At 71.2% G+C, this 109,249-nt stretch carries 107 protein-coding genes, 1 tRNA gene and 1 pseudogene (2 of these 109 running past the window's edge); 50 read left to right on the top strand and 59 right to left on the bottom strand.

The genetic code is table 11. From position 1 onward, the window contains the following. The 3 genes from argS to LHA26_RS02165 all read right to left on the bottom strand — a co-directional run. On the bottom strand, positions 1-909 hold the 5' portion of the coding sequence (gene argS, locus LHA26_RS02155) for an arginine--tRNA ligase (RefSeq protein ID WP_252167117.1). Its footprint begins 816 nt before the window's first position; the window shows 909 of its 1,725 coding nt (coding positions 1-909); the start codon lies at positions 907-909; its stop codon lies beyond the left edge, outside the window. A 70-nt stretch (positions 910-979) separates the two neighbouring features. Continuing rightward, positions 980-2,143, bottom strand: a complete 1,164-nt coding sequence (locus LHA26_RS02160) for a deoxyguanosinetriphosphate triphosphohydrolase (protein ID WP_252167118.1) — start codon at positions 2,141-2,143, stop codon at positions 980-982. Next, complete coding sequence (locus tag LHA26_RS02165; RefSeq protein WP_252167119.1) at positions 2,140-4,608, bottom strand: SPOR domain-containing protein; 2,469 nt, start codon at positions 4,606-4,608, stop codon at positions 2,140-2,142. Before LHA26_RS02165 ends, LHA26_RS02160 begins: the two co-directional genes overlap by 4 nt. A 135-nt stretch (positions 4,609-4,743) precedes the next feature. Here LHA26_RS02165 and LHA26_RS02170 point away from each other — a divergent pair, with 135 nt between their 5' ends. Beyond that, on the top strand, positions 4,744-5,475 hold the full coding sequence (locus LHA26_RS02170) for a hypothetical protein (RefSeq protein WP_252167120.1): 732 nt from the start codon (positions 4,744-4,746) through the stop codon (positions 5,473-5,475). A 34-nt stretch (positions 5,476-5,509) separates the two neighbouring features. Here the strand turns inward: LHA26_RS02170 and pal are convergent, their stop codons facing one another. The 7 genes from pal to LHA26_RS02205 all read right to left on the bottom strand — a co-directional run bounded on the left by pal (position 5,510) and on the right by LHA26_RS02205 (position 10,900). Further along, a complete protein-coding gene (gene pal, locus LHA26_RS02175; RefSeq protein WP_252167121.1) occupies positions 5,510-6,043 on the bottom strand; it encodes a peptidoglycan-associated lipoprotein Pal in 534 nt (177 codons plus the stop codon). 72 nt (positions 6,044-6,115) lie between these two features. Further along, a complete protein-coding gene (gene tolB, locus LHA26_RS02180) occupies positions 6,116-7,474 on the bottom strand; it encodes a Tol-Pal system beta propeller repeat protein TolB (RefSeq protein ID WP_252167122.1) in 1,359 nt (452 codons plus the stop codon). 11 nt (positions 7,475-7,485) lie between these two features. Next, positions 7,486-8,532 carry a cell envelope integrity protein TolA gene (gene tolA, locus LHA26_RS02185; protein WP_252167123.1) on the bottom strand — a complete coding sequence of 349 codons (1,047 nt, stop codon included), beginning with the start codon at positions 8,530-8,532 and terminating at the stop codon, positions 7,486-7,488. Between the two features lie 12 nt (positions 8,533-8,544). Beyond that, a complete protein-coding gene (gene tolR / locus LHA26_RS02190) occupies positions 8,545-8,982 on the bottom strand; it encodes a protein TolR (protein WP_252167124.1) in 438 nt (145 codons plus the stop codon). A gap of 2 nt (positions 8,983-8,984) precedes the next feature. After that, entirely contained in the window at positions 8,985-9,674 is a 690-nt protein-coding gene (gene tolQ, locus LHA26_RS02195; protein ID WP_252167125.1) for a protein TolQ, read from the bottom strand. Between the two features lie 2 nt (positions 9,675-9,676). After that, positions 9,677-10,135, bottom strand: coding sequence for a tol-pal system-associated acyl-CoA thioesterase (gene ybgC, locus LHA26_RS02200; RefSeq protein ID WP_252167126.1), 459 nt, complete (start codon positions 10,133-10,135; stop codon positions 9,677-9,679). Between the two features lie 60 nt (positions 10,136-10,195). Next, positions 10,196-10,900 (bottom strand): dienelactone hydrolase family protein, encoded by a 705-nt coding sequence (locus tag LHA26_RS02205; protein ID WP_252167127.1) that lies wholly within the window; start codon positions 10,898-10,900, stop codon positions 10,196-10,198. Positions 10,901-10,995: 95 nt separating this feature from the next. On the opposite strand from LHA26_RS02205, the gene gpmA reads away from it, so the two are divergent. From gpmA to LHA26_RS02220, 3 genes are all read left to right on the top strand, one after another. Then, positions 10,996-11,682, top strand: a complete 687-nt coding sequence (gene gpmA, locus LHA26_RS02210) for a 2,3-diphosphoglycerate-dependent phosphoglycerate mutase (protein WP_252167128.1) — start codon at positions 10,996-10,998, stop codon at positions 11,680-11,682. A 94-nt stretch (positions 11,683-11,776) separates the two neighbouring features. Next, a complete protein-coding gene (gene purE / locus LHA26_RS02215; RefSeq protein ID WP_252168271.1) occupies positions 11,777-12,262 on the top strand; it encodes a 5-(carboxyamino)imidazole ribonucleotide mutase in 486 nt (161 codons plus the stop codon). After that, positions 12,259-13,314 (top strand): 5-(carboxyamino)imidazole ribonucleotide synthase, encoded by a 1,056-nt coding sequence (locus LHA26_RS02220; protein ID WP_252167129.1) that lies wholly within the window; start codon positions 12,259-12,261, stop codon positions 13,312-13,314. Before purE ends, LHA26_RS02220 begins: the two co-directional genes overlap by 4 nt. 30 nt (positions 13,315-13,344) lie before the next feature. On the opposite strand, the gene LHA26_RS02225 is transcribed toward LHA26_RS02220, so the two are convergent. Both LHA26_RS02225 and LHA26_RS02230 read right to left on the bottom strand, forming a co-directional pair. After that, positions 13,345-13,650, bottom strand: a complete 306-nt coding sequence (locus LHA26_RS02225; protein WP_252167130.1) for a hypothetical protein — start codon at positions 13,648-13,650, stop codon at positions 13,345-13,347. 26 nt (positions 13,651-13,676) lie between these two features. Further along, positions 13,677-16,508: a M16 family metallopeptidase gene (locus LHA26_RS02230; RefSeq protein WP_252167131.1), complete on the bottom strand. Its 2,832-nt coding sequence runs from the start codon at positions 16,506-16,508 to the stop codon at positions 13,677-13,679. A 108-nt stretch (positions 16,509-16,616) separates the two neighbouring features. Between LHA26_RS02230 and LHA26_RS02235 the strand changes: the two genes are divergently transcribed. Both LHA26_RS02235 and clpB read left to right on the top strand, forming a co-directional pair. Beyond that, positions 16,617-17,126, top strand: a complete 510-nt coding sequence (locus LHA26_RS02235; protein ID WP_252167132.1) for a DUF1003 domain-containing protein — start codon at positions 16,617-16,619, stop codon at positions 17,124-17,126. A 92-nt stretch (positions 17,127-17,218) separates the two neighbouring features. Beyond that, positions 17,219-19,801, top strand: a complete 2,583-nt coding sequence (gene clpB / locus LHA26_RS02240) for an ATP-dependent chaperone ClpB (RefSeq protein WP_252167133.1) — start codon at positions 17,219-17,221, stop codon at positions 19,799-19,801. A gap of 43 nt (positions 19,802-19,844) precedes the next feature. Here the strand turns inward: clpB and LHA26_RS02245 are convergent, their stop codons facing one another. After that, positions 19,845-22,691, bottom strand: coding sequence for a TonB-dependent receptor domain-containing protein (locus LHA26_RS02245; RefSeq protein WP_252167134.1), 2,847 nt, complete (start codon positions 22,689-22,691; stop codon positions 19,845-19,847). Positions 22,692-23,542: 851 nt separating this feature from the next. Here LHA26_RS02245 and LHA26_RS02250 point away from each other — a divergent pair. Together LHA26_RS02250 and LHA26_RS02255 are read left to right on the top strand one after the other, a co-directional pair. Continuing rightward, complete coding sequence (locus tag LHA26_RS02250) at positions 23,543-26,572, top strand: TonB-dependent receptor domain-containing protein (RefSeq protein ID WP_252167135.1); 3,030 nt, start codon at positions 23,543-23,545, stop codon at positions 26,570-26,572. Positions 26,573-26,784: 212 nt separating this feature from the next. Further along, the gene (locus LHA26_RS02255; RefSeq protein WP_252167136.1) at positions 26,785-27,324 is read left to right on the top strand and encodes a hypothetical protein; all 540 of its coding nucleotides are present in this window, start codon (positions 26,785-26,787) and stop codon (positions 27,322-27,324) included. Here the strand turns inward: LHA26_RS02255 and LHA26_RS02260 are convergent. Genes LHA26_RS02260 through xseA form a run of 3 tightly spaced genes read right to left on the bottom strand, consistent with a single transcriptional unit; the run spans position 27,302 to position 30,126 of the window. Next, positions 27,302-28,240: a M23 family metallopeptidase gene (locus LHA26_RS02260; RefSeq protein WP_252167137.1), complete on the bottom strand. Its 939-nt coding sequence runs from the start codon at positions 28,238-28,240 to the stop codon at positions 27,302-27,304. The genes LHA26_RS02255 and LHA26_RS02260 overlap by 23 nt on opposite strands. After that, on the bottom strand, positions 28,240-28,440 hold the full coding sequence (locus LHA26_RS02265; protein ID WP_252167138.1) for a DUF2093 domain-containing protein: 201 nt from the start codon (positions 28,438-28,440) through the stop codon (positions 28,240-28,242). Before LHA26_RS02265 ends, LHA26_RS02260 begins: the two co-directional genes overlap by 1 nt. 21 nt (positions 28,441-28,461) lie before the next feature. Further along, positions 28,462-30,126 carry an exodeoxyribonuclease VII large subunit gene (gene xseA / locus LHA26_RS02270; protein WP_252167139.1) on the bottom strand — a complete coding sequence of 555 codons (1,665 nt, stop codon included), beginning with the start codon at positions 30,124-30,126 and terminating at the stop codon, positions 28,462-28,464. Here xseA and purD point away from each other — a divergent pair. Then, a complete protein-coding gene (gene purD / locus LHA26_RS02275) occupies positions 30,125-31,411 on the top strand; it encodes a phosphoribosylamine--glycine ligase (protein WP_252167140.1) in 1,287 nt (428 codons plus the stop codon). The genes xseA and purD overlap by 2 nt on opposite strands. 28 nt (positions 31,412-31,439) lie before the next feature. Then, a complete protein-coding gene (locus LHA26_RS02280; protein WP_252167141.1) occupies positions 31,440-31,901 on the top strand; it encodes a helix-hairpin-helix domain-containing protein in 462 nt (153 codons plus the stop codon). A 38-nt stretch (positions 31,902-31,939) separates the two neighbouring features. On the opposite strand, the gene LHA26_RS02285 is transcribed toward LHA26_RS02280, so the two are convergent. Beyond that, a complete protein-coding gene (locus LHA26_RS02285; RefSeq protein ID WP_252167142.1) occupies positions 31,940-33,253 on the bottom strand; it encodes a hemolysin family protein in 1,314 nt (437 codons plus the stop codon). 145 nt (positions 33,254-33,398) lie between these two features. Between LHA26_RS02285 and LHA26_RS02290 the strand changes: the two genes are divergently transcribed. Then, entirely contained in the window at positions 33,399-34,085 is a 687-nt protein-coding gene (locus LHA26_RS02290; protein ID WP_252167143.1) for a YiaD family glycine zipper/OmpA-like lipoprotein, read from the top strand. A gap of 42 nt (positions 34,086-34,127) precedes the next feature. On the opposite strand, the gene LHA26_RS02295 is transcribed toward LHA26_RS02290, so the two are convergent. Further along, positions 34,128-35,024, bottom strand: a complete 897-nt coding sequence (locus tag LHA26_RS02295; protein WP_252167144.1) for a peptidylprolyl isomerase — start codon at positions 35,022-35,024, stop codon at positions 34,128-34,130. A gap of 100 nt (positions 35,025-35,124) precedes the next feature. Further along, positions 35,125-36,969, bottom strand: a complete 1,845-nt coding sequence (locus tag LHA26_RS02300) for a phosphoenolpyruvate carboxykinase (GTP) (protein ID WP_252167145.1) — start codon at positions 36,967-36,969, stop codon at positions 35,125-35,127. 170 nt (positions 36,970-37,139) lie between these two features. On the opposite strand from LHA26_RS02300, the gene LHA26_RS02305 reads away from it, so the two are divergent. Further along, positions 37,140-37,853 (top strand): SDR family NAD(P)-dependent oxidoreductase, encoded by a 714-nt coding sequence (locus tag LHA26_RS02305; RefSeq protein WP_252167146.1) that lies wholly within the window; start codon positions 37,140-37,142, stop codon positions 37,851-37,853. Continuing rightward, a complete protein-coding gene (locus LHA26_RS02310) occupies positions 37,843-38,772 on the top strand; it encodes a 50S ribosomal protein L11 methyltransferase (protein ID WP_252167147.1) in 930 nt (309 codons plus the stop codon). The genes LHA26_RS02305 and LHA26_RS02310 overlap by 11 nt, the downstream gene beginning before the upstream one ends. 19 nt (positions 38,773-38,791) lie before the next feature. Here LHA26_RS02310 and phhA read toward each other — a convergent pair whose 3' ends face one another. The 7 genes from phhA to LHA26_RS02345 all read right to left on the bottom strand — a co-directional run bounded on the left by phhA (position 38,792) and on the right by LHA26_RS02345 (position 43,853). Then, a complete protein-coding gene (phhA, locus tag LHA26_RS02315) occupies positions 38,792-39,667 on the bottom strand; it encodes a phenylalanine 4-monooxygenase (RefSeq protein WP_252167148.1) in 876 nt (291 codons plus the stop codon). 31 nt (positions 39,668-39,698) lie between these two features. Next, positions 39,699-41,789, bottom strand: a complete 2,091-nt coding sequence (ligA, locus tag LHA26_RS02320; protein WP_252167149.1) for an NAD-dependent DNA ligase LigA — start codon at positions 41,787-41,789, stop codon at positions 39,699-39,701. After that, the gene (locus LHA26_RS02325; RefSeq protein WP_252167150.1) at positions 41,786-42,601 is read right to left on the bottom strand and encodes an ATP-binding protein; all 816 of its coding nucleotides are present in this window, start codon (positions 42,599-42,601) and stop codon (positions 41,786-41,788) included. Before LHA26_RS02325 ends, ligA begins: the two co-directional genes overlap by 4 nt. A gap of 35 nt (positions 42,602-42,636) precedes the next feature. After that, a complete protein-coding gene (locus LHA26_RS02330; RefSeq protein ID WP_252167151.1) occupies positions 42,637-43,092 on the bottom strand; it encodes a nucleoside deaminase in 456 nt (151 codons plus the stop codon). A gap of 1 nt (position 43,093) precedes the next feature. Next, entirely contained in the window at positions 43,094-43,285 is a 192-nt protein-coding gene (locus LHA26_RS02335; protein ID WP_252167152.1) for a YqaE/Pmp3 family membrane protein, read from the bottom strand. A gap of 3 nt (positions 43,286-43,288) precedes the next feature. After that, positions 43,289-43,507 (bottom strand): hypothetical protein, encoded by a 219-nt coding sequence (locus tag LHA26_RS02340; RefSeq protein ID WP_252167153.1) that lies wholly within the window; start codon positions 43,505-43,507, stop codon positions 43,289-43,291. 67 nt (positions 43,508-43,574) lie between these two features. Next, on the bottom strand, positions 43,575-43,853 hold the full coding sequence (locus LHA26_RS02345; protein WP_252167154.1) for a YciI family protein: 279 nt from the start codon (positions 43,851-43,853) through the stop codon (positions 43,575-43,577). A gap of 105 nt (positions 43,854-43,958) precedes the next feature. Between LHA26_RS02345 and rpmB the strand changes: the two genes are divergently transcribed. Beyond that, positions 43,959-44,252 carry a 50S ribosomal protein L28 gene (rpmB, locus tag LHA26_RS02350; RefSeq protein ID WP_252167155.1) on the top strand — a complete coding sequence of 98 codons (294 nt, stop codon included), beginning with the start codon at positions 43,959-43,961 and terminating at the stop codon, positions 44,250-44,252. Between the two features lie 94 nt (positions 44,253-44,346). Here the strand turns inward: rpmB and LHA26_RS02355 are convergent, their stop codons facing one another. Next, complete coding sequence (locus LHA26_RS02355) at positions 44,347-45,321, bottom strand: esterase-like activity of phytase family protein (RefSeq protein WP_252167156.1); 975 nt, start codon at positions 45,319-45,321, stop codon at positions 44,347-44,349. Positions 45,322-45,455: 134 nt separating this feature from the next. Here LHA26_RS02355 and LHA26_RS02360 point away from each other — a divergent pair, with 134 nt between their 5' ends. Next, positions 45,456-45,821, top strand: a complete 366-nt coding sequence (locus LHA26_RS02360) for a glycine zipper 2TM domain-containing protein (RefSeq protein ID WP_252167157.1) — start codon at positions 45,456-45,458, stop codon at positions 45,819-45,821. Positions 45,822-45,930: 109 nt separating this feature from the next. Here the strand turns inward: LHA26_RS02360 and cobT are convergent, their stop codons facing one another. Genes cobT through LHA26_RS02375 form a run of 3 tightly spaced genes read right to left on the bottom strand, consistent with a single transcriptional unit; the run spans position 45,931 to position 49,411 of the window. Continuing rightward, positions 45,931-47,763 (bottom strand): cobaltochelatase subunit CobT, encoded by a 1,833-nt coding sequence (gene cobT, locus LHA26_RS02365; protein WP_252167158.1) that lies wholly within the window; start codon positions 47,761-47,763, stop codon positions 45,931-45,933. Positions 47,764-47,792: 29 nt separating this feature from the next. Further along, positions 47,793-48,794: a cobaltochelatase subunit CobS gene (cobS, locus tag LHA26_RS02370; RefSeq protein ID WP_252167159.1), complete on the bottom strand. Its 1,002-nt coding sequence runs from the start codon at positions 48,792-48,794 to the stop codon at positions 47,793-47,795. Between the two features lie 17 nt (positions 48,795-48,811). Beyond that, a complete protein-coding gene (locus LHA26_RS02375; RefSeq protein ID WP_252167160.1) occupies positions 48,812-49,411 on the bottom strand; it encodes a J domain-containing protein in 600 nt (199 codons plus the stop codon). 40 nt (positions 49,412-49,451) lie between these two features. On the opposite strand from LHA26_RS02375, the gene LHA26_RS02380 reads away from it, so the two are divergent. Genes LHA26_RS02380 through LHA26_RS02390 form a run of 3 tightly spaced genes read left to right on the top strand, consistent with a single transcriptional unit; the run spans position 49,452 to position 50,907 of the window. After that, positions 49,452-49,736: a BolA family protein gene (locus tag LHA26_RS02380; protein WP_252167161.1), complete on the top strand. Its 285-nt coding sequence runs from the start codon at positions 49,452-49,454 to the stop codon at positions 49,734-49,736. Further along, positions 49,733-50,167: an NUDIX hydrolase gene (locus tag LHA26_RS02385; RefSeq protein WP_252167162.1), complete on the top strand. Its 435-nt coding sequence runs from the start codon at positions 49,733-49,735 to the stop codon at positions 50,165-50,167. The genes LHA26_RS02380 and LHA26_RS02385 overlap by 4 nt, the downstream gene beginning before the upstream one ends. 38 nt (positions 50,168-50,205) lie before the next feature. Beyond that, on the top strand, positions 50,206-50,907 hold the full coding sequence (locus LHA26_RS02390; protein WP_252167163.1) for a glutathione S-transferase: 702 nt from the start codon (positions 50,206-50,208) through the stop codon (positions 50,905-50,907). A 65-nt stretch (positions 50,908-50,972) separates the two neighbouring features. Here LHA26_RS02390 and rplT read toward each other — a convergent pair whose 3' ends face one another. Continuing rightward, positions 50,973-51,350: a 50S ribosomal protein L20 gene (gene rplT, locus LHA26_RS02395; protein WP_252167164.1), complete on the bottom strand. Its 378-nt coding sequence runs from the start codon at positions 51,348-51,350 to the stop codon at positions 50,973-50,975. Positions 51,351-51,364: 14 nt separating this feature from the next. Continuing rightward, on the bottom strand, positions 51,365-51,568 hold the full coding sequence (gene rpmI, locus LHA26_RS02400) for a 50S ribosomal protein L35 (protein ID WP_012048647.1): 204 nt from the start codon (positions 51,566-51,568) through the stop codon (positions 51,365-51,367). 153 nt (positions 51,569-51,721) lie between these two features. On the opposite strand from rpmI, the gene LHA26_RS02405 reads away from it, so the two are divergent. After that, on the top strand, positions 51,722-53,845 hold the full coding sequence (locus LHA26_RS02405) for an AsmA family protein (protein ID WP_252167165.1): 2,124 nt from the start codon (positions 51,722-51,724) through the stop codon (positions 53,843-53,845). A 19-nt stretch (positions 53,846-53,864) separates the two neighbouring features. On the opposite strand, the gene hisN is transcribed toward LHA26_RS02405, so the two are convergent. Continuing rightward, complete coding sequence (gene hisN, locus LHA26_RS02410) at positions 53,865-54,632, bottom strand: histidinol-phosphatase (RefSeq protein ID WP_252167166.1); 768 nt, start codon at positions 54,630-54,632, stop codon at positions 53,865-53,867. Between the two features lie 35 nt (positions 54,633-54,667). On the opposite strand from hisN, the gene LHA26_RS02415 reads away from it, so the two are divergent. After that, positions 54,668-55,105 carry a VOC family protein gene (locus LHA26_RS02415; protein WP_252167167.1) on the top strand — a complete coding sequence of 146 codons (438 nt, stop codon included), beginning with the start codon at positions 54,668-54,670 and terminating at the stop codon, positions 55,103-55,105. A 10-nt stretch (positions 55,106-55,115) separates the two neighbouring features. On the opposite strand, the gene LHA26_RS02420 is transcribed toward LHA26_RS02415, so the two are convergent. Continuing rightward, on the bottom strand, positions 55,116-56,051 hold the full coding sequence (locus tag LHA26_RS02420; RefSeq protein WP_252167168.1) for a ribose-phosphate pyrophosphokinase: 936 nt from the start codon (positions 56,049-56,051) through the stop codon (positions 55,116-55,118). A gap of 120 nt (positions 56,052-56,171) precedes the next feature. Between LHA26_RS02420 and LHA26_RS02425 the strand changes: the two genes are divergently transcribed. From LHA26_RS02425 to ssb, 9 genes are all read left to right on the top strand, one after another. Beyond that, the gene (locus tag LHA26_RS02425) at positions 56,172-57,530 is read left to right on the top strand and encodes a glutamate--tRNA ligase (protein ID WP_252167169.1); all 1,359 of its coding nucleotides are present in this window, start codon (positions 56,172-56,174) and stop codon (positions 57,528-57,530) included. Positions 57,531-57,535: 5 nt separating this feature from the next. Further along, complete coding sequence (locus LHA26_RS02430; RefSeq protein WP_252167170.1) at positions 57,536-57,850, top strand: hypothetical protein; 315 nt, start codon at positions 57,536-57,538, stop codon at positions 57,848-57,850. Positions 57,851-57,903: 53 nt separating this feature from the next. Next, on the top strand, positions 57,904-58,503 hold the full coding sequence (locus LHA26_RS02435; protein ID WP_252167171.1) for a riboflavin synthase: 600 nt from the start codon (positions 57,904-57,906) through the stop codon (positions 58,501-58,503). Further along, a complete protein-coding gene (ribB, locus tag LHA26_RS02440) occupies positions 58,500-59,627 on the top strand; it encodes a 3,4-dihydroxy-2-butanone-4-phosphate synthase (protein WP_252167172.1) in 1,128 nt (375 codons plus the stop codon). The genes LHA26_RS02435 and ribB overlap by 4 nt, the downstream gene beginning before the upstream one ends. After that, positions 59,627-60,043, top strand: coding sequence for a 6,7-dimethyl-8-ribityllumazine synthase (gene ribH / locus LHA26_RS02445; RefSeq protein WP_252167173.1), 417 nt, complete (start codon positions 59,627-59,629; stop codon positions 60,041-60,043). Before ribB ends, ribH begins: the two co-directional genes overlap by 1 nt. A 61-nt stretch (positions 60,044-60,104) precedes the next feature. Further along, the gene (locus LHA26_RS02450) at positions 60,105-60,779 is read left to right on the top strand and encodes a COQ9 family protein (protein WP_252167174.1); all 675 of its coding nucleotides are present in this window, start codon (positions 60,105-60,107) and stop codon (positions 60,777-60,779) included. A gap of 89 nt (positions 60,780-60,868) precedes the next feature. Then, positions 60,869-61,111: a FeoA family protein gene (locus LHA26_RS02455; protein WP_252167175.1), complete on the top strand. Its 243-nt coding sequence runs from the start codon at positions 60,869-60,871 to the stop codon at positions 61,109-61,111. Continuing rightward, positions 61,108-62,970: a ferrous iron transporter B gene (gene feoB / locus LHA26_RS02460; protein ID WP_252167176.1), complete on the top strand. Its 1,863-nt coding sequence runs from the start codon at positions 61,108-61,110 to the stop codon at positions 62,968-62,970. Before LHA26_RS02455 ends, feoB begins: the two co-directional genes overlap by 4 nt. A 12-nt stretch (positions 62,971-62,982) precedes the next feature. After that, positions 62,983-63,540, top strand: coding sequence for a single-stranded DNA-binding protein (gene ssb / locus LHA26_RS02465; protein ID WP_252167177.1), 558 nt, complete (start codon positions 62,983-62,985; stop codon positions 63,538-63,540). A gap of 67 nt (positions 63,541-63,607) precedes the next feature. On the opposite strand, the gene LHA26_RS02470 is transcribed toward ssb, so the two are convergent. From LHA26_RS02470 to LHA26_RS02480, 3 genes are read right to left on the bottom strand one after another with little or no spacing between them, the layout of a single operon-like run. Continuing rightward, on the bottom strand, positions 63,608-64,357 hold the full coding sequence (locus LHA26_RS02470; RefSeq protein WP_252167178.1) for a dienelactone hydrolase family protein: 750 nt from the start codon (positions 64,355-64,357) through the stop codon (positions 63,608-63,610). Between the two features lie 16 nt (positions 64,358-64,373). Then, the gene (locus LHA26_RS02475; RefSeq protein WP_252167179.1) at positions 64,374-64,913 is read right to left on the bottom strand and encodes a YceD family protein; all 540 of its coding nucleotides are present in this window, start codon (positions 64,911-64,913) and stop codon (positions 64,374-64,376) included. Next, the gene (locus LHA26_RS02480; RefSeq protein ID WP_252167180.1) at positions 64,910-65,428 is read right to left on the bottom strand and encodes a ubiquinol-cytochrome C chaperone family protein; all 519 of its coding nucleotides are present in this window, start codon (positions 65,426-65,428) and stop codon (positions 64,910-64,912) included. The genes LHA26_RS02475 and LHA26_RS02480 overlap by 4 nt, the downstream gene beginning before the upstream one ends. Positions 65,429-65,567: 139 nt before the next feature. On the opposite strand from LHA26_RS02480, the gene LHA26_RS02485 reads away from it, so the two are divergent. Next, a complete protein-coding gene (locus LHA26_RS02485; protein WP_252167181.1) occupies positions 65,568-66,062 on the top strand; it encodes an outer membrane protein assembly factor BamE in 495 nt (164 codons plus the stop codon). A gap of 9 nt (positions 66,063-66,071) precedes the next feature. Next, positions 66,072-68,114 carry a response regulator gene (locus tag LHA26_RS02490; RefSeq protein WP_252167182.1) on the top strand — a complete coding sequence of 681 codons (2,043 nt, stop codon included), beginning with the start codon at positions 66,072-66,074 and terminating at the stop codon, positions 68,112-68,114. Positions 68,115-68,147: 33 nt separating this feature from the next. On the opposite strand, the gene LHA26_RS02495 is transcribed toward LHA26_RS02490, so the two are convergent. Continuing rightward, positions 68,148-70,403, bottom strand: coding sequence for an NADP-dependent malic enzyme (locus tag LHA26_RS02495; protein ID WP_252167183.1), 2,256 nt, complete (start codon positions 70,401-70,403; stop codon positions 68,148-68,150). 175 nt (positions 70,404-70,578) lie between these two features. On the opposite strand from LHA26_RS02495, the gene mutS reads away from it, so the two are divergent. Next, a complete protein-coding gene (gene mutS, locus LHA26_RS02500) occupies positions 70,579-73,140 on the top strand; it encodes a DNA mismatch repair protein MutS (protein ID WP_252168272.1) in 2,562 nt (853 codons plus the stop codon). A 15-nt stretch (positions 73,141-73,155) separates the two neighbouring features. Here mutS and LHA26_RS02505 read toward each other — a convergent pair whose 3' ends face one another. Continuing rightward, positions 73,156-73,803, bottom strand: a complete 648-nt coding sequence (locus tag LHA26_RS02505; RefSeq protein WP_252167184.1) for a S24 family peptidase — start codon at positions 73,801-73,803, stop codon at positions 73,156-73,158. Positions 73,804-73,896: 93 nt separating this feature from the next. Between LHA26_RS02505 and LHA26_RS02510 the strand changes: the two genes are divergently transcribed. Both LHA26_RS02510 and LHA26_RS02515 read left to right on the top strand, forming a co-directional pair. After that, positions 73,897-74,088: a hypothetical protein gene (locus LHA26_RS02510; RefSeq protein ID WP_252167185.1), complete on the top strand. Its 192-nt coding sequence runs from the start codon at positions 73,897-73,899 to the stop codon at positions 74,086-74,088. Beyond that, positions 74,085-74,441 (top strand): hypothetical protein, encoded by a 357-nt coding sequence (locus LHA26_RS02515; RefSeq protein WP_252167186.1) that lies wholly within the window; start codon positions 74,085-74,087, stop codon positions 74,439-74,441. The genes LHA26_RS02510 and LHA26_RS02515 overlap by 4 nt, the downstream gene beginning before the upstream one ends. On the opposite strand, the gene LHA26_RS02520 is transcribed toward LHA26_RS02515, so the two are convergent. Next, the gene (locus LHA26_RS02520) at positions 74,416-75,189 is read right to left on the bottom strand and encodes a hypothetical protein (protein ID WP_252167187.1); all 774 of its coding nucleotides are present in this window, start codon (positions 75,187-75,189) and stop codon (positions 74,416-74,418) included. The two genes, LHA26_RS02515 and LHA26_RS02520, sit on opposite strands and share 26 nt — an antisense overlap. Before the next feature lie 12 nt (positions 75,190-75,201). Next, the gene (locus tag LHA26_RS02525) at positions 75,202-76,455 is read right to left on the bottom strand and encodes a TIGR04063 family PEP-CTERM/XrtA system glycosyltransferase (RefSeq protein WP_252167188.1); all 1,254 of its coding nucleotides are present in this window, start codon (positions 76,453-76,455) and stop codon (positions 75,202-75,204) included. 132 nt (positions 76,456-76,587) lie between these two features. Here LHA26_RS02525 and LHA26_RS02530 point away from each other — a divergent pair, with 132 nt between their 5' ends. Together LHA26_RS02530 and LHA26_RS02535 are read left to right on the top strand one after the other, a co-directional pair. Further along, complete coding sequence (locus LHA26_RS02530; protein WP_252167189.1) at positions 76,588-76,725, top strand: hypothetical protein; 138 nt, start codon at positions 76,588-76,590, stop codon at positions 76,723-76,725. Continuing rightward, positions 76,718-78,073: a putative O-glycosylation ligase, exosortase A system-associated gene (locus LHA26_RS02535; protein WP_252167190.1), complete on the top strand. Its 1,356-nt coding sequence runs from the start codon at positions 76,718-76,720 to the stop codon at positions 78,071-78,073. The genes LHA26_RS02530 and LHA26_RS02535 overlap by 8 nt, the downstream gene beginning before the upstream one ends. Here the strand turns inward: LHA26_RS02535 and LHA26_RS02540 are convergent. Then, entirely contained in the window at positions 78,051-78,593 is a 543-nt protein-coding gene (locus LHA26_RS02540) for a type 1 glutamine amidotransferase domain-containing protein (protein ID WP_252167191.1), read from the bottom strand. The two genes, LHA26_RS02535 and LHA26_RS02540, sit on opposite strands and share 23 nt — an antisense overlap. Before the next feature lie 115 nt (positions 78,594-78,708). On the opposite strand from LHA26_RS02540, the gene LHA26_RS02545 reads away from it, so the two are divergent. Continuing rightward, positions 78,709-79,767 (top strand): DNA topoisomerase IB, encoded by a 1,059-nt coding sequence (locus LHA26_RS02545; RefSeq protein WP_252167192.1) that lies wholly within the window; start codon positions 78,709-78,711, stop codon positions 79,765-79,767. Beyond that, positions 79,764-80,030, top strand: coding sequence for an HNH endonuclease (locus LHA26_RS02550; protein ID WP_252167193.1), 267 nt, complete (start codon positions 79,764-79,766; stop codon positions 80,028-80,030). Before LHA26_RS02545 ends, LHA26_RS02550 begins: the two co-directional genes overlap by 4 nt. Positions 80,031-80,035: 5 nt before the next feature. Here the strand turns inward: LHA26_RS02550 and LHA26_RS02555 are convergent, their stop codons facing one another. From LHA26_RS02555 to LHA26_RS02565, 3 genes are read right to left on the bottom strand one after another with little or no spacing between them, the layout of a single operon-like run. Continuing rightward, complete coding sequence (locus LHA26_RS02555; protein WP_252167194.1) at positions 80,036-80,224, bottom strand: DUF4169 family protein; 189 nt, start codon at positions 80,222-80,224, stop codon at positions 80,036-80,038. Next, positions 80,224-81,735 (bottom strand): ABC transporter permease/substrate-binding protein, encoded by a 1,512-nt coding sequence (locus LHA26_RS02560; RefSeq protein WP_252167195.1) that lies wholly within the window; start codon positions 81,733-81,735, stop codon positions 80,224-80,226. The genes LHA26_RS02555 and LHA26_RS02560 overlap by 1 nt, the downstream gene beginning before the upstream one ends. Next, positions 81,732-82,502, bottom strand: coding sequence for an ATP-binding cassette domain-containing protein (locus LHA26_RS02565; protein ID WP_252167196.1), 771 nt, complete (start codon positions 82,500-82,502; stop codon positions 81,732-81,734). Before LHA26_RS02565 ends, LHA26_RS02560 begins: the two co-directional genes overlap by 4 nt. Positions 82,503-82,585: 83 nt before the next feature. Between LHA26_RS02565 and LHA26_RS02570 the strand changes: the two genes are divergently transcribed. From LHA26_RS02570 to LHA26_RS02580, 3 genes are read left to right on the top strand one after another with little or no spacing between them, the layout of a single operon-like run. Next, positions 82,586-82,999 (top strand): metallopeptidase family protein, encoded by a 414-nt coding sequence (locus LHA26_RS02570; RefSeq protein WP_252167197.1) that lies wholly within the window; start codon positions 82,586-82,588, stop codon positions 82,997-82,999. Beyond that, positions 82,999-83,565 (top strand): heme ABC exporter ATP-binding protein CcmA, encoded by a 567-nt coding sequence (gene ccmA / locus LHA26_RS02575; RefSeq protein ID WP_252167198.1) that lies wholly within the window; start codon positions 82,999-83,001, stop codon positions 83,563-83,565. Before LHA26_RS02570 ends, ccmA begins: the two co-directional genes overlap by 1 nt. Then, on the top strand, positions 83,565-84,194 hold the full coding sequence (locus LHA26_RS02580) for a heme exporter protein CcmB (RefSeq protein WP_252168273.1): 630 nt from the start codon (positions 83,565-83,567) through the stop codon (positions 84,192-84,194). Before ccmA ends, LHA26_RS02580 begins: the two co-directional genes overlap by 1 nt. Before the next feature lie 4 nt (positions 84,195-84,198). On the opposite strand, the gene LHA26_RS02585 is transcribed toward LHA26_RS02580, so the two are convergent. Beyond that, positions 84,199-86,574, bottom strand: coding sequence for a TonB-dependent receptor (locus LHA26_RS02585; RefSeq protein ID WP_252167199.1), 2,376 nt, complete (start codon positions 86,572-86,574; stop codon positions 84,199-84,201). A gap of 184 nt (positions 86,575-86,758) precedes the next feature. On the opposite strand from LHA26_RS02585, the gene LHA26_RS02590 reads away from it, so the two are divergent. After that, positions 86,759-87,787 (top strand): DUF3667 domain-containing protein, encoded by a 1,029-nt coding sequence (locus LHA26_RS02590; RefSeq protein WP_252167200.1) that lies wholly within the window; start codon positions 86,759-86,761, stop codon positions 87,785-87,787. Here LHA26_RS02590 and LHA26_RS02595 read toward each other — a convergent pair. The 4 genes from LHA26_RS02595 to LHA26_RS02610 are packed head-to-tail and all read right to left on the bottom strand — an operon-like array spanning position 87,765 to position 92,288. Continuing rightward, positions 87,765-88,658, bottom strand: coding sequence for a class I SAM-dependent rRNA methyltransferase (locus tag LHA26_RS02595; protein ID WP_252167201.1), 894 nt, complete (start codon positions 88,656-88,658; stop codon positions 87,765-87,767). The genes LHA26_RS02590 and LHA26_RS02595 overlap by 23 nt on opposite strands. Next, positions 88,655-89,884, bottom strand: coding sequence for a M16 family metallopeptidase (locus tag LHA26_RS02600; RefSeq protein WP_252167202.1), 1,230 nt, complete (start codon positions 89,882-89,884; stop codon positions 88,655-88,657). The genes LHA26_RS02595 and LHA26_RS02600 overlap by 4 nt, the downstream gene beginning before the upstream one ends. After that, the gene (gene thrC, locus LHA26_RS02605) at positions 89,881-91,275 is read right to left on the bottom strand and encodes a threonine synthase (RefSeq protein ID WP_252167203.1); all 1,395 of its coding nucleotides are present in this window, start codon (positions 91,273-91,275) and stop codon (positions 89,881-89,883) included. Before thrC ends, LHA26_RS02600 begins: the two co-directional genes overlap by 4 nt. Before the next feature lie 47 nt (positions 91,276-91,322). Further along, positions 91,323-92,288, bottom strand: coding sequence for a bile acid:sodium symporter family protein (locus LHA26_RS02610; protein ID WP_252168274.1), 966 nt, complete (start codon positions 92,286-92,288; stop codon positions 91,323-91,325). 213 nt (positions 92,289-92,501) lie between these two features. On the opposite strand from LHA26_RS02610, the gene purC reads away from it, so the two are divergent. Genes purC through purQ form a run of 4 tightly spaced genes read left to right on the top strand, consistent with a single transcriptional unit; the run spans position 92,502 to position 95,323 of the window. Further along, positions 92,502-93,281, top strand: a complete 780-nt coding sequence (purC, locus tag LHA26_RS02615) for a phosphoribosylaminoimidazolesuccinocarboxamide synthase (RefSeq protein WP_252167204.1) — start codon at positions 92,502-92,504, stop codon at positions 93,279-93,281. 8 nt (positions 93,282-93,289) lie between these two features. Then, positions 93,290-94,426 carry an acyltransferase family protein gene (locus LHA26_RS02620; protein ID WP_252167205.1) on the top strand — a complete coding sequence of 379 codons (1,137 nt, stop codon included), beginning with the start codon at positions 93,290-93,292 and terminating at the stop codon, positions 94,424-94,426. After that, positions 94,423-94,653, top strand: coding sequence for a phosphoribosylformylglycinamidine synthase subunit PurS (purS, locus tag LHA26_RS02625; protein WP_252167206.1), 231 nt, complete (start codon positions 94,423-94,425; stop codon positions 94,651-94,653). Before LHA26_RS02620 ends, purS begins: the two co-directional genes overlap by 4 nt. A gap of 4 nt (positions 94,654-94,657) precedes the next feature. Further along, positions 94,658-95,323 (top strand): phosphoribosylformylglycinamidine synthase subunit PurQ, encoded by a 666-nt coding sequence (purQ, locus tag LHA26_RS02630; protein ID WP_252167207.1) that lies wholly within the window; start codon positions 94,658-94,660, stop codon positions 95,321-95,323. A 25-nt stretch (positions 95,324-95,348) separates the two neighbouring features. Here purQ and LHA26_RS02635 read toward each other — a convergent pair whose 3' ends face one another. Beyond that, positions 95,349-96,089, bottom strand: a complete 741-nt coding sequence (locus tag LHA26_RS02635; protein WP_252167208.1) for a queuosine precursor transporter — start codon at positions 96,087-96,089, stop codon at positions 95,349-95,351. A 57-nt stretch (positions 96,090-96,146) separates the two neighbouring features. On the opposite strand from LHA26_RS02635, the gene LHA26_RS02640 reads away from it, so the two are divergent. Then, positions 96,147-96,223: transfer RNA gene (locus LHA26_RS02640), tRNA-Arg, on the top strand. Between the two features lie 51 nt (positions 96,224-96,274). Here LHA26_RS02640 and LHA26_RS02645 read toward each other — a convergent pair. Beyond that, entirely contained in the window at positions 96,275-97,582 is a 1,308-nt protein-coding gene (locus tag LHA26_RS02645) for an MFS transporter (protein WP_252167209.1), read from the bottom strand. Between the two features lie 144 nt (positions 97,583-97,726). On the opposite strand from LHA26_RS02645, the pseudogene LHA26_RS02650 reads away from it, so the two are divergent. Then, positions 97,727-97,991 (top strand): annotated as a pseudogene (locus tag LHA26_RS02650) (ArsC/Spx/MgsR family protein). A gap of 6 nt (positions 97,992-97,997) precedes the next feature. Here the strand turns inward: LHA26_RS02650 and LHA26_RS02655 are convergent. After that, positions 97,998-99,344, bottom strand: coding sequence for a lipopolysaccharide biosynthesis protein (locus tag LHA26_RS02655; protein ID WP_252167210.1), 1,347 nt, complete (start codon positions 99,342-99,344; stop codon positions 97,998-98,000). A gap of 109 nt (positions 99,345-99,453) precedes the next feature. On the opposite strand from LHA26_RS02655, the gene LHA26_RS02660 reads away from it, so the two are divergent. Beyond that, positions 99,454-100,101, top strand: coding sequence for a 5'-methylthioadenosine/S-adenosylhomocysteine nucleosidase (locus tag LHA26_RS02660; RefSeq protein WP_252167211.1), 648 nt, complete (start codon positions 99,454-99,456; stop codon positions 100,099-100,101). Positions 100,102-100,107: 6 nt separating this feature from the next. Here LHA26_RS02660 and LHA26_RS02665 read toward each other — a convergent pair whose 3' ends face one another. Continuing rightward, entirely contained in the window at positions 100,108-101,124 is a 1,017-nt protein-coding gene (locus LHA26_RS02665; protein WP_252167212.1) for an LLM class flavin-dependent oxidoreductase, read from the bottom strand. Beyond that, positions 101,124-102,029 (bottom strand): ATP-grasp domain-containing protein, encoded by a 906-nt coding sequence (locus LHA26_RS02670; protein ID WP_252167213.1) that lies wholly within the window; start codon positions 102,027-102,029, stop codon positions 101,124-101,126. Before LHA26_RS02670 ends, LHA26_RS02665 begins: the two co-directional genes overlap by 1 nt. A gap of 161 nt (positions 102,030-102,190) precedes the next feature. Between LHA26_RS02670 and LHA26_RS02675 the strand changes: the two genes are divergently transcribed. Beyond that, positions 102,191-103,087 (top strand): fructose bisphosphate aldolase, encoded by an 897-nt coding sequence (locus tag LHA26_RS02675; RefSeq protein ID WP_252167214.1) that lies wholly within the window; start codon positions 102,191-102,193, stop codon positions 103,085-103,087. A gap of 18 nt (positions 103,088-103,105) precedes the next feature. On the opposite strand, the gene LHA26_RS02680 is transcribed toward LHA26_RS02675, so the two are convergent. The 4 genes from LHA26_RS02680 to LHA26_RS02695 all read right to left on the bottom strand — a co-directional run. Beyond that, complete coding sequence (locus LHA26_RS02680; protein WP_252168442.1) at positions 103,106-104,476, bottom strand: hypothetical protein; 1,371 nt, start codon at positions 104,474-104,476, stop codon at positions 103,106-103,108. 164 nt (positions 104,477-104,640) lie between these two features. Further along, positions 104,641-105,573 carry an aldo/keto reductase gene (locus LHA26_RS02685; RefSeq protein ID WP_252167215.1) on the bottom strand — a complete coding sequence of 311 codons (933 nt, stop codon included), beginning with the start codon at positions 105,571-105,573 and terminating at the stop codon, positions 104,641-104,643. Then, on the bottom strand, positions 105,570-107,846 hold the full coding sequence (locus LHA26_RS02690) for a beta-glucosidase (protein WP_252167216.1): 2,277 nt from the start codon (positions 107,844-107,846) through the stop codon (positions 105,570-105,572). Before LHA26_RS02690 ends, LHA26_RS02685 begins: the two co-directional genes overlap by 4 nt. 11 nt (positions 107,847-107,857) lie before the next feature. Then, positions 107,858-109,249: the 3' portion of a tryptophan halogenase family protein gene (locus LHA26_RS02695; RefSeq protein WP_252167217.1), read on the bottom strand. Its footprint extends 159 nt past the window's final position; only the last 1,392 of its 1,551 coding nucleotides appear in the window; the start codon falls outside the window, past its right edge; it ends in the stop codon at positions 107,858-107,860.

Genomic DNA, 109,249 nt, shown 5'->3' on the forward strand with positions numbered 1-109,249 from the left:
CGGCTCCCAATCCTCGGGCGTCTCGCCCTTGGGGGCTTCGAGCACGCCCTCGTACAAAAGGCCGCGCGCGCGCAGCGTCGCGAAGGCGGCGTCGACCTTGCCGCTGTCCTGCACCTCGGCCTCCGAGGCGAAGACATCGTGATGGATGCCGAGCAGCGCGAGATCGGCGCGGATCATGTCCATCATCGCCGCCACCGCGCGGGTGCGGAACAGCGACAGCCACTCCTGCTCGGGCGCGTTGACGAAGCGATCGCCAAACTCGGCGGCCAGCGCGGCGCCGACCGGCTGCAGATAGGCGCCCGGATAAAAGCCTTCGGGGATCTCGCCGATCGCCTCGCCCAGCGCCTCGCGATAGCGCAGATGCGCCGAGCGGGCGAGCGTCTGCACCTGCGCGCCGGCATCGTTGACATAATATTCGCGCGTCACCGGATGGCCGGCAAAGGCGAGCAGATTGGCCAGCGCATCGCCCACCACCGCGCCCCGGCAATGGCCCATATGCATCGGCCCGGTCGGGTTGGCGGAGACATATTCCACGTTCACGCGATGGCCCGCGCCCGCCTGCGAGCGGCCATAGCGCGCGCCGTCGGCCAGGATCGTCGCCAGTTCGCCACGCCAGATTTCGGGCGCCAGCCGCAGGTTGAGAAAGCCGGGGCCGGCGATCTCCACCGCCGTCACGCCGTCGAGCGCGGCAAGGCGCGGCTGGAGCAGCTGGGCCAACGCGCGCGGATTGGTGCCGGCGGGCTTGGCCAGCACCATCGCCGCGTTGGTGGCGAGATCGCCATGCGCCGGATCGCGCGGCGGCTCGATCGCGATGGCGTGGCGCGGCAGGCCGGGCGCGAGCCGGCCCTCCGCCTCCAGCGCATCGAGGATCGAGCCGATTTCGGCGGCGAAGCGGGCGTAAAGCGTCATGGATCTGCCAGATAGCCGGAAATGGCGCGGCTGTAGCGCCTGTCCGCGCGCGGGGCAAATCGGCCCGGGCTCAGAAGCCTTCGGGCAACGCCACCGGCCCGATCAGCTCCGCGTGGCGGCCGATGGCGTAGCGATCGGTCATGCCGGCGATGAAATCGGCGATGTGGCGCGTCCGCGCCGGCTCCGTCTCGGGTAGCGTCGCGCGCCAGGCCGCCGGCAGCCGGTCGGGCGCGGCGACATAGGCGGCGAACAGCCGCGCCACCAGCCCGCGCGCCACCGCCGCCACGGCCAGCTGCGAGGGGCTGTGATACAGGGTGGCGTACATGAAGCGCTTCAGCACGCGCTCGTCCTGCGCCATGGCATCGGAGAAGCCGATCAGCGGCTGGCCGGCGGCGCGCACCGCCTCGACACTGTCGACGCCGCTCGCGGCGATCCGCGCGCGGCTGGTCTCGATCAGATCGTTGACCATGGCGCCGATCTGATCCCGGATCAGCTCGCCCCGCAGCCGGTCCGGCGGCAGATCGGGATGGCGCGCCCGCACCGCCTCCCAGCGCGCGGCGACCAGCGGTACGGCGCAAAGCGCATCGAGATCGAGGATGCCGGCGCGCAGCCCGTCATCGATATCGTGATTGTCGTAGGCGATATCGTCGGCGAGCGCGGCGACCTGCGCCTCCAGGCTCGGCCAGGCGTCCAGCGCCAGCGGCAGCTCGGCATCCACCTCCGCCAGCGCCCAATTGGGCGCGGGCACGGGACCGTTATGCTTGGCCAGCCCTTCCAGCATGTCCCAGCTGAGATTGAGCCCGCGCCAGCGCGGATAGGGGCTTTCCAGCCGCGTCAGCACGCGCAGCGTATGGGCATTGTGATCGAATCCGCCGGCCTCCGCCATGGCCTCGCGCAGCGCCTCCTCGCCGGCATGGCCGAAGGGCGGATGGCCGATATCGTGCGCGAGGCACAAAGCCTCGGTAAGATCCTCGTTGAGGCCGAGCGCGCGGGCGATGGTGCGCCCGATCTGCGCCACCTCGAGGCTGTGGGTGAGCCGCACGCGGAAATGATCGCCATCGGGCGCGACGAAGACCTGCGTCTTGTGGCGCAGCCGCCGAAAGGCGATGGCATGGACGATACGGTCGCGATCGCGCTGGAAGACATCGCGCGGGCCGCGCGTCTCGCCGCCCGGATCCGGATGCAGCCGGCCCCGGCTGCGCGCCGGATCGGCGGCATAGGGCGCGCGGCTCATCGATCGTCGCCGAGCGCGTCGGCCGTCTGGCCCTTCTCGCTGCGCACCACAAAGCCCGGCACGCCCTTGGCCGTGAGCTTGTTGACGAAGCCCTGCGCCTCCTCGGCCGTCTTGAACGGGCCGACGACCAGCCGATTGGTGGCGCGCACCGGGATGGTGGCGGGGCTGCGGCCCTTGAGCAGATCGGGCGCCTTCTTGCGCACGCTCTCCCACGCCTTGCCCATATCGTCGCGATTGGCGCCCCCGGCGACCTGCACATAGACGCGCGCGGGCGCGCTCTTCTGCGCCTTGTCCGCCGTGCCGCGCCTGTCGCGCTGGCTGCCGCCCTCCGCCCTGGCGGCCTTGCCGCCTCGATCGGACGTGTCGGCCTTGCCGCCCCGGGCGGACGCGTCGGCCTTGTCCGACTTGCCGGACGTGTCGGCCTTGTCCGACTTGCCGGACTTGTCCGATGCGCCGCCCGTGTCCGACTTGGCGCCTCGCGCGCCCTTGCCCGACTTGCCGCCCTTGGCCGGCGCGTCGGCCTCGTCCGAGGTCGCGGCGGCCTTCTCGGCCTTGCCGGACGCGGCGCCGCGTTCGGCCTTGGTGCCCTTGCCGGCGCGGCTGGCTCGCGCGGGGGCGTCGCCGGCCTCGGCGTCGCCCTCCGCTGCACCGCTACGACCGGAACGGCCGGCCGCCGCCTGCGGCTCGCGCGGGGCGGCAGTGTCGGCCTTTGCGAGCCTGGCATCGCCGTGCGCACTCTTGGCCGACCGGGGGACCGGAACGGCCTCCGCCGTTTCGACCTCGTCGGCGGTGTCGCGCGGGCGGCTCGTCCGGCTCGCGCCGGTGTCGCGGCCGCCGGTGGCGGCGCCATGCCCTGTGGCGGCATGATCGGCGCGCGCCGGGGTGGCCGCCGCCTCGGCCGCCGCCGCCGGCAGGGCGCGGGCCGCGCGCGGCGCGGGCTCGACCCGATCGAGCGCCGCGACGCGCGGCGCCAAGGGATGGCGCACCACCGGCACGCTCGCCGGCGCTCCCTCGGCCACCGCCACGGGCCTATGGACGGCGGCGGCGCGCGGCGCGGTCGCCGCCGGCGCGGCCGCCGGAGCCGGGCGCGTGATCATCGGCACCGGCGCCATCGCCGGCGCCGGGGTCGCGGCCGGCATCGACACGCTGCTCGACGGCGGCAGCGCCACCGTGGCGATCGCCGCCGGCGCGGCCGGGCGCGCCGGCACCGAGGCCGGCGGCGACGCGGCGACCGCCGGGGGTGCGGCATAGGTGTTGGTCGCAGGCACGGGCGACGCCGCCGCCACCGCCCCGGGCGCCGCCACGGCTGAGAGCGCGGTGGCGGCGGCCGCAGGCGCGGCGGTGGCCGAGCTGGGAGCCGCGACCGGGCTGCGCGGCGCGCGCGCGCTGGCCTGGGCCGCGCGCGGCACGGCGCGGCGCGCCACCACATCGTGCGGCCGGTCGAAATAGCCCTCCTGCCCGGTCGAGCCGATCGGCATGGGCGGGCTCGCGGCGGCGGCATAGGGCGCGGCGGCGGCGACCGGCGCGAGATCGGAGCGCGGCGCCGGCGCGGCGGCGGCGGATGACGGCGGGACGGCGGCCGGCGCCAGGTCCGATCGCGCGGCCGGCGCGGCGGCGCGGGGGCGCGGCGCGGCATAACTCGGCGCCGGTCCGATCGTCGCAAGCTGCGCCGGCGTGTAGTTGCGGCCGCCGGCGGGCATTTCGCCGAAATGCACCGCGCGCGCCTTGTCCGCCGGGCCGAGCGTGGCCAGCCGCTCTAGGAAGGGCTGGAGGCGCGCTTCCTGCTGCGGCAGCATGATCCGGGTGATGGCGTGCGCGCCCTCGGGATCGCCCGTCATCGCCAGCACGAAGGTCTGCGCGCGCCAGGCGGCGATGTCGCTCTTGCGGATCAGCGGATCGAGCGTGGCCAGCGCGGCCTTGCGATCGCCGCTGATCCCCTGCGACAAAGCGAGGCGGCGGCGGGTGAGATCATCCTCGGGATGCGCGCCGAGCGCGATCTTGTAATCGCGCTGCGCGCGGCTGGGATCGCCGGTGAGATCATAAGCGAGGCCCCGCTGCGCGGCGAGGCTGGCTTCGGGCGCGCCGAGTTCGACCGCCTTGTCGAACAGGCGCAGCGCCTCCTGCGGCCGCTCCAGCTGCACCAGCGCCGCGCCCAGCCCCGCCTTGACCCGCGCATCGCGCGGCGCCAGCCCGTCGGCATGGCCGAAAAAGCCGACGGCGGCGTTCGGATCGCCGAGCGTCAGCGCATTGTCGCCGGCCGCGATCAGCGCGGGCAGATCATCGGGGTTGGTGGCGAGCGTGCGCAGCGCGGCGGCGAGCTGCTCGCCGGCATCGCCCGGCTTGGGCAGCGCCTGCACCACCGCCCCCGCCGGATATTGCGCCAGCGCGGCCGGCGCGGCGGCGAGCAGCAGCAGGGCGAAGGCGGCGCGGCGGCAGGCGGAAACGGGATTCGAAGGCATGGACATGGCGCGCCGCTTCTGGCCGCCCGCGCCCGCCACGGCAAGCGCCGAAGCCGTCGCGCCGCGCCGGACGCACCGCCCGCCGCGTTCGGATGTTGGACAGGCGCGCCACTGCTTCTATGCCTCGGAGCACCAGAGAGGATGCGGGGGAGAGACACGATCGCCTGGGGATATCGCTCGGCGTCGCTCGCCGCGCTGCTGCTGGCGCTGGGCGGCTGCGCCCGCCAGCGTCCGGCACCTTCCGAAGCGCCCGCGCCGCCGCCGCCCGCCGCCTCGCCGCGCCCCGAGGTGCCGCCCGCCTATGCCGGCATTCTCGTGCCGCCCAAGAGCGCGGACGGGCGCTACGCCACCATCAATAGCGGGCTCGATCCGGTGGAGGCGCAATGGCATGTGCGGGCCGCGCTCAACGTGGCGGCGCTCAGCTGCCGCGCCCCCGCCCTGGTCGCGGATTATAACCGCCTGCTCGCCGTGCAGAAGGCACCGCTGCGCGCGGCCAATGCCGCGGCGATGCGCAACCATGGCGGCGGCGCCGCTTACGATGGCTTCATGACGCGGCTCTACAATTATTTCGCGCTGCCGGCCGCGAAGCCCAGCTTTTGCGCGGCGGCGGCACCGATTGCGGCGCAGGCGGCCGCGCTGGCGCCGGGCATGCTCGCATCCTTTGCGCCCAATGCGCTGGCGGCGCTGGAGCAGCCCTTCCTGTCGCTGTTCGCGCTGGTGGAGCAGAGCCGGGCAGAGGCCCAGGGGCAAACCCAATCGCAGCCGGAAGCCGGATCCGGAGCGGCGCAGGCCGGCCCGGCGCCCGTGCCCGCGGCGGGCGCCGTCAAGCCCGGGCCGCGCCTGCCCTATGACATAGGAACATTGCCGCACTAGCGCCGCGCCCCTTCAGGAGCGCGGCGCGCGTCGCTTATTGCGGGACGACGGTGACGGCGCGGCGGTTCTGCGCCCAGCTCGCCTCGTCGGAGCCGGTCGCCACCGGCCGCTCCTTGCCATAGCTGATGACATTGATGCGATCGGCCGAGACGCCCGCCGCGACCAGCGCGTTCTTCGCCGAATTGGCGCGGCGCTCGCCCAGCGCGAGGTTATATTCGCGCGTGCCGCGCTCGTCGCAATGGCCTTCCAGCGTCACGCGCACCGAAGGATGCGCCACCAGCCAGCGCGCCTGCGCGGCGAGGATGCCCTGCGCCTCGCTGTCGACATCCGAGCTGTCGGTGCCGAAATGCACCGTGTCGGTGCCCGCCTGCTGGAGGAATTCGGCGCGGCTGCCCGGCAGCACGCCCGTGCCGACGCCGGTGCCGGCGCCGGAGCCCGCGCCATTGTCGGACGCCGACGGCGCCGGCGGCGGGGGCGGCGGCAGCTCCGCCGGCTTCTTCTTGGCGCAGCCGGCCACGGCGAGCGCGGCGGCGATGGTGAGGAGCGAGGCGGAGCGAGCGATCTTCATGGCGTTCTCCCTCATTGGGTGCGAAGTGAAGTGCGGACCCTGGACGGGACCGGGGGTAACGACGGAACGCGATCAGGGCAACAAAGGCGACCAGCTCGGATCGGACCCGTCAAGCGGGGTAGGAATTTTCCGCTCGTTCACCCCCGTAAGATCCACCGAGGAGAGATCGGCCCGGCCCGAGCCCTGGGCGGTGCGGAAGAACATGATGACGCGGCCATTGGGCGACCAGCTCGGCCCCTCGTCCTGCCAGCCATGGGTGAGGATCTTCTCGCCCGAGCCGTCCGGCGCCATCACGCCGATATTGAAGCGTCCGACCTTGGTGAAGGCGATGAGATCGCCGCGCGGGCTCCACACCGGCGTGGCGTAGCGGCCGCCGCCAAAGCTGATCCGGTGCTGGTTGGAGCCGTCCGCGTTCATCACATAGATTTGCTGGCCGCCGGACCGGTCGCTCTCGAACACGATCTTGGAACCGTCGGGCGAATAGCTGGGCGCGGTATCGATGCCCGGCGCCGAGGTGAGCTGCTGCGGCGTGCCGCCTCCGGCCGGGACGCGATAGATATTGGCGTTGCCCGCGCTCGACATGGAGAAGACGATGTAGCGGCCATCGGGCGAATAGCGCGGCGCGAAGGTGAGCGCGGCGCGATCCACCACCAGCCGCGTGCGGCCCGAGCCGATATCGTAGGTATAGATGCGCGGCCGGTTATTCTCATAGGACATGAAGACGATCGACTGCTGGTTGGGCGCGAAGCGCGGCGTCAGCACGATCGACTGGCCGTTGGTGAGGAAACGGTGGTTGGCGCCGTCCTGGTCCATGATCGCCAGCCGCTTGACGCGCCTGTTCTTCGGCCCCGTCTCCGAGACATAGACGACGCGGCTGTCGAAATAGGGGCCCTCGCCGGTCAGCCGGGTATAGACGGTGTCGGCGCATTTGTGCGCGGCGCGGCGCCAATTCTGCGGCGAGACGACAAAGCCCTGCCGCGTCAGCTCGCTCTTGGCAAAGACATCGTAGAGATAGCAGCCCACCGTCAGCGTGCCGTCGCCATTGGCCTGGACAAAGCCCTGGACCAGCGCCTGCGCGCCCGTGTTCGTCCAGAAATCATAGGCGGGCGCGGTGACCTGGGGATAGGCGACCGGCTGGAGCTGGCCCGGCCCGAGCGGCTTGAACAGGCCCGATCCCTTGAGATCGTTGGTCACGATATCGGCCACCTGGCGGCCCAGCGCATCGGTTTGCCCGGCGGGGGTGGCGGCGGCCTGCGGCGTCGGCATCGCCGGGATGGCGATCGGCATCGGCGCCGAGATACCGCCGGTGATATCGACGCGGATCTGCGCCGCGCCCGGCGTCGCCGCCGCCAGCGCGAGCGGAAGCGCGGCGAGCGGCCAGGCGGACAGGCGGAGGCGGAAGCGGCGGCGTGCGGCGAAGGGCGTCGTCATAATCCTCATCCTCAACCCATGGAGTCCGGGCGGAACACAAATTCGATATCTTCCCAACCACCCTGATACAGGTCGGCGGGCAGTTTGAGCGGCGCGCAGCGCAGCACCGCGCGCTTGGCGGCGTCGCCCATCTGACGGGCATAGGCCTGATTGGCGCCGGACACACCCGCCTGGTCGACGATCTGGGGCGGGCTCGCCACCGATCCGTCGGGCTTGAAGCGCAGACGCAAGGTGGTGACGATCGAGGCCGCGCTCGCGCCGCCCGCGGGCGGGCTGTAGCAGGGCTTGACCTGCGCGGCGATCAGCCCCGCCAGCCCGGCCATGGACCGCGCCGAGACCGCCGAGGCGCGCGGCTTGTCGCTCGTGGCATTCTTGTCGCTGCCCAGCCCCTTGAGGAAATCGGGGCCGAGCCGCGACCCCTTGGGCCGGGCGCTGCCGGCGCTCTTGCCCCGGCCCGGATCCTTGGGAAGATCCTTGAGGAAGTCCGAAGGCAGCCCCTCCGGCTTGGCGCTCGCCTTGGCGGGCGCGGCCTTGCTGGGGGCGGGCTTGGCGGGCTTTTCCGGCACGGGCTTGGCGGTATCGGGCTTGGCCTTTTCGGGCTTCGCCTTTTCCGGCTTGGGCGGCGCCGGCACGGGCTTGGGCGGCACGGGCTTGGGCTCGCGCTTCTCGATCGGCTTTTCCGGCGCGGGCTTGGGCGGCGCGGGCTTGGGCGGCGCGGGCTTGGGTGGCACCGGCTTGGGCGCGGGCTTGGGCGGCGCCGGCTTGGGCGGCGGCGGGGTCGGCCTGGGCGGCGGCGGCGCGGGCTCGGGCGCGGGCGGCGGCGGCGCCTCCTCCTCGGGCTTGCCCTGTTCGGGCGCTTCGGAGGCCTTGGGCGGGCTCGGCGACGCCTGCGGGGCGGCCGAGCGCAGCCCCACCGTGTCGGCCAGCGTCACCTCCATCGCATCGGCCACGGGCGGCTTGGGGACGCGCGCCGAGAACAGGCCGAGCGACAGCGCGGCGAACAGCAGGCCGTGCGCGACGGCGGCAACGACCAGCCCCTGTTTCTCGGCGCGATCCATCGCCCTATCCGTTCACTCGGCGGCCGGCGTCGAGACCAGCGCGACCTTGTTGAGGCCGGCGCGGTTAAGCTCGCCCATCACCTGCATGACCTTGCCATAATCGATGGCTCGGTCGGCGCGCAGGAAGATCTGGGTGGGATCGGCGCCCGCGCTTTGCTGGGCGATCTGCTCCAGCCGGGCGGCGAGCTGGGCGTCATCCACCGCCGCATCGTCGACATAGACGCGGCCCTGCGCGTCGATCGCGATCTGCACCGGCTTTTTCGGCTGCTCCAGCGCCTTGGCGCGGCTGTCCGGCAGGTTCACGGGCACGCCGGTCATCAGCAGCGGCGCGGTGATCATGAAGATGATCAGCAGCACCAGCATCACGTCCACCAGCGGCGTGACGTTGATCTCGGCCATCGGCGCGCGTCCGCGCCCGCGACCGGAGGAAGGCAGCGGCCCCATCGCCATGATCAGTCCGTCTCCAGTTCGCGGCTCAGCGTGCCGTGAAAGGCATCGGCGAAGCGGTGCAGCCGCGCCTCGATCCGGTTCACGCCATGCGTCAGCCGGTTATAGGCGATCACGGCGGGAATGGCGGCGAACAGGCCGAGCGCGGTGGCGAACAGCGCCTCGGCAATGCCCGGCGCGACCACGCCGAGGGACGTGTTCTGCTGCGCGGCGATGTTGGTGAAGGCGCGCATGATGCCCCACACCGTGCCGAACAGCCCCACAAAGGGCGCCACCGAGCCGACCGTGGCGAGGATGTTCAGCCGATCCGAAAGCCTGTCGATCTCGGCGCCGGCGGCGGTGGCCATGGCCGCCGCGAGCCGCGAGCGCGTGCCCTCGCGATCGATCGTGCGCCCCGAGGTGGAGCGCCGCCACTCGCCCACGCCCGCGCCCAGCACCTTCGCGATCGGGAGATCGGACTGGCGGTGGGCGGTGTAGAAATTGTCGATATCCTCCGCGGCCTTGAAGTCCTTCTCGAAGGTCTTGCTGCGGCTCTGGATGCGGCGCAGCCGGCCGCCATGGACGAGGATGATCGACCAGGTCCAGACCGAGGCGGCGATCAGGCCGATCATCACGATCTTCACCACAATGTCGGCCTGCAGGAACAGGGCGACCGGCGACATGGTGGCGGCGTCGGTGGCGAGAACGGGTGTCATGATCAGGCAAATTCCCCTTGCAGACGCCGAAAGGCCGCGACCCAGGCCGCGGGTTGGCGACGCGGCCTGCCATCGGGTGACAGAAAGGCCGCAGTCACGTCCGCGTCGGCAAGTAACTCCTCGCCGCGCATGACTCTCTGATGAATGGCACAGGATGCGCCGCGCGCCGCCGTCACCCGGCTCTCCACCAGCAGCGCATCCTGGAGCCGCGCCGGCCGGCGATAGCGGATGGCGAGATCGGTGATGGCGAACACCCCCGCCCCCGCCGCCCAGGCCTGATGCTGGTCAATCCCCGCCGCCGCCAGCATGTCGGATCGCGCGCGCTCCATAAATCGCAGATAGTTGGCGTGATAGACGACGCCCGACAGATCCGTGTCCTCAAAATAGACGCGGATCGGGAAGCGGTGCGCGCCCGCGGCGAACCGGCCGGCGGCGGGCAGGTCGAGAAGCTCCTCAGCCATGACAGGCCGATAGCGGCTGGCGCGGCGGTGGCAAGCGCCATCGCCACGCCCGCGGCCCGATCAGGCGAAGAGTTCCGCCAGATAGTCGGTCAGACGCGCCCAGGCGCGGGTATCGGCCAGCGCGCGGTACATGTCGGGCCGGTTATAGTTGGTGAAGCCGTGACCGGTATGGCCATAGGCGACCAACTCCCACTCGGCCTGCTTCTCGGTCAGTTCGCGGGCCAGCGCGACGACCGCCTCGGGCGGCGCCAGATTATCGTCCCAGCCGTGCAGCGCCAGCACCTTGGCCGCGATGGTGGCCGCCACCGGCTGGGGCGGCGGATCGAAGATGCCGTGCAGGCTGGCGACACCGCGCAGCGCCCGCCCCGTCCGGGCGAGATCGAGCACCGCCTTGCCGCCCAGGCAGAAGCCGATCGCCGCCAGCCGATCGGGCGCGACCACCGGCAGCGCGGCCAGCTGATCGAGCGCGGCCGTCATGCGGCGGGCGAGCAGCACGCGATCCTCGTTGACCACCTTCATCGCCTCGCCGGCCTGCTCGAAGCTTTGCGGCTGCACCTCGACGCCGTACAGGTCCATCGCGAAGCCGACATAGCCGAGCGCCGCCAGCTTTTCGGCCTTGTCCTCCTCGAAGGCGGACCGGTCCATGAAGGTCGGCGCGATCAGCACGCCCGGGCGCGGGCCGTCCTGCGCCGGATCCCACACGGCCAGCGCTTCGAACCAGAGCCCGTCCAGTTGATAGCGGACCGGCTGCTTCTCCATCGCCATGCACGTCTCCTGTTTTTGCCGCCGCCGAGATGCGCCGGGGATGACGCCACGACAAGCCCCCGCTAAGCGGGGCGCACGCCATTCAGGGAGAATCTATGCCGCGCCTCGTGCTGATCCGCCACGGCCAGTCCGCCTGGAATCTCGAAAACCGCTTCACCGGCTGGTGGGATGTCAACCTCACCGAACAGGGCGTCGCCGAAGCCCAGGCCGCCGGCGCGCTGATGGCCGAGAAAGGGCTGGATTTCGATCGCTGCTTCACCAGCGTGCAGACCCGCGCGATCAAGACGCTCAATCTCGCGCTCGAGGCGATGGGCCGGCTGTGGCTGCCCGTGACCAAGGATTGGCGCCTGAACGAGCGCCATTATGGCGGGCTGACCGGGCTCGACAAGGCGGAGACGGCGGCCCGCCACGGCGCCGAGCAGGTCCATGTCTGGCGGCGCAGCTTCGACGTGCCCCCGCCCCCGCTGGAGGCCGGCAGCCCCTTCGATCTCGGCCAGGATCGGCGCTATGCCGGCATCGCCATTCCCGCCACCGAGAGCCTGAAGGATACGATCGCGCGGGTGCTGCCCTATTGGGAAGCCGAGATCGCGCCGGCGCTGCGCGCGGGCGAGCGGGTGATCATCTCCGCCCATGGCAATTCGCTGCGCGCGCTGGTGAAGCATCTTTCGGGCATTTCCGACGCGGAGATCGCCGGCCTCGAGATCCCGACGGGCCAGCCGCTCGTCTATGAGCTGACCGACGCGCTCACCCCCACCGACCGCTATTATCTGAGCGAACGCTAGGCTAAGCACCGCGCGCTGGGCGCAAAAGGCCGATTGCCACGCCCCGCGCCGGCCGCTAAGCCGCCGCTTTCCCGCCGCGGCAGGACGAGAGATGATGACGGACCAGCCGCGTGTCGGGCTGATCATGGGTAGCCGTTCCGACTGGGAAACGATGCGCCACGCCGCCGAGACGCTGACGACGCTCGGCGTGCCGCACGAGGCGCGGGTCGTCTCCGCCCACCGCACGCCACAGCGTCTCTATGACTATGCCGCCACCGCCGAGGGACGCGGGCTGCGCGTGATCATCGCCGGCGCGGGCGGCGCCGCGCATCTGCCCGGCATGGCCGCCGCGATGACCCCGCTGCCGGTGCTGGGCGTGCCGGTGGAATCCAAGGCGCTGAAGGGCATGGATAGCCTCTTGTCGATCGTGCAGATGCCGGCGGGCATTCCGGTCGGCACGCTGGCGATCGGCAAGGCGGGGGCGATCAACGCCGCGCTGCTCGCCGCCGCCATCCTCGCCGGCACCGAACCGGCGCTGGCGGAACGGCTCGCGGCCTGGCGCGCGCGGCAGACCGCCGAGGTCGCCGAAACGCCCGAATGAGCGTTCCGCCGGGCTCCACCATCGGCATCGTCGGCGGCGGCCAGCTCGGCCGGATGCTGGCGATCGCCGCCGCCCAGCTCGGCTTCCGCAGCCATATCTATGCGCCCGAGGCGAGCGGCCCGGCCGCCGAAGTCGCCGCCTGGTGGACGCGCGGCGGCTATGACGATGCCGAGGCGCTCGCGCGGTTCGCCGCCCAGTGCGCGGTCGTCACCTATGAGTTCGAGAATCTGCCGGCCAATGCGCTCGCCGCCCTGCCCCGGCTGCGGCCGCCGGTGCGGGCGCTGGAAATCGCGCAGGACCGCGCGCAGGAGAAGCGCTTCGCCGCCGAACAGGGCCTCGCCACCGCGCCCTGGCGGCCGGTGGACAGCCGGGCCGAGCTGGACGCGGCGCTTGCCGCGATCGGCGCCCCCGCCATCCTCAAGACGCGGCGCTTCGGCTATGATGGCAAGGGCCAGGCCCGGCTCGCCAGCCCGGCGGATGCGGACGCGGCCTGGGCGGCGATCGACGGCCAGCCGGCGGTGCTGGAAGGGCTGGTGCGGTTCGAGGCGGAATTCTCGGTGATCCTGGCACGTGGTCCGGATGGCGCCAGCGCCGCCTGGCCGCCCCCCACCAACCGCCACGAGGACGGGATTCTCGCCCGGTCCGAGGTGCCGCCCGGCGGCATCGTCGCGGCCCAGGCGGAGGCGGCGATCGGCCATGTCCGCCGAATGGCCGACGCGCTCGATTATTGCGGCGTGCTCGCGGTGGAATTCTTCGCCGGCGCCGATGGTCCGATCTTCAACGAAATGGCGCCGCGCGTGCACAATAGCGGCCATTGGACGATCGAAGGCGCGGTGGTTTCGCAGTTCGAGAACCATATCCGCGCCATTTGCGGCCTGCCGCTGGGCAGCACCGCGCTCACCGGCGCCGGCGTGACGATGGACAATCTGATCGGCGACCAGGCGCTCGCCTGGGACGCGATCCTCGCCGAGGGCGACGCGCATCTCCATCTCTACGGCAAGACCATCCGGCCCGGCCGCAAGATGGGCCACGTCACCCGCGTCCGGCGCTGAGCGCCCCCCGGCTGGGCCGGGGAGCGCCGCTCAGCCGCGCCGCGTCGCGCGGAGCGGGAAGCGCCCAAAGGCGCCCGTATCCACTGTGCCCTCGATCCGATCATCGCCGATCAGCCGCGCCTCGCAATCCAGCGTCATCGGCATCGGCAAAGTGATCGCCATCTTGAAGCTGAGCTGATCGCCCAGCACCTGGCCATTGGTGATCTCGACCGAGCCGAGCGGCCCGCTCGCCACGCCCGCAAAGCCCGTGCCGGACGCGGTGAGCGTCAGCAGGCTCTGCTGCTTGCCCATCGGCGAATCCACTTCGCAATCCCATTGGCCATCGATCTGCGCCATGCCGCTCAACTCCTTATCCTATACTCTCAACGCGCGGTGGGCGTCGCCGTTTCGACCGGCAGCCCCAATGCCTCGAGCTGCGGGCGTACCGTGGCGGCATCGCCCACCACCAGCCAGAGCAGCTCGCCCGGCCGCAGCGCGCCCTTCAGCGCCGCCTGCATCTCGGCGGCGGTCAGCGCGCGGTAGCGGCCGGCGAGATGGACATAATAATCGTCCGGCCGCTTCAGCCGATCGTTCTTCTGCATCGCCGCCAGGATATCCCCGGCGGTGGCGAGCGCGCCGGGGAGCGCGCGCACATTGCTCGCCACCACCTTTTCGCGCTCGTCCTCGGTGATCGGCGCGCTGCCGAGCAGCGCGGTCATATCGTCAAGCGCGGCCTTGAGCGCGGGGCCGGTCTTGTCGGTCTGCACCGGGGCGACCAGCTTGAACGGCACGCGCCCGACATAGTCGCTAATCCCGCTCGCCACGCCATAGGACCAGTTGCGCGTCTCGCGCAGATCAGTGCTGAGCCGCGAGGTGATGCTGCCGCCCAGCGCCTCGTTGGCGGCGCGCAGCGCGAGCAGTTCGTCGGTGCCGTCCTGCGCCAGCACCTGCCCGGCGACGATCACCGATTGGGGCGAGCCCGGCCGGTCGAGCAGCACGATGCGGTTGCGCGGCGCGGGCACCGGGCGCGACAGATCCTTGGCGCCGGCCGGTGCCGCCGCCGCGCGCCAGCCGCCGAAGCGGGTCTCGAGCAGCGGCTGCACCTCGGCCAGCGGACGATCGCTGACGACGAAGATGGTCGCCTTGTCGGGCCGCACCCAGCGCGCCTTGAAGGCTTCGAGATCGGCCTTGCCGAGCTTTGCCACCGCCGCCGGATCGCCCGATCCGCTCGGCGGCACGCCATAGGCCGTGTCGCCATAGATCAGGCCCGGCAGGGTGCGGCTGGCCAGGCCGCTGGGATCCGCCAGCTCGGCCTTGATGCCGGTAAGCTGCTGAACGCGCACGCGCTCCAGATCGGCGAAGCTGGGGTTGAGCGTGACATCGGCGAGCAGATCGAGCCCGCCCGCGAGATTGGCGCTGAGCCCCGCGAGCGTGATCAGGCTGCGGTCCATCGAGGCGCCGCTGTCGATCGAGATGCCGTAGCGCTCCTCGTCGGCGGCGAGATCGCCCGCGCTGCGCGTGGTCGTGCCCTGATCGAGCAGGTTGAGCATCAGCGCGTCCGTGCCCAGCGCGGCGCGCGGATCGGCGGCATGGCCGGCATCGAAGCTCAGCACCACGCGCGTCAGCGGCAGCGGCCCGCGCTGGGCGAAGACGATCGGGATGCCGTTGGACAGGCGCGCGCGCTGGATGGTGGGATAGGTCAGCGCGACGATATCGCCCACCGCCGGCAGCGGCCGGGCCGGCTTGGCCGCCGGCGCGGCGCCGCTCGCCGCCGGCTGGGCGGCCGCCGCCGCCGCGCCCGGCTTGTCGGCATCGTCCTGCGTCGCCTTGGCCTGCTCCGCCGGCGGGCGCGGCCCGGGCGCGACGGTGAGCGCATAGGCCGGCCGGGTGAGCCAGCGCGCCGCCGCCGCGCGCACGCTCTCCGGCGTCGCCGCCGCATAGGCCTGGAGCTGGCGCGCGTAGAAGCCCGGATCCCCCGCGAACACCGCGCCCTGCGCCAGCGTGACCGCGCGGCCCGAAAAGCCGCCGACCGATTCCAGCGCGAACAGGCGCGACGAGACCTCGCGCGTCACGGCGCGGGCGAGTTCGTCCTGGCTGGGGCCCTTGGCGATCAGATCGGCGAGGATGGCATCGATCCGGCGGTTCACGACCGAAGCGTCGGCGCCCGGCGCGAGATCGACCTGGATGCGGAAAATGCCCACCTTCTCCTGGCTTTCCAGCGAAGCGCTGGCGCCGACGGCGAGCTTGTCGCGGCGGACGAGCTGATCGTCGAAGCGCGAGCTGGCGAGGCCGCCCAACACGCTGCCGAACAGATCGAGCGGCACCGTATCCGGCGCCGCCCAGCCCGGCACCACCCATTCGCGATAGAGGCGCGTCGTCGCCACCTGATCGTACAGCGTCTCGGCGCGCGGCGCGGGCAGGCTGGGCACCGAGACGGGCACCGGCGCGGGATCGGGCCCGCGCGGAATGTCGCCGAAATATTTCTGCGCGAGCCGCCGCGCGGTCGGCGCGTCGATATCGCCCGCCAGCACCAGCACCGCATTGTTCGGGCCATAATGGCTGCGGAACCAGCCGCGCACATCCTCAAGGCTGGCATGGCCGAGATCGTCCATCGAGCCGATCGTGCTGTGATGATAGGGATGATCCGCCGGGAAGAGCGCGTCCGCCTCGGCATATTGCACCAGGCCATAGGGCGCGTTGTCGCCCTGGCGCTTCTCGTTCATCACCACGCCGCGCTGGCGATCCAGCGTCTGCTGGCTGACCGCGCCGAGCAGATGGCCCATGCGATCGCTTTCCAGAAACAGCACCCGCTCCAGCGCCGGGGTCGGCACCGTCTCGAAATAATTGGTGCGATCATACCAGGTGGTGCCGTTCCAGTCGGTCGCGCCCATCGCCTCGAGATGCGGGAAGATGCCGCCCGGCACATTTTCGGAGCCGTAGAACATCAGATGCTCGAACAGATGGGCGAAGCCGGTCTTACCGGCGGGCTCGTCCTTGGAGCCGACATGGTACCAGATCGACGTCGCCACCACCGGCACGCTGCGATCGGTCGAGACGATCACGCGCAGGCCGTTGGCGAGGGTGAATTGCTCGAAGGGGATGCGCGCCTGGGCGGCGATGGCGGCGAGCGGCGCGGGCTTTGGCAGCGGCGCCGCCGCGGCAAGCGGGGACATCACGGTCGCGGCGAGAAGCAGGCCGAGGGCGCGCAGGCGCATCAGAAGGGCTCCGATGAAGAAGGGAGACGCGGAACGATCGCATTAGGCTTGGCGAAGCGGCGCGGGTTAGGCAAGCCTCGAGATCCGTACCCAAGCCGGAGTGTCCTTATGCCCAAGCGCCCCGATTTGCCCGAGCTGGCGCTGCGCTATCTTCACAAGGAACCGCACGCGCTCGAACCGGAAGAACGCAAGGTTCTGACGAGCCTGGAGGAACGCCGCCCGATCAGCCGCGACGCGAGCGATCTGGAGGCCGCCGAGCTGGGCTTTGCCGACCGGCTTTCGGATCGGGTCGCGGCGATCGGCGGATCGTGGAGCTTCATTATCGGCTTTCTCGTCGCGCTGCTCGGCTGGATGGTGCTCAACAGCGGCGTGCTGGCGCATTGGAACCGGGCCTTCGATCCCTATCCCTATATCTTCCTCAACCTGATGATGTCGCTGATCGCCGCAATCCAGGCGCCGATCATCATGATGAGCCAGAACCGCCAGTCCGACCGCGATCGGGTCGCCGCCAGCCATGATTACGAGGTCAATCTCCGCGCCGAGCTGGAGATCATGCGGCTGCACGAGAAGATCGATCTCGTGCTGGCGCGGCTGGAGCGGCTGGAGCCGGCGTCGTGAGGACGATCATGGCACCGCGCGGGCACGGTGCCTGACCTCTTGTGTTGCATTTGGGCCACACCATATGAGGCCCGAACATCGAGGGGAGACCCATGAATCTGGAACAATTCACCGATCGCGCGAAGGGCTTTCTGCAGGCCGCGCAGACGGTCGCGATCCGGCTGAACCATCAGCGCATCGCGCCCGAGCATCTGCTCAAGGCGCTGCTCGAGGACGAGCAGGGCATGGCGAGCGGGCTGATCGCGCGCGCCGGCGGCACCGCCCAGATCGCGCTGCGCGATACCGATGCCGCGCTCGCGCGCATCCCGCAGGTGTCGGGCGGAGGCGCGCAGCAGCCGCCGGGGATCGACAATGATCTGGTGCGCGTGCTCGACCAGGCCGAGCAGATCGCGAAGAAGGCGGGAGACAGCTTCGTCACCGTCGAGCGGCTGCTGCTCGCGCTCGCGCTCGCCACCACCACCGCCGCCGGGCGCGCGCTGGCCTCCGCCGGTGTCACCGCCGAGGCGCTGAACAGCGCCATCGCCGAGCTGCGCGGCGGGCGCACCGCCGATACCGCCTCCGCCGAGGACCGGTATGACGCGCTGAAGAAATTCGCGCGCGATCTCACCGAGGCGGCGCGCGCGGGCAAGCTCGATCCGGTGATCGGCCGCGACGAGGAGATCCGCCGCACCATTCAGATCCTGGCGCGCCGGACCAAGAATAATCCCGTGCTGATCGGCGACCCAGGCGTCGGCAAGACGGCGATCGCCGAAGGGCTGGCGCTGCGCATCGCCAATGGCGACGTGCCCGACACGCTCAAGGACCGGACGCTGATGGCGCTCGACATGGGCGCGCTGATCGCCGGCGCCAAATATCGCGGCGAGTTCGAGGAGCGCCTCAAGGGCGTGCTGGACGAGGTGAAGAGCGCGAACGGCGCGGTGGTGCTGTTCATCGACGAGATGCACACGCTGATCGGCGCCGGCAAATCCGAAGGCGCGATGGACGCGGGCAATCTGCTCAAGCCCGCGCTGGCCCGTGGCGAGCTGCATTGCATCGGCGCCACCACGCTCGATGAATATCGCAAATATGTCGAGAAGGATCCGGCGCTCCAGCGGCGGTTCCAGCCCGTCTTCGTGGGCGAGCCCAGCGTCGAGGATACGATCTCCATCCTGCGCGGGCTCAAGGAGAAATATGAGCTGCACCATGGCGTGCGGATCACCGACGGCGCGATCGTCGCCGCCGCCACTTTGTCCAACCGCTACATCACCGATCGTTTCTTGCCCGACAAGGCGATCGACCTGATGGACGAGGCCGCCTCGCGGCTGCGCATGGAGGTGGAGAGCAAGCCCGAGGAGATCGAGGCGCTGGATCGCCGCATCATCCAGCTCAAGATCGAGCGGGAGGCGCTGCGCAAGGAAAGCGACAAGGCCTCGCAGGACCGGCTCGCCGCGCTCGATTACGACCTCGCCCGGCTGGAGGAGGAAAGCGACGCGCTGACCACGCGCTGGCAGGCCGAGAAGGAGAAGATCGCGGGCGAGGCCAAGCTCAAGGCCCAGCTCGACGAGGCGCGGATCGCGCTCGACCAGGCGCAGCGCGGCGGCGATCTCGGCCGCGCCGGCGAATTGTCCTATGGCGTCATCCCCGCCCTGGAAAAGCAGCTGAGCGAGGCCCAGGCCGCGAGCGCGGGGGCGATGCTGCGCGAGGAGGTGACCGGCGAGGATATCGCCGCCGTCGTCAGCCGCTGGACGGGCATTCCTGTCGACCGGATGCTGGAGGGCGAGCGCGACAAGCTGCTGCGCATGGAGGCGATGCTCGGCCGCCGCGTGATCGGCCAGGCCGATGCGGTGGCGGCGGTATCCCGCGCCGTGCGGCGCGCGCGCGCCGGGCTGCAGGATCCTAACCGCCCGCTCGGCTCCTTCCTCTTCCTCGGCCCGACCGGCGTCGGCAAGACCGAGCTGGCGCGCGCGCTGGCCGGCTTCCTGTTCGACGACGATCAGGCGATGGTCCGCATCGACATGTCGGAGTTCATGGAGAAGCATTCGGTGGCGCGGCTGATCGGCGCGCCGCCGGGCTATGTCGGCTATGAGGAGGGCGGCGTGCTCACCGAGGCGGTGCGGCGGCGGCCCTATCAGGTGATCCTGTTCGACGAGGTGGAGAAGGCGCACGGCGACGTGTTCAACATCCTCCTCCAGGTGCTGGACGATGGCCGGCTGACCGACGGCCAGGGCCGCACGGTGGACTTCACCAACACGATCATCATCCTCACCTCGAACCTCGGTTCGACCTTCCTGACCGCGCTGGCCGACGACCAGCCGGCGGCGGCGGCCGAGGCGCAGGTGATGGAGGTGGTGCGCGGCCATTTCCGGCCGGAATTCCTCAACCGGCTGGACGACATCATCCTGTTCCACCGGCTCGGCGCGCAGCATATGGGGCCAATCGTGGATATCCAGGTGGCGCGCATCCAGAAGCTGCTCAAGGATCGCAAGATCGCGCTGAGCCTCAGCGACGCCGCGCGCGCCTGGCTGGGCCGGGTCGGCTATGATCCCGTCTATGGCGCGCGGCCGCTCAAGCGGGCGGTGCAGCGCTATCTTCAGGATCCGCTGGCCGAGCGCATCCTTCAGGGCGAAGTGCCGGACGGGACGGTGGTGACGGTCGACGAAGGCGATGGCGCGCTGGCGATGCGCGTCGGCGCCTAGCCGACGCGGCGGGGCGGCACCGGCGCCGCCCCGCTGCCCGGGATCAGAAGCGGAAATTCAGCGCGACGAAGAAATCGCGCCCGAGCGCATCGTACACGCTCGGATAGGTGTTGGACTGTTCCTGATTGTCGCCCATGATCGGCGGCGTCCGGTCCAGCAGATTGTTGACGCCGAGCGTGATGTTCGTGCCCTCGCGCAGCTTGTACATCAGCGCGAGATCGAAATAGTCCACCGCGCCGACCCGCTCGACGACATAGGTGTTGGCGGGATCGTCGTCGCGCACCTGGCTCAGATGGCGCCAGGCGGTGCTGAGCAGCACCGGCCCGTCGCTATAGCTGATCCGCATCGTGCTCTTGAAAGTGGATTGCGGCTGGCCGGTGGGTAAGGCCGCCTTGCACAGCGCGCCGAACTTGCCCGCGCAGTTCAGCCGGGTGGTGCCGGGGCCGAAATAGGCTTCCAGCTTGGTCGTCCAGCTCCCGGCGAAGGTGGCGCTGATCTTCGACTGGCCGGCGCCGGTAAGGCTGAAGTTCAGCGCGCGGCCGTAGTCCGCCTGAACATCGACGCCCCGGACGACGAAGGAGCCGATATTGGCCTTCCTCGTGTCCAGAACATACACCGTGCCGTCCGGGCCGAGGCTGCCGTCGAGCGATCCGGTGCGTGGATTGCGATGGATCGCGCGACAATAGGGGCTGCCCGCATCCTGGATGACCAGATAGCATTGGGCGAAGACATTGCCCGCGCCGCCGCCAAAGTCGGCGATCGCGTCCTTCACCTCGATCGCGTAATAATCGGCCGTCACATGAAAGCCGGGCACGGCGCGCGGCGAGAAAATGCCGCCGATCGTGTAGCTGGTGGAAGTTTCCGCCGAAAGATTCGGATTGCCCCCGGTCGTGGCAGGAATCTGCACATTAGGCTGCACCGTCGGCTGGCCGAGCGACGCCGCCGGCACCCCGGTGGCGATACAGACATCGCGGAGCTTGCCGGGCGCCAGGGCGGCGGCGGTGGCGCACGGATCGGTCAGGCTCGGATTGTCATCGCCCACGCCGCCGTAGAGATTCTCGACATTGGGCGCGCGGATGGCGCGCTGAAATTGGCCGCGCACCGTAAAATTCTCGACCGGGGACCATTTGAAATCGCCCGCATAGGTCCAGACCGCGCCGATGCCTTTGACCGAATAGGTTGAATAGCGGGCGGCGCCGTGCAGCTCCACGAGCTTGAGCAGGGGCTGATCCGCGACGACCGGGATGTTCAATTCGGTGAAGCCCTCGGTCACGTCATAGCCGCCCTCGGTCGGTTTGCCCGCGTTGAAGCCGAGCACATCGCCCGACGAGAGCGCGGTATCGGGGATGAAGCGGCTGCTCACGCTGCGGCGCTCCACGCCGGCGGCGAAGCCGATCGGGGCGGCGCCGAGGCCGAGGCCGAACAATTCGCCGCTGACCGTCGCCGTCGCCACCTGAAGCTGCGACATGGTCTGGTTCTGGGCGAGGATGCTGATCTTCTCGAGCGAGTCCTTGCTGATCGTGCCGGGCCCGAAAATATTCATCGATCCATCGAGCAGCGCGGCCTGGAAGGCTTTGTGGCTGATATTGCCCTCCTGCATGTTGGCGTTGCGGGTGCGTGCGAAGCTGTAATAGGCATCATAGTGCAGCCGATCGGTCAGATCGCCGCGAATGCCCGCCAGCAGGCGATAGGCGTTGCGCTCGTCCAGGCTCTTGCGCAGCCCCGTCTCGACGATGCGACGCCCGATGTTCAACTTGACCTGGCCGGCGCTGACCCCGCCATTCGCCAATTGACGCGCGGCGATCGTCTCGACCGCAAGCTGGTCCGCGGCGGCAAGGACGGTGTTCGCCTTCGCGACATCGAACACAAAGGCGCCGGTAACCGGCGTGGGCGCAAGCGCGGCGGCGACCTGGTTGTTGACGTAGGAGAATTCGCCATAGACGGTCGCCCCGTCATTCAGCTGATAGTCGGCATAGCCGCCAATCAGCCAGCGCTCCTGCGGCAACATCAGAAAGTTGACGGGCGCATAATTATAGGAGTCGGTGGCTTTGTTGAATGGGCGTGACGGATCGCCCGGCTTGTCGAAAATGGCGCCCAGCCCCGCGAAGTTGGTGCCGGCGCCGTCGGGCGTGAAGAACCGGCCCTGGGGTATGGTGCGCGAACCGCCCGGCGCGAAATAACCGCGCCCCTGATCGTCAAAGGCATCGGTGAACGTGGTTCTCGAAAAATCCCGATCGCCCTGGAATACCGAGGCGCGCCGGTAATATTCGCCGAACAGCGTCACATGGCCCCGTCCCTCGGCGAAGGCGCCGCCGACGGCGCCGTGGATCTCGTAGCGGCGACCATCGCCCCGGCCGGTGAGGCCATATTGCCCGCCGACCTCGAAGCCGTTGACCGACTTGCGCAGCTTGAAGTTCACCACGCCGGCGACCGCATCCGATCCATAGACGGCGGAGGCGCCGCCGGTAGTTGTCTCCACGCTTTCGATGAGGAAGGCGGGGATGGTGTTTAGATCGACGATCTGGCCGGTATCGTAGAACATCCAGCGCCGGCCATTGAGGAGCACCAGCGTCCGCGAGGCGCCGAGGTTGCGCAGCGACAGCGTCACCGCGCCATCGCCCGGATTGTTGGAAAAGGCCGTGGTGCCGGACACAACCTGCGGCAGGCTGTTCAGCACCGTCTCGACATTCACCGCGCCGCGCAGCGCGAAATCCTGGGCGGTCACCACCGTGATGGGCGCGGCCGAGGTGAGATCGGCGCGGGCGATACGCGAACCGGTGACGATGATCGCGCCCGGTTGCGCGGCGGCATTGTCCGCCGCCGCCTCGGGCGCGAGCGGCGCCTCCGCCTGCGCCCAGGCGGTGCCGGCACTCAAGGCCGTCAGAAGCACGGTTGACCCCAATAGGCGGGTCACTTTTTCCGAAAAACGCATGCTGTTCCCCCCTCTTAAAGCGGCGGTCGCCAGGCGCTGTGCGAAGGGTCGCCGGGATCCAACGCAGCACAAGCGACTGCACTCAAGAGCAGCAGAGTCGTTGAGGCTGTAAAGCTAGGGAATCACAACAGTCAGAGTCATTAAGTTATTCTGTCACAAACAGGCAACAGGATATTTCTCTAGGTGTTATTACGAGGTTTTTGGTAAGTTCGTGATTGTAATAGGTTTTGCTATCCGCAGGCGCCACGGGCATGACTTGCCGCGCCCATTTCCTTCTGCATTAATCGGATGAGGTGCGCGTGCCGGATTTCGGCTTCGCCTTTCACGAGGCCGCGCGCGCGCCATCTCCTGCCGGCGCCGGTTCGCGCACGCGCGTCGGCCCAAATGTCGCGCGATCGCCCGCGCGCGAAACCGCACGAGCGCGAGCACGGCACGGCATCCGCGCACCTAGCCTGACAGCCGCGCGAGCCCGGCGCCTCGCCCCATCCGCTTGAGCCAGAATCAGTCTGGTGCGGGCACGGCCGCGCCGGATGCGGGCGGTACGAGGCCATCCGGCGTGTCGCTCGATTTGGGTAGCCCGCGACACAGTCGGGAAGCCGATCGGTATCCCAACGAAATCATATTGCGACATCTATGCCATTGGTGCGTCAGACGTGTGGCAAAATTGCTACGGTGTGAACTCGAAAGGTCCTCCGCAGCACACTCGAGTTGCCGGTACGGAGTTTCTGTTCCTAGAAACGCTTATTCGGCACGGGAGCCGAGCAATGCGGGCGACGCCTAAAGGCCGCCTCTGAAGGGGACGAGTTTTCATGACTAGCAAGTCAATCGCCAGGCGATTGCTGGGCACGACGTTCATCGCCGGTGTCGTGCTGACCTGCGCGCCCGCCTTCGCCCAGACGGCGCCGGCTTCCTCGGCAACCCCAGCCGGCTCCGATCCGGGCGCCAGCATCACCCCGGCAGGCGTGAATGGCGGCGATCAGACCGGCAACAACGCGATCGTCGTCACCGGCTCGCGCATTCCGCAGCCCAACCTCACCTCGGCCAGCCCGGTCACGGTGCTGAACAGCCAGGCCGCCAAGCTGCAGGGCACGACCCGCATCGAGGATCTGATCAACACGCTGCCGCAGGCCTTCGCCTCGCAGGGCAGCGCCGTGTCGAACGGCTCCAGCGGCACCGCCACCGTCAACCTCCGCAATCTCGGCGACCAGCGCACGCTGGTGCTGGTGAACGGCCGCCGGCTGATGCCGGGCGACCCCACCTCGCCGACCGCCGACCTCAACTTCATCCCCACCGCGCTGGTGAAGCGCGTCGACGTGCTGACCGGCGGCGCCTCTTCGGTCTATGGTTCGGACGCGGTCGCGGGCGTCGTCAACTTCATCCTCGATACCGACTTCACCGGCTTCGGCGTCGACACGCAATATGGCCTCTACCAGCACGACAATCGCGATCGCTATTCGCAGCAGCTGAACGCCGCCGCCGGCTATTCGGCGCCGTCGGGCAATTCGGCCAACGGCCACACCATCGACGCCAACGTCAAGCTGGGTGCCGGCTTCGACGATAATCGCGGCCATGTCGTCGCCTATTTCGGCTATCGCAAGATCTCCGCGGTCGACCAGAGCACGCGCGACTACAGCAATTGCGGCCTCTCGGCGCTCTCGACCGGCGGCTATACCTGCAGCGGCTCCGCCACCTCCTTCCCGGCGGTGCTGAACCTCGTTTCGGGCGGCCGTTATCAGGTGGCGCCGAACGGCGGCCTGACGCGCAATGTGGCGCTGTTCAACGCCAACCCCTATAACTATTACCAGCGCCCCGACGAGCGCTATACGGCGGGCTTCTTCGGCCATTATGACGTGGCCGACTTCTTCAAGCCCTATGCCGAGTTCGGCTTCATGGCCGATCACACCAATGCCGTCATCGCTCCCTCGGGCGATTTCAGCAACACCACCACCATCAACTGCAACAATCCCTATCTGTCGGCCACGCAGTCGGCGGTGCTCTGCGCCCCCGGCAATCTGGTGCTCAACGATCCGTCCAACAACGCCAGCGGCGCCGCAACCTTCCGCAATCCGGACGGCACGCTCTACAACAAGGCGAATGTCGCGATCGGTCGCCGTAACGTCGAGGGCGGCGGGCGCGATGCGGACATCCGTCACACCGACTTCCGGATCGTGCTCGGCACCAAGGGCGATGTCGCCAAGGGTCTCAGCTACGATGCATATTTCCAATATGGTGAGACCCAGTACAATCTCATCTATCGCAACGAGTTCTCGGTTTCGCGCCTGAACAACGCGATCGACGTGATCTCGGATGCCAATGGCAATCCGGCGTGCCGCGCCGCGATCACCGGTGCCGATGCGAACTGCGTTCCCGTAAACTTCTTCTCCAGCGATCCGCTCAGCGCCGCGGCGCTCAACTATCTCCAGGTCCCGGGCTTCCAGAACGGCGACAACAAGGAGACGGTGGTCAACGCCTCGCTCACCTTCCTCGGTGACGAATATGGCCTGCGGTCGCCCTTCGCCGATCACGGCCTCGGCCTGAACTTCGGCGCCGAGTATCGCCGCGAGTCGCTCCGCCTCGAGGTCGACAACGAGTTCGCCACCGGCGATCTCGCCGGCCAGGGCGGCCCGACCCTGCCGCTTTCGGGCGCGTTCAACGTCCGCGAAGTGTTCGTCGAGGCGCAGCTTCCGCTCGTCGAGGACAAGCCCTTCTTCCACTCACTCTCGGTGGACGGCGGCTTCCGCTATTCCGACTACAGCACCTCGGGCTCGGTGGAATCCTATAAGGGCCAGCTGACCTGGGCGCCGATCCGCGACATCACCTTCCGCGGCGGCTACAACCGCGCCGTCCGCGCGGCCAATGTCCAGGAACTGTTCCAGGCCCAGTCGGTGCAGATCGACGGTTCGACCGATCCCTGCGCGGGCACCAACCCGACCTTCTCGGCGGCGCAGTGCGTCAATCTCGGCGTGCCCACCAGCCGCTATGGGTCGATCCTGGACAATCCGTCGCAGCAGTATAACGGCCTGGTCGGCGGCAACCCGCAGCTGAAGCCGGAGACGGCCGACACCTACACCGTCGGCGTGATCCTGCAGCCGAGCTTCCTCCGCGGCTTCAGCGCCTCGGTGGACGCCTTCTCGATCAAGGTGAAGAACCTGATCGGCACGGTCGGTGCCGACGTGATCCTGCAGCAGTGCGGCCTCACCGGCGCGGCCGAGTTCTGCAACCGCGTGCATCGTGACCAGTTCGGCACGCTGTTCCTCACCTCGAACGGCTATGTCGAGGATACCAACCTCAACGCCGGCTTCCTCAAGACCCGCGGCATCGACACCAACGTGTCGTACAATTATCGCAGCAGCCGCTGGGGCACCTTCGGCCTGAGCATGGTCGGCACCTATCTCGACGAGTTCCGCCGCAACGTGGTTCCCGCCGATTACGACTGCGCCGGCTTCTTCGGCGGCACCTGCGGCACGCCGGCGCCCAAGTGGCGTCACACGGCGCGCCTGAGCTGGACGAGCCCGGCCGATATCGGCCTGTCGCTCAACTGGCGCTTCTTCGGCAAGGTGCGGTACGACAAGACCAGCTCGCAGCCGGATCTCGCCGGCAGCTACGGCCCGTCCGACGCTCGTATCGGCGCGCAGAGCTATTTCGATCTGGTCGCCACGACCCGCGTCGGCGATCACCTCGACATGCGTCTGGGCGTGAACAACATCGCCGACAAGAAGCCGCCGATCCTCAGCCAGGCGGCCGCGCCGATCGGTTCGTTCGGCAACGGCAACACCTACCCGACCGTCTATGACGCGCTGGGCCGGTACATCTTCCTCGGCCTCTCGGTGAACTACTAAGACATGCCCGGTCGGCCTGGACAGGATCCGGGCCGACCTTCCTTTCCAGGCCCTGGACTCGCCCCGGCGACCCAGGGCCTTGTTTTTTTCACGATCGCGCCGTCCACACCCGGACGCGGCCCGATCCGCTCCCTTCCGGCGCCGCTTGCGCCGGCGCGGCGAGCCGCTAAGGCTGCCGCGCGCCCCCCTCACCGCTCAGAAAGGCCCAGCGCTTGAAGAGGCTTCTCCTTGCCGCCGTGCTGCTCGCGCCCGCCGCCGCCACGCGCGCCGCGCCGCCGCCGACGGCGGCCGCGTTCGATAGCATGTTGCGCTGCCGCACCATCGCCGTCGCGACCGAACGGCTCGCCTGTTTTGATCAGGCCGCGACCGCGCTGGACCAGGCGCAGAGCCGCCATGACATCGTCGTCATGGATCGGCAGGAGATCCGCCAGACGCGGCGCTCGCTGTTCGGCTTCGCCCTGCCCGCCATTCCGCTCTTCGCGCATGACGAGGGGAGCGCCAAAGGCAAGGAGGCGCGGCACGAGGAAGAGGAGGACGCACAGATCAGCTCCACCATCCGCGAGGCGCATGAAGGCCCGGACGGCTGGGTGGTGACGCTGGAGGATGGCGCCGTGTGGCGGCAGACGGGTGGCGAGACGGTCGGTGCCACGCTCAAGCCGGGCATGGCGGTGATCGTGCGGCGCGGCGCGCTCGGCAGCTATTTCCTCAAGCCCGGCAATCGCCCCGGCTTCAAGGTGCGGCGGGAACGCTAAGGCCGGGCATCGTCCCGGCGGGGGGCGGCGGCACCACCAGCAGCGGATCGAGCCGCTCGCCATGCCAGGTCAACGCCCAATGGAGGTGCGGGCCGGTGGCGCGGCCGGTCATCCCCACCTCGCCGATCTGCTCGCCCTGGCGCACCCGCTGGCCGGGGCGCACGAGAATGCGCGAGAGGTGGAGAAAGGCGCTGTCCAGCCCCATGCCGTGTCCGACCATCAGCAAATGGCCTTCCAGGCTGAAGACCTGGTCCGTCGCGGCGAGCAGCACCACCCCATCGGCGGGCGCATAGACGGGCGATCCCTGCGGCCGGGCGATGTCGAGGCCGCTATGATAGGCGCCCTTCTCGCCCTGGTAGACACGTTGCGCGCCGAACAGGCCGCTGATCCGGCCGATCGCGGGCCAGGCCATGCGCTGCCGCCAGCCATCGCTCGCCACCGTGAGCGACGCCGTGCGCGCGGCGCGGATCTGCGCGAGTTCGGCGCTGCGCCGGGCTAGGAATTCGGGGCTGGGGCTGGTCCCGCGCGGGATCGGCAGCGCCTCGATCCGCCACGCGCGCGGGCGGATCGTCAGCGTCTGGCGCAGCGTCTGACCATCGACCAGCCGAGCGACCAGCTCCGCCGTGGGGCCATGATCGCGGCCGAAGCCGATCAGGAAGCGCCCGTCGGGCGCCAGCGCCACCGGCTCCGCATCGAGATGCAGCGCCACCGTGCCGGCTGGCGCGCGGCCCAGCACCATGCCGCCCTGGCTCATCGCGCCGTCCAGCTCGAACCGCGCGGCGGTTTGCGGCGGCGCGGGCGGCGGCGATGGCCGAGGCGGACGCGGCGCTTCGGCCGCCCCGCCCGCGCGCGGCGCCGGCGCGGTGCCCGCACAGGCGGCGGCGAGCAGCGCCAGCAGCGGCCCGGCGCGCCGCATCAGCCGCGCAACGCCGCCTCGGTGGCGGCCCGGGCGGAGGCATAGGCTTCCTGCCGCGCCACGCTCCAGTAGCGCAGCCGATCGAGCGCGATGGATTCGCCGGTGATCGCGCACCGCACATGATCCCCCGGCACCAGCACGCGGAAACTATTGGCGAGATAGCGCAGGCGCGCCTCGCGCCCACCCTGGGACATCAGCATGGCCACTCCTTCGCGCTCCTTCTACAGAAGGCGGGGCTGAAGGGAAGCATCGCCCTTGGCGCGCCGCGGGGCGGCGGCGGGCTCGGGTGCAGGCGCAGGCGGAGAGGCGCCGGCCTCGGGCCGCACCGTCACCCGGCCATCGGCGAAGACGAGCTCCAGCGCCGCCGCCGCGCGCGCGGCGGACGCGCTGGAAACAAGCTTTCCGCCCTGCTCCACCCGCGCATAGCCGCGCGCCAGCACGCGATCGGGATTGAGGCTTTCGGCGATGCGCCACAGCGCCTCCAGCCGTGCCTGCTGGCGGGCGAGCGGCACCGCCACCAGCGCCGGCCGCAACCGCGCCTCGCCCAGCCGCCGCCGCGCCTGGTCCAGCGGCCGCGCGGCGGCGCGGTCGAGATCGCGGCCAAGCCGCGTCAGCCGCATCGCCTCGCGCGCCAGCATCGCCTGCACCAGCGGCGGACGGAGCCGCGCCTGATCCAGCCGTCGCCGCGCGCGATCCAGCGGCTGCCCCGCCGCGCGGACAAGATCGCGCCCGGCCCCGTCCAGCCGCACGCGCTCGCGCGCCAACCGCGTCGTGAGCAGCCCCGGCCGCAGCGCGCCGGCGGCATGGGCGAGATCGCCCCGCGCCTCGGCCAGAAGCCGGGCGAGCGCGCGCGGCAGCCGATCGGCCGCATCGTCGAACCGCTGGCGCTGGGGGGCGAGCAGCGCGTCGGCGCGCGGCAGGCGCCGCGCCACCGCCTGGAACCGCTCGCCCGCGCGATCGGCGCCGCGCCGCGTGCAGCCGGTCGCGCGCTGGCCCAGCGTGCCGACCAGCGCGAGCAGCTCGCCGCGCACCGGCACCGCCATCTCGGCGGCGGCGGTGGGCGTGGGGGCGCGGCGATCGGCGGCGAAATCGCACAGGCTCGTGTCGGTCTCGTGCCCCACCGCCGAGATCAGCGGGATGCGGCAGGCGGCGACCGCGCGCACCACCACCTCCTCGTTAAAGGCCCAGAGATCCTCGATCGAGCCGCCGCCGCGCGCCACGATCAGCAGATCGGGGCGCGGCACCGCGCCGCCCGGCGCTAGCGCGTCGAAACCGGCGATCGCCGCCGCCACGCGCTCGGCCGCGCCCTCGCCCTGCACCGGCACCGGCCACACCAGAACGCGGCTGGGAAAGCGGTCCGCCAGCCGGTGCAGAATGTCGCGGATCACCGCGCCGGTGGGCGAGGTGATGACGCCGATCACCCCGGGCAGAAAGGGCAAGGGCCGCTTGCGCGCCTCGTCGAACAGGCCCTCGGCCGCCAGCTGGCGCCGGCGCTTGTCCAGCAGCGCCATCAGCGCGCCCTGGCCCGCCAGCTCCATCCGCTCGATCACGATCTGATATTTGGAGCGGCCCGGATAGGTGGTGAGCCGGCCGGTGGCGATCACCTCCGCGCCATCCTCGGGGCGGAAGCGCAACCCGGCCGCCTGCCCCTTCCACACCACGCCATCGATACAGGCCTTGTCGTCCTTGAGCGTGAGATAGCAATGGCCCGAGACATGGCGCTTGAAGCCGGAAATCTCGCCGCGCACCCGCACATGGCCGAAGCGGTCCTCCACCGTGCGCTTGAGCGCGCCGGACAGCTCCGACACGGACAGAGCGGGCGAATTGTCGCCCGGGGCCGCGTCGGCTAGGAGCCCGCCAGATACGGAATCAAAAGGGGTGGCCATGAACGTCCTGCTGCTCGGCTCGGGAGGCCGCGAACATGCGCTCGCATGGAAGCTCGCGCAATCGCCGCGCCTTACCCGGCTCTTCGCCGCGCCGGGCAATCCGGGCATCGCGGCGCACGCCGAGCTGGCGCCGCTCGCGCTCGACGATGCCGACGCCATCCTCGGCTTCGCGCGCGAACGCAAGATCGATCTTGTCGTGATCGGGCCGGAACAGCCGCTGGTCGCCGGATTGGCGGATCGGCTGCGCGACGCCGGGGTGGCGGTGTTCGGCCCCTCGGCGGCGGCGGCGCGCCTGGAAGGCTCCAAGGCCTTCACCAAGGCGCTGTGCGATCGCGCCAATGTGCCGACCGCGCGCTATGTCCGCTGCGAATCGGCGGAGCGCGCCAAGGCCGCGCTCGCGCATTTCGGCCTGCCCGTGGTGATCAAGGCGGACGGGCTGGCCGCCGGCAAGGGCGTGGTGATCGCCACCAGCGCGGCCGAGGCCGAGGACGCGATCGACGCCATGCTCGGTGGCCGGTTCGGCAGCGCCGGCCGCAGCCTGGTGATCGAGGAGCATCTCGAGGGCGAGGAAGTCTCCTTCTTCGCGCTGTCGGACGGGCAGACGGTGGTGCCGCTCGGCTCGGCCCAGGATCACAAGCGTGTCGGCGACGGCGATACCGGTCCCAATACCGGCGGCATGGGCGCCTACAGCCCGGCGCGCGTGCTGACCCCGGCGCTCGAGGCGCAGGTGATGGCGCATATCGTCGAGCCATCGGTGGCGGCCATGGCGGCGGCGGGCACGCCCTTTGCCGGCGTGCTCTTCGCCGGGCTGATGCTGACGGCGGAGGGGCCCAAGCTCATCGAATATAATGTCCGCTTCGGCGATCCCGAATGCCAGGTGCTGATGCTGCGGCTGGACGAGGATCTGCTGACCCTGCTCGAGTCCGCCGCGCGCGGCACGCTCGCCGCGCGTCCGGTGCGCTGGCGCGACGAGGCGGCGCTGACGGTGGTGATGGCGGCGAGCGGCTATCCCGACGCGCCCCGCACCGGCGGCGCGATCGACGGGATCGCCGAGGCCGAGGCCGAGGGCGCGCACGTCTTCCACGCCGGCACCCGGCTGGAGGGGGCGCAGCTGGTCGCCGCCGGCGGTCGCGTGCTCGCGGTGACGGCGCGTGGCGCCACCGTGGCGGACGCGCAGGCCGCCGCCTATCGCGCGGTCGACGCGGTGCGTTTCCCATCCGGCTTCTGCCGCCGCGACATCGGCTGGCGCGAGATCGCGCGCGCCGATGCCGAGGCGCGGCCCTGATCCCAGCCCTTCGTTCCGGAGCCCTTGAATGACCGATACCACGCTCCTGCTCATCGGCGCGGCGGTGCTCGCGCTGGCGCTGCTGCTGTTCCTGCTCGCGCGCAGCGGCCGCAAGCCGCCGGAAGGCCCGGCCGAGACCGGCGCCGCCTTCACCCCGGTGCTGCCCGACCAGCCCCTGCCCGATCCCACGCTGGCCGCCGCCCTGCCCGAGCTGGACGCGACGCCGGCCATCCCCGTGGCCGAAGGGCCGGCCGATGATCTCACCCGGATCAAGGGGCTGGGGCCCAAGGCTCAGACGCGGCTGAACGCGCTCGGCATCACCCGCTACGATCAGCTGGCGGCGCTGGACGGCGACGAGGTGGCGCGGATCGATGCGCAGATGGGGCCATTCGCCGGCCGCTTCGCGCGCGATCGCTGGGTGGAGCAGGCGCGGTTCCTGGCGGCGGACGATCGCCCTGGCTTCGAGGCGATCTTCGGCAAGCTGGGCTGATCGGGCGGGCGCGGCGCGGCGCCGGCCGTACCGCGCGTTCAGGACGCGGAGGGCGCCGGCGCGACGAGCAGCTTGTCGACCCGGCGGCCGTCCATATCGACCACCTCGATCCGCCAGCCGCCCATCTCGAAATGGTCGCCGGTGTCGGGAATGCGGCGCAGCGCCGCCAGCACCAGCCCGGCGACCGTCGCATAATCCCGGTCCTCGGGCAAAGTCAGCCCGATCCGCTCGGCCAGCGCATCGGCGGAGAGCGCGCCCGAGACGAGCAGGCTGCCATCCTCGCGCTCGACCAGCTCGGGATCATCGCCCGATTCGCGATCCGAGGCGAACACGCCGGCGATCGCGGCGAGCAGGCTGGCGGGCGTCACCAGCCCGTCGAGATGGCCATATTCATCGTGCACCAGCGCGAGCGGAACGGGCGCGTCGCGCAGCACCGTCAGCGCGTCCATCGCATCCATGCGATCGGGAATGGCGGGTACGGGCTGCGCCATGGCGCGCAGATCCACCGGCCGTCCCTCCAGCATCGCCCCCAATATGTCGCGCAGCGAGACGACGCCGAGGATCGCGTCGACCGAGCCTTCCGCCACCGGCAGGCGGCTGTGCGGGCTTTCCAGTACCGCCTCGCGAACCTCTTCGAGGCTGGCGTCGGCATCGATCCAATAGACTTCGGGCCGCGGCGTCATCACCTCGCGCACCGGCCGGTCGGCCAGCCGCACCACGCCCGAGATGATCGCGCGCTCGCTTTCCTCGATCACGCCGGCGGACGAGGCCTCGGCCACGATCAGCTGCAGCTCCTCGGCGGTGACATGGCTTTCCACGTCGCGTTGCAGGCGGAGCAGGCGGAACACCAGCGCGCTGGTCTGGTCGAGCAGCCACACCACCGGCGCGGTCGCGCGCGCCAGCCACGCCATGATCGGCGCCGCCACCGTGGCGATGCTTTCCGGCGCCCGCAGCGCCAGCTGCTTGGGGACAAGCTCGCCCGCGATCAGGGAGACATAGGTGGTGGCGGCGATGACGAGCGCGAGCCCGGCCTCGCCGGCATGGCGCGCCGGCACGCCAAGCAGCGCGAGTCGCTCCGCCACCGGGCCGCCCAGCGCCTCGCCCGAATAGGCGCCCGACAGGATCGCGATCAGGGTGATGCCGATCTGCACCGTCGAGAGGAACTTGCCCGGATCCTCGCGCAGCAGCAGCGCCGTCGCCGCGCCGCGCCGGCCGGTACGGGCCAGCGCCTCCAGCCGCGCCGTGCGCGCCGAGACGATCGCCAATTCACTCATCGCGAACAGGCCGTTGAGCACGACGAGCGCGAGGATGATGAGGACATCGATCCAGGGAAAGGGCGCGGGCGGGGGCATGGCGTCGCCCCCCCATCGCCCAAATCGCGCGCCGCCACAACCTTGATGGTCAGCCTCGGTTCAGCCGCGCGCGCAAACAGGGGGCCGGCGGCCGCCCGGCCGCGCACCGCACCCGCTTTCGTCCGCCTATTCAGAGGAGTGATCCATGGCCCTGCCCCGTTCGCTCGGCACCGCCGCCGCGACGCTCGCGCTGCTCGCCACCGCCGGCTGCGTCACCGATCCCAATACCGGCGAGCGCACCATGTCCAAGACCGGCATCGGCGCGCTGGGTGGCGCGGCGGGCGGCGCGGTGCTGGGCGCGCTGGTCGGCGGCCGCCACAGCCAGACGGAAACGCTGCTCGGCGCCGGCATCGGCGCGCTCGCGGGCACGGCGGTCGGTTCCTATATGGACCAGCAGGAGCGCCGGCTCCGCGCGCAGACGGCGGGCTCGGGCATCGCGGTCGAGCGGCGCGGCGACGAGCTGACGCTGCGCATGCCCTCCTCGATCACCTTCGACACCAATTCCTATCTCATCCAGCCGCGCTTCCAGGCGACGCTGGACCGGGTGGCGCAGACGCTCGCCGCCTATCCGCAGACCTTCGTCGATGTCTATGGCTATACCGACAGCACCGGCGGCGACGCGATCAACGTGCCGCTCTCGCAGAACCGCGCGCGGGCGGTGGCGGATTATCTCGCCGGCCATGGCGTGGTGCCGCCGAGGATCGGCGTGCGCGGCATGGGCGCGCAAATGCCCATCGCCTCCAACGACACGCCCGATGGCCGGCAGCAGAACCGCCGCGTCGAGATCAAGCTCACGCCGGTGACGCAGGACGACCGGAGCGGCGCTTCCTAAGGACAAGCCGCCAGGCGGGCCGCGCCCCGCCTTCTCCGGCGGCTAATGCGGCGATCCCGCGCCCGCCGGCCGCGTCGGCACCGGCGCCGCGCAGAGATCGAGCGCGTTGGCGGGGCGGACGAAGAAGGCGTCGCGGCGGTTCGTCTTGGCGGCGAGATAGGTGGCGAAGCTCGGGCTCGCCACGTCCATCTCCTCATAATGCGGGCGCTCGGCCGGCGGCATGTCGGAGGCGAGGCGCGCGCGCAGGATAGGGCTGTTTTCCGCCGGGCTGGCATAGAAGCCGAGCGCCGCGCCCCCGCGCGGCAGCGCCGCCAGCCTCTCCATGCCGTCGATCACGCGGCCGACCAGCGCGATGTTGCGATCGAGATGGCGGGGCGCCTGGCCGATCACCGCGTACAGCTCGCTGCCGTCGCCCGTGTCGGGCGGCATGTCGCGGCCCACCCCCACCATGGCGTAGCAATGGGCGAGCCAGGCGGTGCGGCCGTCGCTCGCCACCGGGAAGCCGCCGACAAAGCCGGTCTGCGCCGCATAGACATCGCGGCCCGGGAGCGCGCGCAGCGCGAGGCCCGCGCGCGGCCGCTCATATTCGGCCGGCGGATGCGCGACGAGGCTCTTGGGCCGCATCCGGCCCGGCGCGGGTGCCCCGCCCCATTGCACGACATAATTGTCCTGCACGCGGACGATGGCGTTGCCGTCGAACCAGCCGGCACGGACCAGCGCGACGATATTGGCGACATGGGCGGGCGCGAAGCCGGGCGCGAGCGCGATCACCGCGCGGCCGCCCTGCGCGAGATCCAGCACGAGCAGGGTCGCCGGATCGATGGCGCGCCACGCCGAGGCGGGCGCGGCGGCGACGATCTCGGTGGGGCTGAGCGGGGCCGGCGCCGGCGCGGCGGCGGCGAGCGACAGGGCGGCGAGCGGGAGGAGCAGCGGGCGCATGGCGGCGATGCTGCCACGGCGGCCGGCCCGCGTCACGCCCCCGCTACGCTTCCCGCTACGCCGATGCGGGCACCCGCCGCCTCCGCCCGTGCGGCATGGCTCAGGCGCCGCCGGTCACGATCGCGAGCCGGGCCTCGAGCGCGCGTTGCTCGGCCCGGAGCGCCTCCGGCAGACTGTCGCCGAAGCGCGCGAGATCCTCGCCCGCGCGGCGCGCCTCCTCGTTCCACAGCCGGGGATCGACCCCGCGCAGCGTATCGAGCGCGCCGGGCGCCAGCGCCAGGCCCGACAGGTCCAGCGCGTCCGCCGCCGGCACGCGCCCGATCGGCGTATCCTCCGCCGCCGCCCGGCCCTCGATCCGCTCGACGATCCACTTGAGCACGCGCGCATTGTCGCCAAAGCCGGGCCAGAGGAAGCGGCCCTGCGGATCCTTGCGGAACCAGTTGACCAGATAAATTCCCGGCAGCGTGGCGCCGGCCGCCGCCGCCGCTTCGCCCAGGCGCAGCCAATGGCCGAAATAGGCGCCCATGTCATAGCCGCAAAAGGGCAGCATGGCGAAGGGATCGCGGCGCAACGCGCCGATCTCGCCCTCGGCGGCGGCGGTCGCCTCGGAGGCGATGCTGGCGGCGAGATACACGCCCTGCGCCCAATCATAGGCCTCGGTCACCAGCGGTACCGCGCTGGCGCGCCGCCCGCCGAACAGCAGCGCCGAAATCGGCACCCCCGCCGAATCCTGCCATTCCCGCGCGATCGAGGGGCATTGCGCGGCGGGCGCCGTGAAGCGCGCATTGGGGTGCGCGGCGGGCTCGCCCGAGCGTGGATCGTGGCGACGGCCGCGCCAGTCGATCAGCCCCGGCGGCGGCGTCTCGCTCAGCCCCTCCCACCAGACATCGCCGTCCGCCGTCAGCGCGGTGTTGGTGAAGAGGCAATTGGCGTGGAGCGTGGCGACCGCGTTGCGGTTGGTGGCGGGGCCGTTGCCGGGCGCGACCCCGAAAAAGCCCGCCTCGGGATTGATGGCGTAGAGCCGGCCATCGGCGCCGAAGCGCATCCAGGCGATATCGTCGCCGATCGTCTCCGCCGTCCAGCCGGGCAGCGCCGGCTCCAGCATCGCCATGTTGGTCTTGCCGCAGGCGCTGGGAAAGGCGGCGGCGATATAGTGCACGGCGCCGTCCGGCGCGGTGAGCTTGAGGATCAGCATATGTTCGGCGAGCCAGCCCTCGTCGCGCGCCATGGCCGAGGCGATGCGCAGCGCCAGACATTTTTTCCCGAGCAGCGCATTGCCGCCATAGCCCGAGCCGTAGGACCAGATCTCGCGCGTCTCGGGATAATGGACGATATATTTCTCGTCGGCGCAGGGCCAGGCGCTGTCGCGCGCGCCGGGGGCGAGCGGCGCGCCGACGCTGTGGACGCAGCGGACAAAGGCGCCGGCGCTGCCCAGCCTGTCGAGCGCGGCCGTGCCCATACGCGTCATGATCCGCATCGACAGGACGACATAGGCGCTGTCGGTCAGCTCCACCCCGATCACGCTGTGCGGCGAGTCGATCGGCCCCATACAGAACGGCACCACATAGAGGGTCCGCCCGCGCATCGCGCCCTCGAACAGCGGCGTCAGCGTCGCGCGCATCGCCTCGGGCGCGCGCCAATTGTTGGTCGGCCCGGCGTCCGCCTCGCGCTCCGAACAGATGAAGGTGCGGCTCTCCACCCGCGCCACGTCGCGCGGATCCGAGCGCGCGTAGAAGCTGTTCGGCCGCTTGGCGGGATCGAGCGGGATCAGCGTTCCCGCCGCGACCAGCGCGTCCGCCAGCGCCGCCGCCTCGGCCTCCGATCCGTCGCACCAATGCACCCGGTCGGGCTTCGTCAGCGCCGCCACCTCGGCGACAAAGGCCAGCAGGCCGGGATGGCGGGTCGGCGCCACCGGCGGCGCGCCATGATCGATAGCGGTGGCCATGTTCCGTCTCCCTCGCTCGTCTTCTGCGCGGAGTGAACAGGAAGGGGCGTCGCGCGCCAAGTCGAACCGGCGGAATGACAGCGCGATCACGATACAAAGCCGATAAAGGGAGGGGCCGCCGAGACAAAGCAGCGCTTGCCCCGCGCCCCGGAGCCGATAAAGCGGCGATCATGACAACGCTGAACATGCTCGTGACCGGCTCCAGCCGGGGAATTGGCGCCGCCATTGTCGAGGCGCTTGTCGCGCAGGGCCACAATTGTGTGGGCCATGGCACCCGCGCCGCGCCCGGCCGAGTCGCGGCGGATCTCGCCGAGACCGGCGCCGCCGCCCGGCTCTGGGCGGAGGCGATCGAGCGGCTCGACGGCCGCGTCGACGTGCTGATCAACAATGCCGGCGTGTTCGAGGCCGCGCCGCTCGACGGCGCCGACGAGGCGTGGCTCGCCGCCTGGGAGCGCACGCTGCGCATCAACCTCACCGCCGCCGCCGAACTGAGCCGGCTGGCGGTGCAGCATTTCCAGCGGCGGGGCGGCGGCGGCCGCATCGTCAATGTCGCGAGCCGCGCCGCGTATCGCGGCGATTCGCCCGCGCATTGGCATTATGCCGCCGCCAAGGCGGGCATGGTGGGCATGACCAAGACGATCGCGCGCGGCTATGGGCGCGAGGGCATCCTCGCCTTTGCCGTCTGCCCCGGCTTCACCATGACGGGCATGGCGGAGGAGTATATCGCCAGCCGGGGCGGCCCCGGCCTGCTCGCCGATATTCCGCTCGGCCGCGTCGCCATGCCCGAGGAAGTGGCCGAGACGGTGCGCTGGCTGGCGACCACCGCCCCCGCCTCCGCCACCGGCAGCGTGATCGACGTCAACGGGGCCAGCTATGTCCGCTGAGGCGACGAGCTGGAAGATCGTGCTGCCCTGCACCCGCGCCGAGGCCGAGGCGCTCGCGTTGGCGACCGATCCCTTTCCCGACCTGGACACCCCGCCCGTGCTCAACACGCTCGAGCCGGACGAGACGCAGCCCGAGGCCTGGCTGCTCGAGGCCTATGTCGAGGGCGAGCCGGACGCGGCGACGATCGCGGCGGTGCGCGCGCTGGTCGCCTCCACCGAGGCGCCGCGCGTCGAGCCCGTGCCCGATCAGGATTGGGTGACGCTGAGCCAGGCCGGGCTCGAGCCGATCCATGCCGGCCGCTTCTTCGTCCACACCGCGGCGCATGCCGATGTCGCACCGCCGCCGGGCGCCGTGCCCTTTCTGATCGATGCCGGCCAGGCCTTCGGCACCGGCCATCATTATACCACCGCCGGCTGCCTGGAGGTGCTGGACGGGCTCAAGCGCGCGGGCCGACGCTTCGAGGCGATCGCCGATGTCGGCACCGGCACCGGCCTGCTCGCCTTCGCCGCGCTGGCGCTGTGGCCGCGCGCCCGCGCGCTCGCCACCGATATCGATCCCGTCTCGGTGCGCGTGACGCTGGACAATGCCGAAGCCAATGGCGTGCGCATCGGCGGCGGCCGCGGCGCGCTGGTGGTGGCCGAGGCCGAAGGCGTGGCGCATCCGCTCTACGACGCCTTCGGGCCCTTCGATCTGGTGATCGCCAACATCCTCGCCCAGCCGCTGATCGAACTCGCGCCCAGCATCGGCGCGGTGGTGGCGCCCGGCGGCACCCTGCTGCTCGCCGGGCTGCTCGACAGCCAGGCCGATGCCGTGGCCGCCGCCTATCGCCGGCGCGGCTTCCGCCTCGCCGCCAGCCACCAGCGCGGTGACTGGCCCGTGCTCACCCTGCGCAAGCGCCGCACCTGGCTGCGCGACTGATCGGGGCGGCCCCCGGTGCCTAGAGGGGCGCGCGCCCGGCGCGGCCCCGCGCATGCGCCTGGGTGCCGCGCGTGATCACCGCGTCGCCCGGCAGGAGATCGGCGGGATCATGGTCGCTCGCGCCCTCGAGGCGCGCGTAAAGCGGGGCGAAGTCCGTCTCCACCGTCTGGCGGAGCAGATCCTCGAAACTGTCGATCACGAAATAGCTCTGCTGATAATCGTCGATCCGGTAGCGGGTGCGCATCACCCGCTCGAGATCGAAGCCGATGCGGTTGGGGCTGTCATCCTCCAGCGCGAAGCGGCTCTCGCCATGGCTGGAGACGATGCCCGCGCCGAACAGGCGCAGGCCGCCGGCCTCGCGCACCAGCCCGAACTCCACCGTATACCAGTAGAGCCGCGCCAGCTTGTGGAGCGCGCCGAACGAGAGGCTGCGCAGCCCGCCCTCGCCATAGGCCTGCATATAATCCGCGAAGACCGGGTCGGCGAGCAGCGGAACATGGCCGAACACGTCGTGGAACACGTCCGGCTCTTCCAGATAATCGAGCTGGTCGGGCCGGCGGATGAAATTGCCCGCGACGAAGCGGCGATTGGCGAGGTGATCGAAGAAGACGGCATCGGGCACCAGCCCCGGCACCGCCACCACTCGCCAGCCGGTCAGCTTCGCCAGCCGGTCCGACAATTCCTCGAAATCGGGAATGCCCGGCTTGGACAGGCGCAGCACGTCCAGCCCGCGCAGAAAGGCCTCGGCGGCGCGGCCCGGCAGCTGCGCCGATTGCCGGCGGAACAGCAGATCCCAGGTCGCATGGGCCTGGGCCGAATAGGCGGCCCAATCCTGCGGAATGGTCCAATCGGCGGCGGCGCCCTCCGGCGGGCGATCCAGGACATGCTCGGCCATGGCGGGATGGTAACAGAAGATACGGCTTCTGCTACCCCGCGCGCGCCACGATCGCCGCCCATTCCTCCTCGCTCACCACCTTTATCCCGAGATCCTGCGCTTTCTTGAGCTTGGAGCCCGCGTCCGCCCCGGCCACGACCAAATCGGTCGCCTTCGAGACCGATCCCGCCGCCTTGGCGCCGAGTCGCTCCGCCTGCGCCTTCGCCTCGTCGCGCGACATGGTGACGAGCTTGCCGGTAAATACCACCGTCTGGCCCGAAATCTCGGACTCGACCGTGCGGTGCACCACCTCGGCGGGCGTGACGCCCTGGTCGAGCAGATCCTGCACGGCCGCGCGATTGTGCGGCTCCGCCCAGAAATCCACAAGCGCGTCCGCCACCTCGGGGCCGATGCCGGCCACGTCGATCGCCTCGGCCAGCTGCTTGGCGCGGCGCGCGGCGAATTTCTCGTCGCTTTCGCCGGGCGCCTGCGTCAACGCCGCGCGCGCCTCGCACAGCGCGTCCAGTCGCGCGCGCAGCGCTTCCAGCGTGCCGAACCGCCGCGCGAGATCGCGCGCCGTCACCTCGCCGACATGGCGGATGCCGAGCGCGAACAGAAAGCGATCCAGCGGCCGCGTGCGGCTGGCGTCGATCCCCTTCACGAGATTGGCCGCCCAGACGCGCCCATCCTTCTTGCGCGCGCGCAGCGTCTCCTCGGTCAGCCGGTAGATGTCGGCCGGCGTAGCGATCAGCCCGTCGCGGAAGAAATCCTCGATCAGCGTCAGCCCCAGCCCTTCCACGTCCATGGCGTGGCGCGACACGAAGTGGCGCAGCCGCTCCACGCGCTGCGCGGGACAGATCAGGCCGCCGGTGCAGCGATACACGACCTCGCCCGGCCCGCGCTCCACCAGCGACTGGCATTCCGGGCAATGATCGGGAAAGACGAAGTCGGGCCGCGCGGCATCACGCGTGAGCACCTCGACGATCTGCGGAATCACGTCGCCCGCGCGCTGCACCACCACCCGGTCGCCCGGGCGGGCGCCGAGCCGGGCGATCTCGTCGGCATTGTGCAGCGTCGCGTTGGTCACCACCACGCCGCCCACCGTCACCGGCTCGAGCCGCGCCACGGGGGTGAGCGCCCCGGTGCGGCCGACCTGGATGTCGATCCGCTCGAGCAGCGTCTCGGCGCGTTCGGCCGGGAATTTGTGCGCGATCGCCCAGCGCGGCGCGCGCGCCACCGCGCCCAGCCGCTGCTGCCAATCCAGCCGATCCACCTTGTACACCACGCCGTCGATATCGAAGGGCAGGTCGGCGCGCCGCCGCTCGATCGCGCGGTAGCGCTCCAGCGCCTCGTCCACGGTGGCGCACAGCGCCAGCAAATCGGAAACGGGCAGCCCCCAGCCGGCGATCGCCGCCATCACCCCCGCCTGGCTCTCGGCGGGCAGCGCGGACACTTCGCCCCAGCCATGCGCGAGGAAGCGCAGCGGCCGTGCCCGCGTCACCGCCGCGTCCTTCTGGCGCAGCGACCCCGCCGCCGCGTTGCGCGGATTGGCGAACACGCGCTCGCCGGCCAGCCGCGCGTTGAGCGCCGCGAAATCGGCCTTGGCCATGTAGACTTCGCCGCGCACCTCGAACACCGCCGGGGCATCGCCGGCAAGCCGCTCGGGCACGTCGGCGATGGTGCGGACATTGGGGGTGACATCCTCGCCCGTGGTGCCGTCGCCGCGCGTCGCCGCCTGCACCAGCCGGCCCTGCTCGTAGCGCAGCGAGCAGGACAGGCCGTCGATCTTGGGCTCGGCGGTCAGCGCCACCGGCGCATCCTCGGCCAGCGCCAGGAAGCGCCGCACCCGCGCCACGAACTCGCGCACCTCGTCATCGGCGAAGGCGTTGTCGAGGCTCATCATCGCTTTGGCATGCGCGATCTTGGCGAGCGGGCTGGACGGCGCCACGCCGACCCGGCGCGAAGGCGAATCGTCGCGCGCCAGCGCCGGCCAGTCCGCCTCCAGCGCGCGATTCTCGCGCACCAGCGCGTCATAGTCGGCGTCCGAAATCTCCGGCGCGTCCTGATCGTGATAGAGCCGGTCGTGCCGCGCGATCTCGGCGGCGAGCCAGGCCAGCCGCGCGCGGGCCTCATCCTCGGTCATAGCGTGCGTCCCTCGCGTCCGGCCAGTTCCACCACATATTGCCAGGCGACGCGGCCCGAGCGGGCGCCCCGCCCCGTCGCCCAGGCGATCGCGTCCGCCGCCTCGAAGGGCAGGCCGCGCGCCCGCGCATAGGCTTCCACCATCGCCAGATAGCTGGTCTGATCGATGGCGTGGAAGCCTAGGCTCAGCCCGAAGCGATCGGCCAGCGCCAGCCGGTCGTCCAGCACATCGCGCGCGTTCACCGCGCGCTCCGCCTCGCCGAACTCGCGCGTCACGATGTGGCGGCGATTGGCGGTGACATGCAGCCGCGCATTGTCGGGCCGAGCCTCGGCGCCGCCCTCCAGCAGCGAGCGCAGCGTGCGCGCGCCCGCGCCATCCTCCTCGAAGCCGAGATCGTCGACGAACAGCGCGAAGGCGCGCGGCGCCTCGGCGACGAGATCGAACAGATGCGGCAGCGCCGCCAGCGCGTCAGGCGCCACCTCGACCAGCGCAAGCGCCGCGCCATCGGCCTGGAGCGCGCCGACCGCGCTCTTCACCAGCGAGGATTTGCCGGTGCCGCGCGCGCCCCAGAGCAGCACGTCATGCGCCGGCAGGCCGGCCGCCAGGCGCCGCATATTCTCGACCAGCGCCGCCTTCTGCCGATCCACCCCGGTGAGCAGCTCGAGCGCCAGCGGGCGAAAGGCGCGCGCCGCCACCAGCGTGCCCTCGCGCCACACATAGGCGGGATGGGCGAGCGGGTCCGCCGCCGGCGGCGGCGGCGGCGACAGCCGCTCGAGCGCGGCGGCGATGCGGGACAGGCTGTGCTCGGACATGGCGCGGGCCATAGCCGGCCTCGCCGGGCAATGCATCATCCACGCCGCGCCGCGAAGAAGGTGCGCAGCAGCGCCGCCGCCTCGCCCTCGCCGATGCCGGGATAGATGTCCGGACGGTGATGGCAGGTCGGCTGGCCGAAGAAGCGCGGGCCGTGCGCCACCGCGCCGCCCTTCTCGTCGGCGGCGCCGTAATAGAGCGTCTCGACCCGGGCATGGGCGATCGCCCCCGCGCACATCGCGCAGGGTTCCAGCGTCACCCAGAGCGCGCAGCCATCCAGCCGGCCCGTGCCAAGCGTCGCCGCCGCCAGCCGGATCGCCTCCATCTCGGCATGGGCGGTAGGATCGCCGCTGGCGCGCATCCGATTGGGGGCGACCGCCACCACCGCCCCCGCCCGGGTCACCACCGCGCCGACGGGCACCTCGCCGGCGCGACCGGCCGCCGCCGCCGCGTCGAGCGCGAGCCGCATCGGCGCCGGCAGCGGGAAGGCCATGTCAGAGCGACGAACGGCCGAGCAGACCGGGCCGCAGCACCACCACCAGCGAGAAGATCATGCCGGGGACATAGGCGAGCAGCGTCAGCAGCAGCGACAGCCAGAAGGCCGGGCCGATGCCGCGCGCCAGCCACACCCCCACGGGCGGCAGCAGCACCGCGAGGATGATCGCCAGGATCGAGGGCCGGTCCATGGCTCAGCGCGGCTTCTTCACGTCGACCGTCGGCACCTGCACCGTCTCGTTATGGACGCTGACATTGGCGGTCTGCACGTCGAACGCCGGCGCCTGCCCGCCCTTCACCTCAATCTTGGGCAGCGCCGCCTGGCGCGTCTGATCGACATTGATATAGCCCGTCGCCACCAGGGCGATGGCGACGACGACGAGGATGATCAGCAGAACCAGGATCGCGCGCATCGTCTCTCTCTCCCGCAAGCCATGATCGGTATCAAGTCCGCATCAACGTCGCGGGGGCGTCACGGTTTCAGGGGAGGACATGGCGCCATTCGCACACCTCGAGCGAGGCGAACAGCCCGGCCTCGGCATAGGGATCGCCCGCCGCGAACGCGCGCGCCGCGTCCAGCCCGTCGAACTCGGCAAGGATCAGCGAGCCTTGCGGCGCGCCCGCCGGATCCAGCAGCGGCCCGGCGCGGAGGATGCGCTCCCCCAGCGTCTTGAGATAGGCGAGGTGCCGGGGCCGCGTCTCGGCCCGCAGCGTGCCGGCGTCGGCGTGATCGCGTGCGAGGATCATGAACGGCTTCATGGCGTCTCCTTCCGGGCCTTGCGCGCGCTTCGGCTTGACCGCGCGCCCCCGGTGCCTTAGGGACGCCGGCTTTCCGGGCAATAGATTCTTTCGGGATTTGAGATCATGTCGCGCATTTGCGAGCTGACGGGCAAGGGTCGCCAGATCGGCCACAACGTGTCCCACGCCAATAACAAGACCAAGCGGACCTTTCTGCCGAACCTGCAGAATGTGACGCTGATCTCCGACGCGCTCGGCCAGTCGGTGCGCCTGCGCGTTTCGACGCACGGCCTGCGCTCGGTGGAGCATGTCGGCGGCCTCGACAATTGGCTGACCAAGACCAACGACGATCAGCTGAGCCTGCGCGCGCGCCGGTTGAAGCGCGAGATCGCCAAGAAGAAGGCGGCCGTCGCCGCCTGATTCGCGGTCGGCGGGCCTGCCCGCCGCCGTGCCGCAAGGGCCCGCCGGCTGCGCCGCGCGGGCCTTTTGCCGTTCGGCCGGCCGATTCCGCGGCCTAGTCGCGCAGCTCGAAGCACAGCAGCAGCGTGCGCTGGAGCGCGAGGAAATTATCGTCCGAGGCGATCCAGACGAGCAGCCGCCCGTCGCGTGGCTCCACCGCCAGCGCCTCCATATTGTCCACCGTCAGCGGCGGCGCGAGCCGCGCCACGGGCGCGGCGGCGAGATCGTCGCCCGCCTTGGCCGCGCGCGGATCGATGATCGCCAGCGCGGCGGAAAAGCCGAGCGTGCCGCTCAGCAGCCCCGCGCCGATCTGGAAGCGCCGCAGCAGCACCAGCACGCGCCCGTCGGGCAGTTCGGCGGCATCGGTCGGCGCGAAGCCATCGGGCGCACGGAAGCTCAGCCGCGCGGGCACCGCGCCCTCCACGGGATCGCCGGGGAAGAGCAGCAGCAGCGCATGGCCGTTGGGCGCGTGCATCGTCTCGGCGAAGACGAGGAAGCGGCCGTCGTGCAACCGCACCATCGCCTCGGCGCCCTCATTGGCCGGCCAGTCCGCCATGGCGGGGGGCGTGGCATGGCCATCGGCGGCGGCGAAGCCGCGGGTGTAGCGCCAGATCGCGTTGCGCGTCTCGAACCCCGCCCAGACATGGCCGCTCGCCGGATCGAAGGTCGAGGATTCGCTGTCGCGGTTCACCTTGCGCAGCGGCGTGCCGGGGCCGTCGGGCAGCGGGAAGAGCCGGTATTCGCGCTGCGGCCCGCTGCCCGAGAAGCGGAACTGGGTGACGGTGCCGGTATCGCTCAACAAGGTGAAGCGGCCGTCCTGAATCGTCATGGAGGAGATGCCGCCAAAGCCGCGGTCGCTGCCGTGCAGCACCCAGCCGCCGCGATAGCGGAGCCGGCCCACCTGGACCCGCCCCGGATCGGTGGGATCGAGCGGCACCGCCACCGCGCGCAGCTGCCCATGTGGCGCGGTGAAGGCGAGCGGCAGCGGTGCCAGCGCCACCAGCGCGGCGAGAAGGGCGAGTTTGGCCATGGCCCCTCCTAGAGCGGATCGCCGCCGGGTGGAATTGCCCAGGCGCCCGCTCATTCAGCCAGCACTCACCCTGGCCGTGCCAAAGCCCGCGCCTGGCGGCGCCGCGCGCGCCGCGGGGTCCGAGGAGATCGTCCATGCGCCGGATAAGACGGCCCGCTCTGGCGGTGGCCATTCTCCTGGCCGGGTGCGTGCTGCCCGGCGCCGGCGGCGCGCAATATCGCCACGCCCCGCCCCCCGGCCATGGCCGCGACGATGACCGCTATGATCGCGACGATCCCCGCGATCGCGATGACCGCGACCAGCGCGAGGATCGTCGCCCGCCGCGCCGGCCGCCCGGGCGCCCCTGCCGCGATGCGGGCACCGGCGGCACCATCATCGGCGCCATTGCGGGCGGGCTGCTCGGCAACGGCATCGCCGGCCATGGCGATCGCGCGGCCGGCACGCTGCTCGGCGGCGGGCTCGGCGCGCTCGCGGGCCGCGCGATCGATCGGGATTGCTGAGGTTCATCTCGCGCCCGCTACGGCCGTTCCGCCCGCGTAGCGTTTGGGCGCCTCGTGTCGCGTAGGAGGCAGGGCCGGGCCGCGCGCGGTCCGGCCCAAGCCTCCCGCGTCAGGGATCGTCGAACAGATCGGCGAGCTGCCCCACCATGGTGCCGCCCAGCTGCTCGGCATCCATGATCGTCACCGCCCGCGCATAATAGCGGGTGACATCATGCCCGATGCCGATCGCCACCAGCTGCACCGGCGAGCGCGTCTCGATCCATTGGATCACCTGGCGCAGATGCCGCTCCAGATAGGCGCCGCTGTTCACCGAGAGCGTCGAATCGTCGACCGGCGCGCCGTCCGAGATCACCATCAGCACGCGCCGCTCCTCGGGCCGCGCGATCAGCCGCTGATGCGCCCAGAGCAGCGCCTCGCCGTCGATATTCTCCTTGAGCAGCCCCTCGCGCATCATCAGCCCCAGATTGCGGCGCGCCCGCCGCCAGGGCTCATCGGCTTCCTTGTAGACGATGTGGCGGAGATCGTTGAGCCGCCCCGGCATGGGCGGGCGGCCGGCCGCGAGCCACGCCTCGCGCGATTGGCCGCCCTTCCAGGCGCGGGTGGTGAAGCCGAGTATCTCGGTCTTCACGCCGCACCGCTCCAGCGTGCGCGCGAGAATATCGGCCGAGATGGCCGCGATCGAGATCGGCCGCCCGCGCATCGAACCGCTATTGTCGATCAGCAGCGTCACCACCGTGTCGCGGAACGCGGTATCGCGCTCGACCTTGTACGACAGCGACTGGCCCGGCGTGACGACCACCCGCGCCAGCCGCGCCGCATCCAGCAGCCCCTCCTCCTGATCGAAATCCCAGGAGCGGGATTGCTGCGCCATCAGGCGTCGCTGCAGCCGGTTGGCGAGCTTGGTGACGGCGCCCTGCAAATGGGTGAGCTGCTGGTCGAGATAGGCGCGCAGCCGTGTCAGCTCATCCTCGTCGCACAAGGTCGCGGCATAGGCGATCTCGTCGAAGCGGGTGGTGTAGGCGGCATAGTCGAAACGCGGCGTGCCATCGTCATTGGCGCGGTTGGGCCGCGCCGGCGCGGCGCTCTCATCGCCCTCGTCGCCTTCGCCGCCTTCCTGATCGGCATCGGCCTCGCGATCCATGTCGAGCGTGTCGCCCTGGTCGCTCTCGCCGGCCTGGCTCTCGGAGCGCACCTCCATCTGCTCCTGCGGGCCGGCGCCGTCGCCTTCGCGCTCCTCGTCGCTCTCGCCCTCATTCTGATTCTCGCCCTCCTCCTCCTCGCCGCCCTCCTCGGGCTCGCTTTCGGGCGGGAGTTCGGGCGCGACCAGCTCGAGATCGCGCAGCAGCCGCGTCGCCAGCTCGGCGAAGGCGGACTGATCGTCGAGCGCGAGGCCCAGCGCGTCAAGCTCGGCGCCGGCCTTCTCCTCGATCCAGTCGCGCACCAGGGCGAGCCCGGGCGCGGCGCGATCGGGCGCGGCGCGGCCGGTCAGGCGCTCGCGCGCGATCAGCGCCACGGCGGTGGCGAGCGGCACCTCCTCGCGCGTGCGGGCGCGGGCGATCGGGTCGGAGCGCATCCGCGCCGCCAGGCCGCTGGCGAGATTGGCGGCGATGCCGTCCATCCCCCGCGCGCCCAGCGCCTCCACCCGGGCCTGCTCGATCGCGTCGAACACGGCGCGCGCGGTGACGTCCGCCGGCGCGCGGCGCTGGTGGAGCGCGGCATCGTGCAGCCGCAGCCGCAGCGCGAAGGCATCGGCCGCGCCGCGCGCCTCGGCCACCTGCTCGGGCGGCAGGGTGCGGCCGGGAATCGGCACCTTGATCGTCTTGCCGCTCTGCACCGGGCTGTCGGCGGAATAGCCGAGTTCCACCTCGGGCTCGCCCGCCAGCGCCCGGGTCGCGCCGCCGAGCACCTGGCGGAAGGCTTCGAGCGGATTGTCTTCAGCCATGCTTCACCCCCGCGGCGGCGATCACAGCGTCACCGCTTGGCCACGCTTTCGGGCAGATCCTTGCCGAACACGCGCTGATAATATTCCGCCACGAGCCCGCGCTCGGCCTCGTCGCACTTGTTGAGGAAGCTCATCCGGAACGCCGTTCCGACATCGCCGAAGATCAGCGCGTTCTGCGCCCAGGAGATCACCGTGCGCGGGCTCATCACGGTCGAGATGTCGCCGGCGACGAAGCCGTTGCGGGTCAGCTCGGCGACCTTCACCATCCGCTCGACCGTCTGCTTGCCGTCGGGCTTGTCATATTCGCCGGACTTGGCGAGCACGATCCGCGCCTCGGTGGCGGCGGGCAGATAGTTGAGCGTGACGACGATGTTCCAGCGGTCCATCTGGCCCTGGTTGATCTGCTGGGTGCCGTGATACAGGCCCGTGGTATCGCCCAGGCCGACGGTGTTGGCGGTGGCGAACAGGCGGAACCAGGGATTGGCGCGCAGCACCCGGTTCTGATCCAGCAGGGTGAGCTTGCCCTCGGCCTCGAGCACGCGCTGGATCACGAACATCACGTCCGGCCGGCCGGCGTCATATTCGTCGAACACCAGCGCGGTCGGCGTCTGCAGCGCCCAGGGCAGCAGGCCCTCGCGGAATTCGGTGATCTGCTGGCCGTCGCGCAGCACGATCGCATCGCGCCCGATCAGATCGATCCGGCTGACATGCGCGTCCAGATTGATGCGGATGCACGGCCAGTTGAGCCGCGCCGCCACCTGCTCGATATGCGAGGATTTGCCGGTGCCGTGATAGCCCTGCACCATCACCCGCCGATTGTGCGCGAACCCGGCCAGGATGGCGATGGTCGTTTCCGGATCGAAGACATAGGCCGGATCGAGATCGGGCACGCGCTCATCGGCTTCGGAAAAGGCGGGCACTTCGAGATCGATGTCGATCCCGAACGTGTCGCGCACCGAAACCACCCGGTCGGGTGCGGACAGCAGCGTGGCCGAGCGCGCATCGGGCTGGGTATTGGCAATATCGGACATTCTTGCGTCTTTCCGAGTCAGGCGAAGGCGGGAGCGGATTTGAGCTGCGTATAGGCCGCGATCACGTCCTGCAAAGCCTGTTCGTGGCTGCGGTCGCCCCCGTTGCGATCGGGATGGTAGCGGCGGACAAGTTCGGCATAGCGGCTGCGCAACGCGCGGCGATCGGCATCGGGGCCGAGCCCCAGCGTCTCCAGCGACCGGCGATCCTCGCCCGAGAGCGGCTTGCCATCGGCGCGCGGCCGCTCGGCCGCGACCCGCGCCTTGAAGCGGGCGCCGATCGCATCCAGCGGATCGCTGAAATCGCCCCAGCGCGGCGGCAGATCGGCGCCGACATGGCTGAAGGCGCGGGTCTCGCGCTCCCAGCCGGCATAGGGCCGCTGCGCCTGGGCGATCGCATCGGGATCCATGCCCTCGAAGAAATTATAGCCGGCGTTGAACGCCCGCACATGATCCAGGCACAGCCAGCGCCACGCGCCGGGCTGATCCCGCTGGCCGCCGCGCACCGCCGGCGCCCTGAATTCGCCGGGCGCCTCGCACCCCGGCTCCTCGCACCGCCGGCCCGTCTCCACCCGCCCGTGGAAGCGCGGTCCGCTCCGTCTGCCGTCCCGTTCGCTCAAGGAAGCTCCCCGTTTTCAGAAAGGGCTTTATATAGGGCGCATGACCATCACCGCCACCGGACCGATCGCCCGCGAAATCACCGAGCGCCTGCAGAAAAGCCTGGCGCCGACACGGCTTGTCGTGCGCGACGAGAGCGAGAAGCATCGCGGCCATGCCGGCCATGACGCGCGCGGCGAAAGCCATTTCTTCGTGGAGATCGAGGCGCCGGGCTTCGCCGGCCTGTCGCGCGTGGCACGGCAGCGGCAGGTCAACGCCGCCCTCGCCGATCTTCTGGCCGAGCGCGTCCATGCGCTCGCCATCAAGGCGGTGGCGCCCGGCGAATGAGCGCGCGCCAGGCGCGGCCGGCTGCCCGCATCCTCCTCACCGATGCGGCGGGACGGGTGTTGCTCTTCCGCTTCACGCCGGAGGATCGGCCGCCCTTCTGGTGCACGCCGGGTGGCGCGCTGGATCCGGGCGAAACCTATGCCGAGGCGGCGCGCCGCGAGCTGCGCGAGGAGACCGGGCTGGATTGTCCCTGCGGGCCCGAGCTGTTCCGCCGCGAGGTGGAGTTCGTGACGCTGGAGGGCGTGCCGGTGCATGCCGACGAACGCTATTTCCGCGTGCGCTGCGACACGCTGGCGATCGACACCAGCGGCCATACCGCGCTGGAACGGCGCGTGATGGGCACGTGGCGCTGGTTCGATCCCGCCGAGCTGGAGACATTCCCCGAGCCGATCTTCCCGACCGATCTTGCCGCCATGCTTGATCGAGATTAATTCTCGGTGCGGGGCGGCTCGCGGGGCGTTGGCACGGCATGACCTATGCGCTTTGGTACTGGTCCGAGATCCCGGGCCGTGGCGAATTCGTGCGGCTCGCGCTGGAAGCGGGACGGATCCCCTATGAGGACAAGGCGCTGGCGCGCGACGACGTGGCGCTGATGCGCGATAGGGGCGGCCGTCGGCCCGAGCCCTTCGCCCCGCCCTATCTCGTCGCCGGCGACCTGGTGATCGCGCAGGTCGCGGCGATCCTCCTCTATCTTGGCGAGAGCCACGGGCTCGCCCCGGCGGATCCGCGCGGGCGGCTTTTGGCGCATCAGATCCAGCTCACCATCGCCGATTGCGTGACCGAGGCGCACGATACCCACCATCCGGTGGCGATGGGCGCCTATTACGAAGACCAGATCGCCGAAGCGGCGCGCCGCGCCGATGATTTCCGCACCGAGCGTCTGCCGAAATTTCTGGGCTGGTTCGAGCGGATGCTCGCGCGGAGCGACGGCCCCTGGCTGCTCGGCGCGGACTGGAGCTATGCCGATCTCTCGCTGTTCCAGCTGCTGGACGGGCTGCGCTTCGCCTTTCCGCTGCGCATGGAGCGGCTCGCCGGCGGGCATCCGCGGCTGACCGCGCTCCACGCCGCCGTGGCGGCGCTGCCGGTGCTCCAGCCTTATTTCAAATCGGGCCGCCGGCAGCCCTATGGCGACGGCATCTTCCGCCACTATCCCGAGCTAGACGCCGCCTGAACCCGCACGAAAAAGGGCGGCGGCCGCCTGGCCACCGCCCTTTTCATCGCATCGCGACGCGCCGATCAGGCGGCGACGCGGGCGTCCTCGGGCAGCGCGGCCTTGGCCTGCGCCACGATCGCCTTGAACACCTCGCCCTCATGCATCGCCATGTCGGCGAGCACCTTGCGGTCGAGATCGACACCGGCGAGCTTGAGGCCGTGCATGAACACGCCATAGGTCAGGCCCTCGGCGCGCACCGCGGCGTTGATGCGCTGGATCCAGAGCGCGCGGAACGAGCGCTTCTTCACCTTGCGATCGCGATAGGCGTATTGGCCGGCCTTCTCCACCGCCTGGCGGGCGATGCGGATGGTGTTCTTGCGGCGGCCATAATAGCCCTTGGCCGCATCCAGAATCCGGTTGTGCTTGGCGCGGGTGGTCGTACCCCGCTTCACGCGTGCCATGTGCTAAGCCCTCCTCAGTTCAGGCCGTAGGGGGCCCAGAGCTTGACCCGGGCGGTATCGGCCTCGGCAAGCACGGTGGTGCCGCGATTGGTACGGATATACTTGGAATTGTGCGAGATCAGCCGGTGGCGCTTGCCGGCCACGCCATGCTTCACCTTGCCGGTGGCGGTGAGCTTGAAGCGCTTCTTGACGCCGCTCTTGGTCTTGAGCTTGGGCATTTTCGACTCCTTCATGATGTCGATTGCGGACCTGCCACGGCAGCCCATACTGGCCGGGCCATCCCTCGATCGAAGCGCGGGCCTATAGGGATGTCGGGGGCTCCGCGCAAGCCTTGTCGGAACCCCGGCGCGGCCGGCGCCGTTCATCCGGCCATGGCCACAACCGCCCCCGCGCGCACGCCCGCGCCGCCGCCGCCCCCCGCCGCCCCCGCGCGCCGCTCCGGCGACGCGCCGATCGGCGTCGGGCTCGGCGTGCTCGCCTGCCTGCTCGGGCTGTTGATGCTGGCCTGGGTGGTGCTGTTCGTCACCAAGGGCCGCTTCCTGAAGCCCACCGCCGAGCGGCTGGCGAGCCGAATGCTGCAGCGGCAGGTCCGGATCGCGGGCGACTTCCAGCTCTATCTGGCGCCGATCAACGTCAAGTTCGTCGCCGACGGCCTCACCATCTCCAATCCGGGCTGGGCCAGCCGGCCCAATTTCCTCGAGGCCGCGCATATCGACACGCGCGTCTCCACCATCCGGCTGCTGTTCGGCGAGCGCCATGCCCGCTGGCTCAATCTCGATCGTGCCGCGGTCGATACCGAGTGGGACCAGGCGCATCTCCGCAATACCTGGACCTTCGGCGATCCCAACAAGAAGGGTGCGCCCTTCCAATGGCCGGTGATCGACCGCGCGACCGTGACGGGCACGACGCTGCGCTACCGCGATCCGCAGATGCAGATCACCACGGACCAGCGCTTCGACACCGTCCACTCGTCCGACACGCATATCGACGAGGCGATCCGCTTCCAGGGCGGCGGCACGCTGCGCGGCCAGCGCTTCACCAATGCGGGTGCGCTGCTTTCGCCGAACTCCACCGTGCGGCTCGGGCGCAACCGGCTTGAACTCCATGCCGATGCCGGCCCCACCCATGTCGATCTCAATGGCGTGCTGCCGGCGGCGACGCAGATCGAGGGATCGGACCTGCACCTCAAGGCGCGCGGCCCCAACATGCGGCTGATGTTCGATCTGCTCGGCATCGTCATCCCCGATACGCGCGCCTTCCGCTTCACCTCCGATCTTACCAAGGTCGGCCCCGAATGGCGCTTCACGCGCCTGGCCGGCCGGTTCGGCGACAGCGATCTCGCCGGCCGCATGACCGTGTCGGTGCCGGACGGCCGTCCGCGCATCAACGCGACGCTGGCGTCGCGCCAGGTCGACATTCTCGATGTCGGTCCGTTCATCGGCTATGCGCCCGAAACGCTGGCGAGCAAGGGCGCCACCGCCGCCGCCACCACACAATCGCGCCGCGATCATCCGCGCATCCTCCCCGATGCCCCGCTCCGCGCGGAGGCGCTCAAGCGCTTCGACGCGCATGTCGATTACAAGGTGGCGACGGTGCGCGCGCCCAATCTGCCCGTGTCGAACATCGCGCTCACGCTCGATCTCGACCATAATCTGCTCGCCCTGTCGCCGTTGACCATGGATCTGGCGGGCGGCCACCTCGCCTCCGACATCGCGCTCGACGCGCGCCAGCCGGCGGTGCGCACCAGCTACGACATCCGCCTCTCGCCGACACCGATGGGCCGGCTGCTGAAAGGCTTCGGCATCGATCAGCCGGGCACCACCGGCACCGTCAAGGCGCGGATCAAGATGGAGGGCACCGGCGATTCGGTGCGCAAGTCGCTGGCCAGCGCCAATGGCCGGATCGCGATCGCGCTGCCGGCCGGCACCTTCTTCACCAGCTATGCCCAGCTGTCCGAATTCGACATCGGCGTGTTCGTGCAGAAGCTGCTGCAGAACAAGCTCAAGCAGCCCATCCAGATCAATTGCGGCCTGATCGCCTTCACGGTGCGCGACGGGGTCGCCACCGCCGATCCCATCCTCATCGACACCAGCAAGAATGTGATGAGCGCAACCGGCGGCTTCAGCTTCAAGGATGAATCGCTCAACCTCACCTTCCGCGCGCGGGCGAAGAAATTCTCCGCCTTTTCGGGCCAGTCGCCGGTCGGCATCCGCGGCTATTTCGCGGCGCCCGCGCTCCAGATCGTGAGCCCGCAGCTGCTCGGCCGCGCCGGCGCGGCGGTCGCGCTGGGCGTGGTGGCGACCCCGCTGGCCTCGATCCTCGCCTTTGTCGATCCCGGCACCACGCCCGACACGGCCTGCGGCCCGGTGCTGGAAGGCGCGCATGCCTCGGCGATGCGGACGGAGAAGGGCAAGCCCGTGAAGGGCCTCGGCACCAAGGCCGAAAACCGCGAGGAAGCCGCCAAGCCGAAGAAGAAGTTCCTGGGGATCTTCTGAGCGGCGGCGGTGGCGCGGTTCAGCCCTCGAGCCGCGCGAGGATGGGCGCGAGCAGGCGCGGATCGCCGGCGGCAACCACGCGCCCGTCGCTGGCGGCGGTGAGTGGGGCGCCCTGCCAGTCGCGCATCACCCCGCCCGCGCCTTCCACCACCGGCACCAGCGCGGCGAAATCATAGAGTTTGAGATTGGCCTCGATCACCGCATCCAGCTGGCCGAGCGCGACCAGCCCGTAGTTATAGCAATCGCCGCCCCAGATCGCGTCCCGCGCGCCGGCGGCGACGCGGCCATAGGCATGCAGTTCGGCCTCGGCGAAGGCCTGGGGCGCGGTGCTGCCGATATGGGCATGGTCCAGCGTCGCGCAGTGCCGCGTCGACACCGGCATGGCGTTGAAGCGCGTGGGCTGGCCCCGCGCGCCCACCCAGCGCTCGCGCAGAATGGGCTGGTCGATCACGCCGAGCGCGGGCACGCCCTCCTCGACCAGCGCGATCAGCGTGCCGAACAGCGGCCGGCCGGTCACGAAGGCGCGGGTGCCGTCGATCGGATCGAGTACCCAGACCCGCCGCGCCTCGCCGCGCACCACACCATATTCCTCGCCGAAAATGCCATCCTCAGGCCGCTCGGCCTCGATCAGCGCGCGCATCGCCGCCTCGGCGGCGCGATCGGCGGCGGTGACGGGCGAATCGTCGCCCTTCTGCTCCATCGCGAACTCGGCGCGGAAAAAGGGGCGGATCGCGGCCCCGGCGGCATCGGCGAGGGCATGGGCGAGGCGGATATCGTCGGGGCTCATGGCCGCCTGCCTAGCAAGCTGCTACAGCCAGCGCCATGCGCCCCGCCATCATCCCCTGCCTGCGCTATGCCGATGCGCCCTCCGCCATCCTCTTTCTGTGCGATGCCTTCGGCTTCTTGCCGGCGGCGATCCATGGCGACGAGGAGGATCAGCAGATCATCTACCACGCCCAGCTGGTGCTGGGCGAGGCGATGGTGATGCTCGCCTCGGCCGAGGCGGACGACGAGGCGCAGGCGCTCTATGGCTGGCGCTCGCCCGAAGAGGCGGGCGGCGTGACGCAGACGCTCTATGTCGTGGTCGAGGATGTCGACGGCCATTGCGCCCGCGCCCGCGCGGCCGGGGCGCGCATCCTCAGCGAGCCGCACGACAATGAGGGCTATCCCGGGCGTGGCTATGACGCGGTCGATCCCGAGGGCCATGTCTGGAGCTTCGGCAGCTACGATCCCTTCGCGCCGCCGGTCGCCGACGCCTGAGCCGCCGGGCTCAGTCGAACAGCGACGAGACCGAGCTTTCGTCGGCGATCCGCTTGATCGCCTCGGCGAGCAGCGGCGCGATGGTGAGCTGGCGCACCTTGTCCGCCTCGGCGGCGCCTTCCGGCGCGGCGAGCGAATCGGTGACGACCAATTCGGTCAGCGCCGAGCCCTGGACCCGCGCGATCGCGCCGCCCGAGAGCACGCCATGGCTGACATAGGCGACCACATCCTCCGCCCCCGCCTCGCGCAGCGCCGCCGCCGCGTTGCACAACGTGCCCGCGGAATCGACGATATCGTCGACCAGGATGCAGAAGCGCCCCGCGACATCGCCGATGATGTTCATCACCTCCGACTCGCCCGGCCGCTCGCGGCGCTTGTCGACGATCGCGAGCGGCGCGTTGTCGAGCCGCTTGGACAAGGCACGGGCCCGCACCACGCCGCCGACATCGGGCGAGACGACCATCAGGTTGCGGCCCGCGAACCGCGCCTGGATATCGGCCGACATCACCGGCGCGGCATAGAGATTGTCGGTCGGTATGTCGAAAAAGCCCTGGATCTGGCCGGCATGGAGATCGACGGAGAGAACGCGGTCGGCGCCGGCGCCGGTGATCAGATTGGCCACGAGCTTGGCCGAGATCGGCGTGCGCGGGCCGGGTTTGCGATCCTGCCGGGCATAGCCGAAATAAGGGATGACCGCCGTGATGCGCCGCGCCGAGGCGCGCTTCAGCGCATCGATGCAGATCAGCAATTCCATGAGATTATCGTTGGTGGGAAAGCCCGTGGACTGGATGACGAACACATCCTCGCCGCGCACATTCTCGTGGATTTCCACGAAAATCTCTTCGTCCGCGAAGCGGCGGACGCTCGCGTTCGTGAGCGGCAGGTCGAGATAGTCGGCGATCGCCTGGGCGAGCGGGAGATTCGAGTTGCCCGACAGCAGTTTCATCGACGGCCCTTTCGCCCCCCGAGAGTCGCGGCGCGTCTAGCGAGCAAGCGAGGCCGTGCCAAGGTGGCGAGGCCGCGCTTGCCGCTTCCCCGCACCTCCATCCGGCTTTAGGGCGGCGGCATGAGCCTTGTCACCCGCTTCGCGCCGTCGCCGACCGGCCGCCTCCATGTCGGCAATATCCGCACCGCGCTGGTCTGTTGGCTGGCCGCCCGCGCCGAAGGCGGCCGCTTCCTGCTGCGGCTCGACGATACCGATCAGGCCCGCTCGAGCGAGGCGCATGTCAAGGCGATCCGCGCGGACCTCGCCTGGCTGGGGCTCCATCCCGATGGCGAGGTGCGGCAATCGGCGCGCGCGGCGCTGTACGAGGCCGCCTTCGATCGGCTGCGCGCGGCGGGGCGCGTCTATCCCGCCTATGAAAGCGAGCAGGAACTGGCGCTCAAGCGCAAGGTCGCGCTCGGGCGCGGCCTGCCGCCGCTCTACGATCGCGCGGCGCTGCGGCTGAGCGCGGCGGATCATGCCCGCTTCGCCGCCGAGGGCGTGGCGCCGCACTGGCGCTTCCGCCTCGATCCCGCGCCGATCGCCTGGGACGATCTGGTGCGCGGGCCCCAGCGGTTCGACGGCGCCGCCCTGTCCGATCCGGTGGTGCGGCGCGCCGATGGCAGCTGGCTCTATCTGCTGCCCAGCGTGATCGACGATGGCGAGATGGGCATCACCCATGTCGTGCGCGGCGAGGATCATGTCAGCAACACCGCGATCCAGCTGCAGATGTTCGAGGCGCTCGGGCTGGCGCTGCCGCGCTTCGCCCATATGGCGCTGCTGACCGGCGCCGACGGCAAATTGTCCAAGCGCAAGGATGCGGTGGGGATCGCCGCGCTGCGCGAGGCGGGGATCGAGCCGCAGACGCTGCTGGCGCTGCTGGCGCGGCTGGGCACCAGCGAGCCGGTGGTGCCGGTGGCGCGAATCGCCGATCTCGTGCCCGGCTTCGCCTTTGGCCAGTTGGGCCGCGCGCCCGCCCGCTTCGACCCGGCCGAGCTGGCGCAGCTCAACGCCAAGACCCTCCACCTGCTGCCCTATGAGATGGTGGCGGCGCGGCTGCCGGCGGATATGGACGCCGCCGGCTGGGCGGCGATCCGTCCCAATGTGGAACGGATCGAGGATGCCGCCGGCTGGTGGGCGATCGTCACCGCCGGCCCGGCGCCGGTGTCGCTCGACCCGGTCGATCGCGCCTTCTGCGCGCAGGCCGCCGACCTGGCGGCGGCGATCGGCTGGGACGAGGCGCCCTGGGCTGCGCTGACCGCGGCGCTCAAGACCGCCACCGGGCGCAAGGGACGATCGCTGTTCCTGCCGCTGCGGCTGGCGCTGACGGGGCGCGATCATGGCCCGGACATGGCCGCGCTGCTGCCGCTGATCGGCCGCGAGGCGAGCATCGCCCGGCTGCGCGCGGCGGGGATGACGGATGGCGCGGCCGCGCCTATCTAAGCGGCATGGCCCTTCCTCGCCCGTCTCGCCCGCTTGCCGCCTGGCAGGATTTCGTCGGCTTCCTCCGCTCGCGCGAGCGGCACGATTATATCGCCGCGCTGCTCGCCGTCGCGATCACCAGCTTCATCCTCTACGCCTTCTATCATGACAGCTATGCCGAGCGGCAGCCGCGCATCGTCTATGTCGAAAGCTGGCCGGCCACCCGCACCGACGCCGAGATCAAGCGCGACATCACCGCCGAGCAGGCCGCGCGCGATCGCGCCAAGGCCGAGCGCCAGGCGCAGTATAAGCGGCTGGCGGATCAGCTCGGCATTCGCTGAGCCCGACACGACAGCCACTCGAAATCGCGCCGCCGGCGCGCTAGGGGCAGGCCATGTTCACGGGCATCATCACCGATATCGGCACCATCGCGCATATCGAGCAGCGCGGCGATCTGCGCGTCACCATCGCGTCCGCCTATGACATGGAGACGGTGGCGCTGGGGGCCTCGATCGCCTGCTCGGGCGTGTGCCTGACGGTGGTGGACAAGGCGCCCGGCCGGTTCATGGTGGATGTCTCCGCCGAAACCGTCTCGCGCACCGCCAATCTTTGGCGCGAGGGGCGGCAGCTCAATCTCGAGCGCGCGCTCAGGCTGGGCGACGAGCTGGGCGGCCATATCGTCACCGGCCATGTCGATGGCGTCGGCACGGTGGTGGCGATCAGCCCGGACGGCGATTCGCAGCGCGTCTCGATCAAGGCGCCGCCCGCGCTCGCCCCCTATATCGCGGCCAAGGGCTCGATCGCGGTCGACGGCGTGTCGCTGACCGTCAACAGCGTCGAGGACGAGGCCGATGGCGCGCTGTTCGGCCTCAACATCATTCCCCACACCGCTGCCGAGACGACCTTCGCCGCGCTCACGCCCGGCGCCGAGGTCAATCTCGAGATCGACGTCCTGGCCCGCTATCTCGGCCGCATGGAGCAACTCCGCGCATGAGCGCCTCCCCGCTGCGCACGCCGCGCCACGCCTTTCTTTCCGCCGCCGAGGAGATCATCGAGGAGGCGCGCAACGGCCGCATGTTCATCCTCGTCGACGACGAGGACCGGGAGAATGAGGGGGATCTCGTCATCCCCGCGCAGATGGCGACGCCGACCGCGATCAATTTCATGGCGACGCACGGCCGCGGCCTGATCTGCCTCGCGCTCGGCAAGGAGCGCTGCGACCAGCTCGGGCTCGGGCTGATGAGCCGCAACAACGGCACGCGCCACGAGACCGCCTTCACCACCTCGATTGAGGCGCGCGACGGCGTAACCACGGGGATTTCCGCCGGCGATCGCGCGCGCACCATCGCGGTGGCGATCGATGCCGCCAAGGGACCGGAGCATATCGTCACCCCCGGCCATGTCTTTCCGCTGGTGGCGCGGCCGGGCGGCGTGCTGGTGCGCGCGGGCCATACCGAGGCGGCGGTCGACGTGGCGCGGCTGGCGGGGCTCAACCCGTCCGGCGTGATCTGCGAGATCATGAAGGACGACGGCACCATGGCGCGGCTCGACGATCTGGTCGGCTTCGCCCAGCGCCACGGCCTCAAGATCGGCACCATCCGCGATCTCATCGCCTATCGCCGCCGCCACGATCATCTTGTCGAGAAGGTGGGCGAGAAGCCGTTCCACTCGGATTATGGCGGCGATTGGCGGATCATCACCTATCGCAACAAGATCGACGGCAGCGAATCCCTGGTGTTGCAGAAGGGCCAGGTGGTGCCCGACACGCCGGCGCTGGTGCGCGTCCATCCCGTGTCGCTGCTGGGCGACATGCTGGGCGAGGCCGGCCCGCGCAAGCGGCTGCTCCAGCGCGCCATGGCCGAGATCGGCCGCGCCGGCAGCGGCATCATCGTGGTGCTGGGCGGCGGCGCCGACGGGCGGGTGGGCGCGATGCTGAGCAGCGACCGCGAGCCCGAAATGGATATCCGCTCCTACGGGATCGGCGCGCAGATCCTCACCGATCTCGGCGTGCACGACATGATCCTGCTCTCCAATTCCCACCACACGCTGATCGCGCTGGACGGCTATGGCCTCAATGTCGTCGAGGAACGGCCGATCCCCGCGGAGGAGCCCCGGTAATGGCCAACATCCTCATCGTCGAAGCGCGCTTCTACGGGCATCTCAACGATCTGCTGCTGGAAGGCGCGCGCGCGGCGCTGACCGCCGCGGGCCATCGCCACGAGACGATCACCGTGCCGGGCGCGCTCGAGATTCCGGGCGCGATCGCGCTGGCGGCGGACCAGTATGACGGCTTCGTCGCGCTCGGCGTGGTGATCCGGGGCGAGACCTATCATTTCGAGATCGTCGCCGGCGAGAGCGCGCGCGCGCTGATGGCGTTGACCCTGGACGGGCTGGCGATCGGCAACGGCATCCTCACGGTCGAAAACGAAGCGCAGGCGCTCGCCCGCGCGCGGCCCGACGAGAAGGACAAGGGCGGCGAGGCGGCCAAGGCGGCGCTGGCGATGCTGGCGCTCAGGGACCGCTTCGGCGCCTGAGCCCTCGGCCGGGGCGCGGCGCGGCATTGGCGCGCGCCCGCGCCGGGTGTAGGAGGCCGGCATGACCGCGCTCGACCTTCCCCTGCCCGCCGATCCCACGCTCGACGAGATGCGCGCCAGCCTCGGCCCGGCGATCGCGCGCGAGGCCGTGTTCGATGGCTGGAGCGAGGCCGCGCTCGCCAATGCCGCGCGCGCGCTAGGCCTTGATCCCGCGCATGCGCGCCTCGCCTTTCCCGATGGCGCGACGGGCATGATCGCCGCCTGGTACGACGCCATCGACGCCGCGCTGACGCGCGATTTCCCGCCCGAGCGCGTCGCCGCGATGAAGATACGCGATCGCATCGGCACGCTGGTGCGCGCGCGGCTGGACTATCTCCGGCCGCAGCGCCAGGCGGCGCGCGCGGCCGTGGCGCATCTGGCGCGGCCGGGCCAGATCGCGGCCGGCGCGCGGCTCGGCTGGCGCGCCGCCGACACCATGTGGCGGCTCGCCGGCGATACCGCGACCGACTTCAACCATTACAGCAAGCGCGCGACGCTGGCCGCCATCTATGCCGCGACGCTGCTCGTCTGGCTCGACGACGAGAGCGAGGGCGAGTCGGAAACGGCGGGCTTCCTCGCGCGGCGGCTGGCGGGCGTGATGCGCTTCGGCAAGATCAAGGCGCAACTCCTGCCCAGCGCCGAGCGCCGCTTCAGCCTGACCCGACTCGCCGGCCGGCTGCGCTATCCCGCGCTCTGAGACGAAGGTGGGGCGGCGGCGAATGCCACTGGCGTTCGACCGCCGCTACTGATAATAACTCGCACCCGCTTTCTTTCGGACATGTCGACGTGCGTCTCGATCAACTCCCCCTTCGCCGCCCCGCCCGCGTGCTGTCGATCGCCTGGGGCGAAATCGGCGACGCCGCCGCGCGCCGGCTCCGCGAGCTTGGCTTCGACGAGGGCGTGACCGTGGAGGCCATGCACGCCGCCCCCTTCGGCAAGGATCCGATCGCCTGCCGCGTCGGCCGCATGACGATCGCGCTGCGCCGCGCCCAGGCGCACGCCATTTCGGTCGAGACGATCGCCGCATGAACGCGGCGCCCATGGTGGCGCTGGTCGGCAATCCCAATGCCGGCAAGTCGGCGCTGTTCAACGCGCTGACGGGCGCGCGGCAGAAGGTCGGCAATTATCCGGGCGTCACGGTGGAGCGCAAGGCGGGGCGGATGAGCCTGGCCGATGGGCGGCCGGTCGAGCTGATCGACCTGCCCGGCACCTACAGCCTCGAGCCCGCGAGCCCCGACGAGCGCGTGACGCGCGACGTGGTGCTCGGCCGCCAGGAGGGCGAGCGGCTGCCCGCCGCGCTGGTGATCGTGGTGGATGCCGGCAATCTCGACAATCATCTCCGTTTCGCGCTCCAGCTGATCGATCTCGATCTGCCGATCGTGGTGGCGCTCAACATGATCGACATGGCCGAGCGCGACGGGCTGCGCATCGATGCCGATCGCCTCGCCGCCGAGCTTGGCGTGCCCGTGGTGGCGACGGTGGCGGTGCGCAAGCGCGGCATCGAGGCGCTCAAGGCCGCGATCGGCACGCTGGCAATGGAATCGGGCCGGCGCGCCGGCGGGGTCCGCACGCCGCCGCCCAGCGATCTCGCCGCCCTGCAGAAGCGCGCCCGCGCGATCGCCCGCGCCGCCACGCACGAAACCAGCGGCGCGCGCCGGCGCAGCCAGCAGATCGACGCGGTGGCGCTGCATCCGCTGTTCGGGCCGCTGCTGCTCGCCGCCATCCTGTTCGTCGTCTTCCAGGCGGTGTTCGCCTGGGCGCAGGCGCCGATGGACGCGATCGACGCGGGCTTCGCCGCGCTCGGCTCCTGGGTGGACACGCATCTGCCGCCCGGCTTCGTGCGCGATCTCCTGTCGCAGGGGGTGATCAAGGGGGTCGGCGCGGTCATCGTCTTCCTGCCGCAAATCCTGATCCTGTTCGGCTTCATCCTCCTGCTGGAGGCGAGCGGCTATATGGTGCGCGCCGCCTTCATGATGGACCGGCTGATGGCGCGCGTGGGCCTGTCCGGCCGCGCCTTCATCCCGCTGCTGTCGAGCTTCGCCTGCGCCGTGCCCGGCATCATGGCGACGCGCACGATCGACGATCCCAAGGACCGGCTCACCACCATCCTGATCGCGCCGCTCACCACCTGCTCGGCGCGGCTGCCCGTCTATACGCTGATCATCGGCGCCTTCATCCCGGCGCGCGCGGTGCTGCCCGGGATCGGGCTGCAGGGGCTGGTGCTGTTCGCGCTCTACGCGGCCGGCGTGGCGGGCGCCCTGGTCGCCGCGCTGATCCTGCGCCGCACCGTGACGCGCGGGCCGAGCCCCGGCTTCCTCATGGAGATGCCGCGCTACCAGCTGCCCTCGGTGCGCGATCTGGGGATCGGCCTGTGGACGCGCGCCACCATCTTCCTCAAGCGCGCGGGCACGATCATCCTCGCCTCCAACGTCGCCCTGTGGGTGCTGGCCAGCTATCCCCAGGCGCCGGCGGGGATGAAGCAGAGCGAATATTCGATCGCGGGCCGCATCGCCTCGGCGATCGAGCTGGTGGTGCGGCCGATCGGCTTCAACCACGAGATCGCGCTGGCTCTGCCGCCCGCCATGGCGGCGCGCGAGGTGGCGGTGTCGGCGCTGGCGACCGTCTATGCGATCGACGCCGACAGCACCGACGAGACCCGTACCGACGCCGCGCTGGGCGTGCGGATGCAGGCGAGCTGGCCGCTGCCCACCGCGCTCGCCTTCCTCGCCTGGTTCGTGTTCGCGCCGCAATGTCTCTCGACCATCGCGGTGACGCGCCGCGAGACCAATGGCTGGCGCTGGCCGGCCTTCATGGTTGCCTATCTGTTCTGCCTTGCCTACCTTGCCGCGGGCGCGACTTTCTGGTTAGCCACCGCGCTCGGATTATAAGGAGACGCGGGCATGGCCGGCAGTGTGAACAAGGTGATCCTGGTCGGCAATCTCGGCCGCGATCCCGAATCGCGCAGCTTCCAGAATGGCGGCAAGGTGGTGAACCTGCGCATCGCCACCTCGGAAAGCTGGAAGGACCGCCAAAGCGGCGAGCGCCGCGAGAAGACCGAGTGGCACTCGGTCGCCATCTTCAACGAAGGCCTCGCCAACACCGCCGAGCGCTATCTGCGCAAGGGCTCGAAAGTCTATATCGAGGGCCAGCTTCAGACGCGCAAATGGCAGGGCCAGGACGGCCAGGATCGCTACAGCACCGAAATCGTGCTGCAAGGCTTCAACGGCCAGATGGTGATGCTGGACGGCCCCGGCGGCGGCGCGGGTGGCGGCGGCGGCGGTGGCGGCGGCCGCGATTTCGGCGGCGATGACGAGTTCGGCGGCGGCTATGGCGGCGGCGGCGGCGGTGGTGGCGGCTTCGGCGGCGGCCAGCGCGGCGGCGGCGCCACGGGCGCAAGCGGCGGCAACCGCCCCTCCAGCGCCTTCGACACCGACCTCGACGACGACGTGCCCTTCTGATCGGTCGATCCGGGCCCGTCGCGCGTCCGATGCGGAGGCGCGACGGGCCGGAGCGGCCGGCCCCGGCTCAGGCGCCGTGCAGGGTGCGCCCGAACAGCGCCAGCAGCCACTGCATCGCCTGGAGGAACAGCGCCGGATCGTAGCGCGGGCCCTCGTCGCGCAGAAAGGCATGGGCGGCGTTCACCTCGTGCCATTCGTAGAGCGCGCCCGTTTCCTCCAGCCGCGCGCGGATCGCCTCGCGGCCGGCAAAGGGCACGTGCGGATCCTGCCGCCCCCAGACGAACAGCGTTTCGGCCTTGAGCGCGTCCATCCGCGCCAGACTGTCATCCGCGCGGCCCGCGCCGAGCGTGCCGGAATGGATGTCGGTCGCGTAGAAGCAGGCGGCGGCGCGCACCCGGGGGTTGAGCGCGGCCCGATAGGCGAGATGGCCGCCCAGGCACACGCCCATGGTGGCGAGCGCGCCCGTGCAGGCGGGATGCGCGCCGAGCCAGGCCAGAGCGGCGCGCGCATCCTCATCATAGGCGGCGATCGGCTTGGTGAACTTCAGCGCATTGCCGCGATCCGTGCCGGCCTGGTCGTAGCGCAGCACCGTGCCGGGCGCCTCGTATTCATGATAGACCTCGGGCACGCCGACGACATAGCCCTGGCCCGCCACCATCGCCGCCAGCCGCCGGATCGGATCGGTGACCTGGTAGATCTCCGAGAAGAGCAGCACGCCGGGGAAGCGCCCCGGCACGGCCGGGCGGAAGAGGTGGATGCGCATGGCACCGCCGCCCGCCACCGGCACATCGGCCCATTCGTCGCTCTGGATGATCATGATCGCCTCCGCTCGCTCAGGACTTGCCGAGGCCCTTGAGCATGGCGAAGGGGCTCGCCGCCTGGCGCGCCGCCTCGGCCTCCTCCTCGGTGAGGATGCCGGCCTCGCGCAGCGCGGCCTCGGCGCCGGGCGCGCGCGGGAAGGGATCGAGCGCGAGCGCGAAGCCCTGCGCCGCCGCCTCGCCCAGATCCACCGCGCCGCCCTCATAGCCGATCTCGTCCAGCGCATCGCTGTCGAGCTCGATCTCGTCGCCTTCGGGCGCGGCGGTGGCGGCGGGAACGAAGCGCAGCAGCAGCGCCTCGTCGACCACGGCCGGCACGGGCGCGCCGGTGGCGACGCAGGCCTGGGCGCCGGCGCCGCGCACGCGCCCTTCCACCAGCACCCGCTCGCCCTCGCGGCGCAGCGTCGCCTCCGCCGAGAGCCGATCGATGGCGAGCAGGCCGAAGCGCTCGGCCAGCGCCGCCCGCTCCTCCGCCGTAGCCTCGATCGTCACCGCGCGCGGGCCGCCGCCCAGCGTGTCGAGCCGGTACAGGCGGGAAAATTCACTCTGCGTCATTCCAATCTCCCTGCCAGCAGGCCGGCCAGCGTCTGCCGGTCCAGCCCCGCCATGATCGCCTGCAACCGCGCCGCCACCCACAGGCTCGCCTCGGGCGGCACCGCCGCGCCGCGATGGATGTTGCGCGCCACCGCGCCGGCGAGATCGCCATCGCCGAGCCCGGCGCGAAACGCCTCCATCCGGCCGCCGAGCTGGCTCATCATCCGGCCGACATGCTTGCCCACCATGAGATCGCCCACGCCGCGCTCGCGCAGCTGCGCGTCCATATCGGCGATGAACAGCTCGGCCAGCCGCGCGGCGGGCTCGCGGCCGGGCGCGCCGGCGGCCTCCAGCCGCAGCAGCGCCAGCGCCACCAGCGAGGAGAGCATGTCGAACCGGCCATCGGCGGTGTCGGGCACCGCGCCGGTGCGGTACCAGTCCGGCTGGCGGGCCGCCGCGACCAGCGCCGCATAAAGCGGGCGGAGCGGCGCGACCAGCGCGTCGCCGCCGCCGAACAAGCGTTTCCAGAAGGTCATGCCGCGATCCGCTCCCTCGCTGCGGCCACCCGCGCGGGCGCGGTGGGCGCCGCCGCGCCGCCCTTGTGTGCGCGGCACGCCCGGCATATTGAGCGGTTGTACCGCCGATGCAAGGTGCCGGCGCGAGGAGAATGGTTTGATGACAGGTAAGCCGGCCCGCGCGGCGGCGGTGGTGGCGGCGATGGCGGTGGCGGTGACGCTGCCCGGCTGCGCCCGCATCCGGGGCCATCAGGGCTATGTCATGGATACGGCGCTGCTCGCGGCCGTTCAGCCGGGCGTGGACAATCGCGAATCGGTGCAGCGCATGCTCGGCAATCCCAGCCTCCAGGGCGAGTTCGATCCCAGCACCTGGTATTATGTCTCCCGCACCACGGACCAATTCTCCTTCGGCCTGCCCCGCCCCGTGCGCCAGACGACGGTGGCGGTGCATTTCGACAAGGCGGGCACGGTGGACCGGGTGGATCGCTCCGGCCTGGATCGCGTCGTCTCGATCAACCCGGTCGGCGACAAGACGCCCACGCTGGGCCGCAAGCGCGGCCTGTTCCAGGAGCTGTTCGGGAATATCGGCGCGGTCGGCAGCACCGGCCTGAACGCGCCCACCGCCGATAACCCCAACAGCAGATCGACGCCCTGATCCAAGGGCATGCGCAGCATAGAGGATCCGGCCCGCGAGGCCGCGCGGCTCGCCGCCCTGCACCGGCTGGATCTGCTGGATAGCCCCGCCGAAGCCGAATTCGACGATCTGGTGGCGCTCGCCCGCGCGGCGACCGGCGCGGAGATCGCGCTGGTCAGCCTGATCGATGCCGATCGGCAGTGGTTCAAGGCGCGCAGCGGCCTCACGGTCAGCGAGACGCCGCGCTCGGCGGCCTTTTGCGATCATGCCGTGCGCGCCGCCGCCGCGCTGGTGGTGCCCGACGCCGCCGCCGATGCGCGCTTCGCCGACAATCCGCTGGTGCTGGGCGCGCCCTTCATCCGCTTCTATGCGGGCGCGCCGATCTTCACGCCCGATGGCCATGCGATCGGCACGGTCTGCGCGATCGATTCCCGCCCGCGCCAGGATTTCCGCGGCCTGCCCGCGCTGGAGGCGCTGGCCCGGCAGGCGAGCGCGCTGATCGAGCTGCGCCGGCTCTCGCACCGCGACGCGCAGCAGCGCGACGCGCTCGCCCGCGAGCTGGACCGGCTCTGGACCCTGGCGCACGATCTCATCCTGCTCTGCGATCTCGAAGGCCGGGTGATCGCCGCCAACCCCGCCTGGGCCGAGGTGTTCGGCGCCATCCCGGCCGACGCGCCGATCTTCATGCGCGACTTCCTCGTCGACCCGGCGCAGCGGCCGCGGCTGGAGGGGATTGCGGACGGCACCGCCTTTCCGATCACGCTCGATTATCGCGGCCATGACGGCATGGTGCGGACGATCAGCTGGACGCTGCGCCGCGAGGGCGCGATGATCTACGCCATCGGCCGCGACGATACCGCGCTGCGCGCCGCCGAGCGCGAACTGGTGCAGGCGCAGCGGATGGAATCGCTCGGCCAGCTCACCGGCGGCATCGCGCACGACTTCAACAATCTGCTGACGATCGTCATCGGCAATCTCGATATCGCGCGGCGGCGGCTGGCGGGCGGCGATCTCGGCCGGGTGGAGCGCGCGCTGGGCGAGGCCGGCGAGGGCGCGGCGCGCGCCGCCACGCTGACGCAGCGGCTGCTCGCCTTTGCGCGGCGCCAGCGGCTGGCGCCGCGCGCCATCGCGCCGGCGGTGCTGCTCGCCGATATGCGCCCGCTGATCGAGCGCGCCATTCTCGAGACGGCGACGCTCGACATGGTGGTGGAGGATGGCGCCTGGCCGATTCAGGCCGATGCCGGCCAGCTCGAAAACTCGATCCTCAACCTTGCCGTCAACGCGCGCGACGCGATGGCCGGGCTGGGACCGGTGGCGCGGCTGACGATCGGCGCCGCCAACCAGCATGTCGGCGGCGAGGAGGCGGCGCGGCACGGCGTCGCGCCGGGCGATTATCTGCGCATCACCGTGGCCGACACGGGCGCCGGCATGACGCGCGAGGTGCTGGAGCGGGCCTTCGAGCCCTTCTTCACCACCAAGGGCATCGGCCGGGGCACCGGGCTGGGCCTCAGCCAGGTGGACGGCTTTGTCCGCCAGTCGGGCGGCTTCGTCACCATCGACACCACACCCGGCGCGGGCACGCTGGTGCATCTCTGGCTGCCGCGCAGCCCGGTCGCGCCCGATCCCGCCGCCCCGCCCCCGTCGCAGGCGGCCGCGCAGGGCGAGGCGCCGCGCGGCCTGTGCGTGATGGTGGTGGAGGATAATGATTCGCTCCGCCAGCTCGCGGTCGAGACGCTGCGCGACGCGGGCTATCGCGTGATCGAGGCGCATGACGGCCGCGCCGCCCTGTCGCTGTTCAAGCGGCAGGCGGTGCCGCCGACGCTGGTGCTGTCCGACGTGATGATGCCGGGCCTGGACGGTTTCAGCCTCGCCGAGGAAATCCGCCGGCGCGCGCCCGCCACCGAGGTTGTGCTGATGAGCGGCTATGCCGGCGTGGACGGGCCGCAGCCCGCCGCCGAGCGGGTGGCGCTGACCAAGCCCTTCACCCCGGCCGATCTGCTCGCCTGCGTGCGCGCCGCGCTCGCCGGCAAGACGGTGCCGCCCGCGCCGCTGACGGGCGTGCCGCAGGGCTGAGCCCCGCGCCGCGCCGGCGCCGCCGGCGCGCGCTCAGCCGGCGATCCCCGCCGCCGCCAGCACCGCCAGCGTGACGAGATCGGAGGCGGTCGATGTCATCGAGGCGATCTGCACGGGGTGGCTCATATTCACGAGCATCGGCCCGATCACCGTCTCTCCGCCCAATTCCTTGAGCAGCTTGACCGAGAGATTGCCGGATTGCAGCCCCGGCATCACCAGCACATTGGCGGGCCCGGACAGGCGGCTGAACGGATAATGTTTGGTCATGGCCGGGTTGAGCGCGACGTCCGGCGCCATTTCGCCCTCATATTCGAAATCGACGCCGCGCGCGTCGAGCGTCGCCACCGCCGCGCGGATATGATCGAGCCACTCGCCCGGCGGATTGCCGAAATTGGAATAGGAGAGGAAGGCGACGCGCGGCTCCTGGCCCATGCGCCGCGCCACCGCCGCCGTCTGTTCCGCGATGTCTGCAAGCTGCGCCGGGCTCGGCCGTTCGATGACCGTGGTATCGGCCATGAACACCGAATGGTTGCGGCCCACCGCGAGATGGATGCCGAAGGGCGTGTGGCCGGGCGCGGGCGCGATCACCCGGCCGACCTCGTTCAGCGTCTGCCGGAAATGGCGGGTGACACCGGTGATCATCACGTCGGCCTCGCCCATTTCCAGCAGCAGGGCGCCGAAGATGTTGCGATCGCGGTTGACCATCCGCTCCACGTCGCGGCGCATGAAGCCCTGCCGCTGGAGCCGCGCATAGAGCCGCTCCACCATGTCGGGCACCAGCGGCGAGATGCGGCTGTTGTGCAGCTCGAAGCTGTCCGGATCGGCGACGCCGAGCTTGGCGAGCCGCTCGTGCACATCGTCGCGGCCGACCAGCACCGGCACGCCATAGCCGCCCTCCTTGAAGGCGATCGCCGCGCGCAGCACCACCTCCTCCTCGGCCTCGGCGAAGAGCACGCGCTTGGGCGCGGCGCGCGCCTGTTCATAGACCGAGGTGAGCACGGCGGTGACGGGGTTGAGCCGCGCCTTCAGTCGCTCGCGATAGGCGCCCATGTCGTGGATCGGCTTGCGGGCGACGCCGCTGTCCATCGCCGCCTGGGCGACGGCGGCGGGCACCACCTCCATCAGCCGGGGATCGAACGGGGTCGGGATGATGTAATCGGCGCCGAAGCTGTGCTGCCGGCCATAGGCGACCGCCACCTCCTCCGGCACCTGGCTGCGCGCCAGCGCCGCCAGCGCGCGCGCGGCGGCGACCTTCATCTCCTCGTTGATGGTCGTCGCGCGGACATCCAGCGCGCCCCGGAAGATGAAGGGGAAGCCGAGCACATTGTTGACCTGGTTCGGATAGTCCGAACGGCCGGTGGCGATGATCGCATCCGGCGCGGCGGCCAGCGCATCGGCCGGGGTGATTTCCGGATCGGGATTGGCCATGGCGAAGATGATCGGCCGGGGCGCCATGCTGCGCACCATCTCGGGTGTCAGCGCGCCGGCGACCGAGAGGCCGAAAAACACGTCCGCGCCGGCGATCGCCTCGGCCAGGGTGCGCGCGGAGGTTTCCACCGCATGGGCCGATTTCCACTGGTTCATGCCCTGCTCGCGGCCCTTGTAGATCACCCCCTTGCTATCGCAGAGGATGACATTGTCCGGCCGCACGCCGAGCGCCTTGGCAAGCTCGGTGCAGGAGATGGAGGCCGCGCCCGCGCCGTTCACCACCATCTTGATATCGGCGAGATCGCGGCCGGTGAGATGGGCGGCGTTGAGCAGGCCGGCGGCGGAGATGATCGCGGTGCCGTGCTGATCATCGTGGAAGACCGGGATGTTCATCCGCTCGCGCAGCGTCTGCTCGATGACGAAGCATTCGGGCGCCTTGATGTCTTCGAGGTTGATGCCGCCGAAGCTCGGCTCCATCAGCTCGACCGCGGCGATGAAGCGATCGACATCCTCGGTGGCAAGCTCGAGATCGATCGAATCGATATCGGCGAAGCGCTTGAACAGCACCGCCTTGCCTTCCATCACCGGCTTGGAGGCGAGCGCGCCGAGATTGCCCAGCCCGAGAATGGCGGTGCCATTGCTGATCACCGCCACCAGATTGCCCTTGGCGGTGTAATCATAGGCGGTGCTGGGATCGGCGGCGATCGCCTTGACCGGCACCGCCACGCCCGGCGAATAGGCGAGCGCGAGATCGCGCTGCGTCGCCATCGGCTTGCTCGCCACGATCTCGATCTTGCCGGGGCGTCCGGTGGAATGGAACAGCAGCGCCTCGCGATCGGCCGTTTCCAGGCGCTCCGTCATTCCCGTCTCTCCCCTTTTGCCGGCCCTGACCGGCCGTTCGTGTTTATGTTAGCGTTCCCACGCCGCGCCGCAAAGCCGCGTCGCGGCCGAACCGTCATCGGCCGCATTCGATCTGCCGCGCGCCGCCCAAACTGTGTAACGGCAGGCTGTGACCCAGACCGCTCCGCACACGCCGATGATGGCGCAATACCACGCGCTCAAGGCGCAGGCGTCCGATTGCCTGCTTTTCTACCGTATGGGCGATTTTTTCGAGCTGTTCCACGAGGACGCGACGATCGCCGCGCAATGCCTGGATATTGCGCTGACCGCGCGGGGCGACGGCATTCCGATGTGCGGCGTGCCGATCCATGCCGCCGATGCCTATCTCGCCCGGCTGATCCGCGCGGGCCATCGCGTCGCCGTGGCGGAGCAGGTGGAGACGCCGGAGCAGGCGAAGAAGCGCGGCGGATCCAAGGCGCTGGTGGAACGCAGGATCATCCGGCTGGTGACGGCGGGCACGCTGACCGAGGAGGCGCTGCTCGATTCGCGCGCCGCCAACTGGCTCGTCGCGCTCGCCGAGCAGGGGCAGCAGATCGGCCTCGCCGCCGCCGACATCTCGACCGGGCGCTTCGAGTTGGCGAGCGTGGCGCGCGCGGCGCTGGACGCGGAGCTGGCGCGGCTCGGCCCCTCGGAGATCGTCGTCGCGGAGGGCGCGACGCTGGCCGGGGTGGAGCAGCCGCGCGGCGATTTCGCGGCGGCGGCGGGCGAGCGGCGGCTCAAGGCGCGCTTCGGCGTGGCGAGCCTGGACGGCTTCGGCCAGTTCGACGCGGCGGCGCTGGCGGCGGCGGGCGGGCTGCTCGCCTATCTCGAGCGGACCGCGCAGGGCGCGGCCACCTTCCTCCAGCCGCCGCTGCCGCGCACCGCCGAGGATCACATGGCGATCGACGCCGCCACGCGCGACAGCCTCGAGCTGACCCGCACCCAGACGGGCGAGCGCAAGGGCAGTCTGCTCGACGCGGTGGACCGCACCGTGACGGGCGCGGGCGCGCGGCTGCTGGCGGCCGATCTCGCCGCGCCGCTCAACGCCGCCGACCGGATCGAGGCGCGGCTGGCGCTGGTCGGCTGGCTGGCGGCGGAGGGCGGCGCGCGCGAGGGGCTGCGCGGCGCCCTGCGCGCGCTTCCCGATATCGGCCGGGCGCTGGGCCGGCTCGTCGCCGGGCGCGGCTCGCCCCGCGATCTCGGCCAGCTGCGCGACGGGCTGGGGGCGGCGCGCCTCGTGCATGACCGGCTCGCCGCGCTGGCCGATCCGCCGCCGCTGCTCGCCACGCTGCTGCCGGCGCTGCGCGGCCATGGCGCGCTGGTGGAGGAGCTGCGCCGCGCGCTGGTGCCGACGCCGCCGATCGAGGCGGCGCAGGGCGGCTTCATCGCCGACGGCTTCGACCCGGCGCTCGACGATCTGCGCGCGCTGAGCCAGGATGGCCGCCGGGCGATCGCCGCGCTCGAGGCGCGGTATCGCGAGCAGACGGGCATCGCCGCGCTCAAGATCCGCCACAATGGCGTGCTCGGCTATCATGTCGAGGTGGCGGCGCGCCATGCGGACGCGCTGATGGCGGCCGATAGCGGCTTCACCCATCGCCAGACGCTGGCGGGGGTGGTGCGCTTCAACGCGCCCGACCTGCACGAGGCGGCGCTGAAGGTGGCGCAGGCCGGCGCGCATGCGCTGGTGGCCGAGCAGGCGCATCTGGAGGCGCTGACCCAAGCCGCGCTCGATCGCCGCGACGCGATCTGCGCCACCGCCGACGCGCTCGCGCGGCTCGACGTGGCGGCCGGGCTGGCCGAGCGCGCGGTGGAGGGCGGCTGGTGCCGGCCGACCCTGCTGCCCTTTCCCTGTTTCGAGATCGAGGGCGGCCGCCATCCGGTGGTGGAGGCGGCGGTGGCGCGCGCCGGCGAGCGCTTCGTCGCCAATGACTGCCTGCTCACCGAGGAGTCGCGCCTCTGGCTCGTCACCGGGCCGAACATGGGCGGCAAATCCACCTTTCTCCGGCAGAATGCGCTAATCGCGGTGCTGGCCCAGGCGGGCAGCTTCGTGCCGGCCGCCACCGCCCGGCTGGGGCTGGTGGACCGCCTGTTCAGCCGGGTCGGCGCGTCGGACAATCTGGCGCGGGGGCGCTCCACCTTCATGGTGGAGATGATCGAGACGGCCGCCATCCTCGCCCAGGCGACGCCGCGCAGCTTCGTGATCCTCGACGAGGTCGGGCGCGGCACCTCGACCTATGACGGGCTGGCGATCGCCTGGGCAGTGGTGGAGGCGGTGCACGAGACCAATCGCTGCCGCTGCCTCTTCGCCACCCATTATCACGAACTCACGCGGCTGGCGGGGCGGCTCGACGCGCTCAGCCTCCACCATGTCCGCGCGACCGAGTGGAAGGGCGATCTGGTGCTGCTCCACGAGGTGGCGCAGGGCGCGGCCGATCGCAGCTACGGGCTGGCGGTGGCGCGGCTGGCGGGGCTGCCGCGGCCGGTGCTGGCGCGCGCCAAGGAGGTGCTCGCCCGGCTGGAGAAGGGCCGCGACCGCACCGGCGGCCTCGCGGCGGGGCTGGACGAGCTGCCGCTCTTCGCCGCGCTGGCCGAGCGCGAGACGGCGGCGCGCCCCGATCCGCTGCGCGCCGCGCTGGCCGAGATCGACGCCGACGCGCTGAGCCCGCGCGACGCGCTGGACGCGCTCTACCGGCTCAAGACGCTGGCCGCCGAGGGCTGAGCCCGAGCCGGCGGCTCATTCGAAGCGGCGGCCGGCCCAGCGGACGCGGCCGATGATCGTGACCTCGGCGGGATCGTCGAACAGCAGCGGATCGGCCTCCGGATTGTCGCTGAGCAGGCGGAAGGCGGCGCCCGCGCGGACCAGCCGCTTGACGTGCAGCGCCCCGCTCAGCCGCACGACATAGAGACCATCCCGGAGGCGATCGGCGGCGTCGCCGCGATCGACCAGGATCTCGTCGCCGGGCGCCAGCGTCGGCCGCATCGACTCGCCCCGCACCTCGATCAGCGACAGCGAGCCGGGATCGCCGCGCAGCCCGTTCCGCCGCAGCCAGGCCTCGGACACGCCGAAGCCGGCGAGCGCGCGCTCCTCCTCGGCCACCGCGCCGGGGCCGGCGGAGGCGGCGAGATCGAGCCGGGGCAGGATGCGCAGCGGCGCGGGCGGGGGCGCGGCGGCCTCGGGCGCGCCCAGCCAGGTTTCGGGCACGCCGAAATAGCGGGCGAGCTGCGCGCGATCCGCCTCGGCCAGGCGGCGCGGACTGCCGCGGTGGAGATATTGGTGCACATAGGCGGGATTGCGCCCGATCAGCCGCGACAGCGAGGCGCAATCCTCCCCCGAATCGCGAATCAGGGCGGCGAGCGTCGCGCGGGGATCGGGCAAAACCATGCGTCCTCCTACGGATAGGAAAAATCCTAGACAAGTAGGATTGCGCGAACATGATAGGAACATCTCGAGTCCGCAAGCCCTCCTGGAGGTAGTGTGTCGCAGCCGCTCCTATTCCTCATCCAGCGCCATCTCCGCCGCACCGGCATGCCGCCCACCCGCTTTGGCCGGATGGTGGTGGGCGATCCGCGGTTCGTCCACGATCTCCGGCGCGGGCGCGAGGCGCGGCCGGCGACGGTGCGCCGGGTCCAGGCCTGGATCGCCCAGCATGACGAGGCGGCGCGATGACCGGCGCGACCGAGCGCGCGCAGGCCGGGCTGTGGCGGGCGCTGGCGGCGCGGCTCGGGCCCGCGACGCTGCTGGCGGCGCGCAGCCGCGACTGGGCGAGCGCCACCTTCGAGGGCGCGCGCCACCGGCTGACGGTGCGGCTCGACGGTGCGGACGCGGCGCTGCGCGCGGCGGCGGCGCTGGCGACGCTGGACGAGGACGACCTGCCGATGCCGGGCGGCTTCGTGGCGGACCTGACGGTGATCCGCGCCCAGGCGGCCGAGGCGCCGGTGCTGGCGATCGAGGCGCTGACGATCCGCGATCCCGACGCGGCCGCCCTGCCCGCGATCAGCGGCGCGCGGCGAGCCGGTTGAGTTCGGTGAGCGCGGCGCGCAGATCCTCGCCCAGGTCCCGCTCGCGGCCGAGCCCCTGGTCCAGCGCGGCGGCGGACAGGCCGTGCGCCATGCCGCCCCGGCGGGCGACGCCCAGCTCGAGCCGATCGACGATATCGGCCAGGCTCGGGCGCGGCGCGGCGGCGGGCGCGCGGCGCGGGATGATGGCGCGGATCTCCGCCGTCTCCCCGGCACGCTCGGCGGCCGGCGCGGGCGCGGGCACGATGGCGGGTGCCGGCGGGAGATCGGCATGAGCGGCATCGACGACGACGGCGGCGGCGGCGGGCGCTTCGCGCAGCTCCTCGAACTCGGCCTCCTCCACCAGCGCGGGCGCGGGCGCGGCGGGCGGCAGCGGCCGGCCGAGATCGCGGCTGGCGCGGATCGGCGCGCGGGGCGGCGCATCGGGATGGGCATCGGCGCGGCGGACGCGATAGGCCGGGGCCTCGGCCGGCTCCTCCGCCTCCTCCTCGTGCCAGCTCAGGCTGTCCTGCGCGGCGGCCGGGCGGCGGCGGGGGCGGCGCATGGCGAGATAGGCGAGGCCGCCCAGCGCCCCGCCGCTGGCGAGCGCGAGCAGCGGACGGGCGATCGCCGCGACCGCGCCCATGCCGAGCCGATCGACCAGCGTCACCGGCATGGCGAGCACCGCGAAGGCGGCGGCGATGCCCAGCAGCAGCGCGAGCGGCCCCTCAAAGGCCATGCGATCGACGGAGCGGAGCAACGGCTTCAGCATGGAGCGATCCATTCAACCTCGGGCCCGGGCGGGAAGAAAGCGGGCCCGCTTGGCCCGTCCTTCTGCCAGCTCTCGGTAAACGGGAATATAACGTGCCGCGTTGCGGGCCCAATCCCGCTCGCGGCGGACAAAGGCCTGGCCCGCGTCGCGGCGCGCCTCCCAGCTGTCGCGATCGCCGAGAAGGCCGGCGAGCGCGGCGGCGATGGCGGCGGGATCATCGGGCGCGAACAGCGTGCCGGTGACGCCGGGCTCGATCAGCTCGCGATGGCCGCCGATATCGGAGGCCGCCACCAGCCGGCGCTGGGCCATGGCCTCGAGCGGCTTGAGCGGCGTGACCAGCTCGGTGAGGCGCATCCGCTTGCGCGGATAGCAGAGGATATCGATCAGCCCGTAATAGCGCTCGACCTCCTGGTGCGGCACGCGGCCGACGAAATGGATGCGTTCCGCGACCGGCGACGCCTCGGCCTGGCGGGCGAGCGCCTCGGCGCGGGGGCCGCCACCCACCAGCAGCAGATGCGCCGCCGGGCGCGCCGCGACCAGGGCCGGCATCGCCGCGATCAGATCGTCGATCCCCTCATATTCGTAGAAGGAGCCGATAAAGCCGATGATCTCGGCGCCCTCGAGGCCGAGACGCGCGCGCAGCGCGGCATCGGCGGGGGGCGGATCGCCGAACAGGGCGAGATCGACGCCATTGGGCGAGACGAGGATCTTGGCGGGATCGATGCCGCGCGCGACGAGATCGCCGCGCAGCCCCTCGCAGATCACCGCCACGGCATCGGCCTTGCGGACCGCGCGCGTTTCGAGAAGGCGCGTGGCGCGGTAGCGGGCCGAGCCCTCGCGCCCGGTGCCGTTGCCGACCGCCGCATCTTCCCAGAAGGCGCGGATCTCGTAGAGCAGCGGCAGGCCGAGCCGGCGCGCGGCGCGGCGCGCGGCGAGCGCGGTGAGCACGGGCGAATGGGCGTGGAGCAGATCGGGCCGGAAGCGCGCCGCCGCCGTCTCGATCGCGCGGGCGAAGGCGCGCACCTCCAGAAGCTCGCGCAGCACCGGCGGCGCCCCGGCGGGCGCGGCCTCGCCCCGGAAGAAGCGCAGCCCCTCGACCATCTCCTCGCCCGGCTCGGGCAGCGCGGTCTCGGCCGCGTGGCGCGCGCCCGTCACCCCCGCCACGGTGACGCCATGGCCTTCCAGCCCCTTCAGGATCGCGCGGGTGCGGAAGCTGTAGCCGCTGTGCAGGGGCAGCGAGTGATCAAGCACGTGCAATATGCGCATGGCGCGGTCCCTTTGCGGCGATCCGAGCCGCCCTCCTGCCAGACCGGGCTTAACGGCCCGTCAACCGCGCGCGCTTAAGAGCCCGAGACACAAGGCGGGCACATGGGGCGGACGCAAAGGGGCGCGGGCAGGATGATCGATCTCTTCTCGCTCCTCCTCACCCATGGGCTGATGCTGCTGGCGGCCTGGCGGCTGGTGCGCCGCGCCGATCTGGACCGCGAGGGCCCCGCCCCGGCCCGCGCGCGCTGGGGCCGCGCCCCGGATGCGTGACCTTTTCTTCGTCGGGTTCCTGGCGGTGTTCGTGCTGCTGGGGCTGCGGCGCCCCTATCTCTGGGTGCTCGGCTATGTCTATGTCGACATCGTCTCGCCGCAGCGCCTCTCTTATTATCTGCTCAACGCGGTGCCGATCTCGCTGATCTTCTTCCTGCTGGCGCTGGGCGGCTGGGCGCTGCGCGACGAGCATGACGGGCTGCGCCTGTCCGGCCGCCAGGCGCTGATGCTGATGCTGCTGGGCTGGTGCGGCTACACCACGCTGACCGCCGACTTCCCCACCGAGGCGCTGGAGAAATGGAGCTGGGTGTGGAAGGCGCTGACCTTCGCGCTGTTCCTGCCGGTGACGCTGCGCACCCGGCTGCGGATCGAGGCGCTGCTGCTGTTCATGGTGCTGTCCGCCGCCTCGATCATCATCGTCGGCGGGGTGAAGACGCTCGCCTCGGGCGGCGGCTACGGCATGCTCAACCTGATGGTCGACAACAATGCCGGGCTGTACGAGGGATCGATCATCTCGACCGTGGCGGTGGCGATCATCCCGCTGATCCTGGTGCTGGCGCGCTTCGGCACGATCTTCCCGCGCGACGCGCGGGTGACGCTGTTCGCCGCCGCGCTGATCTTCGCCTGCCTGCTGATCCCGATCGGCACCCAGGCGCGGACCGGGCTGATCTGCATCGGCCTGCTGGCGGTGCTGCACCTGCGCGACAGCCGCCACCGGCTGCTGTGGATGGGGGGCATGGCGGCGGCGGTGGCGGTGGCGGTGCCGCTGCTGCCGGCCAGCTATACCGAGCGGATGAACACCATCCAGGGCTATCAGGCCGATCAGTCCGCCTCGACGCGGCTGGCGGTGTGGCGCTGGACCTGGGACTATGTGCAGGACCATCCCGGCGGCGGCGGCTTCAACGCCTATCTCCAGAACCGGCTGACGGTGCGGCTGAAGGGCACGGCCGAGGGCGACGAGGTGGCGCACGAAAAGAGCCGCGCCTATCATTCCGCCTATTTCGAGATGCTCGGCGAGCAGGGCTTTTTCGGCTTCGGCCTGTGGCTGGCGCTGCAACTGGCGGGGCTGGCGCAGATGGAGCTCTTGCGGCGTCGCTTCCTGCGCAGCGCCGCGCCCGACGAGGCGTGGATCGCGCCGCTCGCGGGCGCGCTCCAGCAGGGGCATCTCATCTATCTGGTCGGCGCCGGTTTCGTCGCGATCGCCTTCCAGCCCTTCGTGTTCATGCTGATCGCCGCCGAGATCGGGCTGAGCCAATGGGCGCGGCGGACGCGGCCGGCGGGCACGGCGCGCGGCTTCGCCGCCGCGCCCCCGGTCGCGCCGTGGATCAGGCCGCCTCGATCGACTTGATCAGCGCCTCGGTGAAGGCGGGGATATCGTCGGGCTTGCGGCTGGTGATGAGCCGGCCATCGACCTGCACTTCCTTGTCCACCACCTCGGCGCCGGCGTTGCGCAGATCGGTGCGGACCGAGGGCCAGCTCGTCACCGTCTTGCCTTCCAGCACATCGGCCTCGGCGAGCAGCCAGGGGCCGTGGCAGATCGCCGCCACCGTCTTGTCCGCCGCGAAGAAATCGCGGACGATGCGGAGCGCCTCGTCCTGCAGCCGCATCTTGTCGGGATTGGTGGTGCCGCCGGGGATGACCAGCGCGTCATACTCCTCGGCGCGGACCTGGCCGAGCGTGATATCCGGCGTGATCGTATCGGCCTTTTCGGTATCCTGCACCATGCCCTGGATCGGATCCGTCTTGATCGAGGCGAGCGTGACCTTGGCGCCGGCATCGAGCAGCGCCTCGCGCGGGCGGAAGAGTTCGGACTGTTCGAAACCGTCGGTGGCGATGATCAGCACCTTGGCTTGGTCGATGCTCGGCATGGGGGCCTCCTGCTTTTGTGGGGATCGGCCGGCTGAACGGGTGGCGGGGGCGGCGCGTTCCCGGGAACGGGGCCGGTCCGGTCGCGTTCTGAGCCCACCCTGCCGAGAAAAGACCATGGCGCCGCCCGCAAGCCTCTCCTCCGAAGATCTCGCCCAGACGGCCGCCGGCCGGCTCTGCTATATCGACGATACCAGCATCGGCATCACGCGGCGCAAGGCGCGGCATGGCTGGGCCTATTTCGACGCCGAGGGGCAGCGCATCACCGACCGCGCCGAGATCGACCGGCTCAACGCGGTGGGCCTGCCGCCGGCCTATGAGCGCTGCTGGTTCTGCCCCGATCCGAGCGGCCATCTCCAGGCGATCGGCTATGACGCCAAGGGCCGGAAGCAATATCGCTACCATCCCGAGTTCCGCGCCGCGCAGGAGGCGGAGAAATACGAGGGCTGCGCCGATTTCGGACGCGCCCTGCCCGCGATCCGCAAGCGGGTGGATGCCGATCTGGACGGCCGCACCCCCACCAAGCGCACCGCCGTGGCGGCGGTGGTGCGACTGCTCGATGTCGGCCATGTGCGTGTCGGCAACATGGCCTATGCCCGGGAGAACAAGAGCTTCGGCGCGACGACGCTGCGCGATCGCCATGCCAGCTTCACTGGCGCCAAGGTGACGTTCCGCTATCGCGGCAAGCATGGCAAGCCGCAGCATGTGGAAATTGCCGACCGCCGGCTGGCGCGGGTGACGCGGCAGTGCCAGGATCTGCCGGGCCAGCATCTCTTCCAATATGTCGATGCCGAGGGCGCGCGCCACCCCGTCACCTCGAGCGACGTCAACGCCTATCTGCGCGAGGCCACGGGCGCGGCGTTCAGCGCCAAGAATTTCCGCACCTTCGCCGCCTCGGTGATCGCCTATGAGGCGATCGTGGCGGCGGGGCCGGCGGGGATCAAGCTCAAGACGATGCTCGCGCCGGTCGCCGCCGCGCTCGGCAACACCCCCGCGATCAGCCGCAAAAGCTATGTCCATCCCGCGCTGATCGCGCTGGCGCGGAGCGGCGGGCTGAAGGGCCAGGCGCCGGTGCGGCTGCCGCGCCCGACGCGCTGGCTGAGCCCCGCCGAGCGCGGGCTGATCGCCTTTCTCGACACGCTCGCCGGCGCCGCCGAGGACCGGCAGGCGGCGTGACGCTCTGCGCGCTGTGCGGCCGTCCGACGGGCGCGCGGGTGGAGCAGCATCATGTCGTGCCCAAGAGCGCGGGCGGCCGCGAGACGGTGCCGCTCCATCCGATCTGCCACCGCGCCATTCATGCGAGCGTGCCCACCAAGGAGCTGGCGCGGCGCTATCCGACGCTCGACTCGCTGAAGGCGGTGCCCGAGATCGCGCGCTTCCTCGCGTGGATCAAGGACAAGCCACCCGATTTCCACGCGCCGACGCGCCGGCGGCGGTGAGGCGTTCAGCCGCGTTCGGGGGGATCGCGGCGCGCGCCGTCGAGCCGGGCGGCGGCGCGCTCGGCCTCGCGCGCCTCGGCCTCGCGGGCGGCGCGGGTGCGGCCGAAGCGGGCACGATTGGCCTCGGCGGCGCGCGCCTGCTCGGCCCGGGCGCGGGCCTTGCGGGCGCGGTTGAGATTGACGATCTCGGCCATCAGCGCGTCTCCAGCCGGCCGGCGAGCCAGCGCGCGGCCGCCGCCGGGCTTTGCTTGTCGCGGTCGCGATCCACCTGATAATTGGCCGCGCGCATCGCGTCGACCGGGATCGCGCCGAGCAGCGGCCGCAGCGCCGAGAGGAAGCGCCGATCGCGCGCGCGGGCCGGGGCGACGAGCAGCAGCGCATCGTAGCGCGGCAGCCGGTGGGCGGGATCGGCGAGCACGCGCAGATGCTGGGCGGCGATCCGGCCATCGCTGGAAAAGGCGGAAATGACATCCACCTGCCCGCTGGCGAGCGCGCGATACATGAAGCTGGGGGCGTAGCGCCGGGTGGCGCCGAAGCGCAGCCCATAGCCACCCGCCACCGCCCGCCATTCCGGCCGGGAGAGGAATTCGAGATCGCTGCCGAGCCGCAGCCCGGGGGCGCGCGGCGCGAGATCGGCGAGCGTGGCGATGCCGAGCCGGCGCGCGCTTTCCTCCCGCATCGCCAGCGCATAGGCATTTTCGAAGCCGAGCGGCCCGGCCAGCCCCGCCGGGCGCAGCCAGCCGGCGATCGCGGGCAGCATCACCGCCGCCGGCGCGACGCTGTGGCGGCCCATGGCATCGGCCCAGATCGTGCCCGAATAGTCCACATAGGCATCGATATCGCCGCGCCGCAGCGCGCGGAGCGCCACCGCCGAGCCCAAGCCTTCGGCATAGCGGACGCGATAGCCGGCACGGCCCAGCCAATCGCCGATCAGCCGGGCGAGGATGAACTGCTCCGAGAAATTCTTGGCGCCGATGGTGACGGTGCGCCCCGCCCCGCGCGCCGCGACCAGCGGCGCCAGCAGCGGCGCGAGCGCCAGCGCGAGGCCGGCGGCGATGCCGATCAGCCCCGCCACGAGTGGCCGCCGCGCGCGCCGGGCGAGGCCACGCTCGACCAATGCGAGCAGCCCATCGGCGGCGAGCGCCAGCGCCGCGGCGGCGAGGCAGCCAGCGAGCACGAGAGTCCAGTCCTCGGTCTGGAGACCGGCGAAGATCGGACCGCCCAGGCTCGGCGCGCCGACGGTGGTGGCGAGCGTCGCCGCGCCGATCGTCCAGACGGCGGCGGTGCGCAGCCCGGCCATGGCGACGGGCGCGGCGAGCGGCGCCTCCACCAGCCGCAGCCGCTGCCAGCGCGTCATGCCCAGCGCATCGGCGGCGAGCCGGGCGGCGGGATCGACCCCGCGCAGCCCGCCGATCACGCCGCGCAGCAGCGGCAGCAGCGCATAGAGGCTGAGCGCGAGCAGCGCCGGCAGGAAGCCGAGCGCGGGAACGCCATGGCCGATCGCCAGCAACAGCGGATAGAAGAGCGCGAGCAAGGCGAGGCCCGGAATGGTCTGGATCAGGCTCGCCGCGCCGATCGCGGCCGCCGCCAGCCGCGGCCGCCGCGCCGCCGCCAGCCCGAGCGGCACGCCGATCAGCAGCGCCAGGCCGAGCGCGGCGAGGCTGAGCAGCAGATGCTGCGCGGCGAGCGGCGCGATCTCGCTCATCGCGCCAGCGCCGCGATCGCTTCGGCCTGGCGGCGCGCGACATCGACCAGCGCGGACGCCGCCGCGCCGGCGCGGCCGGCGAGCAGATCGGCGGGCGCGCCCTCGCCCACCAGCCGGCCGCGATCGAGCACCAGGATGCGATCGGCGAGCAGCAGCGCCTCGGCCATATCGTGCGTGACCATCAGGCTGGTGAGGCCGAGGCGATCGTGCAGCGCGCGATAGCGGCGGCCGACCGCATCGCGGGTGACGGGATCGAGCGCGCCGAACGGCTCGTCGAGCAGCATCAGCCGCGCGCCGGTGGCGAGCGCGCGGGCGACGCCGACCCGCTGCGCCTCGCCGCCCGACAGCGCCTGGGGGCGGCGGCCGGCATAATCGGCGGGCAGCTCCACCGCCGCGAGCAGCGCGGGCACATCGGGCGCCGGCACGCCCCGATCCGCCCCCGCGACGCGCGCGGGCAGGCGGATATTCTCGGCCACGCTCATGTGCGGCATCAGCCCGATCGACTGGAAGACATAGCCGATGCTGCGGCGCAGGGCGGCGGCCGGCCGATCCGCGACGGGAACGCCGCCGATCAGGACGCGGCCGCTGTCCGGCTCGACCAGCCGGTTGACCATGCGCAGCAGCGTCGACTTGCCCGCGCCCGAGGCGCCGACCAGCGCGACAAAGGCGCCGGCGGGGAGGCGCGCATCGAGCGGGCCGAGCGCGGGCACGCCGCCATAGGCGCGGACCACGCCCTCGAACACCACTTCGGGCCCACCCGCCTGCATCGCGCCATATTCCGGGCCGGCGCGGCAAAGTCGAGCGAAAGCGACGGGATGACGCGGCCCGCATCGCGCGCTAGGCGTGGCGCATGGCCGATATCCCGCTTGCGCCCTGGGGGCCGCCGCCCGACGACGAGGCGATCGAGGCGATCGCGCGCGCCACCATCGCGCGATTGCCCGAAGGCTTTCGCCGCCATCTGGAGGGCGTGGTGCTGCGCGTGGAGGCCTTTGCTTCGGACGCGGTGCTCGACGCGCTCGGCATCGACGACGCCTTCGCGCTCACCGGCCTCTATACCGGCCTGCCGATCGGCCAGAAGAGCGTGGAGGCGAGCGGCGCGCTGCCCGACATGATCCAGCTGTTCCGGCGCCCGCTGCTCGACGAATGGGCCGAGACGGGCGTCGATTTCGAGGCGCTGGTCGGCCATGTGGTGATCCACGAGATCGGCCATCATTTCGGCCTGTCCGACGCGGACATGGCCGCGCTGGAAGCGGCCGCCGGCTGATGCTGGCGCTGGACGGCATCGCCTGTCTGCGCGGAGACCGGCTGCTGTTCGAGGGGCTTTCGCTGCGGCTCGGGCCGGGCGAGGCGCTGACGCTGACCGGCCCCAATGGCAGCGGCAAGACCAGCCTGTTGCGGATCGCGGCCGGGCTGCTCCGCCCCGATGCGGGCCAAGTGCGGCGGCCGGAGCGGATCGCCTGGCTGGGCGAGGCCCATGCGCTCGATCCCGGCCGGACCTTGGGCGCCGCGCTGGGCTTTTGGGCGGCGCTGGACGGCGGCGACGCGGCGGCGGCGATGGCGGCGATGGGGATCGCCGCGCTCGCGCCCGTGCCCGTGCGGCTGCTCTCCACCGGCCAGCGCCGCCGCGCCGCGATCGCGCGGGTGATCGCCGGCCGCGCTTCGCTGTGGCTGCTCGACGAGCCCGGCAACGGCCTGGACGAGGAGGGGATGGCGCGGCTCGGCGGCGCGATCGCCGCGCATCTCGCGGGCGGCGGCGCGCTGCTCGCCGCCAGCCATGTCGCGCTGCGGGTGGCGGGCGCCCGGCGGGCGCTGGGCGAAGCGGCGTCATGATGCGGCTGGTGCTGCGCCTGGCGGCCCGCGACCTGCGGACGGGGCTCGCCGCCGCCGGGCTTCCGATCGCCTTCTTCCTGATCGCGGCCGCGCTCTTCCCGCTCGCCGTGGGGCCGGATGCGCGGCTGCTGGCGCGCGCGGGGCCGGGCTTCCTGTGGCTGGCGGCGCTGCTGACCGCGCTGCTGCCGGTCGACCGGCTGATCGCGCCCGATCACGAGGCCGGGCTGTTCGACCAGCTGGCGGCGCGGGGCATCGCCGACGAGCTGGTGGCGGCGGCGCGGATCCTGGGCCATTGGCTGAGCTTCGGCCCGCCGCTGCTGCTCGCCGCCCTGCCCGCCGCCGCGCTGCTCGGGCTGGACGCGCGCGCGCTCGGCCGGCTGGAAGTGTCGCTGGCGATCGGCACCCCGGCGCTCGCCGCGCTGGCGGTGACGGTGGCGGCGCTCACCGCCGGCCTGCGCGGCGCCGGCGGCCTTGCCGGGCTGTTGCTGCTGCCGCTGGCGGTGCCGCTGCTGATCTTCGGCGCCGCCGACAGCGCCACCGCGCCGCGCCTGCTCGCCGCCGCCGCGCTGGTGCTGCTGGCGGGCGCGCCCTTCGCCGCCGGAGCGGCGCTGCGCGCGCTGCGCGCCTGACGGCTCAGCTCCGGACGCGCAGCGTGACGCCGACCACGCGCGGATCGCTGGGCGTGGCGAGGATCAGCCCCGAATTGCCCGCCTGGATGGTGAGGTTCTGGATATAGTTGGCGTTGAACAGGTTGCGCGCGAACACCAGCACCTCCATCCCGCTGCGGAAGCGATAGCCGAGGCTGGCGTTGGTGAGGTTATAGCCCTTGATATAGGTGTAGCGCGACAGGCTGGGATCGCCGTTGAAGCCGGTGCGCCACGCCGTATCCACATGCAGGGTGACGGCGCCGGTGCCGAGCGGGCGCGCATAATCGAGCCCCGCCGTCACCGCCAGCCGGGGCAGCGAGGCGAGCCGGCGGCCCGACAGATCGCAGGCGGTGGTGGCCGTGCCCTGCAGCTCGAGCGGACAGGGGCCGGCGGGATAGCGGGTGTAGCGGCCGTCCGCATAAGCGAGGCCGCCGCGCAGCGCGAGATCGGCCAGGGGCTGGGCGACGAGATCGGCCTCGACGCCCTTCACCGTCACTTCGGGAATGTTCGACAGATAGCCGCGCAGCGCCACCGTCTGGCTGGAATCGACGATCGTCGCCTGGAAATCATGGACCCGCGTGTAGAAGCCGTCGAGGTTGAAGACGAGGCGGTTGCCGATCAGCCGCGCCTTCAGGCCCGCCTCATAGCTGGTGTTGCGCTCGGGCCGGACCACGGCGGTGGCGAGCACGGGCTGGTTGGCGGCATCGAGCGGCAGGCCCGACATGTTGATCCCGCCCGATTTGAAGCCGCGCGCGACGCTGGCATAGGCGAGCAGCGTCGGGCGGATCTGCCAGGCGATATTGGCGCGGCCGGAGACGCTGCCATCATGGTCCGTGGCGTGATAGGCCTGGGGCCGCAGCACCGACAGCCGCGCCGCGAGCAGCGCCGCATTGGTGGTGGCGAGGCCGCCCGATACGGTGGTGGCGTAATCGCCCTGCTTATCCTCATAGGTGTAGCGCAGCCCGCCGGTGAGGGTGACATCGCGGAGCAGCCGGTAATTGGCCTCGCCGAAGGCGGCATAGCTTTGCGTGCGGAAATCGGTGTGGCCATCCTGGGCATAGCCGTCGAGCAGCGCGGCGGGGACCGGGGTGGCGGCGGCGCCGGTGGTGGTGCCGATCAGATAGCGCGCGGCGGCGGGGCCGTAGATGCTGATCGGACGGCCGGTGATGCGCTGATAAAAGGCATAGAGCCCCACCACATAGCCGAGCCGGCGCGTGCCATCGGAGGCGAGGCGGATCTCCTGGCTATATTGATCCTGGCGCGAGGGGATGTGCTGCGACAATTGCACCGGCAAGCCGGTATAGTCGCGATCATTCTCGGCATCCCAGTTCCAGAAGCGCCAGGCGCTGATCGAGGTGAGCGTGGCCCCGCCGAGCGACCAGTCGGCGGCGAGGCTGACGCCGCCCTCATTGGTGTCGGATTCGACCCGGCCGTCGATATCGGTTTCGCGATCATAGGGGTTGGTGCTGGCGGGCTGATAGTTGAACTGGGCGGCGAGCCCCTGCGCGCCGCCGAACTGGCGGCTGGCGGGGCGCAGGCTCTGGCCGACGCGCAGAAAGACCTGGGTGCAGCAATCCGCCTGGAAATTGGTGAAGTCCGCGATCAGCCGCGCCTTGAACCGCTCGCTCGGGCGGAACAGCAATTGCGCGCGCAGCGCCTGCGCGCCGAGCGTGTTGGTGTCGCTGTCCGTGCGCACATTGTGGAGCACGCCGTCGCGCCGCGTAGAGACGCCGGACAGGCGGAAGGCGAGCGTATCGGTGAGCGGCCCCGTTACCCAACCGCGCGCCTGGACGTAATTGTAGCTGCCATAGGAGAGTTCGGCGAAGCCGCCGCGCGTGAAGCTGGGCGCGCGGCTGGTGATGTTGATCGCGCCGGCGGTGCTGTTCTTGCCGAACAAAGTGCCCTGCGGGCCGCGCAGCTCCTCGACCTGCTCGATATCGGCGAAGTCGAACGCGGCGGTGGCGGGGCGGGCATGATAGACCTGATCGACATAGAAGCCGACGCCGGGCTCGAGACCGTCGTTCGACTGGCTCACCGCGACCACGCTGGAGCCGAGCCCGCGGATGGTGAGCGCGGTGTTGCGCGGATTGGCCGAGCTGTAGGTGAGGCTGGGGATCAGTTCCGTCAGCCCCTGCGGGTTGGTGGTGTAGCTTTGATCGAGCAGCGCGCCGCCGACCACCGACAGCGCCGCCGGCACGCGCTGCGCATCCTCCGCGCGGCGGCGCGCGGTGACGATCACCGGCGCCAGGCCGGGGGCGGGATCGGCCCCGGCGTCGGCCGCGTCGCCGGTCGGGGCCGCGACGGGGGCCGGAGCCGCCGCCCCGGCGCTCGCGTCGAGCGCCATCATCAGCGCAGCCGCCATCCTCGCCGCCTGTCCGGGCCGTGCCTGCATGATCGAAACCCCTTCACAATGCCGCTCGCGGGCACCTCTGTATCTGGCCGTATACAGTGATTCCCGTCGCTGCACAGGGGCTTGTGGCGCGGCGGCGTTGCGCTGCGGCGGCCGGCGCGCCTACATTCGCGCGGGCCTAGCGGATGGGGGGCATATGCAGGGGGCAGGCGAGACGATGCGCGCGGCGCAGGGCCAGGCGGTGGCGGCCGATGGCCACAGCCATGAAAGCGCCTGCCTCAATTGCGGGACGCGGCTGATCGGCAGCCATTGCCATGGCTGCGGCCAGGCGGCGCATGTGCATCGCACGCTGGGCGCCTTCTTCCACGATCTGCTGCACGGCGTCTTCCATTTCGAGGGCCGCGTGTGGCGCACGCTGCCGCTGCTCGCCTGGCATCCCGGCACGCTGACCCGCGCCTATGTGGCGGGGCGGCGGGCCAGCTATGTCTCGCCGATCGCGCTGTTCCTGTTCTGCGTCTTCCTCATGTTCACGGTCTTCCACGCGACCGAGGACCATGCGGCGGCCGGGCCGCACGGCGCCAGCCCGGAGGGGGCGCGCGCCGCCGAGACGCGGCTGGAGACGAGCATCGGCCGGGCCGAGCGGGCGCGGCGCGACGCCGCCGGGCGGGGCGAGCCGACCCAGGAGATGGATGCGGCGCTGGCCGAGCAGCGCGCCGCGCTGGCGGTGCTGCGCCGCTATGGCGCCACCACCGCGCCGCGCGCCGGCGCGGCGCCGGACGAGCCGCTCTCGCTCGACATCAAGATCGCGCCGCTGCGCCATGCGATCGAGACGTTCCAGGCCAATCCCGATCTCGCCATCTACAAGATCCAGACCTATGCCTATAAATACAGCTGGGCGCTGATCCCGATCTCGGTGCCGTTCCTGTGGCTGCTCTTCCCCTTCAGCCGCCGCTTCCACCTGTACGATCACACCGTGTTCGTCACCTATTCGCTGTGCTTCATGACGCTGCTGGTGGTGGTGGCGATGATCGCCGGCGCGATCGGCCTGGGCGGCCTGGGGCCCCTGCTCTTCTTCGTGCCGCCCTTCCACATGTACCGGCAGCTGCGCGAGGCCTATGGCCTGGGCCGGGCCTCGGCGCTGCTGCGCACGGCGCTGCTGCTGCTGTTCGCGCTGTGCGCGCTCGCGCTCTTCTTCGTGCTCATCATGGCGCAGTCGAGCCTGTAGCGGGCGACCAGCGGGCGAAGATGGCGGTGGGCAGCAACAGGCCGCGCGCCTCCTCGCGCACCGCCATGTCGCCCGCCTCGACCCGACCGCCCAGCGCCGCCGTGGCCTGGCGCAGCAATTCGCCGATCGCCAGCGCCGACATGCGCACGGCATAGACGGTGAGGACGAGGAAGCGGCTTTCCGGCGTGAGCAGCCGCACGCAATCCGCGATCAGCCCCGGCAGGCCTTCCTCGAGCCGCCAGACCTCGCCCGTGGGCCCGCGCCCGAATTTGGGCGGATCGAGCATGATGCCGGCATAGCGGCGGCCGCGCCGCACCTCGCGCGCGGCGAATTTGGTGGCATCGTCCACCATCCAGCGGATCGGACGATCGGCCATGCCGGACAGTTCGGCATTGACCTTGCCCGTCTCGACCGACTTTTTGGACGCATCGACATGGGTGACGCGCGCGCCCCGCGCGGCGAGCGCGAGGCTGCCGACGCCGGTATAGCCGAACAGGTTCATCACCTCGTCCTCGGGCCGCAGCCGCGCCCGCATCCACGCCCATTGCGGCGCCATATCGGGAAAGAAGGCGAGATGGCGGAAGGGCGTGTTGGCGGCGTGGAAGCGCACCTCCTCCCAGGCGAGCGGCCAGCTGCGGGGCACGCCGCGATCCAGATGCCAGCGGCCGCCGCCCTCCTCGTCCGAGGCGCCGAGAAATTCGCCATCGTGCCGCCACTCCTCCGCAGCGGGCGCCCAGAGCGCCTGCGGCTCGGGCCGGACGAAGCGGAAGCGGCCATAGCGCTCCAGCTTGCGGCCATGGCCGCTATCGACAAGTCCATAATCGGCCCAGGGCTCGGCGACGAGCGTGGCGAGCGGGCGATCCCCGCTCACGCGACCCGCGCCAGCTTGCCGCCGACGCTGGCGGTGGCGAGCGCGCCATCGAGCGCGGCGGCGCCGGCGGCGCGCGCGGCGGCGAGATCGACCGCATCGATCGCGGCGACACTTTCGCCCACTGGCACGGCGCGGCCATGGACCTGGATCTGCCGGGCGAGATGATCGCAGCGCGCCTGCACCGATTCCAGCCCCATCAGCAGACCGGCCTTGGCCTGGGCCTTGGCGCGATCCAGCTCGGCCTGGTCGAGCGTCTCCGCGGTGCGGGCGAGCACGTCGCGGGCGAGCGCGAAGGCGCGCGGCGCCTCGGCGCGGGCGGCGGCGAGATAGACGCCGAGCTGGCCGGTATCGGCCGCGGTCTGCGCCCAGGCGTAGATCGAATAGGCCAGGCCCCGCGCCTCGCGCACCTCCTGGAAGAGGCGCGAGGACATGCCGCCCCCGGCCGCGCCCGCGAACAGGTTGAGCGCGTGGAGCGCGCCATCGCGCTGGTCGACGCCGGGATAGGCGAAGGCGACATGGACCTGATCGAAGCGGCGCTGATCGGTGACGGTGCCGCCCGCGAAGCGCGCGGGCGCGAAGGCGGGCGGCGCGCCGGCGGCAAGATCGCCGAACCGCGCCTCGGCGAGCCGGAGCAGCACATCCTCGTCCACCTTGCCGGCGGCGGCGAGCGTGAGGCCGGCGGGGCGATATTGGTCCGCCAGCCAGGCGGCGAGATGATCGCGCTGGATCGCGGCGATCGTCTCCTCCTCGCCCAGCACCGGGCGGCCATAGACCTGGCCGGGATAGGCGGCGGCGGCGAGATGATCGAAGACGATATCGTCGGGCGTGTCGCGCGCCTCGCCCAGCTCGGCAAGCACGACCTGCTTCTCGCGCTCCAGCTCCTCGCCATCGAACAGCGGCGCGCGCACCAGATCGGCGATGAGATCGATGCCGAGCGCGAGATCGCCCGGCAGCAGCCGCGCGTGGAAGGTGGTGGTATCGCGCGAGGTCCAGGCGTTGAGCTGGCCGCCGACATCCTCCGCCGCCTCGGCGATCTGGCGCGCGTCGCGGCCGCCGGCGCCCTTGAACACCATATGCTCGACCATATGGGCAAGGCCGGTCAGCCCATCGGGCTCGGAGCGGCTGCCGACATCGGCATAGAGGCCGACGGCGAGCGTCTCGACCCCGGCCATCGGCTCGACCGCGACGGTGAGCCCGTTGGCGAGCCGGTGCAGGCGCGCGCTCATGCCGCCACCCGCGTGCGGGTACCGACGAACTCGCGGATCACGTCGAGCGTGGCGGGGAGATGGGTGACATGCTCGCGCCCCTCCATCAGCGCGCCGAGCCGCGCCGGCAGCGGCGCCGCGGTGCCGATCGCCGAAGTGACCGCCTCGGGGAACTTCGCGGGATGGGCGGTGGCGAGCGTGACCAGCGGCACCTCGCGCGGGAGCCCCGCCGCGCGCGCGGCGGCCAGGCCGATGGCGCTGTGCGGATCGAGGATGGTGCCGGCGCCATGCGCCCAGCGCATCGCCTCGACCATCGCGGCATGATCGATGCGCGCGCTGCTGAAAAGACCGGCGCGGGCGCGCACCGGCTCGGGAATCGCCATGGCGCGCGTCGCCTCGAAGCCGCGCATCACCCCGGCCAGCGTGCCGGCATCGCGCCCGTGCAGATCGAACAGCAGCCGCTCGAAATTGGACGAGACCTGGATGTCCATCGAGGGGGTGGCGGTGGGCGCCACCGTGCCCGCCGAATAATCCCCCCGCGCCAGCGCGCGGTGGAGGATATCGTTGACATTGGTGGCGACGATCAGCCGCGCCACCGGCAGGCCCATGCACGCCGCGACATAGCCCGCGAAGACATCGCCGAAATTGCCCGTGGGCACCGAGAAGGCGACCGGCCGGCCCGGCGCGCCGAGCCGCACCGCCGCGTAGAAATAATAGACGACCTGCGCCGCGAGCCGCGCCCAGTTGATCGAGTTGACCGCCGCCAGCCCGACCCGATCGGCGAAGGCGCGATCGGCGAACAGCGCCTTGACCAGCGCCTGGGCGGTATCGAAATCGCCGTCGATCGCGATGCTGTGGGCATTGGGCGCGTCCACCGTCGTCATCTGGCGGCGCTGCACGTCCGACACGCGGCCATCAGGATAGAGCATGAAGATGTCGATATGGGCGCGGTTGGCCACCGCCTCGATCGCCGCCGATCCGGTATCGCCCGAGGTGGCGCCGACGATGGTGAGGTGGCGATCGCCGCCCGCCAGGAAACGCTCGAACAGGAGGCCGAGCAGCTGGAGCGCCACATCCTTGAAGGCGAGCGTGGGGCCGTGGAACAGCTCGAGCAGCCAGTGCTGGCCATCGAGCTGGACGAGCGGCGTGACGGCGGGATGCGCGAACCGGCCATAGGCCGTCTCGCACAGCTCGCGCAGCGTCGCGGGATCGAGCGCGTCGCCGATGAAGGGCGCGAGCACGATCGCCGCCGTCTCGGCATAGGAGCGGCCCGCGAGATCGGCGATCGCCGCCTCGGACAGGCGCGGCCAGGCCTCGGGCACGTAGAGACCGCCATCGGAGGCAAGCCCGGCGAGGGTGGCGGCCTTGAAGCCGAGCACGGGCGCCTGGCCCCGGGTGGAGATGTATCGCATCGCGCGCGCGTTATAGAGGCCGGCCGGCGCGCGCAAGCCGAACCGGCTCAGCGGCGCGGTGCCGCCTCGGCGTAGCGGCGTGCCAGCACCGAGCAGATCATCAGCTGCATCTGGTGGAAGATCATCAGCGGCAGCAGCAACATGCCCGCCTGGCCGGCGGGAAATATGGCGGCGGCGAGCGGCACGCCCGACACCAGGCTCTTCTTGGACCCGCAGAAGCGCAGCACGATCTCGTCCGCCACCGGCCAGCCGAGCCGCCGCGCGGCGAGCCGGCTCAGCCACAGCACCAGCGCCAGGATCACCAGCCCGCCGAGCGCCGCCAGCGCGAGCCCGCCGACATCGGTGCGGCGCCAGATCCCCTCCACCACCGCCGCCGAAAAGGCCGAATAGACGAGCAGCAGGATCGAGCCGCGATCCACGCGGAACACCAGCGCGCGGTGCCGCTCGACCAGGCCGCCGATCAGCGGCCGGGCGAAATGGCCGGCGAGGAAGGGGAGCAGCAGCTGACCGCCGACCTTGAGGATCGAATCGGCGGTGCCGCCGCCGCCGCTCGCGCCCATCAGCAGCGCCGCCAGCAACGGCGTGACGAGGATGCCGACGATGTTGGACAGGCTGGCGCTGGCGATCGCGGCGGGGACATTGCCGCCGGCGATCGAGGTGAAGGCGATCGAGCTCTGCACCGTCGAGGGCAGCAGGGTGAGGAAGAGCAGCCCGTCGGCGATCACCGGCGCCGCCGGCGCCACCGCCGCGCGCGCCGCCACGCCGAGCAGCGGGTAGAGGAGGAAGCTGGTGGCGAGCACGGCCAGATGCAGCTTCCACTTGCCGGCGCCCTCGATGATCGCCGCGCGCGAAAGCTTGGCGCCGTGCAGGAAGAAGAGCAGCAGGATGGCGATATCGCCCAGCCAGTCGAACACGATCTTGGCGGTGCCGGTGGCCGGCAGCAGCGTCGCCGCGAGCACGGTGGCGAGCAGCGCGAGCAGAAAGGGATCGAACAGCGATCGCAGACGGGCCAGCATGGCAGCGCCTATCGGCCTCGGGGCGGCGCGACGCAACCGTCTTCAGACGAGACGCTTTTCCGTCCCCCGCACGGGCATCGGACGCTGCGGCTCAGATTGCGCGGGCCGCGGCTTTGGCCTATAGCCCGGCGCGAACCGCCCCGCCCGCGTGCCCGTCCGGGTCCGTCGATGCGGGGCGTCGCTATTTCGAGGCCGAGGAGCCCCATATCGATGGCACGCCGCCGCCAGATCTACGAAGGCAAGGCCAAGATCCTGTACGAAGGCCCGGAGCCCGGCACCCTCATCCAATATTTCAAGGATGACGCCACCGCCTTCAACGCTCAGAAAAAGGGCACGATTTCGGGCAAGGGCGTGCTCAACAACCGGATTTCCGAGCATGTCTTCACCATGCTCGGCAATATCGGCGTGCCGACCCACTTCATCCGCCGGCTCAACATGCGCGAGCAGCTGATCCGCCAGGTGGAGATCGTGCCGATCGAGGTGGTGGTGCGCAACGTCGCCGCCGGCTCGATCTCCAAGCGGCTCGGGATCGAGGAAGGCACGCAGCTGCCCCGGACGATCATCGAATACTATTTCAAGGACGATGCGCTCGGCGATCCGATGGTGTCGGACGAGCATATCGCCTGCTTCGGCTGGGCCAGCCAGGACGAGATGCACGACATCGCCGACATGGCGATTCGCGTGAACGACTTCCTCACCGGCCTGTTCGCGGGCATCAACATCCGGCTGGTCGACTTCAAGCTCGAGTTCGGCCGGATCTGGGAAAACGACTATTCGCGCGTGATCCTGGCCGACGAGATCAGCCCCGATGGCTGCCGCCTGTGGGACATGGCGACCGGCGAGAAGCTCGACAAGGACCGCTTCCGCCGCGATCTGGGCGGCGAGGTGGAAGCCTATCAGGAGGTGGCGCGCCGGCTCGGCCTGCTGCCCGAGGGCGACGACAATCCCGTGCTCGACATGGAGACGCACCGGAAGAAGCGCGGCCGCTGATCGGGCGCGTGACGGAGGGCGAAATCCCCACCCGGGCGGCGATCGGCATCGCCCGGGTGCTGTGCATCCTCGGCATCGTCTATGTCCATGCCTGGACGGGACGCACCGGCGAGGTGCTGGCGCAGCTCGATACCAGCGGCCAGGGCATGATGCGCTGGGTGCTGATCGAGCTGGTCGGCCGCTGCGCGGTGCCGCTGCTCGGCGCCATCTCCGGCTGGCTGGCGGCGCCCTCGGCCGCGCGGCGCGGCTATGCCGGCTTCGTGCGGGTGAAGGCGCGGACCATCCTCGCGCCGATGCTCGCCTGGAACGTGATCGGCCTCGTGCTCGTCTCGGGTTTCGCCACCTGGGGACGGCTTAAGGCGCCGGTGCCGGCGAGCCTGGCGGAGGCGCTGGACTGGATCGGCTGCGTCACCGGGCCCAACCCGATCAACGTGCAGATCAGCTTCCTGCGCGATCTCTTCCTGTGCATGCTGGTGGCGCCGCTGCTGGCGCGCTGCCCGGATCGCGTGCTCGGCGCGGTGCTGGCGCTGGCGATCGCCTGGACGGTGAGCGGCGCCGATCTCGTCCTGCTGCTGCGGCCGCAGATCCTCGTCTTCTTCCTGATCGGCCTGCTGGCGCGGCGCCACGGGCTGGCGGACCGGCTGGGCGGCTGGCCGCTGGCGGCGGCGCTCGCCCCCTATCTGCTGCTGATCGGCCCGCGCATCGCCATCGCCATTTTCGGCGATGCCTGGCTCAAGACGCACATCGTCGCCGCCAACGCGATCGACCTGCCGCTGCGCGCGGCGGCGGCGCTGGCGACCTGGCGGCTGGCGGTGGCGGCGGCGCGGCGCCCGCTCGGCGCATGGCTGCTGCGCGGCGAGCGCTATGCCTTCCTCCTCTTCGCCTCGCACCTCATCCTGCTGTGGCTGTTCGGCCCGGTGATCGGCCTGGCGACGGGCCCGCTGGGCGCGCCCGCCTATCCGGCCTTTCTGCTGCTCCAGCCGCTGCTCGCGCTCGCGGCGACGATCGGGCTCGGGCGCGCGCTGGAAGCGGGCGCGCCTTCCGCCGCCCGCCTGCTGAGCGGCGGCCGCCTCGCTCAAGGCTTGCCCTCGCCGCCCGGCTTCGCCATGGAGCGCACATCATCCGGCCGGAGCGCGCAGCCATGAAAGTCCGTGTCATCGTAACCCTCAAGCCCGGCGTGCTCGATCCGCAGGGCAAGGCGGTGCATCATGCCCTGACCGGGCTCGGCTTCGCCGGCGTCAACGACGTGCGGATCGGCAAGCTGGTCGAGTTGGAGGTCGACGAGGGGGTCGAGGATGGTGCGATCGAGGAGATGGCGCGGCGGCTGCTCGCCAACACGGTGATCGAGAATTTCCGGATCGAACGGAGCTGACCCCATGAAGAGCGCCGTCATCGTTTTCCCCGGCTCCAATTGCGATCGCGATCTCGCGGTGGCGCTGCGGGCGGTCACCGGCCAGGCGCCGGCCATGGTGTGGCACGGCGAGACGAGCCTGCCCGACGGGATCGACATCATCGGCGTGCCGGGCGGCTTTTCCTATGGCGATTATCTGCGCTCGGGCGCGATGGCGGCGCGATCGCCGGTGATGCGGGCGGTGGCCGATGCGGCCGCGCGCGGGGTGGCGGTGCTGGGCGTGTGCAACGGCTTCCAGGTGCTGACCGAGGCCGGGCTGCTGCCGGGGGCGCTGATGCGCAACGCCACGCTCGATTTCGTGTGCCGCGACGTGGATCTCACCGTCGGGACCAGCCAGACGCTGTTCACCAGCCGCTACCAGGAGCAGGAGACGATCCGCATCCCGGTGGCGCATCATGACGGCAATTACACCGCCGATCCCGAGACGCTGGATCGGCTCGAGGGCGAGGGCCGCGTCGCCTTCCGCTATGGCTGCGCGGTCAACGGCTCGGCGCGGGACATTGCCGGGATCGTGAACGAGAGCGGCAATGTGCTGGGCATGATGCCGCATCCCGAGCGGATGATCGAGCCGGCGCATGGCGGCACCGATGGCCGCCGCCTGTTCGAGGGGCTGGTCGACGCGATCGGCTGACCCGCGCCCGCGCCCGCCCGCCGGCTTACACGCGCGCGCGGAACGGCGTGAAATTGGTGTGGCGATCGAACACGTCCACGCCCTCGCGCCGCTTCAGCCAGCCCACCACCGCATAGGTGGCCGGGGTGAGCAGCACCTCCCAGCCCACTTTCAGCGCGAAATTGGTTACCGCCACCTGGATCACGCCCTGCGCGCTCCACACGCCCAGAAAGGCGAGCGGATAGAAGAGCAGGCTGTCCGCCGCCTGGCCGACGATGGTCGAGCCGATCGTGCGCGTCCACAAATGCCGGCCGCGTGTCAGGATCTTGAGCCGGGCGAGCACGAAGCTGTTGGCGAACTCGCCCGCCCAGAAGGCCGCGATCGAGGCGAAGACGATGCGCGGCACCTGGCCGAACACCGCCTCATAGGCCGCCTGCCCCGTCCAGTCGCGCGCGGGCGGCAGGCTGACCACCACGAAACTCATAAAGGCCATGAACAGCAGCGCCGCGAACCCGGCCCAGATGCAGCGCCGCGCGCGGGCATAGCCATAGACCTCGGTCAGCACGTCGCCCAATATGTAGGAGACGGGGAAGAAGAGGATGCCCGCGCCGAACGTCCATTCGCGCCCCGCCACGCTGACGCTCGCCATCTTGGCGGCGCCGATCACGTTGGAGAGCAGCAGGATGGTGACGAAGGCCGCCATGGTGAAATCGAAATAGCGGAGCGCGCCGGGCCCAAGCTCGGCGGCATCGACGGCGCGGAGGCCGGAATCGGACGTCTCGATCATCGCCGCGTAGAGTAACGCGGTTCCCGTCCGCCGCAATCCACGCTATGCGGCAGCCGGGCGCCCGTAGCTCAGCCGGATAGAGCACGAGCCTTCTAAGCTTGGGGTCGCAGGTTCGAGCCCTGCCGGGCGCGCCATCGCTGCCGTTCCGCCCTGGCCCTCGACGCGCGCCCGCCCCTGCGCGCCGCTCACGCCGTCGTGCGGCGGCCGGCGCAGGCGGGGCGGAGCAGGCCGGCGAAGCCGATCCACAGCGCGAGGCTGGCGAGCGCGAAGCCGCCGAGCAGGAAGAAGGCGATGCGATAGCCCAGCATCTGCGCCAGCCAGCCGCCGATCGCGGGCGAGAGCGAGGCGCCGACGCCCTGCACCGTCATCACCGCGCCCTGGCCGACATTGACGCGCCCGGTGCCATCGAGCAGGCAGGCGACCAGACCCGGCACGGCGACGCTCTGCAGCCCAGCGCCGATCCCGTCGAGCGCCTGGACCGGCCATACGCCCCAATGGGCGATGAACAGCCCCGCCAGCAGCCCGCGGATCGGCAGCGCGGCGAAGGAGATGAGCAGCACCAGCCAATAGCCGCGCCCAGCCGCGATGCGCATCGCCGCGAGGCTGGCGAGGATCATCACCGCCTGCGCCACCATCACCGTGGTCGCGGTGAACAGCGCCGGATCGCCCTTGCCCGCGCCGACCACGGCCATGCCGTAGAGCGGCAGCATGGCGCCATTGCCGAGGTGGAAACAGGCGAGCGCGGCGGCGAGGATGAGCATCGGCCGGTTGCCGAGCAGCGTGCGGAAGCCCGCCGCCTGGCCCTCGCCCGCCGCGTCGCCGCCCTGCCCGTCGCCGCCGTCGTCGTCCTCGTCGTCGGCCTCCAGCCCGCGCGCGGCGCGGTGATCGATCGCGCGCTCGGGGATGGAGAGTACCGAGGCGATCGCCAGCACGCCGAAGGCGGCGGCGAGGAAGAAGATGGCGGGCATGCCGAAGCGCCAGCCGAGCCAGCCCGAAAGCCCGGCGCCGACCATGTTGCCGGCATGGTTCCAGGCCTGGTTGCGCCCGTTCTGCGCGGGAAAGCCGCGCTGGCGGACGATGCCGAGCGTCATCCCCGTCACCGCCGGGCCGATCGCGGCGCCGGCGATCGCGGTGGCGACCTGGCTGACGCTCACCACCAGCCCGGACTGGCGCCACAGGATGAGGAAGGAGGCGAGCACGGTGCACAGGCCGGTGACGACCACGACCCAGCGCTTCTTTTCGGTATGATCGATAAAGGCGCCCGCCGGCACCGTCACCGCCATGCCGGCGACGCCGCCCAGCGTCATCACCGTGCCGATCGGGCCGGTCTGCCAGCCGCGCTGCTGCAGGAAGACGCCGAGAAAGGGGCCGATCCCGGCCTGCATATCGGCCATGAAGAAGTTGAGCGCCTGGAGCGCGCGCGTGGCGCGGCGCCGCTCGGCCTGCCGCCCGCCGGTATCGGCCCCGCTTCTGTCCGCCGCTGCCGTCGCCATGGCTCGTCTCCCCGGGGAATGCGGGCTGCTCAACCTCGGGGGCCGCCGAAATATCCATTCTGACGCTGATTTACGTTAGCGCCTCCGGGCTTGCCCGGCGCCGCGCGGCTGGCCTAGCGCCGGGGCGGACCAAGGGAGGCGGCCATGGCGTTCGACATCATCCTCTATCATAATCCGGCGTGCGGCACGTCGCGCGGCGCGCTGGCGCAGATCCGCGCCGCCGGGTTCGAGCCGCATGTCATCGAATATCTGAAGACGCCGCCGAGCCGCGCGCGGCGAGGCGGAGCTGCTCGATGCGATGATGGCGCATCCGATCCTGATCAACCGGCCGCTGGTCGTCACCCCGCGCGGCGTGGCGCTCTGCCGCCCGTCCGAAACGGTGCTGGCGCTGCTGCCCGACGCCGATTGAGCGGATTCAGCGCGCGGCACCGCGCGGGATCAGCCGCAGGATGGCGGTGCCGAGCACGGCGGCGAGTAGCAGCGCGTTGACGAGCACGCCGATCGCCACGCCCAGCGCGCCGTGGCGCGGCGCCAGCAGCACGCCCGCCACGCACAGGCCGAGCGCGGCCACCACGCGCGCGCTCACCGCGAGGCCGGACCGGTGCGCCGCGAACAGCACGGGCTCGAACCCGGCGGTGGCGAGATCGACGCACCCCGCCGCCGCCAGCCAGAGCAGCAGCGGATAGCCCTGCACGAAGCCCGGCCCCATAAAGCCCAGCACCGGCCGGCCGATCAGCACGATCAGCAGGAAGACGAGCGCGCCGAGCAGCGCCGAAATCAGGAAGGCACGCCGGAACAGCGCCCCCACCTCGCCCAGGCCGCGCGCGGCGACGGTGCGGACGATCTCCGGAAAGGCCGCGCGCGAGATGAGCTGCGACACTTTGGACAGGGCCTGGGCGAGCTGCGAGGCGAGCCGGAACACGCCCGCCGAGGCCACGCCGACCATGCCGCCGGTGAGCAGCAGCGGCACCTGTTTGGTGGACAGTTCGAGGCTGGAGATGAGGTTGGTGGACACAGCGAAGCGGAGCAGGCCGGGATGTTGAGCGAGCACGCCGCGAAAGCCCGGCCCCGGCCTGCGCAGCAGCGCCACGCCGCCGATGCGCGCGAACAACAGCCAGTAGGTGGCGGCGGTGCAGAGTTCGGCAAAGCCCCAGGCGGCGAGGAAGGCGGTGACGCTGGGGTGGAAGAGGCCGGCGGCGATGGCGCCGGCCAGCCGCAGCACCGGGGTGACGCTATCGGCATAGGCGGCGAGGCGGAAGCGGTCGCGCAGCCGCATCAGCCCGAGCGCGGTGGATCGCAGCGACAGCAGCTCGGCGGCGGTGAAGGCGAGCACCGGCCCGCGCAGCCCGGCATCGACGCCGAGCGCGCCATGCCACAGGCCGAGGATCGCCGCGCTGGCCGCGAGCCCGACCAGCGCGCTGCCGCAATCGAGCAGCCAGCAGCAGCGCAGCAGCGCGCCGAGCGCGGTCTCGTCGCCCGATTGCTGGTGGCGGGCGCCATATTGCACCAGGATCTGCCAGGTCTGCCACTGCACCAGCGCGGTGAGCGCCGAGGCGGCGCCGACGATCAGCGCGAAGCGGCCAAAGCCCGCCACCCCCAGGCTGCGCGTCGCGATGGCGAGATAGACGAGCGAGAGCAGCGCGATCAGCCCGCGACTGGCGAGCAGCCAGCCGAGATTGCGCGCCACCGCCCGCCCCAATCCGCCCGCCGCCTCGCGCCCGTCCCCGCCCGCGCCCGTGCCTGCCTTGTCGCCTAGTGCCATGAGATTGCGTTAGCCGGGGCCGGCGCGGCGGTCACGCGCCGAGATCGGGCTTGCAATCCGCCGCCGGCGCGCACAGCAAGCGGGCGGATCCTCGCTTGTCCGGATGTTCATGACCCCCGCCCTGCCCGTCCTGCATGCTATGCGCGGCCACAGCCTGCTCTTCGTGATGGCCACCGAACAGGAATATGGCGCCGCGCTGCGGGCGCGGATCACGCCGCTGATCACCGGAGTCGGCCCGGTCGAGGCGGGGATCGGGCTGGCCGCCGCGCTCGCCGGCCTCGCCGCCGCCGGGACGCTGCCGGATCTGATCGTCAGCCTGGGCTCGGCGGGATCGGTGCGGCTGGCGCACCGCGCCATCTACCAGGTGGCGAGCGTCGCCTATCGCGACATGGACGCCACCGCGCTCGGCTTCGCGCCGGGCGAGACACCCTTCCTGCCGCTGGCGCCGGTGCAGCCGCTGCCGCTGCGCCTGCCCGGCCTGCCGGCCGCCAGCCTCTCGACCGGCGCCGACATCGTCACCGGCGCCGCCTATGACGCGATCGCGGCGGACATGGTGGACATGGAGAGCTTCGCCTATCTGCGCGCGGCGCAGCGCCACGGCGTTCCGATGATCGGGCTGCGCGGCATTTCGGACGGCGCCGAGGGGCTCGCCACGCTCGACCAGTGGACCGAGCATCTCGCCGAACTCGACGCCAAGCTGGCGGCCGTGATCGACGGGCTGGCGGACTGGATCGCGGCGGGCGGCCTGCGCGGCTGAGACGCGTCAGGCCGTGCCCATCACCTGGCGGGCGAAGCGCTCCATCTCCTCGTCCTGCGGGCTCATCTGGAGCAGCAGCAGATCGAGCCCGGCGCCCGCATAATCGGCGATGCGCTGGCGCAGCTGCTCGGGCGTGCCGACCAGATCGGGCCGCAGCCCGCGGTTGGAGACCGAATATTCCTGCAGCTTGAGGGTGCGCTCGAGCTGGGTGCCGGACAGCCACTGATCGAAATTGGCGTAGCCGGCGGGCAGCGCCTTGACCTCGGTGATCCGCGCCAGCTCGCGCCGCGCCTCGGCCTCGCTGTCGCGCACGATCGCATAGGCGGCCATGCCGAACTGCATCGGCGCCCCGCCCAGCGCCGCGCGGCGGGCGCGCATATCGGCGATCTTGGGGGCGATGGCGGAAACGGGATCGCCGTGCATCACATAGGCGTCGCACTGGCTGGCGATCATCGTCTTGGCGGCCTCGCTCTCGCCGCCGGCATAGATGGTGGGCCGCTTGACGGGCTTGGGCGCGCAGATCGCATCCTCGGTGCGGTAGAAGCGCCCCTCGAAGCTGAAGCGCGGCTCCGACCAGAGCCCGTCGACCACGCGCAGCCATTCGGCGGTGCGCGCATAGCGATCGTCATGCTCGTCGAATTGCAGGCCATATTGGCGCGCCTCATCGGCCCACCAGCTGGACACGACGTTGAGCGCCAGCCGGCCGCCGGCGATGCGATCGATATTGGCCGCCGCCTTGGCGAAGAGCGCGGGCTGGTGGAAATTGGGCCGCACCGCGACCATCAGCTCGAGCCGCTCGGTGACGGCCGCGAGCGCCGCCGCGGTCGACCAGGCATCCAGCGAGGGCTGTTCGATGCCCTTGATGTCGTTGAGGTTCAGCTCGGCGATCAGGGTGAGGTCATAGCCCCAGCGCTCGGCCGAGAGGGTGAGGCGCCGGGCATAGTCCCAGCTCGCCTCCATGCCTTCATCCGGAATGTTGCGCAGCCAGCCGCCGAACACGGGCATCCAGAAACCGTAGCGCATCAGCCTGCCTCCGCCATCCAGCCTTCCAGCCGATCGACCAGCCGCTCGTGCGGATCCCAGCCCAGCACCTCGAGCGGGCGCGCGACGAAGTTGGACAAGGCGTTGATATCGTAGAAGCGGGGAACGCCGTCGCGATCGTCGATCATGACCTCGACCCCGCCGAGATCGAGCGCGGCGGCCTTCGCGATCGCCTCGGCGGCCGCGCGCAGCGCCGGCGCGGGCTCGGCCGCGCGCATGGTAATGGCGCGGCCCGGCACCGCGCAGGCATCCGCCGGGCAGAGATCGAATTGGCCCGCCCCGGCGATGTCGATGGCGTAGAGATAGGCGCGGTCGAGCGTTTCGATGCGGGTGACGAGACCATCGCGCGCGGGCACATATTCCTGCACGAGCAGCACGCCGTCGATGCTGGTGGGCAGCGTGCCATCGGCGGCCGCCGCGCGCACCGCCTCGAGGCTGTCGAACCGCGCGATGCCCGCCCCGGCGCCGCCGATATTGGCCTTCACCACCAGCGGAAAGCCGATCGCCTCGGCGGCGGCCGGCACGTCGCGCGGGCGGTGGACGACGCGGGTCGCCGGCACGGCGAGGCCGAGCGACGCGATCAGCGCGAGCTGCCGGGCCTTGGAGGTATCGACCGCGAGCGCGGCGGTGCCGTTCAGCACCCGCGCGCCGCGCCGCTCCCATTGCGCGATCAGCGCCTGCGCCCAGAAGATCGGATGCTCGGCCTCGCGCAGAAAGGCCGACATGGCGATGCGGTTGAGGATCAGCGGCGCGGGCGGATGCGGATCGGCCGGATCGAACGCGCCGGCGGGCGTCAGCGCCTGATAGACGATGCCGCGCCGCTTCAGCGCGTCGAACAGCGGGACGAACCAGGCGGGATGCTCGTAGAGCAGGGCAAGATCACTCATCTCCCCCCAGCATGAGGAGAATTGGCGTGCATGGCCAGAGGGATAAAGCAGCAGGCGCGATGGGGCGAAGGATTTGCGCGGGCGATTTGCGTTCCTGCATTTGACGCCCCGCCTGTCGCCGGGCAGGGCGCGGGAAGAAGCTCACTAGCGGAGAGATGGCGATGGCCGATGCAAGCATGATGGCACGGATCAAGGACGGAGACGGCTTCATCGCGGCGCTGGATCAGAGCGGCGGCTCCACACCCGGCGCGCTCAAGGCCTATGGCGTGCCCGAAAGCGCCTATCATTCCGAGGAGGAGATGTTCGCGCTGATCCACGAGATGCGCGTCCGCATCATCACCGCTCCCGCCTTCACGGGCGCGCGGCTGGTCGGCGCGATCCTGTTCGAGCGCACCATGGACGGCGAGGCCGAGGGCCAGAAAGTGCCCGCCTATCTGTGGCAGCAGCGCCAGATCGTGCCCTTCCTCAAGGTGGACCAGGGGCTCGCCGCCGAGGCGGACGGGGTGCGGCTGATGAAGCCGATCGCCGGCCTCGACGCGCTGCTCGACCGCGCGGTCGGGCTCGGCGTGTTCGGCACCAAGATGCGCTCGGTCGTCAACCTGCCCTCGGCGAGCGGGATCGCGGCGATCGTCGACCAGCAGTTCGAGATCGGCGCGCAGATTTCCGCCAAGGGGCTGGTGCCGATCCTCGAGCCCGAGGTGCTCATCACCAGCCCCGACAAGGCCGGCGCCGAGGCGCTGCTGCGCGACGCCATCGCCGCGCGGCTGGACGCGCTGCCCGCGGACGCGCCGGTGATGCTCAAGCTGACCATCCCGGAGACGCCGGACTTCTACAAGCCGCTGATCGACCATCCCAAGGTGGTGAAGGTGGTGGCGCTTTCGGGCGGCTATTCGCGCGCCGAGGCGTGCGCCAAGCTGGCGCACAACCACGGCATGATCGCCAGCTTCTCGCGCGCGCTGATCAACGATCTCCGCCACGACCAGTCCGACGCGGCGTTCGACGCGACGCTGGCCGCCGCGATCGAGGAGATCTACCAGGCCTCCACCGTCAAGGCGTAAGGTGGCCGGCGCCGGCGGTCATCGCGTGGCCGCCGGCGCGGCGGGCGCGGGCGCGCCGCCGGCCACGTTGAAGATGCGCTTGATGATGCCATCCAGCGCGACGAACACCGTCTCCACGCCGAAGCCCGCGATGAAGGCCAGCGCCGAGGCGGAGAAGGCAAGCCCCGAAGAGGGTGTGCCGAGCGCGGCGAGCGCGGTGGCGTTGCTGCCATCGCCGCTCGGCTGCACCGCGAACAGGCCGATGCACGCGCCCGTCACCGCGCCCAGCGCCAGCTGCTGCAGCAGGAGATTGAGATCGCGCGGCGCGAGGCAGTTGATCTTCATCTTGTCCGAGAGCCGGCGGACGATCGCCGCCGCCGCGCCGAGCAGGCCGAAACAGACCGGCAGCACGCCATTGCCCCAGACGGCCACCCAGGCGCTGGCCTTGGCCAGCACATCGTCGGGCACGGGATCCCCGCGCAGCCAGCCCCACCAGCCCTGCAGCATGCCGAGCGCGGCATCGCGCGCGCGCGCCGCCTGGTTGAGCGCGTTGCACGCCTGCAATTGGGCGAGCGAGCTGAAGGGCGGCGGCGCCGCGGCGGCGGGCGAAGGCGTGGCCGCCGGCGCCGGCGCCGCGCCATGCCGAAGCGCGACCTTGCGCGGCGCGGCGCCGGCGGGGCGTGGCGCGGGCGCGGCGGCGATCGGCTGGTCCAGCTGCGCGACCGCCGTCTGGCAGAGCAGGGCCGCAGGGCGCAACGGGACGACCGGCGCGGGCGGCGCCGCGACGGTGGGCGCCGCCGCCCCCGGCGCGGCCGGCGCGGCATCCTTGGCGGTGCCCGGCGCCGGCGGCAGCTGGCTCTGCTCCACCGTGGCGGCGGCGGTCTGGTAGGCGGCCTGCGCCGCCAGCGCCTGGCTGATCCCGGCATTGGCATAGGCGATCTGCCAGGCGAGGCCGACCGTGGCCAGCAGCCATAGGGCAAGCGCGAAGGTGAGCCGGCCAATCCAGGCGCGGAACCGCTCCGCCTTGCCGATCAGATCGGGATAGGCCTTGCTCGCCAGCTCGTTGCGGCTGTGGACATCGGCCTCGACGGCGTGCTGCTGCTGCGACTGGGTGACGAGCAGCGTGAAGGCGATGGTGGCGCCGCTGGCCGGACGCGCCAGTGTGTTGAGGAAATCCTTGGCGCGGATGAGCAGCGACGCCTCCTCCGCCTTGCTGCTGGCGTTTTCGGGCGGCCAGTCGATCTCGCAGATCCGGGTGAGCCAGTCATCGGGCAGGCCGCCGGGCGCCTTCTCCTGGCTCGGCGGCAGGTGCGCATCGGGATTGGCCGAGATATTGTCCAGCAGAAGATGCACTTCGCTCAGCTCGCGGCGCAGCACGAACACAGCCGGATCATCGCCCTCAACCGCCAAGACCCCCTCCATCGCCTGTCGATCATCGATCCAAGACACGCGACGCCTACATACGGGGGCGAGGGACTCGATTCTTTGTCACCCGCCGCGATAGTATCGCGACGCTGTTGGACCGTCAAATACAACCAGCTGATTTACTTGGGGGATTGGTGACAATTCTGCGCTCAGGTCCATTCCGGGAAGAGCGAGCGGCCAAGATTGCGGGCGGCGATGCGGCGCATCTCCTCGTCGCTGAGCGCGAAATCGAAGATCCGCAAATTCTCGCGGCGGTGCGCGGGATTGGAGGAACGCGGAATGACGATGGTGTCGCGCTGATGGTGCCAGCGCAGCACGATCTGCGCGACGCTGCGCTTGTGCGCGGTCGCGATCGCGGCGAGCACCGGATCGGTGAAGAGACCGTTGCGCCCCTCCGCCAGCGGCGCCCAGGCCTCGATGCGCGGGCCGGTGCCGGCGGCGCGGGCGGCGAAGGCCGCGTCCTCCTGGAAATAGGGATGGGTCTCGATCTGGTTGAGCACGGGCGCGATGCGCGCGGTGGCGGCGAGCGCGGCGCGCTGCGCGGCATCGAAATTGCTGACGCCGATGGCACGGATGCGGCCGGCCTCGTGCAGCTCCTCCATCGCGCGCCACGATCCGGCGACGTCGCCGCGCGGGCGGTGGATGAGGTAGAGATCGAGATAGTCGAGCCCCAGCCGATCCAGCGTGGCCTGGAAGGCGCGCTTGGCGGGCGCATAGCCGCTATCGTCGACCCAGATCTTGGAGGTGACGAACAGCGACTGGCGCGGCACGCCGGCCTTGCGGATCCCGGCCCCGACCGCTTCCTCATTGCCATAGACGAAAGCGGTGTCGATCAGCCGGTAGCCGGCGGTGATCGCATCGGCCACGCTCTCCTCGCACAGCGCGCCCCGCAGCGAATAGGTGCCGAAGCCGAGCATCGGCATCGCCACGCCGGGCGACAGCATGACGCTCGGCACCGCCGGGGGTGCGGCGACGGCCGGCGCGGCAAGCGCGCGCCCGCCGGCGAGCCAGGCGGCGGCCAGCGCGCCGCCGCGCAGCACGCGGCGACGGTCCGGCGCGCGGCGATCCCCGCCGCCGCTCACGGGCGGAAGCTCCGCCCGGCGAGCGTCGCGGCGCCGGCGAGCGTCTGGTCGGTCGCGTCATGGCCGATCGCGACCGCATAGCGGCCCGCGCCCAGCCGCCAGCCGCGCGTCGTCTGATCCCAGCGCGCCAGCGTGCGCGGCTCGGCCGTGAGGGTGACGTGGCGGGTTTCGCCGGGCTGGAGCGTCAGCCGTTCAAAGCCCGCCAGCCGCGCCACCGCGCCGGCGTGCGGCGGGGTGACATAGAGCTGCGGCACATCCGCCCCGGCGCGCGCGCCGCTGTTCGTCACATCGAAGCTGACCGTCAGCATGGCCCCTCCCGTCACCTTCAGCCGGCTATAGGTGAAGCGCGTATAGGACATGCCAAAGCCGAATGGAAACAGTGGTTTAGCATGCTGCCGCGCATACCAGCGATAGCCCGCGTCCGCCCCTTCCGGATAGCGGGCCTCGAAGATGGCGGCGGTGCCGCCGCCCGTGCCCGGGTTGGACGCGGCATCGTCGCCGGCCACGGCGCCGCGCCCGGGCGGGGTCGGCCGGGGCGCCTGGCTTGCCGCGGCGGGAAAGGTGATCGGCAGGCGGCCCGAGGGATTGACCTTGCCGAACAGGATGTTGGCGATGGCCTCGCCGCCCCGCTGCCCGGGATACCAGGCGGCGAGCACGGCCGGCACCCGATCGATCCAGGGCATCAGCACCGGCCCGCCCGTTTCCAGCACCACCACGGTCCGGCGGTTGGCGGCGGCCACCGCCGCGATCAGCGCATCCTGATCGTCGGGCAGGGCGAGGCTCGGCACATCCTCCGCCTCGGTGCGCCATTGGGTGGCAAAGACGAGCGCGACATCGGCGGTGCGCGCGGCGGCGGCGGCGCGGGCGGGATCGCGTCCATCGTCATAGACGACGCGCGCGCCGGGGTTGAGCGCCTGGATCGCGCGCAGCGGCGAGCTGGCGTGCCAGGTGATCCGCGCGAAGGAGGCGGCCGGCCCGCTCTTGAGCGGGATCTCGACCGGTACGCCGCCGACCGACCGGACCTGCGACGATCCGCCGCCCGACAGCACGCCGACATCGGCATGACCGCCGATCACCAATATGGTGCGCGCGGTCGCCGCCAGCGGCAGCACCCCGCCCTCGTTACGGAGCAGCACCACGCCCTCCTCGGCGGCGCGCTGCGCCACTTCGGCATGGGCAGCGTAATCGATCGGCGCCGGCGCGGCCGGCACCGGATCATCATAGAGGCCGGACGCGATCACGCCGGTCAGCACATTGCGGACCATCGCGTCGAGCCGGGCCTGCGGCACCTGGCCGTCCGCGATCGCCTGGCGCAGGCGCGCGCGGAAGAAATCCTGCTTGTCTAGCTCGGCGCCCGAATCCTGATCGAGCCCGGCATTGGCCGCCTTGACGGTGGAATGGACCGCGCCCCAATCGGACATGACCCAGCCCTGATAGTTCCAGTCGCCCCGCAGCACGCGGGTGAGCAGCTCGGCATTCTCGCACGCCCAATCCCCGTTCACGAGATTATAGGCGCACATCACCGAGCCGGGATGGCCGCCCTCGATGCCGAGCTTGAAGGCGAGCAGATCGCTCTCGTGCAGCGCCGGCCAATCCAGCCGCGCATCCACCAGCGTGCGCCCCGTCTCCTGCGCGTTGAGCGCATAATGCTTGATGGTCGAGACGATATGGTTGCTCTGCACGCCCCGGATGTGTGCGCCCGCCAGCCGCCCGGCGAGCAGCGGATCCTCGCCCAGATATTCGAAATCGCGGCCGCCCCAGGGGTCGCGCGTCAGGTTGACGCCGCCGGCGAGCAGCACGTTGAAGCGCTTGGCGCGCGCCTCGCTGCCGATCATCGCGCCGCCGGCATAGGCGATGGCGGGATCGAAGCTGGCGGCGGTGGCGAGGCTGGCGGGCAGCGCGGTGGCGGTGTCGCCCTTGCGCTGCTCGATCTGGTTGGCCACGCCAAGGCTGGCATCGCTTTCCCGCAGCGTGGGGATGCCGAGCCGGGGCACGCCCACCATCTCGCCCGCCGAGGGGATGAGATCGTCGGGCGCGCCCGGCTTGCCCTTGGCCAGCGGCGGAAACCAGGTGCGGACGATCTGCAGCTTCTCGTCCTGGGTCATGGCGCGCACCAGCGCCTCCGCGCGGGCGGCGGGCGACAGCGCGCGGTTCAGCCAGGGGCCGTCCCCCGCCCCGGCGGCCAGCGCCGGCGCGGCGCCCGCCAGCAGCAGCGCGGCGACGGGCGCGCGCGACGACAGGCGACGGAGCGGACGGCGGCGAAGCGGGTGCATGGAATTTCCCTTCAGGATAAGCGGCGATAGTGCATGACGAGGGCGCGGTGATCGGGCAACGCCGCCGCCGCCTGGCGGCCGGCCTGGCGGATCCGCGCGAAGGTGGCGATGGCGTTGCGCGCGGCGGCGGGATCGCGCGCGATCGCCCCGGCCCCCGCCTCGGTCGCGAAGCCGAGGCCGTGGAGGATATAGGCCCAGCTCGGCGGCAGGAACGTCTCGTAGTCGACGGTGAAATCGAAGCGCGACGGCAGGCGGCGGCGCCATTGCGCGAGCTTGTCCGCAAGCCCGTCCGGCCAGGTGGCGGGATCGGCATGATCGCGCCAATGGCCGGTGTCGCGCCGCCGCCCCGCGCAATAATGGAGCTTGAGGAATTCGACGATCGCGGCGAAGCGCGCCGTCATCTGGCGGTTGAAGCCGCGCGCGGCGCCGGCGAGCGCGCGCGGATCCTCGGCGCCGCTCAGCATCTCCGCCAGCATCCGCGCCGCCACCTCCACCAGCATGATGCCGGTCGATTCCAGCGGCTCGACAAAGCCGGCGGCGAGCCCCACCGCGATCGTGTTGGCGATCCAGGGCCGGGTGCGATAGCCGGTGCGGAAGCGCAGCTGGCGGACGGGTGCATCGTGGCCGCCATGCGCGCGCAGCGCCGCCGCCGCCGCTTCGTCCGACCAATGGCGGCTGGAATAGACCAGCCCGGTGCCGCGCCGGTCGGCGAGGCCGATGTCCCAGATCCAGCCGCCGGGCTGCGCGACCGCGAGCGTATAGGGCGCGATCGGCGCATCGGCGGCGCTCGGCACCTGGAGCGCCACCGCGCGATCGTTGAAGAGCACGTCGCCGACATCGTGGAAGGGGGAGCCCAGCGTCTCGCCGATCAGCAGCGCGCGGAAGCCCGAACAGTCGATGAAGATATCGCCTTCGATACGTTCGCCCTCGGCGGTGCGCAGCGCGGCGACGCCGCCATCTTCGCCACGCTCGGCGCCGACGATGGTCGCCTCGGTGACGGCGACGCCATTGGCGGTGGCGATGTCGCGCAGCCAGAGCGCGAGCCGGGCGGCATCGAAATGATAGGCATAGTTCATGGGCCCGGCCCAATCGGGATCGCCCGGCCGCTTGGGCCCGCGCCCGGCGCGCACCACCTGCGCCTGGCCCGTCACCGCGTCCGCATAGGCCGGCCGGGCTTCATCCGCGCCGGAATCAAGCCAGAAGGGCAGGAGGCCCGGCGCGTCGCCGCCGACCGGAAGCTCGAAGGGATGGAAATAGGCATCCTGCGCATGGCCCGGCGTGGGCCCGCCCGCCCAGCCGACAAAGTGCACGCCCTGCTTGAAGCTCGCATCGGCGGCGCGGAGGAATTCGGCCTCGGAACGTCCGAGCGTGGCGAGCGTGGCGCGCAGCGTGGGGAAACTGCC

Origin of the sequence: Sphingomonas morindae, from assembly GCF_023822065.1 — a bacterium.
Taxonomy (GTDB): Bacteria; Pseudomonadota; Alphaproteobacteria; order Sphingomonadales; family Sphingomonadaceae; genus Solisphingomonas; species Solisphingomonas morindae.

What these genes read in the sequence shown, in the direction of transcription:
- LHA26_RS02425 (WP_252167169.1), top strand. Translation starts at nt 56,172, where the DNA reads ATGAGCCTTGTCACCCGCTTCGCGCCGTCGCCGACCGGCCGCCTCCAT.
- purD (WP_252167140.1), top strand. Translation starts at nt 30,125, where the DNA reads ATGAACGTCCTGCTGCTCGGCTCGGGAGGCCGCGAACATGCGCTCGCA.
- purE (WP_252168271.1), top strand. Translation starts at nt 11,777, where the DNA reads ATGACGGACCAGCCGCGTGTCGGGCTGATCATGGGTAGCCGTTCCGAC.
- LHA26_RS02665 (WP_252167212.1), bottom strand. Translation starts at nt 101,124, where the DNA reads ATGCGCTACGGTTTCTGGATGCCCGTGTTCGGCGGCTGGCTGCGCAAC.
- LHA26_RS02380 (WP_252167161.1), top strand. Translation starts at nt 49,452, where the DNA reads ATGACCATCACCGCCACCGGACCGATCGCCCGCGAAATCACCGAGCGC.
- LHA26_RS02250 (WP_252167135.1), top strand. Translation starts at nt 23,543, where the DNA reads ATGACTAGCAAGTCAATCGCCAGGCGATTGCTGGGCACGACGTTCATC.
- LHA26_RS02490 (WP_252167182.1), top strand. Translation starts at nt 66,072, where the DNA reads ATGCGCAGCATAGAGGATCCGGCCCGCGAGGCCGCGCGGCTCGCCGCC.
- thrC (WP_252167203.1), bottom strand. Translation starts at nt 91,275, where the DNA reads ATGCGATACATCTCCACCCGGGGCCAGGCGCCCGTGCTCGGCTTCAAG.
- LHA26_RS02295 (WP_252167144.1), bottom strand. Translation starts at nt 35,024, where the DNA reads ATGCGCCCGCTGCTCCTCCCGCTCGCCGCCCTGTCGCTCGCCGCCGCC.
- LHA26_RS02360 (WP_252167157.1), top strand. Translation starts at nt 45,456, where the DNA reads ATGCGCCGGATAAGACGGCCCGCTCTGGCGGTGGCCATTCTCCTGGCC.
- LHA26_RS02450 (WP_252167174.1), top strand. Translation starts at nt 60,105, where the DNA reads ATGACCGCGCTCGACCTTCCCCTGCCCGCCGATCCCACGCTCGACGAG.
- LHA26_RS02355 (WP_252167156.1), bottom strand. Translation starts at nt 45,321, where the DNA reads ATGGCCAAACTCGCCCTTCTCGCCGCGCTGGTGGCGCTGGCACCGCTG.
- LHA26_RS02170 (WP_252167120.1), top strand. Translation starts at nt 4,744, where the DNA reads ATGCGGGGGAGAGACACGATCGCCTGGGGATATCGCTCGGCGTCGCTC.
- LHA26_RS02555 (WP_252167194.1), bottom strand. Translation starts at nt 80,224, where the DNA reads ATGGCCGAGATCGTCAATCTCAACCGCGCCCGCAAGGCCCGCGCCCGG.
- LHA26_RS02570 (WP_252167197.1), top strand. Translation starts at nt 82,586, where the DNA reads ATGGCCGATATCCCGCTTGCGCCCTGGGGGCCGCCGCCCGACGACGAG.
- LHA26_RS02300 (WP_252167145.1), bottom strand. Translation starts at nt 36,969, where the DNA reads ATGGCCACCGCTATCGATCATGGCGCGCCGCCGGTGGCGCCGACCCGC.
- LHA26_RS02655 (WP_252167210.1), bottom strand. Translation starts at nt 99,344, where the DNA reads ATGGCACTAGGCGACAAGGCAGGCACGGGCGCGGGCGGGGACGGGCGC.
- LHA26_RS02390 (WP_252167163.1), top strand. Translation starts at nt 50,206, where the DNA reads ATGACCTATGCGCTTTGGTACTGGTCCGAGATCCCGGGCCGTGGCGAA.
- rpmI (WP_012048647.1), bottom strand. Translation starts at nt 51,568, where the DNA reads ATGCCCAAGCTCAAGACCAAGAGCGGCGTCAAGAAGCGCTTCAAGCTC.
- LHA26_RS02480 (WP_252167180.1), bottom strand. Translation starts at nt 65,428, where the DNA reads ATGACCTTCTGGAAACGCTTGTTCGGCGGCGGCGACGCGCTGGTCGCG.
- LHA26_RS02515 (WP_252167186.1), top strand. Translation starts at nt 74,085, where the DNA reads ATGACCGGCGCGACCGAGCGCGCGCAGGCCGGGCTGTGGCGGGCGCTG.
- LHA26_RS02420 (WP_252167168.1), bottom strand. Translation starts at nt 56,051, where the DNA reads ATGAAACTGCTGTCGGGCAACTCGAATCTCCCGCTCGCCCAGGCGATC.
- purQ (WP_252167207.1), top strand. Translation starts at nt 94,658, where the DNA reads ATGAAGAGCGCCGTCATCGTTTTCCCCGGCTCCAATTGCGATCGCGAT.
- feoB (WP_252167176.1), top strand. Translation starts at nt 61,108, where the DNA reads ATGAACGCGGCGCCCATGGTGGCGCTGGTCGGCAATCCCAATGCCGGC.
- ribB (WP_252167172.1), top strand. Translation starts at nt 58,500, where the DNA reads ATGAGCGCCTCCCCGCTGCGCACGCCGCGCCACGCCTTTCTTTCCGCC.
- LHA26_RS02540 (WP_252167191.1), bottom strand. Translation starts at nt 78,593, where the DNA reads ATGCCGAGCATCGACCAAGCCAAGGTGCTGATCATCGCCACCGACGGT.
- LHA26_RS02505 (WP_252167184.1), bottom strand. Translation starts at nt 73,803, where the DNA reads ATGGTTTTGCCCGATCCCCGCGCGACGCTCGCCGCCCTGATTCGCGAT.
- ssb (WP_252167177.1), top strand. Translation starts at nt 62,983, where the DNA reads ATGGCCGGCAGTGTGAACAAGGTGATCCTGGTCGGCAATCTCGGCCGC.
- LHA26_RS02520 (WP_252167187.1), bottom strand. Translation starts at nt 75,189, where the DNA reads ATGCTGAAGCCGTTGCTCCGCTCCGTCGATCGCATGGCCTTTGAGGGG.
- LHA26_RS02635 (WP_252167208.1), bottom strand. Translation starts at nt 96,089, where the DNA reads ATGATCGAGACGTCCGATTCCGGCCTCCGCGCCGTCGATGCCGCCGAG.
- LHA26_RS02530 (WP_252167189.1), top strand. Translation starts at nt 76,588, where the DNA reads ATGATCGATCTCTTCTCGCTCCTCCTCACCCATGGGCTGATGCTGCTG.
- LHA26_RS02330 (WP_252167151.1), bottom strand. Translation starts at nt 43,092, where the DNA reads ATGGCCTTCCCGCTGCCGGCGCCGATGCGGCTCGCGCTCGACGCGGCG.
- phhA (WP_252167148.1), bottom strand. Translation starts at nt 39,667, where the DNA reads ATGGCCGAGCATGTCCTGGATCGCCCGCCGGAGGGCGCCGCCGCCGAT.
- LHA26_RS02470 (WP_252167178.1), bottom strand. Translation starts at nt 64,357, where the DNA reads ATGATCATCCAGAGCGACGAATGGGCCGATGTGCCGGTGGCGGGCGGC.
- ccmA (WP_252167198.1), top strand. Translation starts at nt 82,999, where the DNA reads ATGCTGGCGCTGGACGGCATCGCCTGTCTGCGCGGAGACCGGCTGCTG.
- LHA26_RS02285 (WP_252167142.1), bottom strand. Translation starts at nt 33,253, where the DNA reads ATGCCCCCGCCCGCGCCCTTTCCCTGGATCGATGTCCTCATCATCCTC.
- LHA26_RS02545 (WP_252167192.1), top strand. Translation starts at nt 78,709, where the DNA reads ATGGCGCCGCCCGCAAGCCTCTCCTCCGAAGATCTCGCCCAGACGGCC.
- tolB (WP_252167122.1), bottom strand. Translation starts at nt 7,474, where the DNA reads ATGACGACGCCCTTCGCCGCACGCCGCCGCTTCCGCCTCCGCCTGTCC.
- rpmB (WP_252167155.1), top strand. Translation starts at nt 43,959, where the DNA reads ATGTCGCGCATTTGCGAGCTGACGGGCAAGGGTCGCCAGATCGGCCAC.
- LHA26_RS02660 (WP_252167211.1), top strand. Translation starts at nt 99,454, where the DNA reads ATGACCCCCGCCCTGCCCGTCCTGCATGCTATGCGCGGCCACAGCCTG.
- purS (WP_252167206.1), top strand. Translation starts at nt 94,423, where the DNA reads ATGAAAGTCCGTGTCATCGTAACCCTCAAGCCCGGCGTGCTCGATCCG.
- LHA26_RS02305 (WP_252167146.1), top strand. Translation starts at nt 37,140, where the DNA reads ATGACAACGCTGAACATGCTCGTGACCGGCTCCAGCCGGGGAATTGGC.
- LHA26_RS02435 (WP_252167171.1), top strand. Translation starts at nt 57,904, where the DNA reads ATGTTCACGGGCATCATCACCGATATCGGCACCATCGCGCATATCGAG.
- LHA26_RS02675 (WP_252167214.1), top strand. Translation starts at nt 102,191, where the DNA reads ATGGCCGATGCAAGCATGATGGCACGGATCAAGGACGGAGACGGCTTC.
- LHA26_RS02235 (WP_252167132.1), top strand. Translation starts at nt 16,617, where the DNA reads ATGCCCAAGCGCCCCGATTTGCCCGAGCTGGCGCTGCGCTATCTTCAC.
- cobT (WP_252167158.1), bottom strand. Translation starts at nt 47,763, where the DNA reads ATGGCTGAAGACAATCCGCTCGAAGCCTTCCGCCAGGTGCTCGGCGGC.
- LHA26_RS02525 (WP_252167188.1), bottom strand. Translation starts at nt 76,455, where the DNA reads ATGCGCATATTGCACGTGCTTGATCACTCGCTGCCCCTGCACAGCGGC.
- LHA26_RS02405 (WP_252167165.1), top strand. Translation starts at nt 51,722, where the DNA reads ATGGCCACAACCGCCCCCGCGCGCACGCCCGCGCCGCCGCCGCCCCCC.
- purC (WP_252167204.1), top strand. Translation starts at nt 92,502, where the DNA reads ATGGCACGCCGCCGCCAGATCTACGAAGGCAAGGCCAAGATCCTGTAC.
- ligA (WP_252167149.1), bottom strand. Translation starts at nt 41,789, where the DNA reads ATGACCGAGGATGAGGCCCGCGCGCGGCTGGCCTGGCTCGCCGCCGAG.
- LHA26_RS02485 (WP_252167181.1), top strand. Translation starts at nt 65,568, where the DNA reads ATGACAGGTAAGCCGGCCCGCGCGGCGGCGGTGGTGGCGGCGATGGCG.
- LHA26_RS02600 (WP_252167202.1), bottom strand. Translation starts at nt 89,884, where the DNA reads ATGAGCGCGCGCCTGCACCGGCTCGCCAACGGGCTCACCGTCGCGGTC.
- LHA26_RS02565 (WP_252167196.1), bottom strand. Translation starts at nt 82,502, where the DNA reads ATGCAGGCGGGTGGGCCCGAAGTGGTGTTCGAGGGCGTGGTCCGCGCC.
- LHA26_RS02260 (WP_252167137.1), bottom strand. Translation starts at nt 28,240, where the DNA reads ATGCGGCGCGCCGGGCCGCTGCTGGCGCTGCTCGCCGCCGCCTGTGCG.
- LHA26_RS02160 (WP_252167118.1), bottom strand. Translation starts at nt 2,143, where the DNA reads ATGAGCCGCGCGCCCTATGCCGCCGATCCGGCGCGCAGCCGGGGCCGG.
- LHA26_RS02580 (WP_252168273.1), top strand. Translation starts at nt 83,565, where the DNA reads ATGCGGCTGGTGCTGCGCCTGGCGGCCCGCGACCTGCGGACGGGGCTC.
- LHA26_RS02590 (WP_252167200.1), top strand. Translation starts at nt 86,759, where the DNA reads ATGCAGGGGGCAGGCGAGACGATGCGCGCGGCGCAGGGCCAGGCGGTG.
- pal (WP_252167121.1), bottom strand. Translation starts at nt 6,043, where the DNA reads ATGAAGATCGCTCGCTCCGCCTCGCTCCTCACCATCGCCGCCGCGCTC.
- LHA26_RS02340 (WP_252167153.1), bottom strand. Translation starts at nt 43,507, where the DNA reads ATGCGCGCGATCCTGGTTCTGCTGATCATCCTCGTCGTCGTCGCCATC.
- LHA26_RS02415 (WP_252167167.1), top strand. Translation starts at nt 54,668, where the DNA reads ATGCGCCCCGCCATCATCCCCTGCCTGCGCTATGCCGATGCGCCCTCC.
- cobS (WP_252167159.1), bottom strand. Translation starts at nt 48,794, where the DNA reads ATGTCCGATATTGCCAATACCCAGCCCGATGCGCGCTCGGCCACGCTG.
- LHA26_RS02495 (WP_252167183.1), bottom strand. Translation starts at nt 70,403, where the DNA reads ATGACGGAGCGCCTGGAAACGGCCGATCGCGAGGCGCTGCTGTTCCAT.
- LHA26_RS02670 (WP_252167213.1), bottom strand. Translation starts at nt 102,029, where the DNA reads ATGAGTGATCTTGCCCTGCTCTACGAGCATCCCGCCTGGTTCGTCCCG.
- LHA26_RS02290 (WP_252167143.1), top strand. Translation starts at nt 33,399, where the DNA reads ATGGCCCTGCCCCGTTCGCTCGGCACCGCCGCCGCGACGCTCGCGCTG.
- LHA26_RS02310 (WP_252167147.1), top strand. Translation starts at nt 37,843, where the DNA reads ATGTCCGCTGAGGCGACGAGCTGGAAGATCGTGCTGCCCTGCACCCGC.
- LHA26_RS02535 (WP_252167190.1), top strand. Translation starts at nt 76,718, where the DNA reads ATGCGTGACCTTTTCTTCGTCGGGTTCCTGGCGGTGTTCGTGCTGCTG.
- xseA (WP_252167139.1), bottom strand. Translation starts at nt 30,126, where the DNA reads ATGGCCACCCCTTTTGATTCCGTATCTGGCGGGCTCCTAGCCGACGCG.
- LHA26_RS02430 (WP_252167170.1), top strand. Translation starts at nt 57,536, where the DNA reads ATGGCCCTTCCTCGCCCGTCTCGCCCGCTTGCCGCCTGGCAGGATTTC.
- LHA26_RS02475 (WP_252167179.1), bottom strand. Translation starts at nt 64,913, where the DNA reads ATGACGCAGAGTGAATTTTCCCGCCTGTACCGGCTCGACACGCTGGGC.
- gpmA (WP_252167128.1), top strand. Translation starts at nt 10,996, where the DNA reads ATGCCGCGCCTCGTGCTGATCCGCCACGGCCAGTCCGCCTGGAATCTC.
- LHA26_RS02220 (WP_252167129.1), top strand. Translation starts at nt 12,259, where the DNA reads ATGAGCGTTCCGCCGGGCTCCACCATCGGCATCGTCGGCGGCGGCCAG.
- LHA26_RS02230 (WP_252167131.1), bottom strand. Translation starts at nt 16,508, where the DNA reads ATGCGCCTGCGCGCCCTCGGCCTGCTTCTCGCCGCGACCGTGATGTCC.
- LHA26_RS02690 (WP_252167216.1), bottom strand. Translation starts at nt 107,846, where the DNA reads ATGCACCCGCTTCGCCGCCGTCCGCTCCGTCGCCTGTCGTCGCGCGCG.
- ybgC (WP_252167126.1), bottom strand. Translation starts at nt 10,135, where the DNA reads ATGGCTGAGGAGCTTCTCGACCTGCCCGCCGCCGGCCGGTTCGCCGCG.
- LHA26_RS02345 (WP_252167154.1), bottom strand. Translation starts at nt 43,853, where the DNA reads ATGAAGCCGTTCATGATCCTCGCACGCGATCACGCCGACGCCGGCACG.
- LHA26_RS02280 (WP_252167141.1), top strand. Translation starts at nt 31,440, where the DNA reads ATGACCGATACCACGCTCCTGCTCATCGGCGCGGCGGTGCTCGCGCTG.
- clpB (WP_252167133.1), top strand. Translation starts at nt 17,219, where the DNA reads ATGAATCTGGAACAATTCACCGATCGCGCGAAGGGCTTTCTGCAGGCC.
- LHA26_RS02205 (WP_252167127.1), bottom strand. Translation starts at nt 10,900, where the DNA reads ATGGCGATGGAGAAGCAGCCGGTCCGCTATCAACTGGACGGGCTCTGG.
- tolR (WP_252167124.1), bottom strand. Translation starts at nt 8,982, where the DNA reads ATGGCGATGGGGCCGCTGCCTTCCTCCGGTCGCGGGCGCGGACGCGCG.
- hisN (WP_252167166.1), bottom strand. Translation starts at nt 54,632, where the DNA reads ATGAGCCCCGACGATATCCGCCTCGCCCATGCCCTCGCCGATGCCGCC.
- LHA26_RS02325 (WP_252167150.1), bottom strand. Translation starts at nt 42,601, where the DNA reads ATGTCCGAGCACAGCCTGTCCCGCATCGCCGCCGCGCTCGAGCGGCTG.
- rplT (WP_252167164.1), bottom strand. Translation starts at nt 51,350, where the DNA reads ATGGCACGCGTGAAGCGGGGTACGACCACCCGCGCCAAGCACAACCGG.
- mutS (WP_252168272.1), top strand. Translation starts at nt 70,579, where the DNA reads ATGATGGCGCAATACCACGCGCTCAAGGCGCAGGCGTCCGATTGCCTG.
- LHA26_RS02165 (WP_252167119.1), bottom strand. Translation starts at nt 4,608, where the DNA reads ATGTCCATGCCTTCGAATCCCGTTTCCGCCTGCCGCCGCGCCGCCTTC.
- LHA26_RS02335 (WP_252167152.1), bottom strand. Translation starts at nt 43,285, where the DNA reads ATGGACCGGCCCTCGATCCTGGCGATCATCCTCGCGGTGCTGCTGCCG.
- ribH (WP_252167173.1), top strand. Translation starts at nt 59,627, where the DNA reads ATGGCCAACATCCTCATCGTCGAAGCGCGCTTCTACGGGCATCTCAAC.
- LHA26_RS02560 (WP_252167195.1), bottom strand. Translation starts at nt 81,735, where the DNA reads ATGAGCGAGATCGCGCCGCTCGCCGCGCAGCATCTGCTGCTCAGCCTC.
- LHA26_RS02645 (WP_252167209.1), bottom strand. Translation starts at nt 97,582, where the DNA reads ATGGCGACGGCAGCGGCGGACAGAAGCGGGGCCGATACCGGCGGGCGG.
- LHA26_RS02265 (WP_252167138.1), bottom strand. Translation starts at nt 28,440, where the DNA reads ATGCTGATGTCCCAGGGTGGGCGCGAGGCGCGCCTGCGCTATCTCGCC.
- tolQ (WP_252167125.1), bottom strand. Translation starts at nt 9,674, where the DNA reads ATGACACCCGTTCTCGCCACCGACGCCGCCACCATGTCGCCGGTCGCC.
- LHA26_RS02225 (WP_252167130.1), bottom strand. Translation starts at nt 13,650, where the DNA reads ATGGCGCAGATCGATGGCCAATGGGATTGCGAAGTGGATTCGCCGATG.
- tolA (WP_252167123.1), bottom strand. Translation starts at nt 8,532, where the DNA reads ATGGATCGCGCCGAGAAACAGGGGCTGGTCGTTGCCGCCGTCGCGCAC.
- LHA26_RS02585 (WP_252167199.1), bottom strand. Translation starts at nt 86,574, where the DNA reads ATGGCGGCTGCGCTGATGATGGCGCTCGACGCGAGCGCCGGGGCGGCG.
- LHA26_RS02385 (WP_252167162.1), top strand. Translation starts at nt 49,733, where the DNA reads ATGAGCGCGCGCCAGGCGCGGCCGGCTGCCCGCATCCTCCTCACCGAT.